Annotated in this window: 116 protein-coding genes, 1 tRNA gene, 1 other RNA gene, 2 riboswitches and 1 other annotated feature (1 of these 121 running past the window's edge); of the genes, 96 read left to right on the top strand and 22 right to left on the bottom strand. The window is 37.2% G+C overall.

Annotated features, from left to right (window positions below; translation table 11 throughout):
* The 16 genes from V6E76_RS04205 to whiA form a co-directional block, all read left to right on the top strand.
* Positions 1 to 1,223: the 3' portion of a LysM peptidoglycan-binding domain-containing protein gene (locus V6E76_RS04205; protein WP_499797712.1), read on the top strand. 535 nt of this gene lie to the left of the window's left edge; the window shows 1,223 of its 1,758 coding nt (coding positions 536–1,758); its start codon lies beyond the left edge, outside the window; its stop codon occupies positions 1,221 to 1,223.
* A 210-nt stretch (positions 1,224 to 1,433) separates the two neighbouring features.
* Positions 1,434 to 1,607 carry a hypothetical protein gene (locus tag V6E76_RS04200; RefSeq protein ID WP_247350011.1) on the top strand — a complete coding sequence of 58 codons (174 nt, stop codon included), beginning with the start codon at positions 1,434 to 1,436 and terminating at the stop codon, positions 1,605 to 1,607.
* A 99-nt stretch (positions 1,608 to 1,706) separates the two neighbouring features.
* Complete coding sequence (locus V6E76_RS04195) at positions 1,707 to 2,291, top strand: TlpA disulfide reductase family protein (RefSeq protein WP_247350013.1); 585 nt, start codon at positions 1,707 to 1,709, stop codon at positions 2,289 to 2,291.
* 3 nt (positions 2,292 to 2,294) lie between these two features.
* On the top strand, positions 2,295 to 2,930 hold the full coding sequence (locus V6E76_RS04190) for a YfbR-like 5'-deoxynucleotidase (protein WP_247350015.1): 636 nt from the start codon (positions 2,295 to 2,297) through the stop codon (positions 2,928 to 2,930).
* A 5-nt stretch (positions 2,931 to 2,935) separates the two neighbouring features.
* Positions 2,936 to 3,181 (top strand): DUF2198 family protein, encoded by a 246-nt coding sequence (locus V6E76_RS04185; RefSeq protein WP_026867304.1) that lies wholly within the window; start codon positions 2,936 to 2,938, stop codon positions 3,179 to 3,181.
* Positions 3,182 to 3,259: 78 nt separating this feature from the next.
* Positions 3,260 to 5,239: an excinuclease ABC subunit UvrB gene (gene uvrB / locus V6E76_RS04180; protein ID WP_166627262.1), complete on the top strand. Its 1,980-nt coding sequence runs from the start codon at positions 3,260 to 3,262 to the stop codon at positions 5,237 to 5,239.
* 5 nt (positions 5,240 to 5,244) lie between these two features.
* Positions 5,245 to 8,073, top strand: a complete 2,829-nt coding sequence (gene uvrA / locus V6E76_RS04175) for an excinuclease ABC subunit UvrA (RefSeq protein WP_247350035.1) — start codon at positions 5,245 to 5,247, stop codon at positions 8,071 to 8,073.
* An 11-nt stretch (positions 8,074 to 8,084) separates the two neighbouring features.
* Positions 8,085 to 9,227 carry a DUF4097 family beta strand repeat-containing protein gene (locus V6E76_RS04170; RefSeq protein ID WP_247350039.1) on the top strand — a complete coding sequence of 381 codons (1,143 nt, stop codon included), beginning with the start codon at positions 8,085 to 8,087 and terminating at the stop codon, positions 9,225 to 9,227.
* A 102-nt stretch (positions 9,228 to 9,329) separates the two neighbouring features.
* A complete protein-coding gene (gene hprK, locus V6E76_RS04165; protein WP_026867308.1) occupies positions 9,330 to 10,262 on the top strand; it encodes an HPr(Ser) kinase/phosphatase in 933 nt (310 codons plus the stop codon).
* Positions 10,259 to 11,146 (top strand): prolipoprotein diacylglyceryl transferase, encoded by an 888-nt coding sequence (lgt, locus tag V6E76_RS04160; protein ID WP_247350056.1) that lies wholly within the window; start codon positions 10,259 to 10,261, stop codon positions 11,144 to 11,146. Before hprK ends, lgt begins: the two co-directional genes overlap by 4 nt.
* Position 11,147: 1 nt before the next feature.
* Complete coding sequence (locus V6E76_RS04155; RefSeq protein ID WP_026867310.1) at positions 11,148 to 11,627, top strand: acyltransferase; 480 nt, start codon at positions 11,148 to 11,150, stop codon at positions 11,625 to 11,627.
* Positions 11,628 to 11,630: 3 nt separating this feature from the next.
* A complete protein-coding gene (locus V6E76_RS04150) occupies positions 11,631 to 13,052 on the top strand; it encodes a tetratricopeptide repeat protein (protein WP_247350059.1) in 1,422 nt (473 codons plus the stop codon).
* Positions 13,053 to 13,112: 60 nt separating this feature from the next.
* Positions 13,113 to 14,048 carry a thioredoxin-disulfide reductase gene (trxB, locus tag V6E76_RS04145; protein ID WP_166627257.1) on the top strand — a complete coding sequence of 312 codons (936 nt, stop codon included), beginning with the start codon at positions 13,113 to 13,115 and terminating at the stop codon, positions 14,046 to 14,048.
* A gap of 89 nt (positions 14,049 to 14,137) precedes the next feature.
* Positions 14,138 to 15,022: an RNase adapter RapZ gene (gene rapZ, locus V6E76_RS04140; RefSeq protein WP_026867313.1), complete on the top strand. Its 885-nt coding sequence runs from the start codon at positions 14,138 to 14,140 to the stop codon at positions 15,020 to 15,022.
* A complete protein-coding gene (locus V6E76_RS04135) occupies positions 15,009 to 15,989 on the top strand; it encodes a gluconeogenesis factor YvcK family protein (RefSeq protein ID WP_166627255.1) in 981 nt (326 codons plus the stop codon). The genes rapZ and V6E76_RS04135 overlap by 14 nt, the downstream gene beginning before the upstream one ends.
* Positions 15,990 to 16,015: 26 nt before the next feature.
* Positions 16,016 to 16,960 carry a DNA-binding protein WhiA gene (gene whiA / locus V6E76_RS04130; RefSeq protein WP_026867315.1) on the top strand — a complete coding sequence of 315 codons (945 nt, stop codon included), beginning with the start codon at positions 16,016 to 16,018 and terminating at the stop codon, positions 16,958 to 16,960.
* 43 nt (positions 16,961 to 17,003) lie between these two features.
* On the opposite strand, the gene V6E76_RS04125 is transcribed toward whiA, so the two are convergent.
* The gene (locus tag V6E76_RS04125) at positions 17,004 to 17,918 is read right to left on the bottom strand and encodes a TIGR01777 family oxidoreductase (RefSeq protein ID WP_166627254.1); all 915 of its coding nucleotides are present in this window, start codon (positions 17,916 to 17,918) and stop codon (positions 17,004 to 17,006) included.
* Positions 17,919 to 18,007: 89 nt separating this feature from the next.
* Positions 18,008 to 18,592 (bottom strand): ATP-dependent Clp endopeptidase proteolytic subunit ClpP, encoded by a 585-nt coding sequence (gene clpP / locus V6E76_RS04120; protein ID WP_026867317.1) that lies wholly within the window; start codon positions 18,590 to 18,592, stop codon positions 18,008 to 18,010.
* Positions 18,593 to 18,789: 197 nt separating this feature from the next.
* Here clpP and V6E76_RS04115 point away from each other — a divergent pair.
* The 8 genes from V6E76_RS04115 (at position 18,790) to eno (ending at position 25,352) form a co-directional block, all read left to right on the top strand.
* Positions 18,790 to 18,861, top strand: a tRNA-Arg gene (locus V6E76_RS04115).
* 10 nt (positions 18,862 to 18,871) lie between these two features.
* A complete protein-coding gene (locus V6E76_RS04110; protein WP_084145814.1) occupies positions 18,872 to 19,669 on the top strand; it encodes a threonine/serine exporter family protein in 798 nt (265 codons plus the stop codon).
* An 11-nt stretch (positions 19,670 to 19,680) separates the two neighbouring features.
* Positions 19,681 to 20,142, top strand: a complete 462-nt coding sequence (locus V6E76_RS04105; RefSeq protein ID WP_166627252.1) for a threonine/serine exporter family protein — start codon at positions 19,681 to 19,683, stop codon at positions 20,140 to 20,142.
* Positions 20,143 to 20,165: 23 nt separating this feature from the next.
* A complete protein-coding gene (locus V6E76_RS04100) occupies positions 20,166 to 20,396 on the top strand; it encodes a glutaredoxin family protein (protein WP_499797711.1) in 231 nt (76 codons plus the stop codon).
* A gap of 143 nt (positions 20,397 to 20,539) precedes the next feature.
* The gene (locus V6E76_RS04095; protein WP_247350062.1) at positions 20,540 to 21,736 is read left to right on the top strand and encodes a phosphoglycerate kinase; all 1,197 of its coding nucleotides are present in this window, start codon (positions 20,540 to 20,542) and stop codon (positions 21,734 to 21,736) included.
* Between the two features lie 3 nt (positions 21,737 to 21,739).
* Positions 21,740 to 22,501 (top strand): triose-phosphate isomerase, encoded by a 762-nt coding sequence (tpiA, locus tag V6E76_RS04090; protein ID WP_247350064.1) that lies wholly within the window; start codon positions 21,740 to 21,742, stop codon positions 22,499 to 22,501.
* Positions 22,494 to 24,005, top strand: coding sequence for a 2,3-bisphosphoglycerate-independent phosphoglycerate mutase (gene gpmI / locus V6E76_RS04085; RefSeq protein ID WP_247350079.1), 1,512 nt, complete (start codon positions 22,494 to 22,496; stop codon positions 24,003 to 24,005). Before tpiA ends, gpmI begins: the two co-directional genes overlap by 8 nt.
* A 48-nt stretch (positions 24,006 to 24,053) precedes the next feature.
* Positions 24,054 to 25,352 (top strand): phosphopyruvate hydratase, encoded by a 1,299-nt coding sequence (eno, locus tag V6E76_RS04080; protein ID WP_247350081.1) that lies wholly within the window; start codon positions 24,054 to 24,056, stop codon positions 25,350 to 25,352.
* A gap of 376 nt (positions 25,353 to 25,728) precedes the next feature.
* On the opposite strand, the gene V6E76_RS04075 is transcribed toward eno, so the two are convergent.
* The gene (locus V6E76_RS04075; protein WP_247350083.1) at positions 25,729 to 26,649 is read right to left on the bottom strand and encodes a nuclease-related domain-containing protein; all 921 of its coding nucleotides are present in this window, start codon (positions 26,647 to 26,649) and stop codon (positions 25,729 to 25,731) included.
* Positions 26,650 to 26,782: 133 nt separating this feature from the next.
* Here V6E76_RS04075 and secG point away from each other — a divergent pair, with 133 nt between their 5' ends.
* The 5 genes from secG to ssrA all read left to right on the top strand — a co-directional run bounded on the left by secG (position 26,783) and on the right by ssrA (position 31,110).
* On the top strand, positions 26,783 to 27,013 hold the full coding sequence (secG, locus tag V6E76_RS04070; RefSeq protein ID WP_166627246.1) for a preprotein translocase subunit SecG: 231 nt from the start codon (positions 26,783 to 26,785) through the stop codon (positions 27,011 to 27,013).
* Positions 27,014 to 27,129: 116 nt separating this feature from the next.
* A complete protein-coding gene (locus V6E76_RS04065) occupies positions 27,130 to 27,885 on the top strand; it encodes an alpha/beta hydrolase (protein ID WP_026867326.1) in 756 nt (251 codons plus the stop codon).
* A gap of 14 nt (positions 27,886 to 27,899) precedes the next feature.
* Positions 27,900 to 30,206, top strand: coding sequence for a ribonuclease R (gene rnr / locus V6E76_RS04060; RefSeq protein WP_247350095.1), 2,307 nt, complete (start codon positions 27,900 to 27,902; stop codon positions 30,204 to 30,206).
* Between the two features lie 6 nt (positions 30,207 to 30,212).
* The gene (gene smpB / locus V6E76_RS04055) at positions 30,213 to 30,683 is read left to right on the top strand and encodes an SsrA-binding protein SmpB (RefSeq protein ID WP_026867328.1); all 471 of its coding nucleotides are present in this window, start codon (positions 30,213 to 30,215) and stop codon (positions 30,681 to 30,683) included.
* Positions 30,684 to 30,750: 67 nt separating this feature from the next.
* Positions 30,751 to 31,110: a transfer-messenger RNA gene (gene ssrA / locus V6E76_RS04050) on the top strand.
* A gap of 59 nt (positions 31,111 to 31,169) precedes the next feature.
* On the opposite strand, the gene V6E76_RS04045 is transcribed toward ssrA, so the two are convergent.
* Complete coding sequence (locus tag V6E76_RS04045; RefSeq protein ID WP_247350098.1) at positions 31,170 to 31,604, bottom strand: lipocalin/fatty acid-binding family protein; 435 nt, start codon at positions 31,602 to 31,604, stop codon at positions 31,170 to 31,172.
* Between the two features lie 125 nt (positions 31,605 to 31,729).
* On the opposite strand from V6E76_RS04045, the gene V6E76_RS04040 reads away from it, so the two are divergent.
* From V6E76_RS04040 to V6E76_RS04020, 5 genes are all read left to right on the top strand, one after another.
* Positions 31,730 to 32,338: a GNAT family N-acetyltransferase gene (locus V6E76_RS04040; RefSeq protein WP_247350100.1), complete on the top strand. Its 609-nt coding sequence runs from the start codon at positions 31,730 to 31,732 to the stop codon at positions 32,336 to 32,338.
* Positions 32,339 to 32,491: 153 nt separating this feature from the next.
* The gene (locus tag V6E76_RS04035) at positions 32,492 to 33,676 is read left to right on the top strand and encodes a glycerate kinase family protein (protein ID WP_247350103.1); all 1,185 of its coding nucleotides are present in this window, start codon (positions 32,492 to 32,494) and stop codon (positions 33,674 to 33,676) included.
* Entirely contained in the window at positions 33,660 to 35,027 is a 1,368-nt protein-coding gene (locus tag V6E76_RS04030; RefSeq protein ID WP_247350105.1) for an SLC13 family permease, read from the top strand. The genes V6E76_RS04035 and V6E76_RS04030 overlap by 17 nt, the downstream gene beginning before the upstream one ends.
* Before the next feature lie 83 nt (positions 35,028 to 35,110).
* Positions 35,111 to 35,311, top strand: coding sequence for a CsbD family protein (locus V6E76_RS04025; RefSeq protein WP_247350108.1), 201 nt, complete (start codon positions 35,111 to 35,113; stop codon positions 35,309 to 35,311).
* 74 nt (positions 35,312 to 35,385) lie between these two features.
* Positions 35,386 to 35,796: an Ohr family peroxiredoxin gene (locus V6E76_RS04020; protein ID WP_166627239.1), complete on the top strand. Its 411-nt coding sequence runs from the start codon at positions 35,386 to 35,388 to the stop codon at positions 35,794 to 35,796.
* Positions 35,797 to 35,958: 162 nt separating this feature from the next.
* Here the strand turns inward: V6E76_RS04020 and V6E76_RS04015 are convergent, their stop codons facing one another.
* Positions 35,959 to 36,525 carry a hypothetical protein gene (locus V6E76_RS04015; protein ID WP_247350111.1) on the bottom strand — a complete coding sequence of 189 codons (567 nt, stop codon included), beginning with the start codon at positions 36,523 to 36,525 and terminating at the stop codon, positions 35,959 to 35,961.
* Between the two features lie 129 nt (positions 36,526 to 36,654).
* Between V6E76_RS04015 and aroD the strand changes: the two genes are divergently transcribed.
* From aroD to V6E76_RS03975, 8 genes are all read left to right on the top strand, one after another.
* Positions 36,655 to 37,374: a type I 3-dehydroquinate dehydratase gene (gene aroD / locus V6E76_RS04010; protein WP_247350132.1), complete on the top strand. Its 720-nt coding sequence runs from the start codon at positions 36,655 to 36,657 to the stop codon at positions 37,372 to 37,374.
* Between the two features lie 200 nt (positions 37,375 to 37,574).
* Positions 37,575 to 37,931: a Spx/MgsR family RNA polymerase-binding regulatory protein gene (locus V6E76_RS04005; RefSeq protein WP_247350150.1), complete on the top strand. Its 357-nt coding sequence runs from the start codon at positions 37,575 to 37,577 to the stop codon at positions 37,929 to 37,931.
* Positions 37,932 to 37,997: 66 nt separating this feature from the next.
* Positions 37,998 to 38,378: a glycine cleavage system protein GcvH gene (gene gcvH, locus V6E76_RS04000; RefSeq protein WP_247350168.1), complete on the top strand. Its 381-nt coding sequence runs from the start codon at positions 37,998 to 38,000 to the stop codon at positions 38,376 to 38,378.
* Positions 38,379 to 38,471: 93 nt separating this feature from the next.
* Positions 38,472 to 38,879: a toprim domain-containing protein gene (locus V6E76_RS03995; protein WP_247350170.1), complete on the top strand. Its 408-nt coding sequence runs from the start codon at positions 38,472 to 38,474 to the stop codon at positions 38,877 to 38,879.
* Positions 38,830 to 39,144 (top strand): thioredoxin family protein, encoded by a 315-nt coding sequence (locus V6E76_RS03990; protein WP_247350173.1) that lies wholly within the window; start codon positions 38,830 to 38,832, stop codon positions 39,142 to 39,144. Before V6E76_RS03995 ends, V6E76_RS03990 begins: the two co-directional genes overlap by 50 nt.
* A 40-nt stretch (positions 39,145 to 39,184) precedes the next feature.
* Positions 39,185 to 39,283: riboswitch (SAM riboswitch) on the top strand.
* A gap of 80 nt (positions 39,284 to 39,363) precedes the next feature.
* The gene (locus V6E76_RS03985) at positions 39,364 to 40,386 is read left to right on the top strand and encodes a methionine ABC transporter ATP-binding protein (protein ID WP_247350175.1); all 1,023 of its coding nucleotides are present in this window, start codon (positions 39,364 to 39,366) and stop codon (positions 40,384 to 40,386) included.
* A complete protein-coding gene (locus tag V6E76_RS03980; RefSeq protein ID WP_166627234.1) occupies positions 40,383 to 41,075 on the top strand; it encodes a methionine ABC transporter permease in 693 nt (230 codons plus the stop codon). Before V6E76_RS03985 ends, V6E76_RS03980 begins: the two co-directional genes overlap by 4 nt.
* 37 nt (positions 41,076 to 41,112) lie before the next feature.
* The gene (locus tag V6E76_RS03975) at positions 41,113 to 41,958 is read left to right on the top strand and encodes a MetQ/NlpA family ABC transporter substrate-binding protein (protein WP_247350192.1); all 846 of its coding nucleotides are present in this window, start codon (positions 41,113 to 41,115) and stop codon (positions 41,956 to 41,958) included.
* 76 nt (positions 41,959 to 42,034) lie between these two features.
* On the opposite strand, the gene cyoE is transcribed toward V6E76_RS03975, so the two are convergent.
* Complete coding sequence (cyoE, locus tag V6E76_RS03970; protein WP_247350211.1) at positions 42,035 to 42,940, bottom strand: heme o synthase; 906 nt, start codon at positions 42,938 to 42,940, stop codon at positions 42,035 to 42,037.
* 356 nt (positions 42,941 to 43,296) lie between these two features.
* Between cyoE and V6E76_RS03965 the strand changes: the two genes are divergently transcribed.
* The 10 genes from V6E76_RS03965 (at position 43,297) to V6E76_RS03920 (ending at position 52,420) form a co-directional block, all read left to right on the top strand.
* Positions 43,297 to 43,875, top strand: a complete 579-nt coding sequence (locus V6E76_RS03965; protein ID WP_247350213.1) for a DUF4352 domain-containing protein — start codon at positions 43,297 to 43,299, stop codon at positions 43,873 to 43,875.
* Between the two features lie 99 nt (positions 43,876 to 43,974).
* On the top strand, positions 43,975 to 44,319 hold the full coding sequence (locus tag V6E76_RS03960; RefSeq protein ID WP_035857135.1) for a DUF4870 domain-containing protein: 345 nt from the start codon (positions 43,975 to 43,977) through the stop codon (positions 44,317 to 44,319).
* A 221-nt stretch (positions 44,320 to 44,540) separates the two neighbouring features.
* On the top strand, positions 44,541 to 45,323 hold the full coding sequence (sufC, locus tag V6E76_RS03955) for a Fe-S cluster assembly ATPase SufC (protein ID WP_026867347.1): 783 nt from the start codon (positions 44,541 to 44,543) through the stop codon (positions 45,321 to 45,323).
* A gap of 15 nt (positions 45,324 to 45,338) precedes the next feature.
* Entirely contained in the window at positions 45,339 to 46,652 is a 1,314-nt protein-coding gene (gene sufD / locus V6E76_RS03950) for a Fe-S cluster assembly protein SufD (protein WP_026867348.1), read from the top strand.
* 17 nt (positions 46,653 to 46,669) lie between these two features.
* The gene (locus V6E76_RS03945) at positions 46,670 to 47,896 is read left to right on the top strand and encodes a cysteine desulfurase (RefSeq protein WP_247350226.1); all 1,227 of its coding nucleotides are present in this window, start codon (positions 46,670 to 46,672) and stop codon (positions 47,894 to 47,896) included.
* A complete protein-coding gene (gene sufU, locus V6E76_RS03940; protein WP_026867350.1) occupies positions 47,886 to 48,323 on the top strand; it encodes a Fe-S cluster assembly sulfur transfer protein SufU in 438 nt (145 codons plus the stop codon). The genes V6E76_RS03945 and sufU overlap by 11 nt, the downstream gene beginning before the upstream one ends.
* A 20-nt stretch (positions 48,324 to 48,343) precedes the next feature.
* Positions 48,344 to 49,741: a Fe-S cluster assembly protein SufB gene (sufB, locus tag V6E76_RS03935; protein ID WP_166627229.1), complete on the top strand. Its 1,398-nt coding sequence runs from the start codon at positions 48,344 to 48,346 to the stop codon at positions 49,739 to 49,741.
* Positions 49,742 to 49,865: 124 nt separating this feature from the next.
* Positions 49,866 to 51,287 (top strand): AbgT family transporter, encoded by a 1,422-nt coding sequence (locus tag V6E76_RS03930; RefSeq protein ID WP_247350229.1) that lies wholly within the window; start codon positions 49,866 to 49,868, stop codon positions 51,285 to 51,287.
* A 123-nt stretch (positions 51,288 to 51,410) separates the two neighbouring features.
* Positions 51,411 to 51,806, top strand: coding sequence for a hypothetical protein (locus V6E76_RS03925; RefSeq protein ID WP_166627227.1), 396 nt, complete (start codon positions 51,411 to 51,413; stop codon positions 51,804 to 51,806).
* Positions 51,807 to 51,871: 65 nt separating this feature from the next.
* A complete protein-coding gene (locus V6E76_RS03920; RefSeq protein WP_247350232.1) occupies positions 51,872 to 52,420 on the top strand; it encodes a thioredoxin family protein in 549 nt (182 codons plus the stop codon).
* Positions 52,421 to 52,462: 42 nt separating this feature from the next.
* On the opposite strand, the gene V6E76_RS03915 is transcribed toward V6E76_RS03920, so the two are convergent.
* Entirely contained in the window at positions 52,463 to 53,365 is a 903-nt protein-coding gene (locus V6E76_RS03915; RefSeq protein WP_247350235.1) for an EamA family transporter, read from the bottom strand.
* A 51-nt stretch (positions 53,366 to 53,416) separates the two neighbouring features.
* On the opposite strand from V6E76_RS03915, the gene V6E76_RS03910 reads away from it, so the two are divergent.
* The 15 genes from V6E76_RS03910 to V6E76_RS03840 all read left to right on the top strand — a co-directional run bounded on the left by V6E76_RS03910 (position 53,417) and on the right by V6E76_RS03840 (position 65,204).
* On the top strand, positions 53,417 to 54,265 hold the full coding sequence (locus tag V6E76_RS03910) for a DUF72 domain-containing protein (RefSeq protein WP_026867354.1): 849 nt from the start codon (positions 53,417 to 53,419) through the stop codon (positions 54,263 to 54,265).
* Positions 54,266 to 54,278: 13 nt separating this feature from the next.
* On the top strand, positions 54,279 to 55,106 hold the full coding sequence (locus V6E76_RS03905; protein WP_247350238.1) for a sulfite exporter TauE/SafE family protein: 828 nt from the start codon (positions 54,279 to 54,281) through the stop codon (positions 55,104 to 55,106).
* Positions 55,107 to 55,118: 12 nt separating this feature from the next.
* Positions 55,119 to 56,438, top strand: a complete 1,320-nt coding sequence (locus V6E76_RS03900; RefSeq protein WP_166627224.1) for a bifunctional metallophosphatase/5'-nucleotidase — start codon at positions 55,119 to 55,121, stop codon at positions 56,436 to 56,438.
* Between the two features lie 41 nt (positions 56,439 to 56,479).
* Positions 56,480 to 56,643: riboswitch (Lysine riboswitch) on the top strand.
* Positions 56,644 to 56,715: 72 nt separating this feature from the next.
* Positions 56,716 to 58,299, top strand: coding sequence for a Na+/H+ antiporter NhaC family protein (locus V6E76_RS03895; RefSeq protein ID WP_247350241.1), 1,584 nt, complete (start codon positions 56,716 to 56,718; stop codon positions 58,297 to 58,299).
* 67 nt (positions 58,300 to 58,366) lie between these two features.
* A complete protein-coding gene (locus V6E76_RS03890) occupies positions 58,367 to 58,672 on the top strand; it encodes a YutD family protein (protein ID WP_499797710.1) in 306 nt (101 codons plus the stop codon).
* A gap of 60 nt (positions 58,673 to 58,732) precedes the next feature.
* Positions 58,733 to 59,158: a DUF86 domain-containing protein gene (locus V6E76_RS03885; RefSeq protein WP_247350243.1), complete on the top strand. Its 426-nt coding sequence runs from the start codon at positions 58,733 to 58,735 to the stop codon at positions 59,156 to 59,158.
* Positions 59,148 to 59,906, top strand: coding sequence for a TIGR01457 family HAD-type hydrolase (locus V6E76_RS03880; protein ID WP_026867360.1), 759 nt, complete (start codon positions 59,148 to 59,150; stop codon positions 59,904 to 59,906). Before V6E76_RS03885 ends, V6E76_RS03880 begins: the two co-directional genes overlap by 11 nt.
* An 89-nt stretch (positions 59,907 to 59,995) precedes the next feature.
* On the top strand, positions 59,996 to 60,526 hold the full coding sequence (locus V6E76_RS03875; RefSeq protein ID WP_026867361.1) for a biotin transporter BioY: 531 nt from the start codon (positions 59,996 to 59,998) through the stop codon (positions 60,524 to 60,526).
* Positions 60,527 to 60,629: 103 nt separating this feature from the next.
* Positions 60,630 to 60,872, top strand: coding sequence for a NifU family protein (locus V6E76_RS03870; protein WP_135096050.1), 243 nt, complete (start codon positions 60,630 to 60,632; stop codon positions 60,870 to 60,872).
* A gap of 57 nt (positions 60,873 to 60,929) precedes the next feature.
* Positions 60,930 to 61,169, top strand: coding sequence for a DUF1450 domain-containing protein (locus tag V6E76_RS03865; protein ID WP_026867363.1), 240 nt, complete (start codon positions 60,930 to 60,932; stop codon positions 61,167 to 61,169).
* Between the two features lie 91 nt (positions 61,170 to 61,260).
* Positions 61,261 to 61,620: a HesB/IscA family protein gene (locus V6E76_RS03860; RefSeq protein ID WP_198687919.1), complete on the top strand. Its 360-nt coding sequence runs from the start codon at positions 61,261 to 61,263 to the stop codon at positions 61,618 to 61,620.
* A 115-nt stretch (positions 61,621 to 61,735) separates the two neighbouring features.
* A complete protein-coding gene (locus V6E76_RS03855; RefSeq protein WP_026867365.1) occupies positions 61,736 to 62,947 on the top strand; it encodes an NAD(P)/FAD-dependent oxidoreductase in 1,212 nt (403 codons plus the stop codon).
* 66 nt (positions 62,948 to 63,013) lie between these two features.
* Positions 63,014 to 63,337, top strand: coding sequence for a YuiB family protein (locus V6E76_RS03850; protein ID WP_035857152.1), 324 nt, complete (start codon positions 63,014 to 63,016; stop codon positions 63,335 to 63,337).
* Between the two features lie 12 nt (positions 63,338 to 63,349).
* Positions 63,350 to 64,840 (top strand): leucyl aminopeptidase, encoded by a 1,491-nt coding sequence (locus V6E76_RS03845; RefSeq protein ID WP_247350246.1) that lies wholly within the window; start codon positions 63,350 to 63,352, stop codon positions 64,838 to 64,840.
* Positions 64,833 to 65,204: a PaaI family thioesterase gene (locus V6E76_RS03840; protein WP_247350248.1), complete on the top strand. Its 372-nt coding sequence runs from the start codon at positions 64,833 to 64,835 to the stop codon at positions 65,202 to 65,204. The genes V6E76_RS03845 and V6E76_RS03840 overlap by 8 nt, the downstream gene beginning before the upstream one ends.
* A gap of 144 nt (positions 65,205 to 65,348) precedes the next feature.
* On the opposite strand, the gene mnhG is transcribed toward V6E76_RS03840, so the two are convergent.
* The 7 genes from mnhG to V6E76_RS03805 are packed head-to-tail and all read right to left on the bottom strand — an operon-like array spanning position 65,349 to position 71,193.
* Complete coding sequence (gene mnhG, locus V6E76_RS03835; RefSeq protein WP_035857165.1) at positions 65,349 to 65,765, bottom strand: monovalent cation/H(+) antiporter subunit G; 417 nt, start codon at positions 65,763 to 65,765, stop codon at positions 65,349 to 65,351.
* The gene (locus V6E76_RS03830; protein WP_026867370.1) at positions 65,743 to 66,042 is read right to left on the bottom strand and encodes a Na(+)/H(+) antiporter subunit F1; all 300 of its coding nucleotides are present in this window, start codon (positions 66,040 to 66,042) and stop codon (positions 65,743 to 65,745) included. Before V6E76_RS03830 ends, mnhG begins: the two co-directional genes overlap by 23 nt.
* Positions 66,039 to 66,518, bottom strand: a complete 480-nt coding sequence (locus V6E76_RS03825; protein ID WP_247350251.1) for a Na+/H+ antiporter subunit E — start codon at positions 66,516 to 66,518, stop codon at positions 66,039 to 66,041. Before V6E76_RS03825 ends, V6E76_RS03830 begins: the two co-directional genes overlap by 4 nt.
* On the bottom strand, positions 66,519 to 68,012 hold the full coding sequence (locus V6E76_RS03820) for a Na+/H+ antiporter subunit D (RefSeq protein WP_247350254.1): 1,494 nt from the start codon (positions 68,010 to 68,012) through the stop codon (positions 66,519 to 66,521).
* On the bottom strand, positions 68,002 to 68,343 hold the full coding sequence (locus V6E76_RS03815) for a Na(+)/H(+) antiporter subunit C (RefSeq protein ID WP_026867373.1): 342 nt from the start codon (positions 68,341 to 68,343) through the stop codon (positions 68,002 to 68,004). Before V6E76_RS03815 ends, V6E76_RS03820 begins: the two co-directional genes overlap by 11 nt.
* The gene (locus V6E76_RS03810) at positions 68,343 to 68,810 is read right to left on the bottom strand and encodes a Na(+)/H(+) antiporter subunit B (RefSeq protein ID WP_247350258.1); all 468 of its coding nucleotides are present in this window, start codon (positions 68,808 to 68,810) and stop codon (positions 68,343 to 68,345) included. The genes V6E76_RS03815 and V6E76_RS03810 overlap by 1 nt, the downstream gene beginning before the upstream one ends.
* Positions 68,794 to 71,193, bottom strand: a complete 2,400-nt coding sequence (locus V6E76_RS03805) for a Na+/H+ antiporter subunit A (RefSeq protein ID WP_247350261.1) — start codon at positions 71,191 to 71,193, stop codon at positions 68,794 to 68,796. The genes V6E76_RS03810 and V6E76_RS03805 overlap by 17 nt, the downstream gene beginning before the upstream one ends.
* 208 nt (positions 71,194 to 71,401) lie before the next feature.
* Here V6E76_RS03805 and V6E76_RS03800 point away from each other — a divergent pair, with 208 nt between their 5' ends.
* From V6E76_RS03800 to V6E76_RS03710, 19 genes are all read left to right on the top strand, one after another.
* Positions 71,402 to 71,992: a peptidylprolyl isomerase gene (locus tag V6E76_RS03800; protein WP_247350264.1), complete on the top strand. Its 591-nt coding sequence runs from the start codon at positions 71,402 to 71,404 to the stop codon at positions 71,990 to 71,992.
* A 187-nt stretch (positions 71,993 to 72,179) separates the two neighbouring features.
* A complete protein-coding gene (locus tag V6E76_RS03795) occupies positions 72,180 to 72,401 on the top strand; it encodes a hypothetical protein (RefSeq protein WP_499797709.1) in 222 nt (73 codons plus the stop codon).
* A gap of 179 nt (positions 72,402 to 72,580) precedes the next feature.
* Positions 72,581 to 72,958 (top strand): S1 domain-containing post-transcriptional regulator Ygs, encoded by a 378-nt coding sequence (gene ygs, locus V6E76_RS03790; protein ID WP_026867378.1) that lies wholly within the window; start codon positions 72,581 to 72,583, stop codon positions 72,956 to 72,958.
* 261 nt (positions 72,959 to 73,219) lie between these two features.
* Positions 73,220 to 74,422, top strand: a complete 1,203-nt coding sequence (locus V6E76_RS03785; protein ID WP_026867379.1) for an ornithine--oxo-acid transaminase — start codon at positions 73,220 to 73,222, stop codon at positions 74,420 to 74,422.
* Positions 74,423 to 74,482: 60 nt separating this feature from the next.
* Positions 74,483 to 75,727, top strand: coding sequence for a Glu/Leu/Phe/Val family dehydrogenase (locus tag V6E76_RS03780; protein WP_026867380.1), 1,245 nt, complete (start codon positions 74,483 to 74,485; stop codon positions 75,725 to 75,727).
* Between the two features lie 135 nt (positions 75,728 to 75,862).
* Positions 75,863 to 76,051, top strand: a binding site (T-box leader).
* Positions 76,052 to 76,318: 267 nt separating this feature from the next.
* Positions 76,319 to 77,344: an anthranilate phosphoribosyltransferase gene (gene trpD / locus V6E76_RS03775; protein ID WP_247350267.1), complete on the top strand. Its 1,026-nt coding sequence runs from the start codon at positions 76,319 to 76,321 to the stop codon at positions 77,342 to 77,344.
* A complete protein-coding gene (trpC, locus tag V6E76_RS03770) occupies positions 77,344 to 78,111 on the top strand; it encodes an indole-3-glycerol phosphate synthase TrpC (RefSeq protein WP_247350271.1) in 768 nt (255 codons plus the stop codon). Before trpD ends, trpC begins: the two co-directional genes overlap by 1 nt.
* Positions 78,111 to 78,725, top strand: a complete 615-nt coding sequence (locus V6E76_RS03765; RefSeq protein ID WP_247350274.1) for a phosphoribosylanthranilate isomerase — start codon at positions 78,111 to 78,113, stop codon at positions 78,723 to 78,725. Before trpC ends, V6E76_RS03765 begins: the two co-directional genes overlap by 1 nt.
* Complete coding sequence (gene trpB / locus V6E76_RS03760) at positions 78,718 to 79,923, top strand: tryptophan synthase subunit beta (RefSeq protein ID WP_247350276.1); 1,206 nt, start codon at positions 78,718 to 78,720, stop codon at positions 79,921 to 79,923. Before V6E76_RS03765 ends, trpB begins: the two co-directional genes overlap by 8 nt.
* Positions 79,916 to 80,704: a tryptophan synthase subunit alpha gene (trpA, locus tag V6E76_RS03755; protein WP_247350290.1), complete on the top strand. Its 789-nt coding sequence runs from the start codon at positions 79,916 to 79,918 to the stop codon at positions 80,702 to 80,704. The genes trpB and trpA overlap by 8 nt, the downstream gene beginning before the upstream one ends.
* Positions 80,705 to 80,813: 109 nt before the next feature.
* Positions 80,814 to 81,428 carry a TVP38/TMEM64 family protein gene (locus V6E76_RS03750; protein WP_247350292.1) on the top strand — a complete coding sequence of 205 codons (615 nt, stop codon included), beginning with the start codon at positions 80,814 to 80,816 and terminating at the stop codon, positions 81,426 to 81,428.
* Positions 81,429 to 81,440: 12 nt separating this feature from the next.
* Positions 81,441 to 81,971, top strand: coding sequence for a signal peptidase I (gene lepB / locus V6E76_RS03745; protein ID WP_026867387.1), 531 nt, complete (start codon positions 81,441 to 81,443; stop codon positions 81,969 to 81,971).
* A 68-nt stretch (positions 81,972 to 82,039) separates the two neighbouring features.
* Positions 82,040 to 85,510, top strand: coding sequence for a helicase-exonuclease subunit AddB family protein (locus V6E76_RS03740; RefSeq protein WP_247350295.1), 3,471 nt, complete (start codon positions 82,040 to 82,042; stop codon positions 85,508 to 85,510).
* Complete coding sequence (gene addA, locus V6E76_RS03735; protein WP_247350314.1) at positions 85,503 to 88,967, top strand: helicase-exonuclease AddAB subunit AddA; 3,465 nt, start codon at positions 85,503 to 85,505, stop codon at positions 88,965 to 88,967. Before V6E76_RS03740 ends, addA begins: the two co-directional genes overlap by 8 nt.
* A complete protein-coding gene (locus V6E76_RS03730) occupies positions 88,951 to 90,033 on the top strand; it encodes a DUF418 domain-containing protein (RefSeq protein WP_247350318.1) in 1,083 nt (360 codons plus the stop codon). The genes addA and V6E76_RS03730 overlap by 17 nt, the downstream gene beginning before the upstream one ends.
* A 72-nt stretch (positions 90,034 to 90,105) precedes the next feature.
* Entirely contained in the window at positions 90,106 to 90,996 is an 891-nt protein-coding gene (locus tag V6E76_RS03725) for a fumarylacetoacetate hydrolase family protein (RefSeq protein WP_247350320.1), read from the top strand.
* 54 nt (positions 90,997 to 91,050) lie between these two features.
* Positions 91,051 to 91,431, top strand: coding sequence for a DUF1516 family protein (locus V6E76_RS03720; RefSeq protein ID WP_247350323.1), 381 nt, complete (start codon positions 91,051 to 91,053; stop codon positions 91,429 to 91,431).
* Between the two features lie 127 nt (positions 91,432 to 91,558).
* Positions 91,559 to 92,971: an alpha-amylase family glycosyl hydrolase gene (locus V6E76_RS03715; RefSeq protein WP_247350340.1), complete on the top strand. Its 1,413-nt coding sequence runs from the start codon at positions 91,559 to 91,561 to the stop codon at positions 92,969 to 92,971.
* Between the two features lie 153 nt (positions 92,972 to 93,124).
* Positions 93,125 to 93,979 carry an aldo/keto reductase gene (locus V6E76_RS03710; protein ID WP_247350343.1) on the top strand — a complete coding sequence of 285 codons (855 nt, stop codon included), beginning with the start codon at positions 93,125 to 93,127 and terminating at the stop codon, positions 93,977 to 93,979.
* Positions 93,980 to 94,034: 55 nt separating this feature from the next.
* Here the strand turns inward: V6E76_RS03710 and V6E76_RS03705 are convergent, their stop codons facing one another.
* Genes V6E76_RS03705 through V6E76_RS03695 form a run of 3 tightly spaced genes read right to left on the bottom strand, consistent with a single transcriptional unit; the run spans position 94,035 to position 97,058 of the window.
* Positions 94,035 to 95,378, bottom strand: coding sequence for a CoA-disulfide reductase (locus tag V6E76_RS03705; protein WP_247350346.1), 1,344 nt, complete (start codon positions 95,376 to 95,378; stop codon positions 94,035 to 94,037).
* Between the two features lie 3 nt (positions 95,379 to 95,381).
* Positions 95,382 to 96,224 carry a DegV family protein gene (locus V6E76_RS03700; protein WP_198687907.1) on the bottom strand — a complete coding sequence of 281 codons (843 nt, stop codon included), beginning with the start codon at positions 96,222 to 96,224 and terminating at the stop codon, positions 95,382 to 95,384.
* Positions 96,225 to 96,236: 12 nt separating this feature from the next.
* On the bottom strand, positions 96,237 to 97,058 hold the full coding sequence (locus V6E76_RS03695) for a Cof-type HAD-IIB family hydrolase (RefSeq protein ID WP_026867397.1): 822 nt from the start codon (positions 97,056 to 97,058) through the stop codon (positions 96,237 to 96,239).
* A 135-nt stretch (positions 97,059 to 97,193) separates the two neighbouring features.
* Here V6E76_RS03695 and V6E76_RS03690 point away from each other — a divergent pair, with 135 nt between their 5' ends.
* Entirely contained in the window at positions 97,194 to 97,490 is a 297-nt protein-coding gene (locus V6E76_RS03690; protein WP_370545418.1) for a metal-sulfur cluster assembly factor, read from the top strand.
* Positions 97,491 to 97,582: 92 nt separating this feature from the next.
* Here V6E76_RS03690 and V6E76_RS03685 read toward each other — a convergent pair whose 3' ends face one another.
* Positions 97,583 to 98,407 (bottom strand): undecaprenyl-diphosphate phosphatase, encoded by an 825-nt coding sequence (locus V6E76_RS03685; protein WP_026867399.1) that lies wholly within the window; start codon positions 98,405 to 98,407, stop codon positions 97,583 to 97,585.
* Between the two features lie 152 nt (positions 98,408 to 98,559).
* On the opposite strand from V6E76_RS03685, the gene clpB reads away from it, so the two are divergent.
* A complete protein-coding gene (gene clpB / locus V6E76_RS03680; protein WP_198687905.1) occupies positions 98,560 to 101,157 on the top strand; it encodes an ATP-dependent chaperone ClpB in 2,598 nt (865 codons plus the stop codon).
* 55 nt (positions 101,158 to 101,212) lie between these two features.
* Here the strand turns inward: clpB and V6E76_RS03675 are convergent, their stop codons facing one another.
* The 3 genes from V6E76_RS03675 to V6E76_RS03665 all read right to left on the bottom strand — a co-directional run bounded on the left by V6E76_RS03675 (position 101,213) and on the right by V6E76_RS03665 (position 104,677).
* A complete protein-coding gene (locus V6E76_RS03675; RefSeq protein ID WP_198687904.1) occupies positions 101,213 to 102,868 on the bottom strand; it encodes a glycerol-3-phosphate dehydrogenase/oxidase in 1,656 nt (551 codons plus the stop codon).
* Positions 102,869 to 102,891: 23 nt separating this feature from the next.
* The gene (glpK, locus tag V6E76_RS03670; RefSeq protein WP_198687903.1) at positions 102,892 to 104,388 is read right to left on the bottom strand and encodes a glycerol kinase GlpK; all 1,497 of its coding nucleotides are present in this window, start codon (positions 104,386 to 104,388) and stop codon (positions 102,892 to 102,894) included.
* 91 nt (positions 104,389 to 104,479) lie between these two features.
* Complete coding sequence (locus tag V6E76_RS03665; RefSeq protein ID WP_026867403.1) at positions 104,480 to 104,677, bottom strand: YjzD family protein; 198 nt, start codon at positions 104,675 to 104,677, stop codon at positions 104,480 to 104,482.
* 301 nt (positions 104,678 to 104,978) lie between these two features.
* Between V6E76_RS03665 and V6E76_RS03660 the strand changes: the two genes are divergently transcribed.
* From V6E76_RS03660 to fabF, 7 genes are all read left to right on the top strand, one after another.
* Positions 104,979 to 106,022, top strand: coding sequence for an ABC transporter ATP-binding protein (locus tag V6E76_RS03660; protein WP_166627209.1), 1,044 nt, complete (start codon positions 104,979 to 104,981; stop codon positions 106,020 to 106,022).
* A complete protein-coding gene (locus V6E76_RS03655) occupies positions 106,019 to 106,951 on the top strand; it encodes an ATP-binding cassette domain-containing protein (RefSeq protein ID WP_026867405.1) in 933 nt (310 codons plus the stop codon). Before V6E76_RS03660 ends, V6E76_RS03655 begins: the two co-directional genes overlap by 4 nt.
* 8 nt (positions 106,952 to 106,959) lie before the next feature.
* Positions 106,960 to 107,922, top strand: coding sequence for an ABC transporter permease (locus V6E76_RS03650; protein ID WP_166627208.1), 963 nt, complete (start codon positions 106,960 to 106,962; stop codon positions 107,920 to 107,922).
* Positions 107,923 to 108,147: 225 nt separating this feature from the next.
* Positions 108,148 to 109,023 (top strand): ABC transporter permease, encoded by an 876-nt coding sequence (locus V6E76_RS03645; protein WP_370545417.1) that lies wholly within the window; start codon positions 108,148 to 108,150, stop codon positions 109,021 to 109,023.
* A gap of 169 nt (positions 109,024 to 109,192) precedes the next feature.
* Positions 109,193 to 111,022 carry an oligopeptide ABC transporter substrate-binding protein gene (locus tag V6E76_RS03640; protein ID WP_247350349.1) on the top strand — a complete coding sequence of 610 codons (1,830 nt, stop codon included), beginning with the start codon at positions 109,193 to 109,195 and terminating at the stop codon, positions 111,020 to 111,022.
* Positions 111,023 to 111,149: 127 nt separating this feature from the next.
* Positions 111,150 to 112,106 carry a beta-ketoacyl-ACP synthase III gene (locus tag V6E76_RS03635; RefSeq protein ID WP_026867409.1) on the top strand — a complete coding sequence of 319 codons (957 nt, stop codon included), beginning with the start codon at positions 111,150 to 111,152 and terminating at the stop codon, positions 112,104 to 112,106.
* Positions 112,106 to 113,347, top strand: coding sequence for a beta-ketoacyl-ACP synthase II (fabF, locus tag V6E76_RS03630; RefSeq protein WP_026867410.1), 1,242 nt, complete (start codon positions 112,106 to 112,108; stop codon positions 113,345 to 113,347). Before V6E76_RS03635 ends, fabF begins: the two co-directional genes overlap by 1 nt.
* Positions 113,348 to 113,497: 150 nt before the next feature.
* On the opposite strand, the gene trpS is transcribed toward fabF, so the two are convergent.
* Positions 113,498 to 114,496, bottom strand: a complete 999-nt coding sequence (trpS, locus tag V6E76_RS03625) for a tryptophan--tRNA ligase (protein ID WP_026867411.1) — start codon at positions 114,494 to 114,496, stop codon at positions 113,498 to 113,500.
* A 354-nt stretch (positions 114,497 to 114,850) separates the two neighbouring features.
* Here trpS and spxA point away from each other — a divergent pair, with 354 nt between their 5' ends.
* Positions 114,851 to 115,249: a transcriptional regulator SpxA gene (gene spxA / locus V6E76_RS03620; RefSeq protein ID WP_026867412.1), complete on the top strand. Its 399-nt coding sequence runs from the start codon at positions 114,851 to 114,853 to the stop codon at positions 115,247 to 115,249.
* Positions 115,250 to 115,343 lie beyond the last annotated feature (94 nt).

Below are 115,343 nucleotides of genomic sequence, written 5' to 3'. Positions count from 1 at the left end.
AAGCAGAAGCAGAGCGTGTAGCGGCAGAACAAGCAGCGGCTGAAAAAGCAGAAGCAGAGCGTGTAGCTGCTGCACAGGCAGCAGTAGAAGCTGCAGAAGCAGAGAGAATCGCAGCTGAAGAAGCAGCGGCTGAAGAAGTAGAAGTTGAAGAGGTAGAAGAAGTAGAATCTGTTCAAGAAACTGAAGAAGTTTCAGTAGATGAAGAAGCTGAGCGTGTCGCAGCCGAAGAACAAGCAGCAGCTGAAAAAGCAGAAGCAGAGCGTGTAGCTGCAGAACAAGCAGCAGTAGAAGCTGCAGAAGCAGAAAGAGTCGCAGCTGAAGAGCAAGCGGCAGCTGAAGAAGAAGCAGAGCGTGTAGCTGCAGAACAAGCGGCAGCTGAGGAAGCTGAAGCAGAAAGAGCAGCCGAAGAACAAGCAGCAGCTGAAGAAGCCGAAGCAGAAAGAGCAGCCGAAGAACAAGCGGCAGCTGAAGAAGCAGCAGCAGAAAGAGCAGCTGAAGAACAAGCAGCGGCTGAAGAAGCAGAAGCAGAAAGAGCAGCTGAAGAACAAGCTGCAGCTGAAAAAGCAGAAGCAGAAAGAGCAGCCGAAGAACAAGCAGCAGCAGAAAGAGCTGAAGCAGAAAGAGCAGCCGAAGAACAAGCGGCAGCTGAAGAAGCAGAAGCAGCGAGAGCAGCCGAAGAACAAGCGGCAGCTGAAGAAGCAGAAGCAGCGAGAGCGGCTGAAGAACAAGCAGCAGCTGAAAGAGCTGAAGCAGAGAGAGCGGCTGAAGAACAAGCAGCAGCTGAAAGAGCCGAAGCAGAGAGAGCGGCTGAGGAACAAGCAGCAGCTGAAGAAGCTGAAGAACCTGCAGCAGCAACACCAGCTTCTACTGTATCTAACGGTACAAACTACTATCAGTGGGGTAGCTGTGCATGGTACGTATTTGAAAAGCGTTCATCAATGGGCTTAAGCACTGGCAATGGCTGGGGAGATGCTTCTAACTGGGCATCTGCAGCTTCGTCTGATGGATACTCAGTAGGTAATAAACCAGCTGTGGGTGCAATCATGCAAGCACCGGCATACACTAACGGATCATACGGTCAAGGTCACGTTGCATTTGTAGAACGTGTTAATGGCGACGGATCAATCTTAGTTTCAGAAATGCAATTCGGTGGCGGACTTGGTTCTAAGAGCACAAGAACATTAAGTGCTTCTCAAGCGGCTAACCATAACTTTATCTACTAATATATAGCTTATAGAGATTAAATATTTGAAGTACACTTGCACTCATATGAGATGTAAGTGTACTTTTTATTATTCGTAAAATTAGAGTTCACGAAAAGCTCTTAAAAATCCAAAAAACCACGAACTATGTCGTGATAATTGATCCAAAAACTCCATTTTTGAATACTTTCATAACAAAGCGGTTATCTAATATAGAGGAGGATGATTATTGTGAGCAATATTACACCTAAATCCAGTGGGACTTCTGTACCGCTCGATTCTTTATTAATTATGAGTACGATCAATGTGCTCACTTTTAAAAAGATTAATAAAGTAGATGAATATGTGGATAAACAAATGAAACAATGGAAGAAGGATCAAGAAAAGAATCGACATCGTGTCTAAGCTAATAAAAGACATTCGTTGACAGTTCATACATTCTTAACTTTCGTAGATTTAACTTTATGTTAAAATGAATAAAATGAATGCGAGAGGACTTTCAGTATGTCTTTAAGGAAAATAATTATTGGGGTTGTTTTTATCGTGTTCTTCTTAGTTGTCGGTGTCAGTATTGGTGCTGTCATCAATGTCTCTGATGAGGAACTAAGAGAACAGAGTTTAAAAACACTACAGGATTCTGAAGGTAGGGATAACCACCATGCTGTTGGTTTAAATGCCCTTGATATGGAATCTGAAGTCGTTATTAATAGTGATCAGTCACTTGAGTCATTAGTAACAGATAATGAGGTGACTGTAGTGAACTTCTTTGCCTCATGGTGTGAGCCATGTAAACGTGAGACGCCGGAATTAAATGAATATGCCAGCCAAACAGCTGACTCCGATGTTCAAGTAGTCGGTATAAATATCGATGATAGTACTGCCAATCGTGATGAATTCCTTGATCAGTTTGAGGTATCATATCCTGTTTATGAATTAACGAACGAAGCTGCAGTAACGGATGAATTCAAAATCAGCTTAATGCCAACAACCTTCTTCTTAGATTCAGAAGGTGAAGTAATTAGAGCATACATAGGTGAGATTAGTCCCGACCTAATCACAGACTATGTTAACTATGTAAAGGAGCGTTAAATAATGGGAGTACATCAATACTTTAAAAGTCTGAGTGACTTAGAGAAACTCATACGCTGTCCTGGTAAGTTTAAATACCAAGAGCATAACGTTGCGGCTCACTCATTCAAAGTGACTAAAATTGCACAGTATTTAGGTACGGTAGAAGAATATCACGGGAGTACCGTAGATTGGCGTGCGCTGTATGAAAAAGCACTCAACCATGACTATCCGGAGATTTTCACTGGTGATATAAAAACGCCTGTAAAATATGCGTCTCTAGAACTAAATTCATTATTTTTAGAAGTCGAAGAAACGATGACAACTAAATTTATAGAAACAGAATTTCCCCCAGAATATCAAGCGATATATAAGGAACGTTTAAAAGAAGGAAAAGATAGTACACTTGAGGGTCAAATACTCTCAGTGGCGGATAAAATCGATCTTTTATATGAGTCTTTCGGAGAAATCCAAAAGAGAAATCCCGAGCCTTTATTCTTTGAAATATACGAGGAATCGTTAGCAACCATTAAGCGCTTTGATCATTTGGTGTCGGTTCAAGATTTCTTAGATAACATTCTAACAGAAATGCTCAAAGAAAGATTTATTCCAAAAGATGAACTTTTTGAAATCACCAATGCGATTTTAAATAGGGAGTAAGAATTATGGACCTTTATTGGTACATGATGGCCATGGTGGTACCCGCAGTCACTGTGGTTGTTTTTACAAGACTCACAAGAAATAAGTATGTCGCTGTTTTACTAACATTCGTATTGTTCGGTGCTTCTATTTACAGAGGGTTTTACCCGAGTGATTGGGTAATTTACATTGATTCAGCTTCGATTTTTGTTGGTTACATTATAGTAGAGATTTTTACGTTAGATCAATTTAATAATGATGAAGAAGAGTGAAAAAAGACCGAACAAATGTTTGTCATTTTTACTCTTTTTTTGTTAGACTAGTATAGATAAATATGTGGAGGCGAAACAATGGCTAATTTTGAGTTAGTTTCTAAATTTGAGCCGGCTGGAGATCAGCCTCAGGCAATAGATGAGCTTGTAGAACAAATAAACTCTGGCCAAAGACACCAGACTTTATTAGGTGCTACTGGAACAGGTAAGACGTATACAATGAGCCAAGTGATTCAAAAGGTTGGTAAGCCGACCTTAATCATCGCACATAACAAAACACTGGCTGGGCAACTGTACAGTGAATTTAAAGAGTTCTTCCCAAACAACAGAGTTGAGTATTTTGTATCCTACTATGATTATTTCCAACCAGAAGCCTATGTCCCAAGTACGGATACTTTTATAGAAAAAGATGCATCGATTAATGATGAAATTGATAAGTTAAGGCACTCTGCAACTAGTGCCTTATTTGAAGGTGATGACGTTATCATTATTTCATCCGTATCTTGTATTTATGGTTTAGGTAATCCAGATGAATATAGAGACTTAGTTGTCAGTATTAGAACCGGTATGGAACTCGATCGTAATCAATTTTTAAGAAAACTCGTCGATATTCAATATGCGAGAAACGATATTGATTTTAAACGCGGAACTTTTAGAGTCCGTGGAGACATAGTTGAAGTATTCCCAGCATCAAGAGATGAAAAATGTATTCGTGTTGAATTCTTCGGAGATGAAATCGACCGAATACGTGAAATTGACTACTTAACCGGTGAGATATTCTCTGAACTTGAGCATTTTGCAATCTTCCCTGCATCCCACTTCGTTACCCGTGAGGAAAAAATGAAAGTTGCAATTGAGAGAATTGAAAAAGAATTAGATGAACAATTAAAAAACCTTAGAGCGGAAGACAAGCTACTTGAAGCCCAAAGACTAGAACAAAGAACAAATTATGACCTTGAGATGATGAGAGAGATGGGCTTTTGTTCTGGAATTGAAAACTATTCTGTTCATACTACACTTAGAGATTTAGGCTCAACACCTTATACATTACTCGACTACTTCAAAGATTTTTTAATTATGATTGATGAATCTCATGTGACAGTACCACAAATTAGGGGTATGTATAACGGGGATAAGGCGAGAAAACAAGTGCTAGTTGATCATGGATTTAGATTACCAAGTGCCTTGGACAATAGACCATTAAAATTTTCTGAGTTTGAAGAGAAGGCCGATCAATTACTTTATGTCTCTGCGACGCCTGGACCTTATGAAATTGAGCATACTAAAAAAATGGTTCAACAGATCATACGACCAACAGGCTTACTTGATCCGACAATTGATGTCAGACCATCAGAACACCAAATCGACGACTTACTCGCTGAAATCCATGACCGTATGGAGAAAAATGAACGTGTCCTAGTCACGACACTCACTAAAAAAATGTCAGAGGATTTAACGACTTATCTAAAAGAAGCCGGCATTAAAGTTCAATACCTTCACTCTGAAATAAAAACATTAGAGCGCATTGAAATTATTAGAGAGTTACGCATGGGTACTTACGATGTTTTAGTTGGTATTAACCTATTAAGAGAAGGTTTAGATATACCAGAAGTTTCACTTGTGACAATATTAGATGCAGATAAAGAAGGTTTCCTAAGATCTGAACGTTCATTGATTCAAACAATCGGACGTGCTGCACGTAATAGTAACGGTCATGTTATTATGTATGCTGATAAGATAACTGATTCTATGCGTTACGCACTAGATGAAACCGAAAGACGCCGTGAGAAACAAATCGCCTTTAACGAGGCACACAATATTACACCAACAACGATTCAAAAAGAAATTAGAGATGTCATCAGTGCCCACGTTGACATTAAAGAAGACAACACTAAAGTGACTAAGAAAACTTCGCCGACTAAGAAAATGACCAAATCAGAGAGACAAAAGCTTCTTGATAAGTTAGATAAGGAAATGAAAGAAGCTGCACGCAATCTAGACTTTGAAACTGCATCAGAATTAAGAGACGCGATATTTGAGATTCAAGCAGAAGGGTGAATGACATGAAAAATCCATTTATAAGCATCAAAGGTGCGAGAGAAAATAATTTAAAAGATGTAAATCTTGAAATACCTAGAGATAAGCTCGTCGTTATGACGGGTTTATCTGGCTCTGGGAAATCATCTTTAGCCTTCGACACGATCTATGCTGAAGGACAAAGAAGATATGTAGAATCTTTAAGTTCATATGCACGACAATTTTTAGGACAAATGTCTAAACCCGATGTTGATACGATTGAAGGATTGTCACCAGCAATTTCTATCGATCAAAAGACAACGAGCAATAACCCACGCTCTACTGTTGCAACGATTACTGAAATCTATGATTATTTAAGATTGCTTTACGCAAGAGCAGGCACACCATATTGTCCGATTCATAATATCGAAATTTCTTCTCAGACAATTGAAGAGATGACAGATACGATTATGCAGTTAGAAGAACGTACTCGTATTCAAATATTTGCACCATTGGCTAGAGGGAAAAAAGGACAGCACAAACAATTAATAACATCCTTAAGTAAAGAAGGATACGCTAGAGTCGTGGTGGACGGTGAGATGTATGACATTGAATCAGTACCTGAATTAGAAAAAAACAAGAAGCATGATATCGATGTTGTTATTGATCGTCTAGCAGTTAGGGATGGCATTGAAACACGCTTGAGTGACTCGCTACAAGTCGCTTTAGACAAGTCCGGTGGCAATGTGACAATTAACGTTATCGATGGCGAAGACTTGCATTTTTCAGAGCACTTCTCCTGTCCAGAATGTGGCTTTACAATTTCTGAATTAGAACCTAGACTCTTTTCATTTAACGCACCTTATGGTGCTTGCCCAACTTGTGATGGCTTGGGAATGAAAATGTCAGTAGATGAAGCGCTCGTTGTGCCTGACCCAAATTTAACGTTAGAAGAAGGGGCAATTGTCACTTGGCAACCGATATCATCGACTTACTATATGCAATTGCTTAGTCAGGCAGCAGCACATTTCAAAATCGATATGAAAGTACCGTTTAAAGACTTAAGTAAAAAAGATAAAGAAATAATTTTCAAAGGCTCAGATGAGCTAGTTAAGTTTTCATTCAAGCAAGATAATGGTGTGGAAAGAACGAGAGAAATGCCTTTTGAAGGTGTCTTAAGTAATATAGAACGTCGTTACAATGAGAGCCCTTCTGAATATACAAGAAATGTCATGAGTCAATACATGAGAGAAATTCAATGTAAAACATGTGATGGTTATAGACTGAATGAAGAAGCACTCGCTGTTAAGGTGGATGGTCAGCATATCGGTCAAACATCTGAACAGTCTGTCATAGACTCCTTAGAATTCTTTAAAGATATATCCCTATCAGCTCAAAATGAAGAAATTGCTCAACCGATACTTAAAGAGATCAACAGTCGCTTATCGTTCTTAAGAAATGTTGGTTTAGATTACTTAACATTGAGCCGTAAGAGCGGTACTTTATCTGGTGGAGAAGCACAGAGAATAAGACTGGCAACACAAATTGGTTCACAGTTGAGCGGGGTCTTATATATCTTAGATGAGCCATCTATTGGCCTACATCAAAGAGACAATGACCGCTTAATCAGTACATTAAAAGAGATGACTGAACTCGGAAATACGCTTATTGTTGTTGAACATGATGAAGACACGATGCTCGCAAGTGACCATCTGATTGATATTGGGCCTGGTGCTGGTGAACACGGTGGAACGGTTGTAGCAGAAGGTACACCTAAGGAAGTGATGGACAACGATGCATCACTCACTGGTCAATACTTAAGTGGAAGAAGATCGATTCCACTGCCAGAACACTATAGAAAACCAGATAAAAAACGCGTCTTTAAAATTAAGGGTGCCAAAGAGAATAATTTGAAAAACATCAATGTGAATATTCCTTTAGGTGTGCTTAATGTTGTGACTGGTGTTTCTGGCTCAGGTAAAAGTACATTAATCAACGAAATACTTTATAAGAGTTTGCATCAACAGCTCTATAATACGAAGGAATTACCAGGAGAACATACAAGTGTAGATGGCATTGAACATATCGATAAAATTATCGATATCGATCAATCCCCAATTGGACGTACACCAAGAAGTAACCCTGCAACGTATACAGGCGTATTCGATGACATTAGAGATGTTTTTGCACAAACTAACGAAGCAAAAGTAAGAGGTTATTCTAAAGGACGCTTTAGTTTCAACGTCAAAGGTGGACGCTGTGAAGCGTGTAAAGGTGATGGTATCTTACGTATTGAGATGCACTTTTTACCAGATGTTTTTGTACCTTGTGAAGTGTGTCATGGTAAAAGATATAATAGAGAAACTCTAGAAGTTAAATACAAAGATAAGAGTATTGCTGATGTCTTAAAGATGACTGTTGAAGAAGCATATTATTTCTTTGAAAACCTCCCTAAAATTAAGAGAAAGATTAAGACCTTGTTAGATGTTGGCCTTGGATATGTGAGACTTGGACAACCTGCAACAACATTATCTGGTGGTGAAGCTCAAAGGGTGAAACTTGCGAGCGAGTTACATCGTCGTTCAAACGGTAAGACGCTTTATATAATGGATGAACCGACGACAGGACTCCACTCTGAAGATATTAAGAACCTACTTGAAGTGATCCAACGTCTTGTTGAGCAAGGTGATACAGTCATCATCATTGAGCATAACCTCGATGTTATAAAAGTTGCTGACCACATCACTGATCTTGGCCCTGAAGGTGGCGAGGGTGGCGGAAACATCGTCGTAAGTGGTACAGTAGAGAATGTAATGAAGGAAGATAAGAGTTATACAGGTCAATACTTGAAGAAATGGTTGAACAGAAATCATTAGGAGGGATATAAGTGGAAAGTAAGGAACGTATCTTAAAAATGCTAGAAGAAGGCAAAATTTCTTCATCGGAAGCAATAGAACTCATGTCTGCTTTAAATGATAAGAAGGAGAAATCCAAGCAACAACAACAAGAGACTTCAGAAGAACAGTCAGACTCAGATAAAGGCGTATTTAACGATTATATTAATCAATTTGTCGACGAGTTTAACAAGTATGTAAATAAAGACAAAGTGACAGACACTTACTCAAATGTAAAGAATAAATTTGGCAACCAAAGACAAACGAAACAAGTATTTGATGGTCTTGAAAAAGCATTTGATTCAGTGGGATCCTCATTCGATACACTTTTTTCAAAAGGTCCTAAAAATCGGCTTATTGAAACGATTGATGAAGAATTTTCTAGTATATCACTCGATATTGCTAATGGTAATATTGAGTTAAAACCAGCTGAAAATACGAATGTCGTTAAATTTGAAGTGACACCATTCTATAGAAAATTAGATACGAAGAAAAACTACTTCCAGGATATCATCTGTGATGTTAGAAATGGTGAACTGGTCATCGTTTCAGATGTTAAATCAGCACGTGTAAACGTCGTAGTTGAAGTGACACAAGATGTTTTAAAACGTATTATTCTTGCCGCATCAAATGGTAGTGTATCGATCCAAGATAAGGAATTCCAGGACGCAACAATTGATATACTAAATGGTGATATTGATCTTTCTAACGTAGAAGCTAAGAGTGCATTTTTAAGAACTTCAAGAGGAAATGTGAAGGTCCGAGAAGGTGATTATCAAAACATCGAGGTCATTTCAATGCTCGGCACAATTATGACAGACAATCTAAATGCTAAAGCGATTGAAATTTCTTCAAATGGTTCTGTTAATTTAGCACTTAAGAGCAATACAGAAGAAGCGACAATTAATTCAAATATGGGTAGCATTAATATTAGTGTGCCACAAGGTAAACCATTAGAAGGGCGTTTATCTACTGTACTTGGTCAAATCAATTACCCACCAGAAGTCGATGCTCGATTCATGAAACATCAAGATATCGGCTTTAAAGAACTCATGCTTGTCAACGATAGTGACGAGGAAGGATTATTCTTAGAAGTGGGAACTAAAGTAGGTAGCGTGACCTTACATCGCAGTTAAGAACTATTAAAGATAATGGGTTGGCTTTTGCCAGCCCATTTTTTGTTATAATATTATTAAATCTATTTGCCCATAAAGAATATTAGTTAGAGGCGGTGTTTTATGCTAACAGTGAACGATTTAGTGGAACATTTTAATTTGAAAATTTGGGGAGGTAACGGTGGCTTAGAAAACGAGATTCCAAGCTTTGATTTGTCTCGCCCTGGTCTCGAGGTCGCTGGTTACTTTTCTCACTATTCATCAGAGCGAGTACAGATATTAGGTATGACAGAAATATCATTTTTTGAACGTGTGCTTTCAGATGATGAACGCGAAGATCGTGCGAAACGATTATGTCGTAAAGAAACACCATGCATCATAGTGACGAGAAGTTTACAGCCGCCTCTAGAATTAATAGAAGCATGTAACATAACGAACACTGCTTTATTAACGACAGAAGATAATACGACAAATTTCACTAGTCGTATTACAACATATTTAGAAAAAGAACTCGCACCAGAAACAAATATGCATGGTGTTTTAGTTGATGTGTATGGAATTGGAGTGCTCATTACAGGTGACTCAGGTATTGGTAAGAGTGAGACAGCTTTGGAGTTAATTAAAAATGGGCATCGACTCGTTGCAGATGATAATGTTGAAATCAAGGAAGTAACAAAGAATGTACTGATGGGATCTGCGCCAGAATTGATTCAGCATCTGTTAGAAATTCGTGGGTTGGGAATTATCAATATAATGACACTCTTTGGTGCAGGATGTATACTAACTGAAAAACGAGTCATGCTAAATGTTCATTTAGAAAACTGGGAAGACAAGAATACTTATGACCGACTTGGTTTAGAAGATAAGAAGATTAAAATCTTAAATTCTGAAGTGACCAGAAAAGTTATCCCCATTCGTCCAGGACGCAGTCTTGCTGGTATAATTGAAGTCGCTGCAATGAATCATAGACTGAACCAGATGGGTCATAATGCTGCAGTTGAATTTAATGAAAGATTGAATCAAAAGATAAAAGATAATGGAGGCAACACGAAATGATTTTAAATGCTGCCATAGATCCGGTTGCGATTTCACTAGGCCCTTTGTCCATCCACTGGTACGGAATTATCATACTCACAGGAATGATTCTAGGGTACTTTTTAGCAAAAAGAGAGACAATCAAAAGAGGCCTACCTGATGATTTATTTATGGACTTAATGATGTACATCATTATCTTCTCTCTAATTGGTGCAAGATTATATTATGTCTTATTTAACCTTGATTATTATCTCTATAATCCTATTGATATTATAAAAGTTTATGAGGGTGGCATGGCGATACATGGCGGACTCATCGGTGGATTTTTAGCAGGCTTAATTTATACTAAGAAAAAAGGGTACAGTTTCTTTCAAATTGCAGATATCGCCGCTCCGAGTATTTTGTTAGGCCAAGCTATTGGTCGTTGGGGGAACTTTATTAACCAAGAAGCACACGGTGGACCTGTATCTAGAGATTTCTTAGAGAATTTAATGATTCCAGAATTTATAATTAACCATATGAATATAGAAGGTACATACTATCATCCGACATTCTTATATGAGTCAGTCTGGAGTATTATTGGTGTAGTTATACTATTGTTAATTCGTCCAAAATTAAAAATAGGTGATACAATTCTTGTTTATCTGGTATACTATTCAATCGGTCGATTCTTTATAGAAGGCATGCGTACAGATAGTTTAATGATTTTTGATTTACTAAGAACGGCACAAGTAATTTCAATTGTAATTATTGTGGTCGCTATTGGTGCGATGATTTATCGACACCGTCAGTATAACTTGCCACAGTACAATGAAGTATATGGTAATTATTTAAATAAAGGCGATAAGCCGACACATTCAAATAAATCAACAGTAGTGAATAAGAAGAAAAAAAGGAAGAAGTAGTATGAGACAATTAAAGCGATATCGTGGTTTTACAATTAATCCATTATGGCATTTATATCGTACGGTTCGCTTTGGTAAAGTCGTAAAAAACTTTATTGTCATTGAAATCGGGCGTTTTTTGCCATCTACTCAGCTCAAACACGCATTCTATAAAAAGGGATTAAATATAAAATTAGGTGAGCACGTATCCTTTGCCTATAAGGCAATGCCAGACCTCATGTTCCCAGAATTAATTACCATTGGTAAAAATTCAATTATAGGCTATAATGCTACAATATTAACCCATGAATATTTAGTAGATGAATATCGAATTGGTAAGGTCATCATTGGTGAAAATACGATGATTGGTGCAAATGTTACGATTCTACCAGGGGTTAAAATTGGTAGTGGAGTGAAGATAGGTGCAGGTGCAGTCGTGTCAAAAGATGTACCGGATAATGCACTCGTCTATGGCAATCCGATGATTATAAGGGAGAGGTAAAAAATGAATAAAGACAACATCATCTCTCTCAATCAAAACGGAGAGAGTTACTACAGGCAAGGTATTAAGAAAAGGCAGCAAAATAACAAAAAAGAAGCCTTGCATTTATTAAAAAAAGCCTACGATAAAAACCCGGATAACCCTGACTATCTCTCAGAGTATGCCTATGTTATGGCAGAAAATGGACTCGGAAATGAAGCGGAACATTTACTAATCGATGCATTTGTAAAAGATGATTATGATGCCTCATATTTTCAAGTTTTGAGTGAGCTCAACATTATTCGTCAAGATGCAAATAAGGCATTCTTATATGGAGTATCTTATGCTGCGTATTCACAAGATAATAGTTATCGTCAGCAACTAGAAGAGATGTTTGAAGTTGAAATTGATAATGAAGCGGAGTTAGAGAAGGAAGCAGAACGAATTATCGGCCAGCAAATTTTCCAACACTTATTTATGAATGCCAAGGTCGATGAGGCCCTAGATTATTTAACAACACTACCAAGCGACATTCAAACGGAAAATGAATTTAGAAACTTAAAGGCCATGGCTTACCTATTCTTAAATAAGTATGATGAAGCAAGGGCTTTACTTGAACAATTATTAGAAGATGATCAGACTGACATGCATGCGCTGAGTCATATGACGCTACTTCACTATCATACCAATGAGATAGAAAAGTACGAGTCATATTTAAAAAAACTCGAAGTCGTAGAACCATTAGATGATGATGCGAGATTTAAAGTCGGTCTTGTGTTAAATTTCCTACAGAAATATGAACATGCTTACCGCTTGTTATTCCCGCTCTATAAAAAGCAGAGGGTTATGAACTTCCAGCTCTTACATGCCCTGAGTTTTTCATCATTTCATCTAGGCAAGACAGAAGAATCTAAATCATACTGGACAAAAATGCAAAACTTCCATCAGTTAGACGAGAAATTTAGTCCATGGAAAAAATCAGAAGCGGCTAACCAAATTCTCAGTCTTGAGGAAAAGTATTTAAATGATGATGATCAACATAAAAGACTGCTTGCCTTATATTTAATTTCTAAAATTGAACCGAAAGAAGCGATAATCGGTTTATCAATCTGGAATCGTATAGAAGAACTTGATGATTATGAAAAATTATACGTTTCGTTTTTGTTTCAGGGACTAAAACTTGTGAGATTGGGTCGTATGCACATTGGTTTAGAATTACTATACGATAAAGGTTTTACTGAAGAGGATACTTTGTTAATGTGGATTGATATCTTCCATGACTTATATGAGGTGCATAAGGAATTTGACGATGTTGAAAGTTATGTTGCCGCGGTCCTATATAGTTATCATTCACAGAAAAAGTTAACCAAAAAGTATTTGGTAGAAACGTTTAATACGACAAACTATCGTTTAAACAAGGCAATTGAACACCTCAAGCAAATTTAATGAATAAATGACCTTAAGTGACTATAATAGTATATAGCAATTTTTTAAAGGAGATAAACTATGGACGAAAAGACGATCTATGATGTTGTAATCATCGGTGCTGGTCCTGCAGGAATGACAGCAGCCGTTTACGCATCTCGTGCAGAATTAAAAACAGTGCTTTTAGAACGTGGCGTACCAGGTGGACAGATGGCAAATACTGAGGAAGTAGAAAACTTCCCAGGATTTACTATGATTACTGGACCCGAATTATCATCAAAAATGTTTGAACATGCGCAGCAATTTGGTGCAGAGTACAAATTTGGAGATATTAAAAGTGTTGAATTAGATGGAGACATTAAGATCCTAAAAACTTCATCTGAAGATATTTATACAAAATCAGTCGTTATTGCAACTGGTGCAGAATATAAAACAATTGGTGTACCAGGCGAAGACTTACTACGCGGACGCGGGGTAAGTTATTGTGCAGTATGTGACGGTGCATTTTTTAAAGAGCGTGAACTCGTTGTGATTGGTGGGGGAGACTCTGCAGTAGAAGAAGGTGTTTTCCTAACCAAATACGCAAGTAAAGTTACAGTTGTTCACCGTCGTGACGAATTACGTGCGCAAAAAATCTTGCAGGATAGAGCCTTTAAAAATGAAAAGATGAACTTCATTTGGGATACTGAACTGCAATCAATTAATGGTGAAGGTAAAGTCCAATCTGTCACACTTAAAAATAAAAATACTGGTGAAGTATATGAACACAAGGCCGATGGTGTGTTTATCTACATTGGTATGTTGCCTCTTACAGAACCATTCAAAGACCTTGGAATTCTAAATGACAATGGTTACATTGAAACCAATGAAGAGATGGAAACGAAAATTCCTGGAATTTTTGCAGCAGGAGATGTGAGAGAGAAATCACTTAGACAAATCGTTACTGCCACTGGCGATGGTAGTTTAGCAGCTCAAAATGCTCAGCACTACTTAGAAAAGTTAGAAGACGGAGAATAAGTTGAAATTTCCCCCATATGGGGGATTTTTCATAGTAAAATGAGTATAAAACAAAGGCTAAGACTAAATCTCTTTTAAGGGTGTGTCGAATGAAAAGTTTAATCATAATGACAGGTATGAGTGGTTCTGGGAAATCAGTAGCATTAGAAGCAATTGAAGATATGGGATATTTTTGTATTGATAATCTACCACCTATTTTGATACCCAAGGTTGTAGAACTGATGGATTCAGTTGATGGTAAAATGTCGAAAGTGGCAATAGGGGTAGACTTAAGAGGAAAAGAATTTTTTGATGATTTAATACAACAACTGAATCTCGTTTCGAACAGTAAAGAATTGATGCTTAGAATTATCTTCTTAGATACAGATGATGAGCGACTAGTTAGCCGTTATAAGGAAACACGTCGTGCTCACCCGTTAAACGAGGGTGTCGCGCTCTTAGATGCCATTAAGAAAGAGCGTCAAATCTTGGATGATTTAAAAAGTCGTGCGACAGTAATAGTAGATACGACTTTACTGTCACCAAAGGAACTCAAGGATAAGATGTTTAGTATGTACAGTGGAGGACGTGAAGAGTTCTTTACAGTCAACGTCGTAAGCTTCGGCTTTAAGCATGGTGTGCCGATTGATGCAGATTTGATGTTTGACGTAAGATTTTTACCGAATCCATACTACATTGAAGACTTGCGTCCACTAACTGGCTTAAATGCTTTGGTTTATGATTATGTGATGAAATGGCAGGACACAGATACTTTCTATGAAAAACTTTCTGATTTAATCTACTATCTAATCCCGCAGTACGTTAAAGAAGGTAAGTCACAATTGACGATTGCAATTGGCTGTACAGGTGGCCAACATCGCTCTGTTGCCTTAGCTAAACGTCTAGGGGAAGATTTAACTCATGATTTTAGTTTTCAAATTAACACCAGCCACCGTGATGCAAATATAGAAGGTTCCACTCATGGCGAAAGCTAAAATAAAAATCGCGATTATCGGTGGTGGAACTGGACTATCTGTACTCTCACGTGGATTGAAAAAGTACCCTGTGGAAATTTCTGCAATTGTATCTGTTGCAGATGACGGTGGCTCAACAGGAATTATCCGCGATCAGATAGATATGCCTGCTCCAGGCGATATTCGAAACGTAATGTCCGCCTTAAGTGAAGTAGAACCCATGCTTGAGGGTCTGTTTACTTATCGTTTTAAAAAGGATGAAATATCAGGTCACTCTCTAGGAAACCTTATGTTAGCAGCAATGTATGACTTAAGTGGAGACTTTGCGACAGCAGTAAGCGAACTATCCAAAATTTTAAACGTTAAAGGTACAGTCATTCCATCGACTAATGTTAGTCCAAAATTAGCAGCAAGAATGGTAGATGACTCATTGATTATCGGGGAAAGCTATATTCCAAAGATTAAGAAAGAGATTCAAGAAATTTATCTTATTCCAACGAATATTGATGCAACACCTGCTGCAGTCGAAGCCATTATGGAAGCTGATATAGTCGTTTTAGGGCCAGGCTCACTATATACAAGCATTATTCCTAATCTCTTACCTAATGGTATTAAAGAGGCACTTACGGATTCAACAGGCATCAAAGTATATGTCGCAAATTTATTAGAGCAGCCAGGGGAGACAATGGGCATGTCAGCCTATGACCATCTTTATGCTATTGAAAAACATATTAAGAGAAAGGTCATTGATTATGTCATTTTAAATGAAAGAGATGTCTATAGTCAGATGGCTTCAACGTACAAAGAAAGAGGCGTTCATATTATTGAAAGTGAACGCAATAAAATCGAAGCAAACGGTGTAAAAGTCATTACGCATGACGAGTTGATCATTGTTGATGATGAAGGCGTTGTCCGCCATAACAATGAAAAGCTAGCAGAGATTATCTACGATATCGTTATCGATGAATCAAGAACACTAGAGTACTAGGTAGAATTTGAAAGGAAAGTGGTTGCATGTCATTTGCTTCCGAAATGAAAAACGAATTAACACGAATTGAAGTTGATGAATGCTGCATGAAAAGTGAACTTTCTGCCTTGATCAAGATGAACGGTGCAGTCAGTTACTTTGACAATGAGTGGGTAATCAATGTCCAAACAGAAAATGCGGCAATAGCGAGACGAATTTTTTCACTAATAAAAAATGTCTACAAAATAGAAATTGACTTACTTGTGCGTAAAAAAATGAAGTTAAAAAAGAATAATGTTTATATATGTAGAATTAAAAAAGAAGCGATGGCAGTATTAAAAGATCTAGAGATTTTTGAAGGTGGTCTATTAACAAACCGTGTGACTGATGAAATTCTAGCCAATGATTGCTGCAGAAGAAGCTACTTAAGAGGGGCCTTCTTAGCAGGTGGTTCAGTAAATAATCCGGAAACCTCAGCCTACCATTTAGAAATTGCAACCCTCTATGAGGATCATGCAGCTGAACTGACAGACTTAATGAATGGCTATGGTTTGAATGCGAAATTTATCGATAGAAAACGTGGCTATTTAGTCTACTTAAAAGAAGCAGAAAAGATTTCTGACTACCTCAGTTTAATAGGTGGTTACCAAGCGCTACTTAAATTTGAAGATATTCGTATTGTCAGAGATATGAGAAATTCAGTCAATCGTCTAGTAAACTGTGAAACAGCAAATTTAAATAAGACGATAAATGCTTCAATGAGACAAGTGGAAAACATTAAATTTATAGAGGAGGAAATTGGCATAGATGAATTGCCAGAACGCCTAAGAGAAGTCGCTAGAATTCGAGTGGATAATCAAGACATGACCTTAAAAGAAATCGGTGAGTCGGTATCGACTGGACCGATTTCAAAATCAGGTGTGAACCATCGACTTAGAAAGTTAGACGACATTGCTGAAAAAATCCGCAATGGTGAAGAAAAAATATTTTAATTAAAACCCCTGTACGATGTAATCTTATCGAACAGGGGAATTTTTATTTACTATAAATTTGTTCTAAAGCTTGGTCTAGAGTGGGGTACAAGTATTTAAACTCATTGTTTAACAAGCGTCTTGGGTGGACTTTTTGACCTTCAGTAATTAACATTGAGCGCTCACCGAGCAAACTGTTTAACAAGAAGTTCGGTGTTTTAAAGAAATTTGGTGTGCCGAGTACGGCGCTGAGTACTTTAGAGAATTCCTTTTGTCTCACAGCGACGGGTGCTGTAATATTTACAGGTCCATCTATATCTTGGTTGAGTCCAACAAAATATAAGGCGTTAATGACATCGTCAATGTGAATCCAAGAGTACCACTGACGACTAGAAGCAATATTTCCACCTAAGTTTGCCTTATATAATTTTTCGAGAATAGGTAAGGCACCTTCCTCACGAGATAAGATTAAGCCGAAACGTGTATACACAGTTCGGATACCTAAAGATTCAATTTGTCTCGCAGCACCTTCCCACTTATTTACCACTGTAGATAAGAAGTCATTCGGTGACAAGACGTCGTACTCATCATACTCAACAAGTTTACTTGTCGGATAGTAACCGATTGCACTTGCATTAACAAAGGCGAGCGGTTTAATTTTAGAATCAAAAAGCCATTGATAGAGCATATTGGTCATGTTTAAACGGCTCGATAATATTAAATCTTTATAATAATCTGTCCATTTATTATTTAACGAGGCGCCTGAGAAGTTATAGACTAAATCGATTTCTTCTGGTAATTCTTTAGTCCAAGATAGATCATTATAGTTATCTTCATCGTACTTTATATAATGCACGTAGGGATGTTCACTTGATTTAGACTGCCGACTTAAAATATAGACGTGATGGCGATCTTTCTTTAAAACATTAGTAAGATGACTGCCGATAAAACCAGTTCCACCGGAAATAAGTATATTCACTAGACAACCTCCTGAGTTTATTCTAATTTCATAATAATAAAAAAAAGCGTTTAAGTCACGTGACCTAAACGCTTTTCGTTCATAATATATTATTTTTCTGGTTCCATTACGTGGTCGATTAGACCATATTCTTTAGCTTCTTCAGCTGTCATGAAGTTATCACGGTCAGTATCTTTCTCGATTTTCTCTAGTGGTTGACCTGTACGTTCAGCTAAGATTTTATTGAGTTTTTCACGTGTTTGTAAGATATGTTTAGCTGCGATCTCAATCTCAGTCGCCTGACCTTGAGCACCACCTAGTGGTTGGTGAATCATTATCTCAGCATTTGGTAAAGCATAGCGTTTACCTTTGGCACCAGCTGTTAAAAGGAATGATCCCATTGAAGCAGCAAGGCCTAAGCTAATTGTTTGAACATCAGGCTTGATGTGTTGAATCGTATCATAGATTGCCATACCAGCTGTGACACTACCACCTGGTGAGTTAATATATAGATAGATATCTTTTTCAGAGTCTTGAGCTTGTAAGAATAGAAGCTGACTGACTACAGAGTTTGCAACGTTATCATCAATTGCACTACCAATCATGATGATTCTATCCTTCAACAGTCTTGAGTAAATATCGTATGCACGTTCACCGCGGTTAGTTTGTTCAATTACTGTAGGTATTAAATTCATATTTTTTGCCTCCTAAATTAATGATCTAGCATAATCTCTTATTTATTTATAACACATTAGTCAAACAAGGTCAAAGATAATAACCTTTAAATCAATATGACATTTATCTTATTACTATCGTCCCAAGAGAGTCAATATTTAAGACTTTAATAGTCCTATCATTCTTGATATAATGAGTTTTGTTATTTTTATATTTTACCCCCGTGGTGTAATGGATAACACGTAAGATTCCGGTTCTTGAGATGGGAGTTCAATTCTTCTCGGGGGTGCTAAAAAGAGGTGAGTGATTTGTCAGTCGAAGCACTTGAAACAGTCGATAAACCTGACGTTAGTTTAGATGATAAGTTTGTTCGTAAAGTCTTCTATGTTTGTTTAAATAGTGGCAAGATCTTATTAGAGAGCGGCGCTGAGACCTACCGCATTGAAGATACGATGCTACGTATGGCTAACAACTATGGTATCGGTAATGTCCAAGTGTTCGTGACAACAACAGTAATCATACTATCAATGAATGATTACGCACTTTCTCAAACGATTCGTATCGAAGAGCGTGCAAACAACTTAGAAAAAGTCGTTAATATTAATGATTTGTCTAGACAAATTACTAAAGGATTACCCATTGATGAGGCGATTGAGACGATTGAAACGATTCATGAAACTAAGATGTTTCCACTATGGCTAGTGATTATCGCAGGTGGTATTGTATCAGCAATGTTTTTACTTCTTTTTAATGGCACTATTGTGGACATTCCTATTGCAGCATTTGGTGGCATGTTAGGAGTCTTAATTACAGAAAGTATTCAGCGTTATACCAAAATTAAGTTTTTCAATGAATTCTTTGCTTCGTTCTTTATTGCTTTATTTTCTGTTCTTTATGTAAACTATGGTCCAGGTGTCAATGTCGAAACAATTATTATCGCTGCAGTCATGCCCTTAGTGCCTGGTGTCTTAATCACAAATGCGATTCGAGAAATGATTCGTGGCCACATGCTAGCCGGCACTATGAAGGGTGCTGAGGCTTCCTTAACTGCGATTGCTATCGGTGCAGGTGTAGGTCTCATATTCATGTTGATGTAGGAGGGAGAATCATGACTTATTTTTTCCAATTGATTTTAAGTTTCTTTGCATCAGCGGGTTTTGGTGTCCTGTTTAACGCACCGAGAAGAACAATTGTCGCAGGTGGTATTAGTGGTGCCTTAGGTTGGATTGTTTACTATATAGCAACAGAAATCGGTGCAGAAGCGCCAATCGCGTCCTTTTTAGGGGCTATTGTATTGACTGCGGTTTCTATCTTAAGCAGTCGCAAACTACGGGCACCAGTCATCATATTTATAACTTGTGGTATCATTCCTTTGGTACCTGGTGGTACAGCATATAATGCCATGCGTAGTGTCGTTATGACCCAATACGATATGGCTCTAGCTTACGGCTTCCAAGTGGCCTTAGTATCCATGGCGATTGCTATGGGTATTATCTCCACTGAAATGATTGATTCATTGATGCAGACGCTTAAACGTGAAGTAAAAAATTTGTGGAAGAAAGAGGCTTGACCATGCTTAATCTTACTTATTACATGCGTAACGATTGTGCGTTATGTAATGAAGGTAAACTCCAAATCAGACTGGCTTTATCTGAACTAAGGAATGATCTTGTTCAATTAACTGAAGTCAACATCGACGAAGACAATGAACTGCAAGAAGAATACATGGTACGAATACCTGTATTATCGAATGGTGATGAAGTCATTCAAGAAGGCGTACTTGATTTTGTGACAATTTACGATTATATACGTGAACATAAATAAATATTTGATACTAACGGAGATCCTTATAAAGGGTGTCCGTTTTTTTATGGATGTGTTTACATCAATGTAAAATTACTTTTGTAGTTTAAATCACTAAGTGAGATATGTATAATAAAATTGAATATATACTTGGAGGCGTATTCATGAAAAAGACTCTTGACGATGTAGAATTAAAAGGTAAAAACGTTTTAATTAGAGCAGATTTTAATGTGCCCTTAAAAGATGGTGAGATTACAGATGACAACCGCATCAAGGCTGCGATTAAAACTATCTCTTATGTTCTAGCAAAAGGTGGTAAGGTCATTCTACTATCCCACCTCGGACGTGTGAAATCTCAAGAAGATAAAGAAACTTACACACTCGCACCTGTTGCGAAGCGCTTAAGTGAGCTGATGGACAAGGAAGTATTATTCAGCGATAAGACGCGTGGTGAGGACTTAGAAGAAGCTGTGAACAGTTTACCTGACGGTGAAATTTTACTTATTCAAAATACAAGATATGAAGATTTAGACGGTTCCAAAGAAAGTAAAAACGATCCAGAGCTTGGTAAGTACTGGGCATTGCTTGGAGATGTATTTGTAAATGATGCATTTGGTACTGCACACCGCTCACATGCATCAAATGTAGGCATTAGTGAGCATTTACCAACCGTTTCTGGCTTCTTGATGAAAAAAGAAATTGAGTTTATAGGTAATGCTGTCGACGAACCAAAAACACCTTTCGTAGCAATTTTAGGTGGTGCGAAAGTATCTGACAAAATTAGCGTCATTGAGAATCTTCTATCTAAAGCAGATAAGGTGTTAATCGGTGGAGGAATGGCGAATACTTTTCTTAAAGCTGCAGGTCATTCAATCGGTACCTCATTAATAGAAGAAGATAATATCAAGATTGCAGAAGACTTACTTGAGCAAGCAGAAGGTCGGTTAATTCTTCCGGTGGATGTTGTTGTTGCGAAGGAATTTTCTAATGACACTGAATTTAAAACGGTAGATGTTGATAATATTCCTGATGACATGATGGCACTAGACATAGGAGAAAAAACAATCGAACTGTATAAAGATGCTTTAAACGGAGCGAAGACGGTTGTATGGAACGGCCCAATGGGTGTCTTTGAAATGTCTAACTTTGCCAAAGGTACAAGTGGAGTATGCCAAGCGATTGCAGATTTAGATGGAGCAATTACAATCATCGGTGGTGGCGACTCTGCAAGTGCTGCACAACAACTCGGCTTTGAGGATAAATTCAGTCATATCTCCACAGGTGGCGGGGCATCACTTGAATATTTAGAAGGTAAGGAACTACCAGGCTTAAAAGCTATAGACAATGTTGAGGAGGACTAGCTTATGCGTACGCCATTAATTGCTGGTAATTGGAAGATGAATATGAACGTCCGTGAAACAGAAGCTTTTATGGATGAATTAACTAAAGAAAAAACTCTACCTAAGAGCGTAGAAGCGGCGCTGTGTGCGCCCTTTATCGATTTGACGGTTTTAGTAAATAAAACACAGGATACAGACATTAAAGTCGGTGCACAGAATGTCTATTTCGAAGAAAACGGTGCCTACACGGGTGAAATTTCAGCAAGCATGTTAAGCAATCTAGGATTGACTTACGTGATTACTGGTCACTCAGAGCGTCGACAATTATTCTTTGAAACAGATGAAGATGTCAATAAGAAGAATCATGCTGTCTTAGAGGCAGGAATGTTCCCGATTACTTGTGTTGGTGAAACACAAGAAGAACGAAATGAAGGTCAAGCGGAAGACAAGGTGAGGCAACAAGTGACTAAGGGATTTGAAGGTATTAGTCGTGACCAAGTCGCTCAGGTTGTCATCGCCTATGAACCAATCTGGGCAATTGGTACGGGTCAAAGTGCGTCGAGTGATGATGCGAATCAAATGTGCGAAGTGATTAGAAACACTATAGAGAACCTATATGATTCAAAAACTGCACAAGAAGTGAGAATACTTTACGGTGGTTCTGTTAAACCAGCAACAATTGAAGACTTGATGCGTCAAACGCATGTAGACGGTGCATTAGTGGGCGGTGCATCTTTAAAAGTAAATGATTTTGTTGCTTTATTGAATGGATCAAGTCATGACTAAACTTGCCGCATTAATTATACTTGATGGTTTTGCTGAACGTACTGAATCATATGGAAACGCAGTAAAACAAGCACACATGCCAAACTTTGACCGCTATAAAAATCAATACCCCCACTCGCTTTTAAAGGCGAGTGGTTTAGATGTCGGTTTACCTGATGGACAGATGGGTAACTCTGAGGTCGGGCATCTAAACATTGGTGCTGGGCGTATCGTTTATCAGAGTTTGACCCGTATCAACAAAGCGATTGAAACAGGAGAATTCAGCCAAAACAAAGTCCTTTTAGATGCACTTAAACACGCTAAAAATAAGGGGAGTAAGCTGCACATCATGGGACTTTTAAGTGACGGAGGGGTCCACTCACACCATAGCCACATGTTTGAAATACTTAGAATGGCTAAGGCACACAATTTAGAAGATGTCCTAGTTCATGGATTTTTAGATGGTCGTGACGTTGCTAAAAGTTCGGCACTGACTTATATTTCAGAAACTGAAAAGGTTATGGCTGAAGTTGGCGTCGGTGAGTTTGCAAGCATTAGTGGTCGTTATTATGCCATGGATAGAGATAAGCGCTGGGACCGTGTGAAACTTGCTTACGACACACTTGTTCACGGGGATGCACCGCATTTTGATACAGCAGAAGCGGGTGTTAGGGCGTCGTATGAAGCTGAGATTTTTGATGAATTTGTCCAACCATTTACGGTGGGTCATGGCGCTAAAATTGACGACAATGATGCTGTGATCTTCATCAACTTTAGACCAGATAGAGCTGCTCAACTCAGTGAAGCTTTGACGAATCCTAGCTTTAATCATATAGACAGTCTAAAAGATATTGAAAACTTAAATGTTTCAACTTTTACTGAATATAGTCCAGCAGTAGAGAGCAATGTAGTATTTGAAAAAGATGATCTAGTGAACACGATTGGTGAAGTCATTCAAAACAATGGGTTAAAGCAATTGAGAATCGCTGAAACTGAAAAATATCCGCATGTGACCTACTTTATGAATGGGGGTCGTCAGGCTGTCTTTGAAGGCGAATCTCGTATTCTTGTTGATTCACCAAAGGTTGCAACTTATGATTTACAGCCTGAAATGAGTGCGTATGAAGTCACGGATCAACTCATTCAAGCCTTAGACACAGAAGACTTAAATCTAGTGATTTTAAACTTTGCAAACCCTGATATGGTCGGACATAGTGGCATGTTACAGCCAACAATCGATGCCTTAGAAGCAGTGGATAAGTGTCTCGGTCAAGTCGTCGACAAAGTTTTAGAACTCGGAGGGCGTGCAATCATTACAGCTGATCATGGTAACTCAGACGAAGTGTTAACAATGTCAGGTGAGCCGATGACTGCACACACTACGAATCCAGTGCCTGTTATTGTTACAGACACAAATCAAAATTTACGTGAGGGAGGACGTTTAGCTGATTTAGCACCAACCTTATTAGATTTGTTAGACTTAGAACAACCGAAAGATATGACTGGTGAGAGCCTTTTATCGTAAAATAAGTTATAATAAACTCGAACTAAAAACACAAAGGAGTAGGATGACATGCCATTAATTACAGATGTTTATGCACGTGAAGTTTTAGACTCTAGAGGAAACCCAACAATCGAAGTTGAAGTACTGACTGAGAGCGGCGCCTTTGGCCGAGCACTAGTGCCTTCAGGTGCGTCTACTGGAGAATACGAAGCTGTTGAACTTCGTGATGGTGATTCATCACGCTTCTTAGGTAAAGGTGTAGAAGAAGCAGTTGAGAATGTTAACGGAATTATTGCGCCTGAGTTAATCGAAGGCGACTTTTCAGTTTTAGAACAAGTCTCTATCGATAAAATGCTCATCCAGCTTGATGGGACTAAAAATAAAGCTAAACTTGGAGCCAATGCGATTTTAGGTGTTTCGATTGCCGTTGCTAAAGCTGCAGCAGACCTATTAGGTCAGCCGCTTTATAAATACTTAGGTGGCTTCAATGCAGTACAGTTACCTGTACCGATGATGAATATTATCAACGGTGGGGAACATGCTGATAACAATATCGATATCCAAGAGTTTATGATTATGCCAGTTGGAGCAACTTCATTTAAAGAAGGTCTCCGCATGGGGACAGAAGTGTTCCATCACTTGGCGAAAGTTTTATCTGGCAAAGGATATAGCACAACTGTAGGTGACGAAGGTGGTTTCGCACCTAACCTTAAATCAAATGAAGAAGCATTCGAAGTGATCGGAGAAGCAGTTAATGCTGCAGGCTACGAATTAGGTGTTGATATAGTTTTAGCAATGGATGCTGCTTCAAGTGAGTTCTTCAACAAAGAAACTGGTGCCTACGAACTTAAAGGAGAAGGGAAAACATATTCTTCCGAAGAACTCGTAGAATGGTATAGTGCAATGGTCGACAAATATCCAATCATCTCAATTGAAGATGGCTTAGATGAAAATGACTGGGCAGGCACTAAATTATTAACAGATAAGATCGGTGACACAGTTCAGTTGGTCGGTGATGACCTATTTGTTACAAACACTGAAAAACTTGTCGAAGGAATCGAGCAAGGTGTTGCCAACTCAATCTTAGTTAAAGTCAACCAAATTGGTACTTTAACAGAGACATTTGAAGCAATTGAAACAGCCCAACGCGCAGGCTACACTGCAGTCATCTCACACCGCTCAGGCGAAACAGAAGACACGACGATTGCAGATATCGCTGTTGCTACAAACGCGGGTCAAATTAAAACAGGTGCGCCATCCCGTACTGACCGCGTTGCGAAATACAACCAGCTATTACGTATTGAAGATGAACTCTTTGAAACAGCAACATACAAAGGCCTAGACTCTTTCTATAACTTGAATATCTAAGGCTCTAAAATTTATGACCTCCCCTCGCTTTTGGCGAGGGGAGGTTTTTGTGGTGTGAGGTGAGGTGAGTCGCGGAGGAAGGCATGGAAAATCTATAAGTCACGATGAAAATGGTGTCGAATAGACAAAAGTGCTTAAAAAATCTATAAGTCGTGTTGAAAATGGTGTCGAATAGACAAAAGTGCTTAAAAAATCTATAAGTCGTGTAGAAAAAGGTGTCGAATGGACAAAAGTGCTTAAAAAATCTATAAGTCGTGTTGAAAAAGGTGTCGAATGGACAAAAGAACATAAAAAATCGATAAGTCATCATGGAATTAATGACTTATGGACACACAGCCTAAGAAAAGCCCTCAAGACTATAATAATCACGAAAAAACTACATCTTGATCTTTCCTTCCTTCACATAATTAAAAATCACAGCCCTACTCACCATGCCGCCACTCAACTTAAATAACATCGTTGGCGTAATCTTCCAACTGTCATTTAAGGCAGAAATTTCAGTTTGTAGGTTTTGCAAAATTTGTAGTATATTATAGTCAATTTTGCAATTCTTGCATTTATACAAATTTCTGTGGATTTTATCGAGAGTGGAAGTGGAATTACATTGATAACAGTAGGTTCCGGGACGTAATGTTTCAAATTTAATATCTACTGGAATATCGTAAATTGATTTAACTAAACGCTGACTCTCTAAAAATTTATAGAGCGCTGACTGATCATAATAATTGGACTTACAGATTTTAGATAGGCGCTTATCTACATTGGATGGGACGATTAAATTTTCTAAGTTTGGCATATTATAAATCGTTTGCTTAGGATTTACGAATACCAAATGAGACATCACATTATTTGAAGCGCTGTAGAAACTGCCTTTCTTAAGTAGTTGTTGTAATAAAAGCCGTTGCCTGTTCACTTGCATACTTAAATCTTTAAATTCCTCCCCATTTACAAAGTGCCAAGCTTTGTTGCAGTAAACTAAGTCGAAATTATAATTCTTTACTTCAAAGGTATAAGCCTGGTCTCCAGAAATAAGTAGGTTATCAATCTGCACTTCTGAACCATCCACCTTGAAACGATAATCTTTCACATGATAAACATTTAAGCCACTCAAGTGAGCGTCGAGAAGTTTATCGAAAGATAATTCTCCTATGTAGCCTCTCTGTAGCTTTTCAAATTCTTTTTCCTCTTGTTCACTGAGTGCGGCACGGCGGCGTAAAACCTGCATTTGATGAAGTTTAATAGGTTGTTTTCTCATACCACAAATATATAATGCAGGTAAATTATCTCCAAATGACAAAAATTTAAAAATTGCTTCAAAACCACGACAATTTTTAATGTGACAAGTAGATTACAAAACACCAATTTACATTGCGGATAGAGTGTAATTTTGGTATTATTTATACTGTTAATATAAATCGGAGGGGTACTTCATGCAGACTCTACTCATCGTTCTTTTAATCGTAGTATGTATATCTTTAATCGCAACTGTTCTCCTACAATCGGGTAAGAGTGCCGGACTTTCTGGAGCAGTTAGTGGTGGAGCTGAACAAGTTTTTGGTAAACAAAAAGCTCGTGGTATGGATCTCATTTTACACAGAGCTACTGTAATCTTAGCTATTTTGTTCTTTATGATCATGTTATTGTTGACTTACATTGGATAAATACGACACCCGTATCCGACTTTAGCCGGATACGGGATTTTTTATTTCTGCATGAATCTTTAGAATCCACTCAATTTAGCGTACAATGTAAGTAAGATGAATATAGAGGTGACCTCATGAATTTCAAATTACCAGAAACATTCTATTTTAAAGAAGATAGTGGCAAATCAGCAGTGTTACTCTTACATGGTTTTACGGGTAACACATCAGATGTTAGACAGCTTGGCAGATACCTTCAGAAAAAGGGTATGACATCCTACTCAATAAACTACGAAGGCCATGCCGAACATCCTAAGAAGATTACCGAATCATCACCGTATGTTTGGTATAAACAAGTAGTGGATGCTTATGATTTTCTAAAATCAGAAGGTTATGAAGATATTTTTGCAGCAGGTGTATCAATCGGTGGTGTAATGGCGCTGAATCTTTCTAGTGACCGTGACTTAGTTGGGATATCGACAATTTGTAGCCCGATGTATTTAAAGGAATCTGAGACCTTGTATAGTCAATTTAAAGCCTATGCTGAAAAATATTTAAAAATGTTTGAAAATAAATCGCCTGAGGAAATTGAGTCAGAATTAGAACAGTTAGAGATGACATCTACTTTTGAAGACATCAGAACGTTTATTCAGATGGTAAAAGGGAACTTAGAGGATGTCATGATTCCTACATTTGTCGCTCAAGGTGAAAAGGATGAAGTGATTAATTCTGAGAGCGCCAATGTTATTTTTGATAGTATCTCAACAGATGATAAGGAAATAAAATGGTATCCGGATGGTGGACACGTATTAACAATAGACAAATCAAAGGAAGAATTATTTGAAGATATATATAAATTTACGGTGGGAGAAAACTTGCTCACCTATAAATGATACGGAGGATTACGATGAGAGACTATAAAGAAGAAATATTATCACTCGTCAACAGTGACGAATATAAACCGATGACAACTGATGATTTTAAAATGACTTTAGAGGCAGATGAGTCGGATGATTTTAAAGATATGGTGAAAGCTTTGGTCTCTCTTGAAGAATCCGGTAAACTGTATCGCACAAAAAAAGATAAGTATATGAAAGTTCCCGACTCCAACAGAATTAAAGGGACTTTATCGATGCATAAGAGAGGTTTTGGCTTCTTAAGACCTGAAGAAGAGGATGTCGAAGATATCTTCATTCCGCCTACTGCGGTTAACGGTGCCCTTGATGGTGATACTGTGTTGATTGAAGTGGAAGAAAATTCTCGGGGTGACAATGCTGAGGGAAAAGTAATTTCAATTATCGAGCGTGGTGTGACCAAGCTCGTCGGAGAATATAATGCGAGCAAGCACTTCGGTTTTGTCGTACCTGATTCCAAAACTTTTAAAACCGACATTTTTATACCTAAAGATCATAATTTAGGTGCGATTGATGGCCATAAGGTACTTGTAGAAATCACAAAATTCCCTGAGGGAGATGGTGATAATCCTGAAGGACATGTCATACAGATTCTCGGTCATAAAAATGACCCGGGTGTCGATATCTTATCAATTATTTTCCAACATGGCATTGACATTGACTTCTCAGATGAGGTCTTAAGACAAGCGGAGTCTGTACCTGAAGTCATCGACCAAGCCGAAACAAAAGATCGTGTTGATTTGAGAGATGAATTTACCATTACAATCGATGGCGCAGATGCGAAAGACCTTGATGACGCTGTCAGTGTAAAAAAACTTGAAAATGGCAATATGGAATTAACAGTCAGTATCGCAGATGTTAGTCATTACGTAACAGAGAATTCACCGATTGACAAAGAAGCGTACGATAGAGGGACAAGTGTGTACTTGGTCGACCGAGTCATTCCGATGATTCCACACCGCCTATCAAATGGAATTTGCTCACTAAACCCGAATGTCGACCGTCTGACTTTGAGCTGTCGTATCGAATTTACGCCGGGTGGTAAGGCAGTGAATCATGAGATTTTTGAAAGTGTCATTAACTCTAATTATCGCATGACATATCGCAATGTTAATTTAATGCTTGAAGATGAAGACAAAGCCGTTATTGAAGAGTTCAAGGAAGTATATCCACACCTCCTACAAGCTGAAGATTTAGCTCAAGCGCTCCGCCGTAAAAGAGACCAACGTGGTGCGATCGATTTTGACTTTGATGAAGCGGCTGTAGTTGTCGGAGACGACGGCACACCTGAAGATATCGTTTTAAGAAATCGTGGTACTGGTGAGAAGATGATTGAAGAGTTCATGCTTGCAGCGAACGAAGCAGTGGCTGAACACTTCCACTGGATGGATGTTCCTTTCTTATACCGTATTCACGAAGAACCAAAAGAAGAGAAACTTAATAAGTTCTTTGATTTCTTAACAGGCTTTGGAGTGATGGTTAAAGGTAAAGGCAATCAAATTCATCCGCATGCCCTTCAAGAGATTATTGAAGAAGTTAAAGGACGTCCTGAGGAAATGGTCATTAGTACGCTTATGTTACGTTCCATGCAACAGGCTAAGTACTCAGAAGAATCCCTTGGACACTTCGGATTATCGACTGAGTTTTATACGCACTTTACTTCACCGATTCGCCGTTACCCAGACTTAATTGTGCACCGTCTGATCCGTCAATATTTAATTAATAAAAAGACAGACGCTAAAACTATTCGTCATAATAAGAGTATCTTGCCAGATATTGCTAAGCATACTTCAGAACGTGAGCGACGCGCCCAAGATGCTGAGCGCGACACGGATGATCTGAAAAAAGCAGAATATATGATGAAACATGTCGGCGAGACATTCGAAGGTGTCGTTGCTGGTGTGATGAACTTCGGTATGTTTGTTGAGCTACCGAATACAATCGAAGGACTTGTTCATGTGTCTCACATGACAGATGACCATTATAACTTCAACGAGAGAGCAATGGCGATGATTGGTGAACGGACAGGTACCATGTTCCGTATAGGTGACAAGGTTGAAATTGAAGTGTTAGGTGTGAACCTAGATGAACGCTTAATTGACTTTAAAGTCGTTGGTATGCCGGATAGAAAGCCGAGAGAAAAGAGAAGTCGTCCGGTTGAAATCAAAGGCAATAAGAAAGAGAAATCAAGATCTAGAGAAAAGAAAGGGGCCTTTAAGAAAGGTGGAGGCAAAAGAAATGCTTCAGGCAAGAAGCCATTCTATAAAGGTGCCCCTAAAAAAGGTAAAGGAAAGAAGTAGAGGCTGATGAGTAAAGATAAGCATAAGACTAAACCACTGGCACAAAACCGAAAAGCCAGTCATGACTACTCAATCGAAGATACGATTGAAGTTGGTATGGTATTACAAGGTACTGAGATTAAATCCATTCGCCGAGGGTCAGCGAACTTAAAAGATTCCTTTGCTCGTATTCATAGAGGGGAAATGTATGTTTATAACATGCATATTGCCCCTTATGAAGAAGGGAATCGTTTTAACCATGATCCACTCAGACATAGAAAGCTGCTCTTACATCGTAAAGAAATTAACAAACTAAGAGGGCATATTGAACAGCCAGGAAATGCGCTTATCCCCTTAAAGTTATATATTAAAAATGGTGTATGTAAAATGCTTTTAGGTATTGCGAGTGGTAAGAAAAAATACGATAAGCGTGAAGACCTTAAGAAGAAACAAATGAAGAGAGATATTGATCGTGCCATCAAGGCGTACAATCAATAATTTGTAAGTATATTTTTATCATGTTATAATAGTTGACGCTCGGTAAAAAGATAGCCGATTATAATCCGGGGACGTTCCGGATTCGACAGGGGCTGTTTGGGCATCTTAAGCGTGTCGGAGGTTTCGGCTTCGTCATCAACGATACTCAGTTTATAATAACTGGCAAACAAAACAATTTCGCAGTAGCTGCCTAGTCAGCCTGCATCATCCCATGAGCTTTCCTATGGCCCGTGACGATGATTCAACTATAATAGGATACGCCATTTAGTCTGCAGTCAGAAGACTAATGGAAGAGACGAATCGGACTAGCATGGGCTGAGGTGGGTTCATTACCATCACCCATGCGAAAATTAAAAATGAACTACACACGTAGAAAGAGATGTTGCGAAGTCTCTGGACGCGGGTTCGACTCCCGCCGTCTCCATATTTTAAACCCCGTAAGCCTTGTGGCTACGGGGTTTCTTATTATATGTGACCAATTATTTCTTATACCAACCATTCTAATTGTTCTAGGTCTTCATTGGTCAGCTTATAGTCAGTATAGGATTGTATTATCTTTTCTTTAAGTTTTTGAGTTTGGTTTTTATCTCTAATTAAAATATCTAAACCTGCATCCGTAACTAGGGTGGAACCGAACTTAATAATCAGAATATCAGAGTCTAAATGGACGATATGCCAAGTGCTTTTGAAAAGTTTAAGTAGGCCTTTACCTCTCCATATAAACTGGGCGTCCTTATATTTCTCTATGCCTTCAATACTTTTTTCTTTACCATCTTTTAGAAATCTAACCTGATTGTTTACGGTTAATGGTGAATCACTTAACTTTGTATAAGTTATTGAAGGCTGTTCTCTTTTACCATCTGTCCACATACTAAAAGTCGTTGCAATAATGTCCCATTTACCAAATAAATTATTAATCATAATATCTCCTTTACATAAATATATTCCCTTAATCTAGAGTAATCATTCTTAATTTATATAAACTTATGATATTTTTATTATATTGTTGCTTATCTAAAAGTAACAATGAAAAATGAGGTGTAAAAATGAGTAATTTTAATATAGAAAAAGCAAGAAGTAATCATGTCAACGGCGGGATTCTGAACTACCTAGCAATGGCTGAAATGAGTCATATAATGTTAGGGTCAGATTCTAAAGATAAGGTGGTTAAAGAGTTGCAATTGCTCTTTGAAAATAAAGGGAATCGCTTTAGTCATGATAAGTCCTTTGTAGCGACTGTAGACGGTCAGCATGCCGGTCTAGTGACTTGTATGTCTCATCAAGATATGAAGGTGACAACTCTAGAAACCGTTAAGCAATTAGTAAAAATGAAGAAGTCTAAGATGTTCAGCTTGGTTTTTAATAACTTTAAAGACCTAATTTCACTGATGGCATTTAAAGAGTCAAAATCAGGAGAGTATCACATCAGTTTACTGGCAACTATGCCTGACTATCAGGGTATGGGTATTGCTTCAGCACTGATTAAAAAAGCTGAGAACGAAGCGCGGTTTAACGGTTTCGATAAAATCTCTCTCACTGTCGATAAGGACAATAAGAATGCTAAAAAATTATATGAAAAGTTAGGTTTTAGGGTCGTTGAAGATTCTACCTTTGGTCAATTAAAGCTTTGGCGAATGGTAAAGTTACTACGATAGGCTAAACCTTTTAAGACCTGTGTTTGAATTTTTAAATTCAAGCGCAGGTTTTTTTACTTGAGTATTTTAATTATATTTTAATTAACCCTTTATTAAACCGTAAGTATCCAGGCGTAGCTTGGAGACTAACAAAAAACGTAAGGGGAGATTATTATGAAAATGGTTGTTATACCTTCAGGTTTTAAGGAAAGTTTAAGTTCAGAGGAAGTCGGTAAAGCAATTAAGAAGGGAATTAAAAAGTCAGGGAATGACCATGATATTACAGTCATTCCAATGGTCGATGGTGGGGAAGGTTTTGTAGAGACCATCATCAAATTAAAGAAAGGAAAATGTATAAAAACCAAAGTGACAGGTCCTGTAGGAGAACAAATTAATTCACATTTTGGCATCTTTAAAGATAATGGTGTGACGACAGCCGTCATCGAAATGGCAGCAATTGCTGGCTTGAGACATGTACCTCATGAACAACGCAACCCACTTTGGACGACAACTTATGGGGTGGGTGAGACGATCATCAAGGCTTTAGATAATGGAGCTGAAAGAATCTTGATTGGCTGTGGTGATTCTGGAACATCTGATGGTGGTGTTGGTATGGCACAAGCTGTCGGTGTGCGGTTTTTATCGAAAAATAATGAAGTGTTATCTATTAAGGGTGGGGGAGAGATCCACAAAATAGACAGTATAGATCTGTCATACATTGATCCACGTATTGCTAGAGTGGATATTGATGTTGCGGTGAATTGGAAGAACGTGCTTTGTGGTGAAAAAGGTGTTGCAAAAGTATTTGGCCCACAAAAAGGTGCGACTAAAAAAGAAGTTGAACGCTTGTCTAAGAACTTCGACCATTTAGCTAGTTTGATTAAGACAGTGACAGGGGATGACCTTTCTAATATAAATGGTGGAGGTGCTTCTGGTGGCTTAGGTGCAGGACTTGTTGGATTCTTAGGTGCGGTCTTACATCCAAGATTTGAAATTATCCAAAATTATATAGAAATTTCCGATGCAATTAAGGAAGCGGACCTAGTCATTACAGCTGAAGGTTGCATTGATTTCCAAACCCCCAATGATAAGATCCCGTCTGAAGTTGCACGCATTGCCAAGCAGTTTGATAAGCCAGTTATCGCTTTTGCGGGAACAATCGGTAAGAAGGCAAGTTTAAATTATGATAGTGGAATCGACACATATACGAGCATTATTCCAGAACCAGCGACCTTAGAAAAATCAATGGAAGATGCGTCTAAATGGTTGACTAAAGCAGTGGATAATACAATGCGCAGCATTTTCATCGGTATGGAATTAGCTCAAAGTGAGCGTGAAGATAATGAACTTAAAGTCTAAAATTGGTATCGGAATATTTATCGCTTTTACACTCTTAGTAAGTACCATTCCGGAGCTTGATTATCTGGGAAAACTCAGCCTTATAATTTTTGTCTTAGCCCTTGGTTTATTTATATTTACTAAACTACCAGCAGGACTCGCAGCCTGGCTCGTCTTAGTACTTGGTGTTTTACTTGGCTTACCTGAGAACATTATGTTTAACGCTTTTACTCATGATGTGGTATGGCTGATGATTGGTGCATTTATTATCGCGGGGGTACTATATGAAAGCGGCTTGATTGATCGACTGAGCCAATGGGTGATCAATAATTGCACGACAAAGGGTAGGGTCACTTTCTTTACTTTTATTGTGATAATGATTTTATCTGTCATTGTACCGTCAACATCTGCGAGAGCATCAGTGATGCTACCACTCTATGAAATATTAACGGACCGTTTTAATCAGCATCAGAAATTTTTTAGTTTAGCGATTCCGGTGCTGATTATCATGGCAGCGAATACGACTTTACTTGGTGCGGGTAGTCATTTAGTTGGTATCAGTATCCTACAAGGCCAGACTGATGAGTCAATTACTTATATTGAATTTCTTGTATATGCCTTACCGTTTGGACTAATTATTTCATATATTACTTATGTCATTATTAAGTGGTTATATTTTAAGGACTTTAACTACACGATAAAAGCAAAAGATGTTGAGAAAATGCCATTTACAACAAAAGAAAAAATTATTTTTTGTTTAGTTGTCGTCACTATACTTTTATGGCTATTTGAGCCACTACATGGTTTTGATATTGCTTATGTTACCATGTTAATGAGTTTGATCATGATGCTCCCTCAATTAAACTTAATCACCTGGAAAAAAGGACTTAGCTCAGTTTCATGGAGTCTAATATTTTTCGTTGCAGGTGCGACAACCTTAGGTAGTCTCTTGGTCGAATATGGAGTGACGACTTACTTTCAAGATGTGCTCTTAGCAGGTTTCAATCAGTTTGATAATATGAATGTATTTTTAATACTCGTATTTGTGGTGTTGATTAGTGTGACTTCTCACTTATTAATACCAAGCCATACGACGAGAGCAGCTGTACTGATACCGGTCTTACTCATCATTGCAGAAACATTTAATGTTAATCCAGTTGCTATGGTGTTTATCAGTTTAATTGGCATCAATTTCTGTGTCACTTTACCTGTAAGTTCAAAAGCGCTCCTCATATTTTATGAGGGAGCAAAAGATAGTTTTACTAGCAAAGATTTGTTCAAATTAAGTATGATACTCATGCCGATATACGTAGTGCTAATGATTGTGACTTATTATATTTATTGGCAACATCTTGGTTTAAAATTTTTTTAAATTATTATGTTTAATAAATTATGATTCGGGAATACTTAGTACTGTACGAATAATACTAATTAATTATTTAAGGAGTGTTTTTCATGGCAGAGGAAAAAGACAGCAAATTAGAACAAGCTAAAGGTAACGTTAAAGAAACTGTTGGTAACGCTACTGGAGACAAAGAATTAGAAAAAGAAGGTAAAGACGATAAGCTTGCTGGTAAAGCGAAAGAATATGTTGAAGACGCTAGTGACAAAGCTAACGATGCAATTGACAAACTATCAGACAAGTTCAAAAAATAAGTAGATATATTAATGGAGCTGTTGTTAATACGGCTTCATTTTTGTAAGTAAATATATTTTTAGGAGGCTATATAATGGCTGTGAAATATGAAGTTAGTGCTGTTAATACTGGTGGACGTAAAGGACACGTAACAACATCAGACAAGGCAATTGATTCACCGGTTATCCCACCAGATCAAGGAGGAGAAGGTGTAAACCCTGAACAATTATTTGCTGCAGGTTACGCATCATGCTTCAACGGAGCATTTGATTTAATGATTAAAAAAGGTGGCGTTCGTGACGCTGAGCCAGAAGTCGATCTAACAGTACGTTTAGAAGAAGACGGTGAAGGTGTTAAACTTAGCGTTGCAATCAATGCAAAAGTTAAAAATATGTCTCAAGAAGACGCTGAGAAATATTTAGAACAAGCACATGATTTCTGCCCATACTCTAAAGCAACACGTGGTAATATCGATGTAGATTTATCAGTAGAGGTTGTAGAATAGAATATAAAAAGCATGCACTCTGTACTTGTACAGGGTGCATTTTTGGTTTATGAAGTGGTGATAAGTTGCTCGAAATAGGATCACTTATCACCGAAACATGCCAAAGTGGTGATAAGTTGCCTGAAACAGTCTCACTTATCACCGAAACAATGAAATCCTCTCCTATTGTTCATCAGAAATATCAATTTCAAAGACAGCTTCTTCTTCTGACTCATTTAGTAATGGCTGAAATGTCGCAGTGAGGGTTTCGGGTTCATTGACCAATCCGTAGGCCATACGACCACTAATACTTTCACCTGGTGGTAAATCTTCTAATAGTAAGTCTTCCAGCTTATAGCTTCGCATTAATTCTCCTTCTGACTCAACGACAATATCTCGACCTGTCGGAAAGGTTTCTTCTGTGTTGTTTTCATATGTAACTTCTAGAATAAGTACACCACTTACATCAATGAGGTTCGTTTCATTTCTCTCATCGGTTAAATATGCATCATCAATGGTGAGTGTGATGTCATCAATCCTTGCAGATTCACCAACTGTTAAATGGTCTGTACTAGCATCACTTTCTTCTTCTATTGGGTCACTATCGATATTATCTTCGACATCTTCTTCTGTATCATCTACGATTGAGGATTCTTCTTCTATTTGTACAGTTTCTGATTCTTCTTCGCTACTGCAGCTAGCTAAGAGAAGGGCAGCGGCTAAGCTCGTGTATAATATTGTTTTCTTCAATTTACTAAGTCCTCCTGATCTTATTCATATGAGTATTAAAAATCATCACTGCATACCAATACTAATTATAGTACAATACAACGTGATACTTAAAAACTTTTTATAGAACAAAATTCAAGGGGCAAAATAATGAATACTACTAAGATTGTCGTCACTTTTTCAGGGTATAACTCTGATGCAATTAATGAAGAGATTGAAGCTGCAGAAAGGCACATAACTGATTTTGATATAGTCGAAATACGAGGGGATGTGTTTGATGCTTTAAATCGCCAGGATCATGCATCGATTGTCAGACGAATCATAGACAGATTTAAAGCTCTCGATAAAGAAATTATCTACACCTATAGAACTTCTAGAGAAGGGGGCAAGGGCTCAAAAACTACGGTTGAATACCAAGCACTTCTACTAGAGATTTGTAAGTCTATGGATATTGATTATATAGATATTGAAATGTCAGTCGGTAAAAAAATTGTGCAGGAAATTATTGAGACCGCAAAGATGCATCAAATTAAAACGCTACTGAGCTATCATAACTTTAAAGAAACACTTGATCACGGTGCACTCATGGATTTACTTAGTCAGATGAATCAAGTAGAAGGTGATGTGTTTAAGTTTGCCCTGTACCCTACAAACAGTGAGGATGTCGACACAGTTATAGATGTTCTAAAAACTGCTAAGGCTCAATATGGGCACAAGGTCATCGGAATCTCTATGGGTGAGTTAGGTAAGCGTACACGCGTGTTAACAGGCGACTATGCCCCATTATTTACTTATGGTTACATCAGCCGAGATGCGGCGCCTGGACAAATTCATATAAGTGAACTAAGGAAAACATTAACGACTTTATGATAATTTTTACACAGACTTTACGTTCTAATAATATTTAGGTGTTAGAGTGAGGTTAGAAGATAACACACACTTCTTAAATCCTAACCCCTGGCCCAAAACCTCCCCCAAAGGTTTTGGGTTTATTTTGTGATTTGAGTGTATAAAATATAATTTCTAAGGTAGAATTAATGTAAGATGATTTTCTATTTTAGGAGGATATAATGATAACTTTTTACGAGTATTCAAAATGTACAACTTGCCGTAAGGGGAAGAAATTTTTAGAGGATAATAACTTAGAATTCACTGCCATAGATATGGTCAAAAATGTACCGTCAATCGATACGCTTAAAGGTATTGTGGACCGTTCTTCATATAACGTAGATGATTTCTTTAATAAAAGAGGTGGCAAGTTTAAAGAACTTGGTTTAAAAGAACGCTTACCTGAACTTTCAGATGATGAAAAGTTTGAATTACTTGCAAGTGACGGCATGTTAATCAAGCGACCAATGGTTGTTTTAGATGATCAGGTGCTTTTAGGGTTTAAAGAAGAAAATTATGAGCAAGCTTTATTGAATTAATCTTCTTGCCTGTAGTATGATAAATATGCAACAATATATATGATAAGTTAAAAGGGAGGTTTTAGCGTGTCATTACCACAAGATCTAAAATACAGTGAGGACCACGAATGGGTAAAGGTTGAAGGAAATACTGTAACTATCGGTATTACTGATTTTGCACAATCTGAACTTGGTGATATTGTATTTGTTGAACTTCCAGAGGAAGGCGACGACGTATCAACAGGTGAATCATTCGGTAGCGTTGAATCAGTTAAGACTGTTTCTGAATTAATCGCTCCAGTTTCAGGTTCAATCGTTGCTATTAACGAAGAGCTTGAAGATAGTCCTGAACTTGTAAATGAAAATCCATATGAAGGCGCTTGGATGCTGAAAGTTGAACTTTCAGATGAAAGCGAACTTGATAATCTTCTTGATGCTGCTGGTTACCAAGCAGTTATCGAGGGCTAATTTTAAACTCTGGACATTTGTCCGGAGTTTTTTAAAACTAAATATTTATTACTTCTGGTGAATTTGTATAAAATTAAACTAAGGGTGATACGAATGAATCTTTCTGATAAGGTACTCATTGTTGAAGGCAAGACTGATAAACGTCGCTTAGAAGAAGTGTTAGTAGAACCGGCACAAATTATTTGCACTTTCGGAACAATGGGTATTTCCAAATTAGATGAAATTATCGAACAGCTAGGTGATTCGCAAATTTTTATATTATCCGATGCGGATAAAGAAGGAAGAAAAATTCGTCAATGGTTTAAAAAACATTTAAGTGAGAGCACGCATATTTACATTGATCCAAAATTTGGAGAAGTCGGTCGTTGCCCGCATGACTATCTAGCTAACCTCCTCTTAAGACACGGTTTTTACGTAGATAATGCGTTAATAATGAAAGGTAAGTTTTATCGTGAAGGAAACAATTTCAACGGCAGATTTATTAAAGAATACACAGGATAAGGAAAGTTATATTATCTTTGGATATGCGACGATGTGTAAAACATGTGAAATTTCAGAATCGATGTTGAAAGTCGTTTCTGAGATGAAGCAGATATCATATGAGAGAATTAACTTGAACTATCATAAAGACTTAATAGATAAATACCACATACGTTCAGCACCAGCCTTACTGTTATTTAAAAATGGCCAACTTGTGAAAGAACTCTATGCTTTTCACTCAGTACCATATTTAAGTGAAGTATTAGATGAATTCCTGGTTGACTAGTAGAGAATAGTCTGATATTATAAATCTCAATCGAATAGAACTCTTATCAAGAGTGGTGGAGGGAAGTGCCCTAAGAAGCCACGGCAACCGTCTTAATGACAAGGTGCTAAATCACAGGAACAAATCCTAAAGATGAGAGGCATAATGAAGTTCAAAGGCCTACTCATATACTATGAGTAGGCCTTTTTATTTTTCTTCGATGAGAAAGGGAAATGTATCATGATTGATATAAAAAGTGTTTCTAAGATATTTAAAACTAAGAAACAAAATATAACAGCAGTTGACCAAGTTGATCTATCGATTAAACACGGTGAGATATTTGGGATAATTGGCTACTCAGGTGCAGGTAAATCCACCCTGATCAGATTATTAAATGGACTTGAAGATGTAACTGAAGGTGATGTGATTGTCAGTGGAGATGACATCAGTAAAATGTCCAAAGGTGATCTTCGAAAAAAACGTCAGAAAGTATCTATGATCTTTCAACATTTTAACTTACTGTGGTCAAGAACAGTTGCAGAAAATATAAGTTTTCCAATGGAAATCGCGGGTATACCAAAGAAAGAACGCCAAGCACGTGTTGATGAATTAATCAAACTTGTTGGGCTAGAGGGTAGAGCGCATAACTATCCAAGTGAGCTATCAGGTGGACAAAAACAACGTGTCGGTATTGCCAGAGCCTTATCGAATAAGCCTGAAGTGTTACTATGTGATGAAGCAACTAGTGCCTTAGATCCAGAAACGACTGATGAAGTATTAGATTTACTTGTAGATATTACAAAAGAGATGAATCTAACCATCGTCTTGATTACTCACGAAATGCATGTGATCAGAAAGATATGTGACCGTGCAGCAGTGATGGAGAACGGTAAGGTCGTTGAAGTGGGTTCGGTAATTGAATTGTTCCAAAATCCACAGTCAAGTGTAACAAAACGCTTTGTTAAAGATGATATTTCAGATGATGATCATCAACTCGCAATAGAAGAACTTAAAGCATCATTCCCAACTTCAACAATAGTAAAATTAAACTTTGTAGGTACGAGAACAAAATCTCCAATTGTTTCTGAGGTCATAAGAAATTACGGTTTAGATGTAAATATTCTATCAGGTAATATTAAACAGACGAATCAAGAATCATTTGGACATTTATATATTGCATTAGATATCGATAATGAGACCCTTGAATCAATCTCAAATGAGTTTAAAAAGCACGATGTCACATTGGAGGTTGAAGCAGGATGAACAGTGTAATAGAAGAATTTAAAAATATGTTTAGCTTTGAAAATGTGAAATGGGATGCAGTAATTGAAGCGACTTATGAAACGATATACATGACAGTGATTGCAACAATTGCAGCCTTTATAATTGGACTCATTTTCGGTATTATCTTGTTCTTATCTAATAAGAGTGAAAATGTTCCCTCAAAACCGCTTTATGGAACGACATCCTTCATCGTCAATCTCTTTAGAGCGATTCCATTTATCATTTTAATTATTCTACTCATGCCATTTACAAAAGCAATCATGGGTACAGTAATGGGCTCAAATGGAGCCTTACCTGCGTTGATTATCGGTGCTGCACCATTCTATGCACGCTTAGTTGAAATAGGACTTAAAGAAATTGATAAGGGTGTAATAGAAGCGGCGGAGTCAATGGGTGCGAACACTTGGACAATTATTTGGAAAGTGTTAATACCAGAATCATTACCTGCTCTAATTTCAGGTATTACGGTAACATCCATTATGCTCGTTGGTTCAACCGCGATCGCAGGGGTTATTGGTGCCGGTGGATTAGGTAACTTAGCCTACATGGTTGGTTTTACAAGAAACCAGCCTGACGTCACGCTTGTTGCAACTGTGGTAATTCTAATCATCGTTTTCGTCATTCAAATTTTAGGAGACTTCTTCTCTAAAAGAGTGGATAAACGCTGATTACTAATATAAAAATTTATAGAAAAGAGGATTTAGCATGAAGAAATTTTTTAGTTTCGTTACATTGTTTTCACTTATTTTAGTTTTAGCAGCTTGTGGAAATGGTTCAGAATCTGATTCTGCTTCAGAAGGTGAATCAACGGATGGGGAAGGTGCTGAAATTTCAGTCGCAGCATCACCAGCACCCCACGCTGAGATTTTAGAAAAAGCAGCAGAAATTCTTGCTGAAGAAGATATAACTGTCGATGTAGAAATCGTTAACGACTATACAACACCTAACCGTTTGTTAGCAGATGAAGAAGTCGATGCAAACTTCTTTCAACATACACCATACTTAGACGGTGAAATTGAATCACATGGCTATGACCTAACTAGCATCGGTAATGTCCATATCGAACCTATGGCAGTATTCTCAAATGACTATGATTCACTTGAAGACATCCCAGACGGCTCTACTATCTTAGTATCTAATAATCCTGCAGAAGAAGGACGTTTCCTTTCATTCTTCGTTAACGCTGGCTTAGTAGAAATCGAAGAAGGCGTTGAAATTCAAGACGCAACATTTGATGATATTACTGAAAATCCTCACGACTTTAACTTTGATAACAATACAGCACCTGAGCTTTTAGTTAATATGTATGAAAATAATGAAGCACCTGCTGTTATTATTAATGCAAACTTCGCAATTGATGCTGGATTGAATCCAGTTGAAGATTCAATCGCAGTTGAAGACGGAGAATCACCTTATGCTAACCTAGTTGCTGTTAGATCTGGAGATGAAGAACGTCCAGAACTACAAAGATTAATCGAAGTACTACAATCAGATGAGATCAAACAATATATTGATGAAGAGTACAGCGGTAATATTATTCCATCAGAATAAGTAAGAAAAACCTCACTCGACTTTCAAGTCGAGTGAGGTTTTTAATGAACTATGTTAATAGTATATACATTTTTCATCATATCGTTAGCACAATCATCAACATAAATGAAACAATCAAGTAGATGAGGGAGTATCTTAAATTCATTTCCGCCCATCGGTGTTTATCCTGTGTAGTATAACCTTTAATAGATAGCACAATCCATCCTAGGGTCAGTAAAGCTGACACAATTGAAAAGATTATACCGAGCGATTCAAAGAGCATAATTGGTACGGGCAATAAAGCGAGCACATAGTATAAGTTCTGGCGAATTGATGCCTTGGTGCCAATGACAACTGGGAGCATCGGTATGCCTGCTCTAGTGTAGTCATCGAGTCTTTTAATAGCGATTGAAATGGTATGAGGTATCTGCCAAATAAGTAAAATGTAAAACAACATTAATGGTACTAAATGATTCGCAGGTGTAATAACGGCCCAACCTATTAAAGGTGTAAAGGCACCTGAAATACTACCGATAATCGTATTGATGGTATAGCGTCGTTTTGACCAAAAGGTGTAGAGAACGACGTAGAAAAACCAGCCAAGAAATGAGTAGATTCCAGCTTCAATATTCACCACAAAAATCATGCTCAACCCGATGATTGTTGTAATGATTGCAGCAATTAAGACATTTCTTAAAGGAAAGTCACCAGTAACAGTTGGCCGCTTTTTTGTACGGTCCATTTGTGTATCTAGGTCATGCTCGAACCAGTTGTTAAACATTAGGGCACCAGATATGACCATAGTACTGGAAATCATGGTTATGAAAAAAGTACCAAGGTGATCGAAAAATGACTGGTGGGTAAAGTGTAAAGCAAGCCAAAACGCTGTGAATACAGGTAGGACATTTGCGATAAGTACTTTCCCTTTAAGTAGGTATTTAATGTTTATAAATAATGTTTGTAAGTTAATAGACTTACGCTTATGAACTTGTTCAGTTTCCAATGTAGTCCCTCGCAATTTAATGATTAAGCTATATTATAACAGTCATAAGAAAGCATCAGAAAAATTATTCGATTTTTTTGTGACAAAGATGTTTCAAGGAAAAGGGGTTGGGTAAATAACTGTTATATAAATAGAACGGATTTCGTAATAATTCAATTGAGTGAAATCATTGTTTCGACTAATCAATTTTAGTTGATGCAATTGATTTTATAAAGTAAACCCCTTTGCCAGGCAGCAAAAGCTGCTTGGTTTTTTATAAATATTTAAATTAATAATGTAAATAGTAATATTTTAAGGTAACATAGATAACAATTGATTTAAGGGAATAATTATCATAAGTTATGGGAGCATCTAAGATGAAAAAACTATTATTATTTTTTGTATTTACACTATTTGCACTAACGGCATGTGGGAATGAAGAAAACACTGAAGCCACTGACACAAGTGAAGTGAGTGAAGAAACAGAGGATGAAAGTTCTAATTCTGAAGAAGGTAAATCAGATGAAATTTATGAAATAGGTGACACTACACAAGTAGAGAGTTATGAGTTTGATGCTAAGTATGAGGTTACCGTCAATTCACTAGACCAGGTCAAAGAATACGATGGTCAACCTGTTGAAGAAGTCATTATCAACGCACCAGAATCAGTCTTCTTAGGGGTGGTCAATTTAACAGTTAAAAATATCTCTGACGAACCTATTGTTATTGGTGAATATGTATTTCCTGATATTATTGAATCTGACAGAGAAGGCGGTGGAGAGCAATTTATTTTTGATTTCTCTGAAGAAGATTTAAACCAAGAATTAGCAGTTGACGAAGAAGCAACATTTGATTTAGTTTACTCGATGGATTCAGAATTGGGTTCAGGAGGATACTATTTAAAATTTGAAAATGGCATGCCAACAGAAACGACTTACAGCTTACCAATTAAATAAGGAAAGTTTTAGTAATCATTAACCCTATCGATTGTATACACACCCTATAGATGGTAAAATTACATTAGCACCTATCTTATAATAAAAGGGGCAATTAAAATGAATGAAGATTACAATACGCCAAAAACTGGTTTTGACAGCACGCTCGTCTTGGTGTCTTATGTTATTTCACTATTCACTGCTGTTGTTGGACCACTTCTAATTTGGGCACTGAAAAAAGATGATGAACCAACAACTGCTGTCGCACTTAGAGATGTAGCGAACTTTGGTCTATCTTACACAATCTACATGTTTGTCGCTTGGTTAACAACTGCAATTTTAATCGGTTTTGTACTCGGACCAATAGTCACGATTGCATTCTACGTATTTGCGATTATCGGCATTGTAAAAGCAATTAATGGTGAGTCATACAAGCCACCATTCACAATCGATATCTTTAAATAAGTATTTGATTAAACCTCACTAAATGATATTAAAGTCATTTAGTGAGGTTTTCTTTAAATCTGATTAAAGTGGTCATAATTAGAGCCAAAACCTTTAAACCGCGTGGATTCTGATATATAATATATAGATGGTAACAGTAGACTGGTACTTTGACTATAGATTAGAATTATTATAAACTATACTAGTATCAGACAAACTAAATTTCAATTGGAGGATTAGACATGGTATCTGTTTTAGAAATAAAAAATCTACACGTTGAAATCGACGGTAAAGAAATATTAAAGGGCGTAAACCTTACTATTAAACAAGGTGAAATTCATGCTGTAATGGGACCTAACGGTACAGGTAAATCTACACTTGCTCAAGCAATTATGGGTCACCCAAGCTATGATGTAACTGAAGGTGAAGTACTTGTTGATGGAGAGAACATTTTAGAATTAGATGTAGACGAGCGTGCGAAAGCTGGTTTATTCCTAGGAATGCAGTATCCATCAGAAATCTCAGGTGTAACAAACTCTGATTTCCTACGTTCTGCAATCAATGCAAGCCGTGAAGAGGGCGACGAAATTAACTTAATGGAATTCATTAAGAAATTAGATAAGAACATGGAATATTTAGAAATGGATCCAGACATGGCAACACGTTATCTTAACGAAGGTTTCTCCGGCGGTGAGAAAAAACGTAATGAAATCCTTCAGTTAATGATGCTTGAACCTAAATTCGGTATCTTAGATGAAATCGACTCAGGTCTTGATATTGACGCGCTACGTGTAGTTTCTGACGGTATTAACAAACTTCGTGGTCAAGATTTCGGTTCACTAATCATCACTCACTACCAACGCCTGTTGAACTACATCACTCCTGATGTTGTCCACGTAATGATGAAAGGTAAAGTGGTAAAATCTGGCGGTAAAGAACTAGCTGAACGTCTTGAAACTGATGGTTACGATTGGATTAAAGAAGAACTTGGCATTGATGAAACTAACGCCGCTGAAGATAAATAAGACAGGAGGATCACTATGACTACTGAATTAAACGCATTCGAACTGAACAAAGAAGACATAATTGCTGATGCTACAGCAAGAAGTGAATCTGAGTTTTTGATCAGTAAAAGAAAAGAAGCTGTAGAAAAATTTGATAGTCTTGACATGATTAAACCTGACAAGACTAAAGTAGATAAATGGGATTTCTTTAACATCACTTCTCCAGTTGTTGAAAGTAGCACATACAACACTTTAGAAGAGTTACCAGAAGGTGTTAAAAACTTAATCGATCTAGAAAATGTACAAAATATATACGTACAACACAACAATACACCTGCCTACCTACAGTTAGATGAAGGCTTAAAAAATAAAGGTGTTATTGTAGAAAATATAATTGAAGCAAGTGAAAATCACCCTGAACTTCTTGAAAAATATTTCATGACCGAAGGTGTAAAAGTTGATGAAAACAAACTTGCTGCCTACCATGCAGCTATGCTAAATGGCGGTGTGTTCATCTATGTACCAAAAGATGTCATCATTGAAGAACCAATTCAATCTGTTGTCCTACACGATGACGAGACGGCTTCATTGTTTAATCACGTTTTAGTTGTTGCAGATGAAGGTTCAGAAGTTACTTTTGTAGAAAACTATTTCTCAAACCTAGAGTCTTCAACAGAGAAAATTAATATTATCTCTGAAGTTATTGCCAACAACAACGCAAAGATCACTTACGGATCTGTAGATTTCTTACCTAAAGAAATGACTGGTTATGTAAACCGTCGCGGTGTGGCATTTGATGATGCGAACATTGATTGGGCACTAGGTCTAATGAACGATTCAAATATCATCTATGATAATACAACATACTTAATGGGTGATCGTTCCGAGTCAGAATTGAAAATTGTTCACGTCGGACGTGGTGAACAAACGTCTAACTTTACAACACAAATTATTCATTATGGTAAAGAATCTAATGGTCACATTTTAAAACACGGTGTAATGAAAGATAAGGGAAGCAGTATCTTTAATGGTATTGGATATATTAAACACGGTGCAACTAAAGCAGATGCACAACAAGAATCTCGTGTACTTATGTTAAGTGGAGATGCACGCGGTGACGCAAACCCTATCCTTTTAATTGACGAAGATGATGTAACTGCTGGACACGCAGCATCTGTCGGTCGTGTTGACGAATTACAGCTCTTCTATCTAATGAGTCGTGGAATTGATAAGAAGGAAGCAGAACGCCTTGTTATTCACGGTTTCCTAGATGCAGTTGTTTCAGCCCTACCAATTGAAAAAGTTAAGAAACAACTTAAAGAGGTCATTGAACTTAAAGTCTTATCTTAAGAAGGGAGGACACTGACTTGGATATAAATAAAATCCGTCAGGATTTCCCGATACTTGAATGTCAGGTAAACGGAAAAGACCTTATATATTTAGACACGTCTGCAACGAGCCAATCTCCAGTACAAGTTATCGATGCAATGAATGACTACTACAGAACATATAATTCAAATGTTCACCGTGGAGTTCACACGCTCGGAACTAAAGCGACTGATGCTTATGAAAAAGCACGTATGAAAGTACGTAGCTTCATCAATGCAAAACGCTTTGAAGAGATTGTTTATACACGCGGGACAACTGCCGCAATTAATCTAGTTGCTAGAAGCTTTGGTGAACTAGTGATTGAAGCAGGTGATGAAATCATCGTCACTGAAATGGAACACCATGCCAATTTAGTGCCATGGCAAGAACTTGCAAAGCGTAAAGACGCGAAACTCGTTTTCGTTCCTCTTGAAGCTGACGGGACGATTACTCTAGACAGTCTAAGAAGTGTTATAACAGAAAACACAAAAATTGTAGCAATCACTCATGTATCTAACGTACTTGGTACAATTAACGATATAAAAGCTATGGCTGAAATCGCCCATGAACACGGTGCTTACATTGCAGTTGATGGAGCCCAAGCGGTACCGCATATGACAGTAGATGTACAGGACCTAGATGTAGATTTCTATGCCTTTAGCGGACACAAAATGCTAGGTCCTACAGGAATTGGCATTCTGTATGGAAAAGCTGATTTACTTGATAAAATGGAGCCAATTGAATACGGTGGAGATATGATAGATTATGTTTATAAAACAGAATCTACATGGACTGACTTACCTGTGAAATTTGAAGCAGGTACACCTATGATTGCCGAAGCAGTTGGTTTAAATGCTGCTATCGACTATCTCAACAACTTAGGCCTCGACAACATCCATGCTTATGAGAAAGAGCTTGTAGAATATGCCTATGACAAGATGTCTGAAATTGAAGGCATTGAGATTTACGGTCCGGCCAAAAGTCAGCGTGCGGGACTGATTACCTTTAATCTAAAAGGGGTTCACCCACATGACCTTGCTACTGCACTGGACTCAGAGGGCATTGCAGTTAGGGCAGGTCACCACTGTGCTCAGCCATTGATGAAATGGTGTCAAGCACACTCAACAGCAAGAGCGAGCTTTTACATTTACAACACCATCGAAGAGATAGATCAGTTTATCGAGAGCTTGGAAAAAACGAAGGAGTTTTTCTCTTATGAATTTTAACAACTTAAATCAACTGTATCGTTCAGTCATCATGGACCATTACAAGAACCCAAGAAATAAAGGGGTTGTTGAAAATGGCTCAATGACAATTGAAATGAATAACCCGACTTGTGGTGACGAAATTCAGCTAACATTAAATGTTGAGTCTGGAATCGTAAAAGATGTTAAGTTCCAAGGGCAAGGCTGTTCGATTTCTATGGCAAGTGCCTCGATGATGACAGAAGCGATCATGAACGAATCTGTTGAACGCGCACTCGAGATGGCAAATGAATTTTCTAATATGATGCTTGGTGAGGACTATAACATCACTGATGATATGGGTGACGTTGAGGCACTGCAAGGTGTCAATCAATTCCCTGCACGTATCAAATGTGCAACACTCACTTGGAAAGCACTCGAAAAAGGGTTTAAAGAATCCGATAAATAATAATTGAGGAGTGATCATATATGGTCAAAGAAGCATTGGATATTGGCGATTACAAATATGGTTTCCACGATAAAGACATCTCAATCTTCCGTTCCGATAGAGGATTAACAGAAGAGATTGTCAGAGAAATCTCTAAGATGAAAGAAGAGCCTGAATGGATGCTCGAATTCCGTCTTAAGGCACTTAAACACTTCTATAAACGCCCTATGCCTATGTGGGGTGGGGATTTATCAGAATTGAACTTTGATGATATTACTTACTATGTAAAACCATCAGAGCAAACTGAACGTTCTTGGGACGAAGTACCTGATGAAATCAAGCGTACCTTTGATAAATTAGGTATTCCTGAAGCAGAACAAAAATACCTCGCAGGTGTTTCTGCACAGTATGAATCAGAAGTTGTATACCACAACATGGAACAAGATCTAGAAGAAAAAGGTGTAATCTTTAAAGATACTGACTCTGCACTAAGAGAAAATGAGGAGTTATTCAAAGAGTATTTCTCTACTGTAGTGCCGATTACAGACAATAAATTTGCTGCTTTAAACTCAGCTGTATGGTCTGGTGGATCATTCATTTACTGCCCACCAGGTGTTAAATTAGATACACCGTTACAAGCATACTTCCGTATTAACTCTGAGAACATGGGTCAATTCGAACGTACACTAATTATCTGTGATGAAGGTTCAAGTGTTCACTATGTAGAGGGTTGTACAGCACCTGTTTATACAACGAATTCACTACACTCAGCTGTCGTAGAAATCATTGTTAAACGTGATGCATACTGCCGTTATACAACAATCCAAAACTGGGCAAATAATGTATATAACCTAGTAACTAAACGTACTTTTGTTGATGAAAATGGTACGATGGAATGGATTGACGGTAACATTGGTTCTAAGATTACGATGAAATATCCTTCAATCTACCTAAGAGGTGAAGGGTCTCGTGGTATGACGCTTTCTATCGCACTTGCTGGTAAAGGTCAACTTCAAGATGCTGGTGCTAAAATGATTCACTTAGCGCCGAACACATCTTCTACAATCGTTTCTAAATCGATTGCTAAAGGTGGCGGTAAAGTATCTTACCGTGGTCAAGTAAGATTTGGTAGAAAAGCACATGGTGCACGTTCAAACATCGAATGTGATACGTTAATTATGGATAATGAATCAACTTCAGATACGATTCCATATAATGAAATATTAAATGACAATATCTCATTAGAACACGAAGCGAAAGTTTCTAAAGTATCAGAAGAGCAATTGTTCTATCTAATGAGTCGTGGTTTAGGTGAAGAAGAAGCGACAGAAATGATCGTTATGGGCTTCATCGAACCATTCACTAAAGAACTTCCAATGGAATATGCCGTTGAGATGAACCGCCTAATCTCTTATGAGATGGAAGGTTCAATCGGTTAATCTATAAAATTTTTAAGGGCTTAGAAATCAACTTGATTTCTAAGTCTTTTTTTATTTTTCTATAAATGTGTATTATTTGTGAATGAGGGTATTAGAACTAATATACATTTAGGGGTGGTTTTTAGTGAAGGAAGAAACAAATCAAACAAAGGGAAGTAATAAAGATTTTTCGAGTAAGTTTCCTCATACCTATGCGATATTACTTGCTATAGTCATTATCGGTGCTGCATTGTCCTACGTAATTCCAGCAGGGGAATACGACCGTGTAGAAGTTGATGACCGTGTAGAAGTTGTCAGTGATAGTTATCATGCTGTGGAGCAAAGTCCAGTTTCCTTGATGGATTTATTTATGGCGATACCGAATGGTTTGATGGAAGCATCAAGCATTGTATTTTATATCTTTTTAATTGGTGGCGCTTTTGGAGTTATACGTTCTACAGGAGCGATTGAAGCAATCATTCAAAAAGTAATGAGAAATGTTGGTAATAATGAAGTGCTTTTAATACCTGTTGTCATGTTCATCTTTTCTGTACTAGGATTTACAACCGGTATGTCCGAAGAAGCAATTATTTTTGTACCCATCGGTATCATGTTAGCTGTAGCACTCGGTTATGATGCTATGGTCGGGACTGCAATGGTTACCTTAGGAGCCGCATCAGGTTTTATAGGAGGGATGTTTAATCCATTTACTGTTGGTGTCGCCCATGGTATTGCGGAGTTACCAATATTCTCGGGATGGGGCTTTAGAACTGTTGTTTATATTATTGTTTTAGCGGCTGGAATTTTGTATGTAATGCGCTATGCTAAGAAAGTTAAAAATGATCCAACTAAAAGCCTTGTTTACAACGAAGGACAATATGGGCAGCTCAATTTCACCGATGCGGACATGGAGAAATTTGAATTGTCAAAGAGACATATCGTTATCGTTGTGTTATTCGCTTTGACAATTGCGATTAATGTGTTTGGTATCTTTCAGTACGACTGGTTCTTAACAGAGCTTGCCGCAAACTTCTTTGTAGTAGGTATAATCATTGGTTTTGTTGGTGGATTAAAACTTAATGACATTTTTGATTCTTTCATAGATGGTATGAAAATCGTAGTTTATGGTGCAATCATTGTTGGTTTCGCTAGAGCGATACTTGTAGTCCTTGAGTCAGGACTAATTATAGATACGATTATTTATAGTATGAGCTCTGTATTAGACCTTGTACCAAACTCTCTCACCGCAGTCGGTATGCTTATCGTACAAGTGTTTATTAATTTCTTTATTCCATCAGGCTCAGGTCAAGCTATGACAACAATGCCTGTTATGGTGCCGATCTCTGATTTACAAGAGATACCTAGACAAGTAGCTGTACTGGCATATCAGTATGGTGATGCAATTACAAATAGTATTATCCCAACATCTGCATCTCTTATGGGTGTCTTAGCTGTCGCAGGTATACCATATATTAAATGGGTCAAATTTATTTGGAAGTTAACATTGATATGGTTAGTTATCGCAGCAATTGCTTTAGTTGTAGCGACTTTAATTCACTTGCAATAATAATGTCAGAAACTCAGACTTTAGTTTGAGTTTCTTTTTTTACTTTAATAAATGTACAGAAAATTTGCACAATTATATTTAGGTGATATGATGGAAATAAATACAAATATAAGGAGGAATTTCATGGGCCCGACTTGGCTTAAGTTAGCTGTGTTGTATTTAGTTATCGGGATATCAGTTGGTTTATTTATGTCGTATACGATTCAATTAAACTGGGCAGCAGGACATGCACACACGAATGTTGTTGGTTGGTTAACAACGCTTGGTATAGGTGCTGTATTATGTGTTTATCCTCATTTGGCGAAGAATAAATTAGGTATAGCAACGTTTTGGCTATACCATATTGGTGTACCTTTATTTATCTTTAGTACTTTTTATGTACAAGTCAATCCAGGGGTTGCGCATATATTCACTTTTATAGGTGGACCAATGTTTCTCATTGCTATTATCTTATTCGGGATCAATTTATTCTTAAATTTAAGAGAATCTAATACTTCAAACTACGAACAAAAAGTATAATATTTGGAGGAACCGAGATGTGCCTTTATAATGGAAGTAATCACTAAATGAAGGCGGGAAGTTAAATGGTTAACTTAAAAGCATATTATGATTCAGGGCTTACAATTGATGCATATCGTCAGACTCTTTCAGATCTAAAATCCGGTTTCGATAAAATTTACGATGAACACGAAGTTCAACAGGATTCAGATTTTGAACGCTTAAAAGAGAGTGGCAGAAAATTATTGGTCATTGCTGAACCTTGGTGTGCACATTGCATGTTAAACCTTGCAATTTTGTTTAAATTGTCAGAAGCAGCGGAAACGGATGTTAGAGTTGCCTTAAGAGATGAAAATCTAGAATTAATGGATGAATATTTAACTAATGGTAATAGAGTCATTCCTAAGGTTATTGCACTTAACAATTCAAATGAAGAAGTAGCAGTTTGGGGACCAAAAGCACCGATGACTGACTTAATTCAAAAAGACTTAATGAAAGACATGCCAGAAAAAGGCACAGCTGAATATGAGGCGGCCTTTGAAGGTGTTAAAAAAGAGATGAGAGAAAAATTCTCTACATCACCAGAACTGTGGCAAGCAGTGGAAACGGATTTAAAACAAGTATTAAGTTCGTAACAAAAAGACTTAGAAATCATACAGATTTCTAAGTCTTTTTTATTAGGCCTTCTGTTTTCTTGTACTGATAAATATTCCAACAGCTAGAATTATTATGATTCCGATGGATTGGTAAATACCTAAGCTCACATTTAAAAGTAATACTGATGTAATCACTGCAGATACAGGCTCTAGTAAACCTAGTATACCTGTCTCTGTAGAGCTTAAATATTTTGTACTTGTGATATATAAGAAAAAGGCGAGTGTTGTACCGAGTAAAATGGATAGCACCAAAATAAGAATTTGGGTAAAGGTCCAATCAAATTGATATTCAAATTCCCAAATCGGATGAATAAAATTCATTAGTATACCACCGACTAGCATTGACCCACCTACAAGTTGAAGTGGGTGTAAGTATTGCATTAATACTGGTGCATGAATGGTGTAGTAAGCAAGTGCGATACCAGATAAGAGACCGAATGCCAAAGCAAGTGGTGGTACTGATAGGCTTTCAATGTTGCCATTTGTAGCAATTAAAAATACACCTATGATCATCGCAAGTATTATTATCGCTTCAAATTTAGTCCATGGTCTATATTTCTTAAAGATGGCGTAAAGGATAATATATATTGGCCCCGTACACTGTAAGACAGTTGCTACGGCAGCATTTCCATAACCGATGGCAGCCATAAATGTATATTGAACCATAGTCATTCCGAAAATCGAGTAGATTAAAAACATTAGAGTAGTATGTTTTGTCCAAACAGTACGATGTCTTTTTCTAAAAAATAAGGTGTATATGGACAGTAAAATCACACCGCTAATTAATAATCTCGCAGTGACATACCAAGAGACATTAGTCGGTGTATGCGTAAGTATGTAATCTGATGCAGTACCCCCAATTCCCCATAAAGAGGCACCGATTATAACAAAAATTAAACCTTTGATATGATTTTCATTTTTCATGGTTGGCATACCTCCTTTATTAAATGTGGTAAAATGAAGTAAGGTGATTGAATGATTTTTATAGGACTGACAGGCTGGGGTGACCATGATTCACTATATACAGAACTGTCAAACAAAAAAGATAAATTGATGACTTATGCTTCACATTTTCCAATTGTAGAACTCGATGCTACATATTATGCCATACAAAGAACATCTACAATAGAAAAATGGTGTCAGGAGACACCAGAGTCATTTAAATTTGTTGTTAAGGCACATCAATTTATGACAGGGCATAGTGATTATCGTGATTACTATGATTCAATTAAAGATGTCTTTATAGCATTTAAAGATATGTTAAAACCAATGCAAGAAAGAAATAAACTCGCTTTTGTCTTACTACAATTTCCACCGTGGTTTGATTGTACAAGTAAAAATATAAGATATGTAAAATTTGCAACAGAATTATTAAAACCATACAAAATTGCAGTAGAATTTCGTAACCAAACATGGTTTCAAGATGAGTATAAAGAAGAAACGCTTAGTTTTTTACATGACTCAGAATTGATTCACAGTATTTGTGACGAACCCAATGCTGGTATCGGGTCAATACCATTTGTTAACAGAGTCACTGATGATATTGCCTTTATTAGACTACATGGTCGTAACGTACATGGTTGGACCCAGCAAAATCGAACTTCTGATGAGTGGCGTGAGGTACGTTATCTATATGATTATAACAAAGATGAGCTCGCTTGGTTGAAAAGACAAGTGGATATTCTAAAACATAAAACGAAACATATATATATCGTCTTTAATAATAATTCCGGTGGCCATGCTGCAGGAAATGCCAAGACTTTTATAGATTTAATGGATATTGAATATAGCGGGCTATTTCCTAAACAATTGAAACTATTCTAAGGGGCTGGACGACATGATTACAGTTGTCATTATACTGATGTTAATCGGGTTACTCTCTTCTATTTTAGGATCACTCGTCGGTATTGGCGGGGGTGTTATTGTTGTGCCTGCACTAATGTATTTCGGACTATCTTTAGGGCTCTTACCTTCGATAACACCTCAAACAGCTGTCGGTACATCTAGTATGCTATTAATTTTCACAGGCTTAAGTGCGATGTGGTCGTATGCAAAAAACAATCAAGTTGATAGACAAAATGGTACGCTATTTTTAATCGGACTAATTCCTGGAGCCTTCACAGGTTCTTATGCGAGTAGTCTTTTTACAGTGGATAGTTTCAATTTATACTTTGGTGTCTTCCTAATTTTTGTTTCTATTTTGTTGGTCGTTAGAAACAAGATTAAACCATTAAAAATATTTCAAAATCCTAAATATATGAAGCCTCATAGAGACAATATGGGGAATGTCTATCACTATGGTTTCCCACCGTATCTGGCTATTGCAATTACGTTTCTAGTTGGTTTTGTAACGGGGCTCTTCGGTATTGGTGGTGGCGTACTGATGACGCCGCTCATGTTGATGGTCTTTCGTATGCCACCGACTATTGCCATTGGTACAAGTATGATGATGGTCTTCTTTTCTGGCTTATCCTCTGCCTCAGGTCATATACTACAAGGGAATGTCGTCTTTATGTATATACTCTTACTTGTGCCTGCTGCTATTTTAGGTGCGAATATAGGTGTTAAGATTAATCAGAAATTCAACTCAAACAGTCTCGTTATCATCTTACGTTCTGTTCTATTCCTACTGGGTATATATTTAATTTCTCAAACTTTTTTCTAAGGAGTGTATAGTATGGAAGTGAAGATTTATCACACAAATGATATTCACAGTGCGTTAGATAACTATGTGAAATTTACTAGTTTTCTTAACGATAAAAGACACCAATACAGAGATAACATGGTATATGTGGACATTGGTGATCATGTTGACCGCTCACATCCATACACTGAGGCAACGCTCGGTAAAGGAAATATTGAACTATTAAACGAAGCGACATGCGATGTTGCGACGATAGGGAATAATGAAGGTATTACCCTTACAAAAGATCAATTGAAACACCTTTATGATGATGCGAACTTTGATGTTATTTGTACAAACTTAAGAGAGGTTGGTGCGGATAATCCATTTTTTAAACCCTACACTATTAAGGAAGTGAAGGGTGTTAAGATTGGTTTTATAGCGGCGACTGTTGAATTTACCCCATTTTACTTAGCCTTAGACTGGGAAGTTGCAGATGCATTCTCATGGGTTGAAAAATATTTAGCTGAACTTCGGGGTAAGGTGGATGTCATTGTTATGCTAAGCCATCTTGGTATGTATGATGATGAAAATTTAGCGAACCGCTTTCCAGAGATTGATTTGATTTTATCTTCACACACACATCACCACTTTGATTATGGCGAGCGCATTAATGGCGTACTCTTAGCTGCCGCTGGTCGATACGGTGAGTATATTGGAGAAGTGACCTTGAACTTTCAAGGTAAAAAATTGATCGGTAAAAATGCAAAATTGATTGAGGCCGACTTCCTTGCACCTAAAGAAAACAATTATTATCAACTCGGTAAAGAAATGCTGAGTAATACAGTGATTAAAAGTGACGCCTATCCGATTGAAAGACGACTGTATTCTGCCTCTCGTTTTGCATCCTTACTAGCTTATATGATACGAGATTTTACAGACAGTGATGTAGGTCTTATTCATACTGGTCTAGTGGCGAGTCCGTTTGAAGGTGGAGAATTGACAGAGTATGCTTTACACAAAGTATTACCACACGCGATTAATGCTGTGAAAATCGAGTTGACAGGACGAGAAATGAAAGAAGTTTTTACAGAAGCAAATCGTCATGAGTATAAGGATGAGATTGTCAGGGGCCTCGGTTTTAGAGGTGATATATTTGGTGCCTTTGTCATGGATAATATATCGTACGTTCAATCTGAGAGAGAGTATTACATCGGCAATGAATTAATTGATGATGGACGTACATATTCACTTGGTACTTTAGATATGTATACATTTGGTCGTATTTTCCCACAGTTTAGATATTCAAAAAAAGATTATATGATGCCAGATTTACTCCGCGACATTATCAAGAACTATTTAAAATGCTTATAGTCATTTATAAAAGCTTGTGTTATAATGAAAAACAATTGAATAAAAAAAGTAGAGGTTGCGTTTTTTATCAGTAAATATTCTAGCAGGCATGCGATTAGGAATATCGAAAGGGAAAGACGCCGAAGAATAAGACCGGCGGGTACTTATTCTGGGTCTTAGTTTAAGAGACTAAGGACTGTCAGTTATATGATGCGCTACAGTACATTGGAATCATAAATGCGTACATAATAGCGTGTTTATGGTTTTTTTTATTTGAAATTTTTAGGAGGAAATACATATGGAATCTTTTTTAAGTTGGGAATACATGCCCTTGGTCCCACCTTTACTCACACTGATCTTAGTTATTATAACTAGAAAAGTCAGTATCAGTTTAGGTGCCGGAATTGTGACTGCTGCTTTCGTTATTGCTGGTGGGCACTTTGGTGAGTTCTTCCAAATTTTAATCGACTCATTTTTAGCAATATTTATTGAAGATGGTGGTTTAAACACATGGAACGCCTTCATCTTAATCTTTTTAACATTACTTGGTATTATGACTGCATTTATGAACATGTCAGGCGGTGCAAAAGCCTTTACGGAATGGGCCTTAACGAAAGTTAAAACTAGACGTGGAGCGGGTCTTATTACCGGACTTTTAGGCGTTATTATTTTTATAGATGATTACTTTAGTTCTTTAATTGTTGGTCAAGTTGCCAAACCCATCACGGACAAATTTAAAATTTCTAGAGCAAAGCTTGCATACTTGGTTGATACAACAGCTTCTCCAGTATCTATAATGGTTCCAATTTCAAGTTGGGGTGCGGGTATTATGGGTATGACAGCTCCATTGTTAGTCAGTGCTGGTCTAGAACATATTTCTCCTTTCCAAAGCTTTATGTATATGGTGCCAATGAACTTCTATGTCATTGCTGCAATGGCAATTATGCTTTTCGTTATTATTTTTAAGTTCGATATTGGTCCGATGAGAAAACAAGAAGACTTAGCCATTAACGAAGGTATTTTAAGGGATAAGGTACCTGATATGGCAACTGAAGAAGACGACCTCCCAGTTCATGAAGGCTCCAGTGCTAAAGCATTAACAGTACCAATCATCGGTTTAGCAATAACTGTTATTGCAAGCATGTTCATCTCTGGGGGGATTGCGGCCGGTTCTTGGACCTTAATCGATATGTTGGAGAATATGATGATTACCCACTCATTAGTAATTGGTGGTCTTGTAGGGCTAGCTTTAGCTCTAGTTTACTATATTGGACATACAAAGAACGATGATAACTTTGGATCTAAACAAGTACTTTTAGGAATTAAAACAGGGTTCCTTGCAATGTTTCCAGCAATGTTAGTCTTAACTTTCGCTTGGATGATTGGTGGTTTAATTACTGAACTCGGAACAGGTGATGTGCTCGGAGGTATGGTTGAAAGTTCTAACCTGCCCGTTTCACTTGTTCCTGCCGTCATTTTTATTGTTGCATGTATTATGGCTATGGCAACGGGAACAAGCTGGGGTTCATTTGGTATATTAATTCCAATTGCAGGCGAAATTATGATTTCATTAAATGCAACTGATTTATTATTACCATCAATTGCAGCTGTACTAGCTGGTGCGGTATTTGGTGATCACTGTTCACCAATTTCTGATACGACAATTCTATCAGCAACTGGCTCCGGGGCGGACTATATCGTTCACGTAATGACCCAGTTACCTTATGCCATTTTATCAGCTGTTATCGGGCTAGTTGCCTTTGTTGTACTCGGGACAACACTTAGTGTTGGTCTAGCACTACTAAGTTTACTTGCATGTTTAATCGTCGTATTTATTGTTGTAAAATTCATCTACAGACCTGTATCTAAAGAAACCACATAAGAAATAACTGTGGTAAAATAGAGTTATTATAGGTAAAGGATGTGTCAATGTGATTACCATTGGTCATATGAACTTTGAACTCGTGGAAAATTACCGCGATGCATTTGATGAAGAGGTCTTTGTTGAAAAGTATAGTGAACTACTAAATAAATATGACTATATCGTCGGCGATATTGGTTATGAAAAATTAAGGCTTGCTGGTTTTTATCGATCTTCTAAACGTAAAATAGAGCCGGATAAAAGAGCAGACACAATCCAAGAATATTTAAATGAATACTGCAACTTTGGATGTGCTTACTTTATTTTAAGAAAAGTAACTAAGGCAGAATTGAAGACACAGAATGAAGAAAATGGTGAAGAAGCGGAGGTGTAAACCTTAGCTTCTTCTTTTTCTATGATATGATTAATACGAATAGATTAGATGAGGTGACTTATGTATTTTGTAGATAAAACGTTATTAAATAAGCGTTTAGCTTATATTGAAGAGATGTCGAAATTAGTAGACACAGACGACAAACTTGCCTTGGAACGCACGTGTCAGATGTTGATTGAAGCGACTGTTGATGTCGGGAATATGATCATTGATGCTTTTATCTTAAGAGATCCTGGTAGCTATCAGGATGTTATTGACATAATGGAACAAGAGAAAGTCATCGATATTAATGATGCATTGAAATTTAAAAATACCTTAAAATGGCGTACAGAGTTAACTAGAAATTATACGGATATTGACCATCAAAGTATGAAACGTGATTTCCTTGATAACATTGATGCCTACAAAAATTTTAAGGCAAGTTTTGAACACTTCAGAAAAACTGATCCTCAAGCTGTAACAGCTTTTTCGACAGATGATGTATAAGGGTTATTTGATTGATCTTGATGGAACGATGTTTAATGGAGACGAGGTCATTGATGGTGCAAGGGAATTTATAGATCGTTTGAATGAAGAAAAACTGCCTTACTTATTCTTAACAAATAATGCGACGAGAAGTAAAAATGAATTGCAAGAAAAATTTGATGTTCTGGGTTTTAAAACCTCTACGCATCATATTTATACTTCTGCTATGGCGATGGCGAAATATATAGAGGAACATTATAAAGCACCTAAGGTATTTGTCATTGGTACAGATAGCTTTAAAGCTACACTAGAAGAAGTTGCAGAGCTGACAGATGAAGCAGTCGATGTGGTTGTAATGGGCCTTGATCCAACGATTACATACGACAAGATTATTCAAGCATGCAGGTTAATTCAAAATGGTGCTAAATTTTTAGCGACGAATCCTGACCAGAAAATCAAGAGCCATTTTGGATTTTCACCTGGTAATGGTGCCTTTGTGAAACTAGTCAGTGATGTAACAGGTGTAGACCCAACGATTATCGGTAAACCTGAAAAATTTATTTTAGAAGGTGCCTTGGTTCAACTCAAACTTAATAAAAAAGATGTCGCGATGATTGGGGATAATTATGATACCGACATTTTGACAGGTATCAATGGCGGGGTAGATACGATTCATGTGAACACAGGTGTCCATAGTACAAAAGATGTTAAATCACGTAATAAAGTTCCGACACATCTAATAGATAATTTAAGTGAATGGCAGTTATAAGCACTAATGTTAACCTTTAAAATTAAGGGTTAACATTAGTGCTTTTTTCTGATAAACTAGCTCTATCGATATAGGTGGAGGAAAATAGAATGAAGACAAAACAACTTGTTCAGGCTGCTCTATTTGTTGGCCTCATTGCAATTGCTGCACAAATTAAAATACCCCTTGGCCCAGTGCCTTTTACTTTACAGTTGCCTATGGTGATACTTTGTGGCTTATTGTTGGGCACAAAAACAGGCGTCGTTAGTTTGATTATATATACATTAATTGGTCTACTTGGTGTACCTGTTTTTGCGGGAGCTGCAGGTTTAGGCGCCTTTGTTTCACCAACATTTGGATTTATTTTAGGGTATATACCCGCAGTGTTAATTTTTGGACTGGCTAAAGAAAAATCATTTATAACTATGTTTATGTGGACGCTTTTAGGGATGGCAGTAGTCTTCTTATTTGGTACATCTTACTTTGCTTTTGTTATGGGTGTCGTTCTAAATACACCGATGGCATTTCTTGAAATTCTTTTCGTTACGGTGATTCCTTTCCTAATTAAGGACATTGCCCTAGCGATTGTAACAGTCGCCTTAGCGCGGACATTAGAAAATCGAGGCTTAAGACTTGCATAGTAAGATAAAAAATTCAGACTTTCAATTGATGGATGTTTATGAGTAAATCCCTTATAATAGTTGCTAGTAGGAGAGGCTTATTAATTGATTGGAGTGAACTTATATGGCAGTCAGTCAAGATACTATGTACGAACAAGTCGAAGAGGTACTGAATAAATTGCGTCCATTTCTACTTCGTGACGGCGGAGACGTTGAACTCGTTGATGTAGAAGATGGTATTGTTAAGCTTAGATTGCTTGGTGCATGTGGGACATGCCCTAGCTCAACGATTACTCTAAAAGCGGGTATCGAACGTGCGTTACTTGAAGAAGTACCAGGCTTTGTAGAGATCGAACAAGTATTTTAACTTGCAACTGGAGACGCTCGTGTCTCCAGTTTTTTTATTGTATGGTGAGGTGTTTTTATGTTTACAATAGCAGAATTTTGTAATGCAAATATGCAAAAAGGAACTGAGGATGTTTATCGTGCTTTAGACCAGGATCTTGCAATTGATGTGGTGGATTATGAGTGCACAAACAATTGCGGCTTATGTTCTAAGACATTCTTTGTTTTGATAGATGGAGAGATTGTCTCTGCTAAAACTAAAGAGCAGTTGTTAGAAAAGGCATATAAAAGAATAGAGAAGAATAATAGAGATCTATAATTATAAACGGTTGATTGGTGTAGCTAAAATGACTGTAGTATAATTAAATTATAAAAACTTGTGGTAATAGTATTTAAAGAGGAGTGATTTTATGTCCACAGTAACATTGACTGAGAGTGCGGCATATGAAGTTAAAGATATGCTAGAAGCTAATGATATGGCTGACGGCTACCTCCGTTTTAAAGTACAGGGTGGTGGTTGTACAGGGCTTACTTATGGAATGGCTGCTGAAACGAATATAGGAGAAAGAGATGAAGTATACGAATACTACGGTGTGAAAATGCTTGTAGATAAATTCGATTTACCTGTTGTAGATGGTACCGTAATCGACTTTAAACAATCGTTAGTCGGCGGCGGATTTACGATTGAAAATCCAAATGCGAGCTTGTCTTGTGGCTGCGGATCTTCCTTTAGAACGAAGACGAATGCGGGTGCGCCAGCAGACTGCTAAAATCAAGGAAAACGCTTGAATTATTGCGGTATAGTGCTAATATTGTAACTGGTATGCATGATATATATAAATAATTCTTGCACAACAAATTACGCTTGTAGGAAGGAAAATAAAAATGAGTTTTGAAAGAAAAAAAATTCTCGTACTTGGTGCGGGCTACGCTGGATTATCAACTGTAACTAAACTACAAAAACTACTCAGTGTACAAGAAGCTGATATCACATTAATCAACAAAAATGAATATCATTATGAATCAACTTGGTTGCATGAAACAGCAGCGGGATCAATGAACTGGGAAGACGGAGTTTATCCGATTGCTAAAGTTGTTGATAATATGAAAGTACGTTTTGTGCCTGCAGAAGTGACTAAGATTGATCGTGATAACAAAGTTGTTCAAACGAACCAAGGTGAATTTGACTTTGATATTTTAGTTGTATCACTTGGCTTTGAAAGTGAGTCATTTGGTATTGAAGGCATGGATGAATATGCTGAAACTATCGTCAGTCCTCAATCTGCAGTAAAAGCTCGTGAAGAAATTGAGAAAAACTTCATCAACTATAAGACGAGTCAAGATAAGAGAGACCTCGCTATCTTAGTGGGTGGTGCTGGATTTACTGGCGTTGAATTCTTAGGTGAACTTGTCGAAACTCTACCTGAATTATGTAAAGCACACGGTATAGATTACAATGATGTCAAGATTACTTGTGTTGAGGCAATGCCTACAATGTTACCAATGTTCTCTGATGAGTTAACTCAGCACGCAGTTGACTTCTTAGAAAAACGTGGTGTTGAATTCATGCTTGGTACAGCGATTGTTGCTGCTAATGATAAAGGTTTTGTTGTTAAAGTGAATGATCAAGAACAGCAAATTGAAGCTTCAAGCGTAATCTGGACTGCAGGTGTACGTGGTTCTAAATTAATGGAAGAATCGTTTGAAGGTGTGAAACGTGGAAGAATTGTAGTTAATAACGATTTAACTATAGATGGATATGACAATATTTATGCAATCGGTGACGTTGCAGCGGTAATGAACGGCACAGGTAAGGATGCACGTCCTTACCCAACAACAGCTCAAATCGCAATGCAATTAGGTGAACACACTGCTAAGAACATTAAATTGAGTTTAGATGGTGATAAGAAAGAACCGTTTGTATACGATGACAAAGGTACTGTATGTTCTTTAGGTTCTAAAGATGGTATCGGTGTTGTTATGGGTAAAGAAATTAAAGGTAAACCAGCTGCTTTCATGAAGAAAGTCATCGACACACGTGCAGTGTTCAAAATCGGTGGCCTTGCACTGGCTGCGACTAAAGGTAAATTCATGTAAGTTAAAAGTTAGCATTATGCATGGGTATATATAATGCCCATGCTTATTTTTTTGGAGGAAACATATATGGCAATGAATGTCGTTCAGTTATTTATATCTGTATTACTATATTTCGTTTTATTTTACGGAATTAGTTTTATACTGAACATGATTTTAAAAATGACATGGATTATGGCGGTTGTTTATCCTGTAATTGTTCTTTGGATTATAGGTAGAGTTTCATTATTTGATTACATAAGTAGTCCGGGAGAATCGTTTAATACGCTTTGGAGTAATATTATTGGCATCTCTATTTACGATATCATCATCTTAGGTTCAGGCTTAATCGGCATCATACTTGCAGGGATGACGATTCGTTATTTAAGAAAAGCAGGTTATCAAATGTTCTAGGGGGATCTTTTTATGAAAGTGAAATTTGAAGAGAGTTATGTGGCTGATGATTCAGTAATTGTCATTGGTTTACCAGAAAATGTTGAAGACATGAAAAATTTTGCAGAACTCGATACTTTGTTAAATGGATTAACTAAGGAAATTATTACAGCGAATGTGCTATCAACTAAGTTGAATAAGGTAACAAAGACAGGCGTAACAATTCAAAGAGAATACAGAAAAGTTGTTGCAGTTGGACTCGGTGATGCTAGTCAATTGACGGTGCTAAAAGTCCAGGAAGCACTTGGTAATGTATTTCAGTTCATGGAAAAAGAAAAGGATAACAAGGCTCAAATTATTTTGGATACATTCGCTTTCGAAGCTGCTGAAGTTGCAGATGCTATCGGTTTAATGGCAAAGGTAAGTACCTACGAACCAGTCGGCTATACTTCAGACAGTAAACAACAGTTCAGTGAAGGTTTAACGCTTACACTTGTTACAGAACACGATGTCACTAAATACTTCGAACACGGTGAGAAAGTGGGTTCTAGTATTAACTTAGCTAGAAATTTTGCAACGATGCCACCAAACTTATTATATCCAGAAAGTTATGCGGATTACTTAGCTCATAACTTTAAAGATCACCCTCATGTTAAGGGTGAGGTAAAAGATTTTGACACCTTAACCCAAGAAGGTTTTGGTTTATTGACAGCAGTCGGTAAAGCCTCACAAAGAAAACCTCGTCTTGTAACGATTGAATATAAGCACCCGGATGCAAAATTTGACGCGCCTATCGTACTCGTCGGTAAGGGGATTACTTATGACAGTGGCGGTTATTCATTGAAGAGTCGTAATGGCATGCGTTCAATGAAATTCGATATGAGCGGTTCTGCAAATGTAGTGGGGATGATTGAAGCTGTATCCAAACTCGACTTACCAGTACATGTTGTCGCAGTACTTGCGTTAGCAGAAAACATGGTAGATGGTAATGGCATGCGTCCTGACGATGTGTATCAATCTTTATCAGGTAAAACAGTAGAAGTGTCAAATACAGATGCAGAAGGTCGCTTAGTACTAGCTGATGCTGTTTATTATGCCGCAAAAGAGTATCAGCCAAAAGTAATGATGGACTTTGCAACTTTAACAGGTGCCGTTGTCCAAGCGATAGGTGAATATCGTACAGGAATATTTACGGATGTCGATAGAAAAGTGATGAATAACTTGTTAATCAGTAGTAAAGTCACAGGTGAAGATGTATGGCAATTACCACTTTCAGAGCATGAAGAAAAACGTGTGAGAAAGTCAGATATAGCTGATTTAATCAATGCCGACTTTAAACCAGGCGGCGCATCATTTGCTGCTGCCTTCATTAAAGAATTCACTGAAAACACACCATGGATTCACTTTGATATTGCAGGTTCAAGTAATAGTACTAGTGTGACACCATTTGGTAAAAAAGGTTCAACTGGTGTAATGATTAGAACAATTGTTGATTTAATCGAATCAGGGACACTATATGAGTAAAGGATTGATTGAACTTCTTGGCATCAATGTCTTAGAGGTAGAAGACGGTACATGTTGTATCGGTATGGAAATAACATCAGATACACTACAGCCCTTTGGTTTTGTTCATGGAGGGATTAATGCAGTTCTAGCAGAAACTGCTGCCAGTATAGGTGCCAGTCATCAAATTGAAGATAATCAAATTGCATTCGGAATGGAGCTTAATATTAATCACTTAAAAGCAAAGAGACAAGGCACTTTAATTGCTAAAGCAGTGTTGAGACATGCAGGTAAATCATCGCAGGTTTGGGAAATTGATATTACAGATGATGCAGATGATTTAGTTGCAGTTTCTAGATGTACCATGGCAGTAAGACAAAAATAATATATAAGATTGAAATCCCCCTTTAGCTGTAACTGTACAGCTAAAGGGGGATTTTTATGTTTACCGGTCAATGAGCTCCGACATCTACCTGTAAAATAAAAAAACCTGCACGACATCTGTAAAGATGTTATGCAGGCATATACTTTAATCGTCGAGTTCTTTGTCTTTACTACGTTCGATTTTAAGTCTGACATGCTCTTCGGTCTCAATCTCTGAACCTGTCTCATCTCGTTTCAATTCATTAAGAATGGTGAGTTTGTAAGGTTCAACGTCGGAGTGAAAGGCACTTCTGGCAATCATATGGGCACCAACAGGTGCAGATATGAAGATGAATATAATCGCTAATATCAGCTGGGTTTCGATTTCTGCTTGATAGTAAGCAAAGTAGATAAATACCCCGATCAATGTCATACCGACACCTAGTGTCGAGCTTTTCGAAGCGGCATGGATTCTAGTATAGGTATCAGGTAAACGAATCACGCCAATGGCTGCTACTGCTGTGAAAAAGGCACCACCGATTAGAAAGATTGTAATGAGACTAACTATTATTATCTCTATCATTTTCGATGATCACACCTTTCTCTAGGAATTTAGCAAAGCCAACTGTACCGATAAAACCAACCATTCCGATTAGCATAATTATAGGTAAGAGATAGGTTGTTTCTAAGACGATGGATAATAGACCAATCATTCCCATCAAGGTTACCCCAAATGCATCAAGTGTGACAACTCTATCATGAAGTGTAGGTCCTTTAATTGTTCTGTACAACATACCAAGCATAGTGATCGCAAATACGATAATTGAAAAGATTACGATAATATATACAAATGATGTCATGGTTGAGCCACCTCTTTTATTACATTTTCAAAAGCAGCTTTAATGTTATCAATTTCCTCATCCGCATCATCCATATCTAGGCCGTGAATGTAAATAATGGAGTAGTCATCTGATATCGCAACAACGACTGTACCTGGAGTTAAGGTAATTAATGTCGAAAGTAAAGCAACTTCCCATTCTTCTTCTAAATCATTTGGATATGCATAGAAACCGGGATGGATGTCAATTTTTGGTGACATCACAATTTTTACAACATCAATATTCGCTTTGACAAGTTCTATTATAAAGATAAACAGTAGTTTAATCATTAAGTACAAACGGCGTAAGTAGAATCTACCTGGTAAGAAGTTTCTAAATAAATATACTGCAACCAAGCCGATTAAGTAACCAGTGACAAAGGTTCCAACAGACATGTCAGCATTCATGAACATCCATAGAAAAGCTAAAATGATGTTTACTAATAGTTGAAATGACATTTATTCCACCTCCATCAAGTAGTTAGAATATGATGACGGATCGAAGAATGATTCGGCAGCCATTTCAAATACTGGGTAAAGAAAATCTGCTGATAAACCAAACACGATTGAAACGACTACAAGTCCGACTGCTGAGAAGAGTAGTTTATCTGATTTGATATCTCTAAGCTCAAGACCTTCTCTTGGTTCTCTAAAGAATACATTGATGAATAACTTCATAATGCTAAATAGGACAATCAGACTTGATAATAAGACGATAATTGCTGCTATAACGTGGTCGTTAAGGAAAGCTGACTCTACGATGAACAACTTACCGTAAAAGCCTGGTAAGGGCGGCACACCAGCAAGTGATAGGGCAGCAATAAAGAAAGTCCAACCAACAACTGGGTGACTATTAATTAAGCCACCTATATCTTCTGAATTATTCTTACCAGTTCTGTAGATGATGAAACCAACAAGTAAGAATAGGGCGCCCTTAATGATCATATCGTGTATTAGATAATACATCGCACCGATTGATCCAGCTTCATCCATCATAGCAAAGCCAACAACGATCACACCGACGGCAATCATAATATTGTAGATGATGACCATTTTCATATCAGTGTAAGCTAAAGCACCAATACAACCTACGATGATGGTTAACAAGGCAAGTAATAGTAGCACTTGATGGGTATAACCGACATCGTGTTGGAAGAACAGTGAAAATGTTCTAGCTATCGCATAAATACCAACTTTAGTTAATAGTGCACCAAATAAAGCAATGATAGGAATCGGTGGTGCATTATAAGAACCTGGCATCCAGAAATACAGCGGGAATAGTCCTGCTTTTGTTGCAAAAACAAATATGAATACTACTGCAACTAAGGTCATGACAGCTAAATTACCATCATAATTGGATAGCTTTATCTGAATATCAGCCATATTCAATGAACCAGTGATTGAGTAGAGATAAGCTAAACCAATTAAGAAGAAGTTTGAAGATACAACGTTAACAACGAAATATTTAAACCCTTCCTGCAATTGAATCTTTCTATTACCGAGTGTAATAAGTACATAAGATGCTAAGAGGAACACTTCAAAGAAGACGAACATATTGAAGATATCACCTGTCGTAAACGCACCAATAATACCTGTGATCATGAACATGACCATTGGATAATAGTAATATTTTTCTCTTTCATAGCCTATGGACTGGAAAGAGTAAACAACTGTGAAAAATAAGATAATCGATGTTGTCAGTACTAACAATGCAGCGACCATGTCATAGACAACACTGATTCCAAATGGTGCGGACCAATTACTTATAAAGGTCACCATCGCACCGTTCTTAAATACGTAATATATACTATATGCGCTAATACCAACCATTAGGGCACTGGTAATTGCTGAGACTATTCTGTGTGGAATAGGACGTTTGCCCATGAACAACATTATGACACCAGCAAAGAATGGAAGAATGATTGGGAGCATAGGTAAAATGTTAGTCGCCATGAGGAACTCCTTTCATATCTTCTGTGTTATCCGTACCAAGCTCTTTATAGTTTCTTAAGAGCAAGATCAGACTAAATGATGTCAGTGCAAATGAGATTACAATGGCTGTCAGTATCAAGGCCTGGGGGAGTGGGTCTGTGTAAGTCGAGACAGAGTCATCGAGTACAGGAACATTACCCCGTTTCAGTTGACCCATAGTTAAAATCATTAAATGCACACCATGTGAAAGTATTGATATACCAATAATTATTCTTAAAACACTTTTAGACAATATTAAATATGTTGCACTAGCAATTAATATGCCAGATAAGATTATAGTAACAAGTTCCATTAGTCATCCATCCCCCCAACTAGGGATACGATTAACAGTGCTGTTCCAGCTACTGTCATGAATACACCGATATCAAAAGCGACAGCTGTGTGTAGTGCAACTTCCCCGAATATAGGAACATTGATATACGTATGTTGATGGGTGAAGAAAGGTACTCCAAAGAAATACAAGGCTGTCGGTACAGCAATAGCTAGAAATAGACCGATACTGATGATTAGATGGAAGTTTATCGGAATCATTTTTCTTACAGTCTCGAAATCAAAAGCAATCAATAGAAGGATGACTGCTGAAGCTGCGAGTAGACCACCGACGAAGCCGCCGCCTGGTTCATAGTGTCCAGCCAAAAACATGTTTACTGAGAAGAGTAATATGATTAAAAATATTACTCTGCCCGTAAACTGAATGAACACATCGTTCATCTGACGTTGGACCTTACTATAGCCAGCTCTCTTAAGCGTGCTCTTCATTATTATCATCCTTTCCTTTTACTTTTGCTTTCATTAATGCATATATACCGATGCCGGCAATACCAAATACTAATGTTTCCATGAGGGTATCGTAACCACGGAAGTCAACAAGAATAACGTTGACCATGTTACCGCCAGCAGCGAGCTCATAAACGTTTTCAATGTGGAATTGGCTGATAGACTCAAACAATCTGTTTGAGTACGCCGATAGTCCAAAGAGGATAACGACAGCACCAACACCAACTGAAATAATAAAGTTGGTAAATTTAAATTTAATCGTTTCTTCATGCTTAGACTTTTTCGGTAAATGATAGAAACATACTAGGAATAAGGTCGTCGTAACTGTTTCTATAGATAACTGCGTCAGGGCAAGATCCGGTGCTCTAAAGAAGGCAAAGAACAAGGCCATAGAGAAGCCGATTGCACCTAACATGATGATTGAAACCATGCGTGAACGCGTCATCATAATGATAGCTAGAGAAATCAAGATAATGATCACGAGAACCATATCCTGGATACCAACATCTGCAAAGTCATCGAATGTGATTGGAAGACCTGTAAAGAATGTTGTAATGATACTAAATAGAACGAAGAATCCAAAGATATAAACCATATAATCTCTAAAGAAGCCAGTCATTACTCCATCGGTTGCTTTTTTAGAACCGAGTTGACTATACAGTAGTCCTTGATCATATAAATAATTAAGAGTGAAATGTTCTTTATGATAGTCATATATAAACATCCAGCTATTTCTGAAGATATACATGACTCCACCGATGACGATAATAGCGACTGTTGCCCATAATGCTGGGTTATTAAAACCGTACCAGTGTGAAATGTGTGTGTCTAAGGCAGTATCTGTGCCTAAAATACTCATAGCTGCTGGGTCAATAATCGTACCTGACAGGACATTTGGGAATAGTCCGAAAATAATCACTAAAGCAGATAAGATAATTGGTGAAATTAAGAGTAAAGCTGGTGCTTCGTGTGGTTCTTTTGGAGTGTCATAACTTCTATCTCCAAAGAAGACACCATGAATGAGTTTAAGTGAATAAACGAATGTAAAGATACTACCTACAATTGCTAGGATTGGGAATAGTACACTCCAATCAGCTAAGGCGCTAAAGTTTGCATGACTAATCTCAAACATCGCTTCTAGGAATAACTCTTTCGATAAAAATCCATTAAATGGTGGAATACCAGCCATTGAAAGTGCTGTAACCAAGGTCATCGTAAATGAGATTGGCATGAGTGTTAATAGACCACCAAGTTTTCTAATGCTACGTGTACCTGTTTCATGGTCGAGAATACCCGCTACCATAAACAGAGAACCTTTGAAAGTTGCGTGGTTAATAATGTGGAAAACAGCTGCAACGACAGCGACTGTAAATATTTCCTCATTTGCACCAGTCGCTACTGCAAGTGCACCCACACCGAGTAAACTCATTATAAGTCCGAGCTGAGAGACTGTAGAAAAGGCAAGCACACCTTTAAGATCATCTTGCTTGATAGCGTTGAACGACGCCCAAACCAGTGTAATCAGTCCGCCGAGTAATATGATCCACACCCAAAGCTCACTAAAGGCAAACACTGGTGTAAACCTAGCAACGAGGTAAAGGCCAGCTTTAACCATAGTTGCTGAGTGAAGGTAGGCACTGACTGGAGTCGGTGCTTCCATCGCATCTGGTAACCAGATATAAAATGGAAATTGTGCTGATTTAGTAAAGGCACCAAGTAAGATTAAAACAACTGCAATGGGTGTGAGATTACTATCGATGATTAGATCGACATTACCAATCATTTCTCTAATGCTGAAGGTGCCTGTAATAATGTACAGAACAATAAAACCACCAAGCATCATAAATCCACCAAAGAAAGTAATCAGCATGGACTTCTGTGCCCCGTATATTGACTTATCTTTCGTGTACCAGAATGCAATTAATAGAAAACTGGAAATTGAAGTTAGCTCCCAAAAGAAGTAAAGCATTAAGACGTTGTCATTTAAGACAACTCCTAGCATGGCAGTCATAAAAATAAGTAGGTAGACGTAAAAATTGCCAAGCTTCTCTTCTTTTGACAAATAACCAATTGAATATAAAACCACTAGTGCACCTATACCAGAAATTAAAATGGCGAACAATAGTCCAAGTCCATCTATGTATACATCAAAATTCATACCGATTCTCGGCATCAAGTTTAAAGTTTGATGAATTGGTCCATCAGTCGACACTGTGGGTATAAGTGAAAATAAATATGCAGCAATCACAGCAGGAACGGGTAGAACAAACCAGCCGAGATGTACATCTTTAACATACCTGTAGATAATAGCAATCGCGATTGCTGCTATGACAGGTAAAAATATAGCTATGTGTATAAATGTCAAAGTGTATCCTCCTCAAACGATATTATATTAATTTAGTATACAATAATAATTATATAAAATAAACGCATACCGTTTGAAATTATGAATAAGTACTTTATACTGTATATATGGATGGAATTAGAAAAGCACTTAAAAATGAAAGTGAAATAATTTCATTTTTAATACACTGTAATTGAAATTTATAAAACTTTATTGGGAGGCCTTTTTAATGGCATACACACAGCTAACAAGTGAAATTTTAGAAGGTGAAACAAAAGCAGTTATCAAAACAAATATGGGTGACGTCACTGTAAAATTATTTAATAATGTTGCACCTAAAACAGTTGAGAACTTTGTGACACATGCAAAAAACAATTATTATGATGGATTAATTTTCCACAGAGTAATCAAAGACTTTATGATTCAAGGTGGTGACCCAACTGGTACAGGCATGGGTGGAGAAAGTATTTGGGGTCAACCATTTGAAGATGAGTTTTCAATGGAGGCATTCAATTTATACGGCGCTTTATCTATGGCGAATGCTGGACCGAACACAAATGGGTCTCAGTTCTTCATTGTTCAATTAAAAGATGTGCCATCAGACATGCTATCTCAATTAGAAGGCGCAGGTTATCCTGCTGAAATTATAGAAAGCTACCGTTTAAATGGTGGGACGCCTTGGTTAGACCACCGTCACACAGTATTTGGACATGCTATTGAAGGTATGGATGTAATTGAAAAAATTGCAGCTGTTGAAACAGGAAGACAAGATAAACCTGTAGAAGATGTCGTTATTGAAACGATTGAAATCACAGAGTAAGGTAGATTTTTAAAATATATAAGTGTTTAAAGTTTAGATCTTAGTATAGCTCTTCAATAATGAAGGCGTACTAAGGTCTTCTTTTTTATTTAGTGTGTTAATAAAATGTAGAAAAAAACTATCACAAATTAGTCATTATTACTATCTTTATTTAATAAATCACTCTGATATACTAAGCAATGTGAAGGTGAGTGATTTAAAGATGATGCCATTCTTATATTTTCCTGAAGATAAAACAGAATATATTCCTGCACTAATAATGCTCTTAATATTTATGCTCTTGGCGTTTATCGTCTATAAACTCGTCAAAAAATATTCTCGTAATGAAGAGGAAAAAATGAAAGAGTTTGAAGAAAAGGTTCTTGAAAGACTAGAACACGAAGAGCAGGAGAGAAACAACAAGAACTAGATTCAGCCTTAAAAATATTGAAGTGACTTACATATGATATGACTTCGAGCGAAATTAGACTCGGAAGTGGCGTGTGCCGTGTAAAAATCTTAAATTTAAGATTTTTACACGGTTTTTTTGGTTGTTTTAAATACTTGTGTTAAGATAATTATGATTAATACAGAAAAAGCAGGGATATCATGGCAAAAAAATACCGAGTTGGCCAGTTCGTAAAAGTCAAAGTTACTGGTATTCAGTCGTACGGTGCTTTTGTCAAAACTCCTGATAATCGCGATGGTCTGATCCATATTTCTGAAGTGATGAACGATTATGTTCACGATGTGAATCAATACCTGTCCAAAGGACAGATTGTTAAAGCGAAAATTGTTAGCATCGATAACAATGGAAAAATTAGTTTATCGTTGAAAGAAAATGAATACTTTAAGAACGAAGAGAAAAAAAGAGATAAGCGTTCAGTATTGGAGAAGATTAAAGATACCGAAGCGTACGGCTTTCAATCTATTGAAGAGAGAATGCCAGGTTGGATTAACGAGGCATTAGCCCGCATGAACGAATAAGTAATATTAAGGATCTGCTATGCAGGTCCTTTTTATTTTGAGAATATTTATACACAGTTTGCTTATAAATTCGTTTAGTAATATGGTTTAGTAAAGTATAAAATATCGTTGTAATGTATACGTTTTCAAACGTTGGTTTATAAGCACTTAACTGAGTAAATAAAAAGCTTGCTAAATATGTTAATCACAGTCATTATGTAAATAAGAGATGTAAAAATTCTGTATATTATGAGAGATTTTAAACATTTAAGGAGGATTAATATGACAAAAACACAAGATATTATTAAGGCGACAGAAAAACACGATACGGATATTTATAAACCACTACCGATAGTAATTTCAGAGGCAGAAGGTTCATGGGTAAAGGACCCTGAAGGTAATAAGTATTTAGATATGCTAAGTGCTTATTCTGCTGTAAACCAGGGGCATCGTCATCCTAAGATTATTCAAGCACTTAAGGATCAAGCAGATAAGGTGACCTTAACTTCACGTTCTTTCCACGTGGATTGCTTGGGTGAATGGTATGAGCAACTTAGCCAATTATCAGGGAAAAACAGAGTGTTACCGATGAATACAGGTGCTGAGGCTGTTGAATCTGCAATCAAAGTGGCAAGACGATGGGCTTATCAAGTCAAAGGGGTAGCATCAAATCAAGCAGAAGTTATTGCGATGAAGAGTAATTTCCACGGGCGTACGCTTATTCCAATGTCCATGTCTTCTGAAGCAGCTTACCGTAAGGATTTCGGACCTGAAGGTGAAGGCTTTGTGCTCGTTAATTATGGTGACCCAGAGGCACTAGAGGATGCGATTACTGACAATACAGCAGCAGTAATACTAGAGCCAATCCAAGGTGAGGCAGGCGTGAATATTCCACCTGCAGGTTACTTGAAAAAAGTTAGAGAAATATGTGATAGAAATAATGTCTTATTCATATCCGATGAAATTCAAGCGGGCCTTGGCCGTGCAGGTAAAATGTTTGCGACTGACTGGGATGAAGTTGTACCTGATATGTATATTCTAGGAAAAGCTTTAGGCGGTGGAGTTTTACCAGTATCAGTTGTCCTCGGTGACGATGAAGTCCTCGGTGTGCTTGATGAAGGATCACACGGTTCTACATTCGGAGGAAACCCTCTGGCAGCACGAGTGTCTCAAGCGGCCTTGAATGTTTTAATTGATGAGAAATTGCCAGAGCGTTCACAGGAACTCGGTGAGTACTTGCTTAACAAGTTAAAGGAAATCGATCATGAAGCCATAGTGGACTTAAGAGGTAAGGGTCTATTTATAGGCTTAGAATTAAATAAGTCAGCGCGTCGTTTTTGTGAATTGTTAAAAGATGAAGGTGTCCTTTGTAAGGAAACACATGGTACTGTCGTTAGATTCGCGCCACCTTTAGTCGTATCAAAAGAGGATTTAGACTGGGCAGTGGAAAAAGTGAAGAAAGTTTTCTCGGAAGATGCTTTCTAAAATATTTCTTTATGATACAATACAATTGTATGAAAACAGTTACAAAAAGAGGCGGATAAAATGTCAGAAGAAATCAGTTTAGTTGAATCAACACAGAGTGTCATTAAAGAAGCGTTAGATAAACTTGGTTATAACGATGATATGTACCAATTAATCAAGGAGCCAATGCGTTCATTAAAAGTTCGTATCCCTGTTAAGATGGACGATGGCTCAGTTAAAGTATTTACTGGTTTTCGTGCACAGCATAACGATGCTGTAGGACCAACAAAAGGTGGGGTCCGTTTCCACCCTGGTGTGTCTGAAGACGAAGTAACTGCATTATCAATGTGGATGACTTTAAAAGCAGGTATTGTTAACCTACCTTATGGTGGAGGTAAAGGTGGCATCATCTGTGATCCGCGTGAGATGAGTATGGATGAAGTTGAAAGATTGTCACGGGGATATGTTCGTGCGATTTCTCAAATTGTTGGACCGACAAAAGATATTCCTGCACCTGACGTATTTACAAACTCTCAAATCATGGCATGGATGATGGACGAGTACAGTGCCATTGACCAGTTTAATTCACCTGGATTTATTACAGGTAAACCGCTTGTCTTAGGCGGATCAGAAGGACGTGACAGAGCAACAGCCCTAGGTGTTGTTGTGTGTCTTGAAGAAGCGCTGAAAAAACGTGATATGAAGATTGATGATATTCGCATTGTCATTCAAGGCTTTGGTAACGCCGGGAGTTTCTTATCTAAATTCCTCTTCGATAGAGGCGCGAAAATCGTAGGAATTTCCGATGCACACGGTGCCTTACATGACCCAGATGGTTTAGACATTGACTATCTTTTAGAACGTCGTGATAGTTTTGGTATGGTGACGAACTTATTTGATGATGTCCTATCAAACTCTGAACTATTCGAATTAGACTGTGATGTTATTATTCCAGCAGCAATAGAGAACCAAATTACAGAAGCTAATGCAGATAAGATTAAAGCTAAAATTTTATGTGAAGCTGCAAACGGACCGACAACGACAGAAGCGACACGTATTCTAACTGATAGAGGCGTACTTATAGTACCGGACGTACTTGCGTCTGCAGGTGGGGTTACTGTATCTTATTTCGAATGGGTTCAAAATAACCAAGGTTATTACTGGACTGAAGAAGAAGTAAACGAAAAAATGGAAGAAAAATTAGTTTCAGCATTTAACGAAATTTATGAACTCCATGAAAATCGCCAAATCGACATGAGACTAGCAGCTTATATCGTTGGATTAAAACGTACAGCAGAAGCTTCACGCTACCGTGGTTGGGCGTAAATATTACTTAAATAATTGTTAAAGTCCGTAGGCTATCTTTGTTGTTGTAAGGATAGTTTACGGACTATTTTTATATCTATTTTAAAAAAATATTGATTTTTATACTTGCCAAATCAAAAATTAGTTGATAGTATGATAATCAAATTAACAGAAGATTAGTAACATATACCGATTTTTAAGAGAGCCGGTGGTGGTGAGAACCGGTAAATCGCATGTGCGAATGGACTTCTGGAGTAATAACAAAATTTATTAAATTTTATAACTAAACGAGTGGATCGATTCTATCGGTCAATATAGGTGGCACCGCGGCTCTCCGTCCTTAATATTATATATTAAGTGCGGAGAGCTTTTTTGTTTTAATTAAATATTAGCAGTTGGATATAGTAGCAGTAATTTGTTGTTAACAGCGAACCGGGATGGTGGAAACCGGGAACAAGACTTACTGACGAAGTGGAATCTAAACAATACTGTTCGGGTCATGCCGTTATCCATTAGAGTGAAGCATAGCTTCAATTGAGGTGGTACCACGGTGTTAATCGTCCTCCATGACTTTGTCATGGGGGACTTTTTTAATTTAAGGAGGAAGTAAAAATGACAATGATAACTACAGCATTAAACAAAGTATCAGCAAAAAGAGACTTAACATATGACGAAATGTATCAATTATTCACAGAAATTCTCGATGAGAAAGTTTCAGATGAAGCACTAAGACAATTCATTGTAGCCTTAAGTGAGAAAGGTGAAACGGAAGATGAAATCACAGCAATTGCAGAGGTATTGATAAGTCATGCAAATGATATTCCGGACTTTAACGGACAGGCAATGGACAATTGTGGTACTGGTGGAGATCGCTCGGAGAGCTTTAATATTTCAACCACGTCAGCCTTTGTACTCGCGAGCGCCGGAGTCACTATTGCCAAACATGGTAACAAGAGCATAACAAGTAAAACAGGTAGTTCGGATGTACTTAGACAACTTGGTGTTGATTTGAATTTCGACAGCGAAAGAGTGGCGAGTGAGTTAAATGATATCGGTATTTCATTCCTAAGTGCACCGCATGTACACCCCAAGATGAAACAGATTATGAAAGTAAGATCAATGATCAAGACACCAACAGTATTTAACTTCATTGGTCCATGTATTAGTCCCATTAATCTCAGTTATCAGTTTTTAGGTGTATATGACCGAAATAAATTGATGACAATTGCTAAAGTACTCCATCGTCTAGGTAGAAAAAATGCAGTTGTGATTAACGGTGCAGGAAATATGGATGAAGCAACCTTACTAGGGAAGAATCACCTTGTATTCTTAAGAGATGGCGCCTTTAAAGAAGTAGAACTCGACCCAAGAGATTATGGACTGACACTATGTTCAAAAGACGATATCAAAGGTGGCGATGGTGAGGAGAATAAAGAGATTCTAATCAATATCCTAAACAATAAAGGTACAAAAGCTCAGACAGAAACCATTACCTTAAATGCAGGCATTGCACTCTATGTAGCAGAAAAAGTTGAGTCGATCGACGAAGGCATTGAGTTAGCAAATGAAATTATAAAAAGTGGCAAAGCATATCAAACACTTGAAGCAGTTAGAAAAAATCACGAGGTGTTAGTGTAATGACAATTTTAGACACATTAGTCGATGTGAAAAAGAAAGCCTTGAAAGAATTTCCAGAACATGTAGAAATAATTAAAAGAGAAAAACCAGTAGACTTTGTGAACGTACTTAAAATTCAAGATGATATCGCTCTAATAGCAGAAGTTAAACGTGCTTCACCTTCAAAAGGTGAAATCAATACATCAATGAATCCAATAGAACAAGCACAAAGTTATGTTGAAGGTGGAGCTGATGCCATCAGTGTTTTAACGGAAAGTGAATACTTTAAAGGCACCTACGATGATATGTATGAAATTTCAAAAGTGATTCAAAAGCCAATTCTTAATAAGGACTTTGTTATCGATAAGCGTCAAATTTCAACTGCTTATAACAATGGTGCTGATATAATTCTCCTCATTGTCAAAATTCTCGATGATGCAAGTTTACAGACACTCTATGATTATGCAAAATCCTTAGATCTTAGTGTCATTGTTGAAGTACATGATGAATCAGAGCTTCAACGTGCACTTAAAATTTCACCAGAAATTATTGGTATTAACAACAGGGATTTAAAAACATTTAAAGTTGATATCAACAATTCTAAAAATTTGATTGCTAAAAGTGGACGTAAGGATACTCATTTTATTGCTGAGAGCGGTATACAAAATGGAAAAGATTCAAGCGCAATGTTAGAGGCCGGCGCAAGTGGTATTTTAGTCGGGGAGTCTCTAATGAAAGCAGATAATATTGTGGACAAGGTCAGAGAACTAAAAAGGGGGCAAACTTAGTGAAAGTTAAAATATGTGGCATTAAAAATACAGAAGAGGCTCTAGCTATAACTGAGGCTGGAGCAGATTTTATAGGTATGGTATTTGCCCCGAGTAAGCGACAAATTGATTTTGAAACAGCCAAATCGATCACATCAGCTTTAAAAAGTTATTCAACTAAAACAGTGGGTGTGTTTGTGAATCCGACTGAAGAAGAGCTTAAGCTAGCTTTAGCAAGTGGATTGGATTATATACAATTTCATGGTGATGAATCAGTTGATTTGGTACAAAAATACAAAGAGAGAGCAATCAAAGCATTTCCATCTGATTCCGTAATCACTTATAAAGAAAAATTTTCTTATCCAGCTGATTATATTTTAATCGATAGTCCACGTAAGACCTACTACGGTGGAAGTGGGGTGGCCTTTGATTGGTCAAGCTTACCTCAAGCTGAAATAGACAAAAACAGGTTTGCACTCGCAGGTGGCTTAAATCCAGGCAATATCAAAGCGGCAATTAAAGCAGCAAGACCCACATTGGTAGATGTTTCAAGTGGTGTCGAAACAAATGGTGAGAAAGATTTAAGAAAAGTAAAAGAATTTATAAATAATATAAGAGGTGTAGAAAATGAATGAAGTTATAAAAGAAATCAAGGGTAAGTTTGGTCAGTTCGGTGGGGCCTACGTCGCAGAGTCACTTGTTGCAACACTAGAAGAATTGGAAGCTGCTTATGAAAAGGCCAAACAAGATCCAGACTTCCAAAAGGAATTTGACTATTTAATGAAGGAATATGTAGGACGAGAAAACCCACTATACTATGCTGAGCGCTTAACTGAAAAACTAGGTGGCGCAAAAATATATTTAAAAAGGGAAGACTTAAATCATACTGGCGCACATAAGATTAACAATGCAATCGGACAAGGTCTTTTGACTAAATACATGGGGAAAACAAAAGTCATTGCAGAAACTGGTGCGGGTCAACACGGCGTTGCCACTGCAACAATTGCAGCACTATTAGGCTTAGAATGTAAGGTGTTTATGGGTGCCAAAGACGCAGCGAGACAAGAATTGAATGTATTTAGAATGGAGTTACTTGGAGCAGAAGTCATCAAGGTAGAACAAGGGACGAAGACCTTAAAGGATGCTGTCAATGAAGCTATGCGTTACTGGGTACAACATATGGAAGATACGCATTACGTCATTGGATCAGCCTTAGGGCCACACCCATTCCCAGAAATTGTCCGTGACTTCCAAAGTATTATTTCTAAAGAAGCAAGAGAACAAATCTTAGAAAAAGAAGGTCGTTTACCAAACAAAGTCATTGCCTGTATCGGTGGAGGCAGTAACGCAATTGGCATGTTTACGAACTTTATCGAAGATGAGGTAGTTGAAATTATCGGTGTAGAAGCTGCGGGTAAAGGGATTGACACAGATGAAACTGCGGCTGCAATTAACAAGGGCTCAGTCGGCATTGCACACGGTGCAAAAATGCATATGTTACAGGATGACAACGGCCAACTCCTAGGCACACATTCCATTTCTGCAGGGCTAGACTACCCAGGAATCGGTCCTGAACACAGCTATTTGCATGAGATAGGTCGAGCTAAATATGAATACGCCAATGATCAAGAAGCATTAAATGCATTCCAGGAGTTATCACGAACTGAAGGGATTATTCCTGCTCTAGAAAGTTCCCATGCTTTAGCATATGTGATTAGAGTTGCCCCAACTTTACCTAAAGATGAAATTATTGTTGTTAACTTATCAGGTCGAGGGGATAAGGATGTACAACTCGTTAAAGACGCCTTAGAAGGGATGAATAAAAATGACTAAGCATCAAATAAGAGATACTTTTAAACAGCTTGATATGGATGGTAATAAAGCTTTTATTGCTTATTTAATGGCTGGAGATGGTGGCTTAGATCAACTATTAAATCAAATTCAAATCCTCGAAGATTCTGGTGTGGATCTAATTGAGATTGGTGTGCCTTTTTCTGATCCAGCTGCAGATGGCCCGGTCATTCAAGATGCAGGACTGCGTGCATTGGAACGCAATGTTAGTTTAAAGGATATTTTGAACAAGCTAAGTGAAATCAAGGATGAAATTCATATTCCATATGTACTGATGACTTATTACAACCCAATATTTAAATATGGCCTTGAAGCTTTTAAAGAAGATGCAGTTGCAGCAGGTGTAAGTGGATTGATTGTTCCTGACTTACCGTTAGATGAAGAAGCTGAACTTAAATCCGCACTTGTTGACTCCGACTTAGCGATTATCAGGCTAGTAACATTGACTACGTCGGACGAGCGATTGAAAAAGATTGCTTCAGAGGCAGAAGGTTTTATATATGCAGTAGCTGTCAATGGTATAACTGGAAAAAGAGCGGGCTATAGTCAAGAAGTATATGATAATCTTGAAAGAATCAAGAAATATGCCACAATTCCTGTTTGTTCTGGCTTTGGTATATCTAATAAAGAGAATGCAAAGGCCTTAGGCGGGTACTGTGATGGTGTCATTGTCGGTTCAAAAATTGTAGAACTTCTGCATAATAAAAAGGGAGAAGAGATTAAGGATTTAATTCCTGAAAAGTATATTTCAAGTGTAAAATAGAGAAAAAATATGAATATAAATGCTATAATAAAGCAAAATAATTTAATACCAAGACTAAGAGACTATATATTATATATAGTCTCTTAGTCTTTAAAATGGAGATTTGAACGTGAACGATATTATAGAACTTTTAACGACAGAACAAGGTATTGAAAGACTATTTGATCAATTTGAACAGCTTGGTATTCTTTTTGGTTTTCTTCTTGTCATGCTTGAGGCATTTTTACCATTTTTACCGTTAGTTGTTATTGTCATTTTAACTATAAATTCATATGGTGTTGTAGTTGGTTTCTTAGTCAGCTATACGGCATCCGTAGTCGGTTCCTATCTGGTCTTTTTAATCGTTAGACATATCTTTAGGGAACCTGCTCAAAACTATATTGAAAAGCATGATCGTTTGAATAAGATGCTTAAGTTTGTGGATGATAGGGGCTTTAGCTTCTTATTTATATTGCTGTGCTTACCGTTCACACCTTCGTCTATTGTCAACGTAATCACTGCTTTATCTAACATTAGAAGAGATGTATACTTATATATATTATTAGCAGCAAAATTTATAATGATTTTATCGATGACATTGGTCGGTTACGATGTAACCTCGTTCTTTGATTCACCAGTGAAACTTATAATTTCATTAGCCTTTCTTGTAGTGCTCTATGTACTATCAAAATGGTATCAAAAGTATCTAGAGAAAAAAATTAATAAAGAGAAAAAGGAAAAATAAGAGGTGGCATCAGTGTTAAAAGAAATACGTGAATGGTTAATTGCTATAGCTATCGCCCTTGTCGTGGTTGTTGTGATACGAATGTTCTTATTCACTACTTACTCAGTAGATGGCTTAAGTATGGATCCTACTTTTGAAGAAGGAGACAGGGTAATTGTAAATAAATTTATCTATGATATTGCTGATGTAGAAAGAGACGACATTGTAGTCTTCGATTCTCATAATGATGCAGCCTACGTTAAACGTATTATTGGTGTACCCGGTGATAATGTCGAAATGAGAGATAGAGTAGTCTACGTTAATGGTGAACCTATTGAGGAAGACTATGTTGTCCATCAAGGCGAGACATATATGGATAATTTTACGCTTGAGTCACTTGGAGTAGAAGAAGAAACGATACCAGAAGGGCAGTATTTAGTGCTCGGTGATAATCGACCGATTAGCCGTGATTCTAGAGATTTTGGACTGATTACTGAAGAAGATATCATCGGCGAAGTTCAATTAAGATTTTGGCCATTTAATGAAATAGCAATTGATTTTTAAGTCGAATCTAAGAAAAGGAGATATTAGTTTAACTAATATCTCCTTTATTTAAAGTGAGGTATGGTTCTATGACGATAACAATATGGACAGGTACAAGTGGTACAGGTAAAACGAATACTATGTTTGAAGAGATTTATAAGAAAACAAAAGATGAGCCACTAGGATCTTCAATTTATATTATTACCCCAACTCAAAATACACTGACATATGAACAATTGATTGCCAGACAAGAAGATGGTCTGGCTGGCGGAAGTATGCGTACAGGTGTCTTCAGTTTTTCAAGATTGATGTGGCACGTATATAATGAGCTTGGCCAACCGACGAAAAATGTCTTGTCTGAAGCAGGACACATTATGCTGATTCATAAGCTGATGAATGATATAAAGGATAAACTAAAGTATTATCATACTTCACAAGGCTACATAAAATTTTCTGAGAAAGTGTTAGATCAAATTACTGAATTTAAGGCCTATAACATAGAACCAAAACATCTCTTAGACTTAAAATTTTCAAAAGGTAGAACGACAGAAAAGTATGAGGACTTAGCAATTATTTATCAGCGTTGGCAAGAGGAAATTGAATCATATAAAGTTGAAGACTTAAATATGATTCCGCATTTTATTGATCGTATAAGAGAGGCGAATAGTTTAAGAACACTTAAGGATGCTGTAATTTATATTGACGGTTTTCATAACTTTACAGAAAGTGAGTTTGCCCTTATTTATGCGCTTGAACAAGAAGTGGGAGAAATCAATCTCTTACTAACTCACAGAAAGTCTGATGGATATCAAGGTTTAGTAGATATCGATTTGTTTAGAAAAACTGAAGCGGTAATCAGTCGATTGCAGGAATTGTTTGGGGAAAATTACTTGAACTTCAGACATTTTAATCAGGAGTTTTTGCGTGCAAAAAATTCTGGATTAAGTCAATTAGAATCATTTATAACAACGGGTCAACCGATGACAAATTATGATGGTATTACGATTACTGAGTCACCTTCACCAGAAGAGGAAATAAGAGAAGTCGCAAGAAATATAGAAACCCTAGTTAGAGACAATAGAGCGACATATGCTGATATCGGTATCCTGTACCGTGATCAATCTTATGAAAATAATTTCAAGTCTATTTTTAAACAGTTTAATATTGCCTATCACATGGATATGGATCATTTTATGCATTGCAATCCTTTTACAGAATTGGTCATTGCCTTATTAGATTGCTATCAGAGTAGATTTCAAAGGTCTGCCTTTATTAATGTCTTAAAGACAGGATATTTAAATAGAACAATACATGATGAAATGCTTGTCATGCACCTTGAAAATATCATTATAGAACGTGGACTTACTGGCAGTGAGCTCTTTGACGATAAGCGTTTTACAATTGAATATAAACTGGGTATTGAAGGTGACATCGAAACTGTAGATAATACAGAAGCTTTGAGTGAGATGATTCAATATAAGAATAGTAAACTTCACCAGTTACAACGGTTGTTCAATCAACTTGATCAAGGTGAGACTGCACAGGATTTTGTAGAAACGATTTATCGGTATATTGTAGATGAAGGCATAGGAGAAAAAGTTGCAACTGAAATAAAAGAATTAACGGATACCAATATTCGACTCGCTAATGAAACGGAGCAAGCCTATAATTTATTTATTCGATTATTGGATGATAGTTACACCGTTTTTAAAGATGAAAAAATTGATTTCAGTCTTTTTTACGATACTTTTACAGAAGGCTTAAAACGAGCGACTTTCAATACACGACCAGCTGCTGTAGATCAGGTGATTATCGGACTACTAGATCTTGCTAAAGTTGAAAATAAAAAATATGTTTTTATAGTGGGCATGAACTACAACGTTATGCCACAAGAGTCTAGAAATACAGCCATCGTTACAGATGATGAAAAAGAAGTGCTAGAAGACAGAGGCATTATACTTTCTCCGAGTGCACGTACGCTTAGTCGTGATGAGAAATTTGTCTTTTACATGGGAATAAGTCAGCCGACGGACCACCTCTTTATTAGCTGGTCGACGACTTTACAAAATAAAGAAGTAACCAAATTAAGTCCCTTTGTTGAAGCATTTTTACCAACGGATGAAAGTCAGGTATTAAATTATAACTATAGAAAGACTGCCCACTATGAACTTCACAATACACTTGGCCTAATTTCGAGTGTAAGAAGTATGGAAGCCCTCGAACATCATAAATTGAGAACCTTGATGACTTATGATTTAGAAGAATTTACAAGATTAGCTCGCTTACCACAGTACAATAACTTTATAGGTGTCTATCATTTGCTGAAAAATAAAACAAATCATACGGTATTAAACCGTCTTAACCGAAACTTAACTTATTTAAATAGAGCTGAAGGTATTAGGAAAGAAACGGCCGTTAAATTATATGGTGATGAGATGAGAGCAAGTGTATCTAGATTCCAGTCCTATTTCTCTTGTCATTTCCAGCATTTCTCTAATTACGGAATGAAGCTGAATGTGAGACAAAATTATACTGTTAGACCATTAGAAATAGGGAACCTTTACCACAATGCATTAGAGCAAATTACAAAGCGTTTAGATATGACTTTAAAACATGACGATGAAGTGATTAAGAAAGCAGTAGTCAATTCGGTTGATAATGTTTTACGTACCATTTCCTACGGTATTTTTGAACGCTCAGAATATTTCTTATCGTTAAAAGAAAAAGCAATCTCTGCCATTACGACAACCTTGATGTTTATGAAGGATTTAGAGTATCTAGGCGATTATCAAATCAGCTTAATCGAAGCAACATTTGGAAAAAAATCAGATGATCTCGGGGAATTAGTCTTAGAAAGCGAAAACGGTAAAAAAATATACTTGAGAGGTAAAATCGACCGAGTTGATACTTACAATAATGCTTCAAATGTCTATGTTAATATCATTGACTATAAGTCTAGTGAGCGGAAGTTGAAAAAAGAAGATGTGTTAAATGGTGTCGAGCTACAAATTATTACTTATATGTATGTCCTTATGAATCGTGCAAAAAATAAACTCGGTGGAGACATCGTACCTAATGCAATGATGTTCTACCATGTGAATGAACCTAAGGTGAGAGTAGACGATGAAGAAGAGGCATTGAAACTAAAACAAAATAAACTTAGACCGGATGGTTTATTTGTTATCGATGGTAATGATCTTAGCAGTAATACTGGTATGGATCATATGATAGAAGAAGAAAAACTCAGTGAGTATCTACCATTAAAATTAAAGAAAGATGGTAGTTTAGACAAAAATTCAGCGAAAAGGACAATGTCATCAGAGATGTTTGCACATTACTCTAACTTTGTAATGGAGCAATTTAAAACGGCAACTGATGATATTTATAGTGGACGAACACTTGCGAATCCTCTTGAACATAACAACAGGTTACCTTGTGCTTTTTGTGATTTTAAAGCGGCTTGTCACATCGATAAATTAATCAATGAACATGATTACAGAAAAAATAAAATTACAGATGAAGATATTGAAGCGTTTGAAAGCGAGGTAAACAATGGTTAATTTTACTGAGGCACAACTTGCTGCCATTGAGGCCACAGGTTCAGATATATTAGTATCGGCTGCAGCAGGTAGTGGTAAAACTGCGGTGCTTGTAGAACGTATTAAAAGAAATATTATCAGTGGAAATTACTCTATTGATGAGGTTTTTGTATCCACTTTTACCAATAAGAGTGCAAAAGACATGAAAGATAAAATCGAGCGTGCCTTGAGAGCGATCTATAACGAGACGAAGGAAACAAGAATTAATGAAGAAATCATTAAATTAAATGATTCTCATATTTCAACCTTGCACAGTTTTTGTTTGCACTTGATTCAAACGCACTATAATGCGATTGGATTACCACCTGATATGCGTACACTTGGTCAAGTAGAAGCAGAAATAAAGCTAGACAGTGTCATCAGTGAAGTACTTGAGCAATTTTATACAAATAAGGATCAGGACTTCTTACATCTGGATCAATTTGTGTCGAGCCTAAAAGATAATACTGAGCTTCACAAGTTGATTATACGTCTATATAATACGGCGATAGCGACTGAAGACCCTAAATTATTTCTCGACAGTTTAAAGGATCAATATATAAACGAAGACCGTCTAAATGAAATACTCGATGCGTATAAAGCAATTAATTATAGAAAATTAAAGAAATTGGATGAAGATTTAAGCCTGTTGAAAGTCGAGTATGATCATATTGAGCGACCTGAAGAATTAAAGGAAAAAGCGATTAAAGACGCATATGATAATTTAGACATCATGCAGAAGAATGTTGTTAATGCGCTAGCTTCATTTCATGACAACGGACAATTTTCCTTAGCTGAAGTAAAGCTATCCAATGGTAGGAATGCTTTTATAAAAGCGGCTAATGCAGAAAATAATGATTTTATAGAAAAATATAATAAACCGGTTAATGATGCCTACCAAGAACTATATAACCAAAAAGCCTACAGCTTAAGTGATGTAAGGGAAGAATTATCACCTTTAAATGGCATGAATAACCAACTCCTTAAAATAACAGAGTCCGTTATTGATAACTATAAAAGAAGAAAACAACAGGCAAGTGAAATGGACTTTAATGATTATGAACATTTTGCTTTAGATATCCTCCTTGCAAATAATGGTGAAGTACAGCAGGAGTATAGAGATAAGTTTAAAGAAGTGATGATTGATGAGTACCAGGACATCAACCGTGTGCAAGAAGCGATTATTCAACTCTTAAAATCGGGAGATGAAGCGAATGGCAACCTATTTATGGTAGGGGATGTCAAACAGTCTATTTATCGTTTTAGACAAGCTGCCCCTGATTTATTCATAGATAAAAGTCATCGTTTTAAAAAAGGCGAGGCTGGTCAACTCATCCAATTAAATCGAAATTTCAGGTCCCGTCAAGAAGTACTCGATGTGACTAATCTCATATTTGAAAATATTATGGATGAGACAATTGGAGAAATTGATTATACCGATGAAGAAAAACTGATCAAGGGAACTGATGAAGTTGGGGATGAATCTAAGGTTGAAGTCCTACCCATCATCACGCCGAAGGAAACCACAGCAGATGAAGCGGATGAAATAGAGATTAAAGAATTAGTGGGTTTGGTTAACCGACTATACAATGACGGGGTGCCTTATGGAGATATCGTTATATTAAATCGCAACCGTTTTTCACCAGATAAAATCCGCTACGAATTTCAAAAGGCAGAAATACCAATTAGTGTTGATGTGAATAAAGGTTATTTTGAAACGTTTGAAATCATGACAATGAGAAGTATCTTGTCACTCTTAGATAATCCCTTACAAGACGATCATCTAATGGGTGTTTTAAGATTGCCAATGTTTGGTTTTAATGAAGAAGCTCTGGCAAGAATACGAGCAAATTCTGATGAAAAGTATTTATACGAAGCCCTTTTAGAATTTAATGAAGATGAAGCAATCGTTCGAAGAATTGAAGACTTCTTAAGTACTTATGACGAATTAAAAGCACATTCTAAGTTTCTAAGTGTTTCGGAACTCATAGACGAAATATATTTTGAGTTAAACATTGTTGAGTTTTTCAGTGGTCTCCCTGGAGGGAAGACAAGACAGGCGAATCTAAATGGTTTAATCGAAAAAGCTTTGGAATTCGAAGCGATGAACAACTCAAACCTCTATCAATTTATTTCTTACATTGATTACTTAATCAAGGAAAATAAAGATTTTGGTGAAGAATCGTTAAGTGAAAGTGTAGATGATTCTGTAAGAGTCATGACAGTCCACAGTTCTAAAGGATTAGAGTTTAAACATGTCATCTATGCTGATTTAAAACAGCAATACACAATGGACGCAGTTTCTAAAATCCTAGTGCATGCAAAACTAGGTGTGGTCTTTAATCAATTTAAACCAGACATCAACTTAACTAGTGAAAGCATTCATGCTTTTGTGGCAAATGAATATTTGAAACTAGAGCAACTCAGTGAAGAGCTTCGATTGATTTATGTAGCACTAACACGTGCTGAGGAGAAGCTCTATCTTCCGCTGGTGTATAAGGATGACATTAATCTCCAATATACATTTGACCAGCGTAAAAAACCTTCAGTTGAAGTTCGGTCAACTCTTAAGTCTACTCAGGACTTCATTGCACCGATTTTACTTGAAAGTCAACATGATGCAATTGATATCAAGGAAGTAAGCGAGCAATCTGAAGAGAGTAAAGACCCACGTCAGTTCGCAGATTTAGAAGATATAAAGGCGCTCATTCCTGATATTAACCCTGAAGTCGCTGATCGCTTGTTTTATACTTATCCAAATCAACAAGACACTGAAATTGCAGCAAAGGAATCTGTGACTTCTATAAAGAGAAGAAATGAGACGATTCCGGATATGGCGACTGATGTTAGTCATACACATGAGCCGTCCTTAAAGGTGCCCAATTTCTTAGCATCCTCCGTGGAAGCGCCGATATTCGGGACAATTATGCATGAGATGATGATGAGAATTATGAATCAATGGCAGAGTTTAAGTGTAATGAATGAACAGGAAAAAGCGGACTTTATTGATATTTTAATTGATAATTACGTGGTGAATTACGAGCAATTAAGTGATCTACACATTAGTAAGCTTAAAGAAAATGCAGTGAAGTTTTTTAATGATGACTATATGGTAAACTTATTAAATCAGCAAAACGGGATATACACTGAGCTACCATTTATTATGAATCAAGAAGCAATTTTATACGGTGAACACGATGATCAATTGGTTCAAGGGATCATTGACTGTCTCCTAGTATTCGAAGATCATTACATCATTATTGACTATAAGACAGACCGGGTGAATGGTACACAGTTAAGCCCAGAAGACTTAAGAGATAGGTACAAGACACAAATGGACATCTATAAAAAGTCTGCAGAAGTTGTATTGAATAAACCTGTAGATGCGGTCCTATACTTTTTTGATTATGGAGCGATTTCACTTGAAACATACAAATAACACAATTTACTTTACAGCGGGCATAGCGATTTTCTCACTATTTCTTTATAGCGGCTTGTACTTTATGTTGCCTTTAAATGATATCAATCCATTTGAGTACTTTTTCGGAGCAGATTTAAATATCTACAATATCATTAACATATTTACAGGCGGGTCAGTGATACCTTTAATCGCACTTATTGTTGGATATATCTTAAGTAAATATCAAACTGTAGAAAAAAGGCAAATTGCTAAATACTTAGCGATCATTTTAGGCATTATTGGTCTATCATCTGTATTAATTTTTCCATTTGATAATATGCTATTTCTAGTATTAATGACTTTTGTTTCATTGATTTTTGTCGGTCGCCCTTGGGTGATAACATTTGCAGCAGGTATTGCACTTTTCGCTGTACACTTACTTCTCAATGTTGTCTTGGAAATCACTAGAGGACTCAATTCAAATATTCAACACGTCTATTCTGGTATACAACAAGTTAATGAGTACATCAGCATCTATAGAAGTAGTGACTACTTGGCTATTATTAATCAAAATATAGATTATTTAACAGGTGATATAACAGGCACTATTATATTAATGTTGTTCATGATTTTACCGTGGCTTTTAATTGGTGTTGGACTACATCAACTTAGCCTAGAAACTTTTATGAAAGACAGCCCATACCTCAGTGGCGCAATGGTAATTGTATTGTTAACTGGAGGCATTTTGACAAAGCTCATTCAGATTTTACTCCTAGGTAATATTACTGGTGAGACGCTCGGGGAAGGATTTGGAGGGCCAGTACTCGCCCTTGGCTACTTCTTATTACTAATGTATGCCGGTTCACATGTACCAAAGGCTATTTTCAAAGGCTTCGTCAATCTAGGGCGCCAGTCCTTAAGTGCCTACATTCTTTTCAATGTGTTGATGATGTTTATCTTTTTTGGATTTGGCTTAGCACTATATGGACAAATATCAGTCCAGGTATTGTTATTCATTGTCCTCGGTTTGTACTGCTTGATACTGTTGCTCTTAAACTTTTTAAGTATTAGAAAGCTTAAGTTAATAGAAGCAATTTTCAGATAAAAATATCGATTCACAAGAATAAATAAATGTTTTTTGTTATACTGAATTAAACCAAACAAAGGAGCTTGTCCAATGAAATTTTTAACTTTTGAGTACAAAGAAAAGAATTATTATGGTGTTAAAGTAAAACGTGAAGATAGTGCATGGATTCTTCCGCTACTATTTGAAGATTTTAGTGATGTTAAAGATTATCCACGTACATTATTGGAAGGAATTACTGAATACCATACATTGGATTTCCAAGAATTAGTGAGAAAATTAGTCGAAAGTGCTGAAGTATCAGAGAATGCTGATCAATATAAAGCACCATTTGATGAAATTAATATATTAGCACCAGTTAAGCCACCAAATAATACAATTAGTTTTGGACGTAATTTTAAAGAACATGCAGAAGAGCTAAATAATGAAGTAGAACTATATGTATTTACTAAAGCGAACTCTAGCCTAGTCGGTGATGAAGCGACAATCTCATCATTTAGCGATATTACTTCAGAATTAGACTATGAAGGTGAACTTGGTGTTGTGATTGGTAAATCAGGACGTAATATTGATCGCTCTATGGCTTATGACTACGTTTATGGATATACAATTGTTAATGACATCTCTGCAAGAGACCTTCAAAAATCTCACAAGCAGGCTTTCTTATCTAAAAGTCTAGCAACACCGATGGGTCCATACATTGTTACTAAAGATGAAATTCCTAATGCAATGGATGCTCAAATCGTAACGAAAGTTAACGATGAGATTCGTCAGGATGGTAGTACAGCACTTATGGTTAGAAAAATTGACGACCTAATTAGTGAACTATCTAAATACGTTACTTTAGAACCTGGTGATGTTATTGCTACAGGTACACCAGCCGGTGTAGGGGCAGGAATGGACCCTAAAGGCTTTGTTAAATCAGGTGATACAGTACGTGTTTCAATCGATGGAATTGGAACATTAACGACACACATTGAATAATCATTCATGTTATAATATGCCATGGGTAAATTTTAAATAAGAGGTGGGCGAATTATGCTACATTTACACTTAACAGCCATTGTCATATCTGCTGTTTTGTTCCTTGTTGTGTTCTTCATGTATAAGGCAAACAATTCACCAGACAACAAACCGGCAAAAATTTTGCACATGGTAGCTAGATTGTTTTATGTTATCGTACTGATTTCAGGTCTAGTCGTTTACATTAGCAACATGGAAGGTATCTCTAATATGGATGGTCATATGCAGTACGGTATTAAAGCACTCCTAGGACTTCTATCTATTGGATTTATGGAAATGGCAATTGTTAGATTGAAAAAAAGTGCGACAGTATGGCCAATGGTTGTTGCTTTAATTCTCATTATTGCAACAGTCATTATGGGAGCGACATTACCACTAGGTATATTAAGCTTCTAAAACTAAGCTGGGAACCGGTTGGTTTCCAGCTTTTTTAAATATTTTTATGGACAATTCGTGAAAGAAAGAAAATTTGAAGTGAATTTTAGTATACTTAGCACTATAAGATAAAAAGGTAGGATATTATATGAAAAGAATGATTGCAATCTTGTTTACTGTCTTAGCTTTGTTCTTTACGATGGTAAATCCATCGTCTGCTGAAGAGCAAGCTGAAGAAAAAATCTATATGATTCCAGTCGACAGGTTCTTAAACAATGACAAATCGAATGATATTGGTGTTCAAGAAGACCCTGACAATGACCAACCATTTGGTGGTGATTTCGTCGGTATAGAAGATCATTTAGAATACATAAAAGATATGGGCTTTAATACAATCATGTTATCTCCCGTTACAGAACGTGCTGAAGATGACTATTTAGGCTATGACGTCACATCCTATGACACGATTTCTGAAGCTTATGGTGGAGCAGAAGCATTTCAGGATTTTATTGATTCAGTACATAATCAGGATATGAAAATCGTTGTAGACATGCCAACGACAGCAACTGAGGACTATACAGCACTGGAAAATCCAGCATTCAATGACATTGAAACAGCATATTACGAAGACATCGACCGTGATATTATTGATCTAAATGTTGCTGATAACCAGAGTCAATATAAAGATATGGTGCAAAAATTCGTTGATACTTATGATGTAGATGGTATTAGTATGTTCTTAAACCAGGATGGATTAAATGGAAATGATTTTCTTCCAGATAATATACCGTCTTATGGCATTTTAACGCTAGATGGCATGACAGCTGAAGGTTTCGATCACGTGTCTCATAATGAATTCAGATCAAGCATTGCGAATGCACTTGGTGGTGTAGATATTGGGATACCAGAGTTTCCAACTGACAATGAATTAGTACTAGCAGATCACTGGTTCTCAGAACGTTTTACACATCATGCTGCGAGTCACAATATGTTCCCAGGAACAAGAGTCCAACAGCTAGCAAACTATTTATATGGTTATCAAGGTGCAAGTGCCATGACTTATGGAACAGAAGTTGCATTTAATGGTGATTCTTACCCGGAAATTCACCCGCAGATGGACCTATGGACAGATAAAGAAGTTGTAGAATATTTAGAGAACATTAGTATGATATATGACAGACATCAAGTAATGGCTTCAGGTGAAACAGAAACTTTACTTAATGAAGCAGGGCAATATATTGTAAGATACGAAACAAACGATGTAGATTTCGTCTTTAATATGAATAATACTTCTGAGACACAGAGTAACAGTTTTACACAGACGGCGAGTGAAGAAGGTAAAGTCTATAGTGGAATGTTAATAGGTGATATGATTCGCCCACATGAAGGGGAATTTATTACAGTATTAGATAGAGAAGAAACTGAACTGTATTCAATCATCGAAGAGGCAGGCTTTAACAATGGATATCTTTATGCAAGTATTTTAATCTTCGGCTTATTTGCAATCTTTGTTTGGGTAGCAGCCTCACGCTCTAAGAAACGAAAGAATAGCAAGTTTTAAAACAAAAAGTAGTTAGATATTGACCTCGGTGATTAACCGAGGTCTTTTCGTATGGAGATGTTTAAAAATGTATCGAAACGGAAATATTATATAGTGGATATCAGATAAGTTACTTAGTCATCTTTTAGCAAGATATTATAAGGAGATGAGATTTTGACTATAAATGAAAAAGGATTTGTACTCAATGACAAGACGGTTTGGCCGTATGTTGGTCTAGGTACAATTGGCTTAGTTGGAGATAAGGGAACGTTCGAAATTCTTAATGCACTTAATAGTGGTTTCCGTTTACTCGACACTTCAACAAACTATAACAACGAAGGTATTGTTGGGGAAGCGGTTAGACGTTCTAGATTACACCGTGAAGAAATATTAGTGAGCTCAAAATTACCAGGTTCACACCACGACTACGATAAGGCGTTTATCTTTCTTCAAGAATCGTTGAGACGTGCTGGATTAGAGTACTTTGATAAGTATTTAATTCATTGGCCAAATCCAGATGATGGCAAATACGTTGAAGCATGGAAGGCACTTGTAGATGCTCAGAAACAAGGCTTAATTAGAACCATTGGTGTATCTAACTTTGAACCAGATCACCTGGATGATATTATCAATGCAACGGGTGTGACTCCAGCTACGAATCAGGTGGAACGTCATCCTTATTTCAATAATAAACGCATGGTAGAAGAGAATAAAAAACGAGGCATTCTAACAGAAGCATGGAGTCCATTTGGCAGAGGATATCTAAACGATGTGCTTGAAAATGAAACCATCAAAGAAATTGCAGCTAAATATGATAAGACACCTGCTCAAATTATTATCAATTGGAACTATCAAGCGGGTGTTATGGCCATACCGAAATCAGCTGATCCAGTGCATCAGAAAGAAAATATTGAGGCGACTGAATTTGACTTAAGCCAAGAAGATATAGAAAAAATTGATGCGCTTGATAAAGGTGAGGACGGCCGTGTCGAAGGCCAAGATCCTTATGAATATCATGAGTATGTATAAACAAATTCAAAGAAAAATATAGTAAAAAATATCCATCCTCTCAGGATGGATATTTTTATTGAGCTTCATTTGCTTTAGCAATCGCCTTATAACCGACCATATTAATGACGTCTTTTGGACTAGAGAACGGGGGAGCGTATGCTATTTCTATATTAATTAAGTCAAAGACATTTCCACCTAAACGTATATGTGTTGCAAGTACATCAATACGTTTATCGACACCTTCTGTACCGACAATGGCTGCTCTTAAAATCTGATGTGTTTCTTTATGGAAGTAGACTCTGATATCAATAGGTTTCGCTGTAGACATATAGCCTGACTTATTTTTTTGTTTTTGGTCGACAACTAGGTGTGGGAATTTCATGACTTCTTTTTCACTAAGGCCTGTTGATGCAATGGCATAGTCAAAAAACTTTACAATATTTGTACCAAGTAAACCTTCGTGCACTATATTATCATCACCTGCGATTTGATTGGCAATTATGTGTGCCAGGCGATGCGCTGGCCAAGCCAGTAATGATTGAACTTTCACATCTGGTACATGCTGGTAAACTGTTTCAATCACATCTCCAAGTGCATAGACATTGTCCAGGTTCGTTCGGCCTTTTGAATCGATTGGGATCAGACCCTTATCAGTTAGATTTATGCCAGAACCTTTAAGGAATGCTGTATTAGGCTGTGTACCAATACCGCTAATAATCAATGGCGCATGGATTTCTTCACCATTGTTAAGTGTCAAGGTTTCACCTTCGACACTTTTAATTTCAGCATTAAGTTTGAGATCAATTTGGTGATCTTCCATCGCTTGATGTATGACATGATTCATGTCAGCTTCAATCTTTTTATAAATTCGTTCATCATGTTGTAACATCGTTACCTTAATGCCGCGTTCACTTAAGTTTTCCGTTACTTCGAGCCCAATATAACCAGAACCGACAAGTACAGCTTCTTTAATATTATATTTGTCAATGTAAGCCATGATGGCATCTAGGTCTTGTATCTTATGAAGTGGGAAACTTTGAGGTACATCTTTTAAGGCGGGTAGGACTTTCGGGCTACCACCTGGTGATAAGATTAAATAATCATAGTTGACCGTCTTATAGTCATTATTATTTTTATCAAATACGGTTAAAGTGTTGTTATCAGAATCAACTTTTGTTACTTCATGGTTAATTAACACTTTGATATCTTTATCTAGAAATTTCTCTGGTGTCATGTTAATAAGGCTTTTCCTAGATTTTACTTCACCGCTAATGTGATAGGGCATTCCACATGCCCCGTAACTTATTTCATTATTTCGTTCATAAATTGTAATATCAGCCTTTGGATCAAGTCGTCGGAGCTGAGAGGCTACAGTGGCACCACCTGCGACCCCACCGACAACAGCAATTTTTACCATAACTTAGCGCCCGTCTTGAAAGTAGAATAAGGCGACGGTGCCAGCCCCAGTATGAGAACTAATTGTCGGTCCGATACTAGAAATCTTAACTTCTGTTATATCTGTATTTTCTAGAATTTGTGCTTTTAATAACTCTGCATTTTCTTTGGCATCAGCATGAGTAATGTGAGCGAGTCCGGTTGCACGTTCATTTTTTACGAGTTCTGTCATACGTCTAAATACCTTTTTAAGTCCACGGTGTTTTTCAACAGGTACTAATTGACCGTTTTCTACGTGTAGAAGGGGTTTAATATTTAATAAGCCACCTAAAAATGCTGACCCTTTCGATAAACGTCCACCCTTGGCTAAGTAATTTAAGTCATCAACTGTAAACAAGTGTCTGATCATAGCGACATCTGTTTCAATATTTTTAATGATTTTATCTTTGTCGTCACCGTTTTTAATATAAGATGCTGCACGTTCGACTAGCATTCCGAGCCCATAGCTTGCAGCAGATGAATCAATCAATGTGATATCAGCTTCAGGATATTGTTCTAGGATGTTATCACGTGCAATGACTGAACTTTGGAATGCCCCGGAAAGTTCACTTGAAAAGCCAAGGTATATGATTGGTGTACCTTCTTTTACATATGCCTCAAACAACTCAAAATAACTTTCGGGATTTGGTTGACTTGTTAATGGTCTTTTACCTTCCTTGATTGCTGTGATGACTTCATCACTAGTTATCTCGAGTTGGTCTAGGTAGCTTTTGTCGTCGAGTTGAATCTTCAAAGGGAGCACTTCAATGTCTAACTCCTTGGCACGTTCTAAGCTTAAATCTGAGCAACTATCAATAAATAATTTCATAGATAACCCTCCCTATGGTTTAAGACGGAGATCGAAAAATTCATTAAGGAAATGTCCAATACCGTCATTGTTATTGTTATATTCTGTAATATATTTAGACACATTTTTGATATCGTCGATACCATTCTTCATTGCGACACCATGTTCAACATACTGTAGCATTTCAGTGTCGTTGTCTTCATCTCCAAAAGCGATTGTTCTACTTTGTGGAATTCCCAAATACTCTCTGGCGTAATCCACACCAACCGCCTTATTAATACCTTTTTTGATTATTTCTAAGACAGGATAAGGCGCACCCCAGCGACGTTGTTCGATTACTTCAGCAAATAACTCATCTAGAGTCTTACGAATATGAGGCATTTCACTCTCTTCTGCCTGAACAAGAATAGAAGTAACGTCCTCTGTAACTGTATCTTGAAGTTCGCCAACACTTATTTTAGGGTTGCCCATGGTGAAGGCGTCGAATAGGACGCTATCGTGATAGTGGATATAAATATTATCTTTAATTTCAGCGACAATATTTTTAATATTTAATTCAGGAACTTTTTTAGCAATTTCTTTTGTAACTTCCTTATCCAATGTTTCATGCATGATTTGGAAGTCAAAATCTGTAGGATGGTGGACGAAAGCACCGTTAAAGTTTACAACAGGTGTCGTCATTTTTAATTCTTTATAGTAGGGTACACTGGCACGATACGGACGGCCAGTTGAAATCATTAGCTCATGGCCCTGTTGTTTCAACGTTGTCAGCACTTTCTTTGTGTAAGGACTGATATTCTTCTCATCAGTTAAAAGTGTGCCGTCTAAGTCTAAACAAATTAAATGCTTATCCATATAAATCTCCCTTTTGTCAGTATGTAAGAATAATGTTTCTTCTCAATAATAGCATTTATATTTATCGAATGTATAATTTTTGGTATAGTAAGTATTACATATACTAGGTGAGGAGTGATTATGTTGGATAAAGCAATGGAAGAAAGCATGTACGGTGCGCTAGAGAATGTCATTGACCCGGAACTCGGTATAGATATTGTAAACTTAGGCTTAGTTTATGGTGTAAACCTAGATGACGAAGGTACAGCAGGTGTTGAAATGACTTTAACTTCAATGGGTTGCCCAATGGGACCACAAATTATTGGTCAAGTTGAGCACGTACTTTCAGAACTACCTGAGGTAAATGATGTTCAAGTTGCTATCGTATGGAATCCACCATGGGACAAAGACAAGATGAGTCGTTACGCTAAAATTGCACTTGGTGTAAGCTAATATAAATAATAAGCTATGAGAAGATAATTCTTCTCATAGCTTTTTTGTATTGTGGTGAATTTGGTTGTTAACCGATTGGATCCATTGAATTATTATGCCCAAATAAACTGATATAGGATTGAAAAAGCGCCTAAAGCAAAACAGTAGTAAACGAAGATAATCAAATTACCTTTTTCCATCACATTTTGTAACCATTTAACTGCAAAATATGTTGCGATAAGGGTAATAATAAAGGCAATTAAATATGCTAACCATAGTGTATCCATGTTAGGGTCGTTAACGATATCTCCAACGGATATTAAAGCTGTTCCAAGAGATACTGGAATATAAAGAAGAAATGCAAATCTTAATGCGTTTTTCTGGCTAAGACCAACTGCAATGGAACCGACAATTGTTGCACCACTGCGGCTAATTCCAGGTGTTAATGCTATACATTGAGATAGACCAACTATTATAGAATCTTTAATTGTCAGGTCTCCATCCCTCTTATCGCCTCTTTTATTTTTAATAAACCAAAGTGCAATACCTGTTACAAGTAGCATAAGTCCTACGAAGCCAACAGAAATATTATCGCCGATTACATCTTTAAGCAGTAGCCCTGCAACACCAACTGGAATCGTCGCGATAATTAGGCAAATCGTATATTTAAAATCAGTAATTGCATCATCGTCTCTCGCGCCTTTAAATAAATATCTAAACAAATTATTGATGATACTAATGATATCATCTCGATAGATGAACAAGATTGCAATAAGGGAAGCCGTATTTAAAAATATTTCAAAAGAAAGACCTTGTGCTTCGATATTGAATAGCTCCCTGGCAATGACTAAATGACCACTAGATGATACGGGAATTGGTTCTGTAATGCCCTGTAATAAACCAAGAAAAGCATATTTGATAATAGTAATGATTTCCATGAGGTGATCCTCCTTAAAATGTACATCATTTAATATAAGACAAATTGTCTTAAATTGCTATCAATTACTTGATTTAATCTTCTTAAAGTGTATAATTAAGTTATGGTCAAATTTGGTCAAACACTTTAATTTATTGATTAGAGGTGGTTTAAATGGATATAAATAAGATGACAGTTAAAGTTCAACAAATCGTTGAACGTGCTCAAGGTCTGACAGTTGATCTTAAACTTCAGGCAATTGAGCTAGAGTCAATACTAAAAGCAATGCTATTGATTGAAGATAGCATGAGTGCTGACATTCTAGAAAGAGCAAACATCAACATTGACAATATAATTAAAAGTTATGATGAAAAATTAGCAAAATACAATAAGGTAAGTGGCGATAATATAGAATATGGTGTCTATATGTCGCAAGGTTTTTCGCAGTTATATAATGAAGCGGAAAAACTGATTGTTGATATGGAAGATGATTATATCTCCCAGGAACACATATTTCTAGCAGCGCTAAAAATTGATGATATTTTAAGCAATGCTGTAGGTAATAAGGATGAAGTTGTTAAAGAAATAGTGAAGAAAATAAGAGGGGGTAACCACGTGACGAGTCAAAATCCTGAAAATCAATATGAAGTATTAGAAAAATATGGGCGTGACCTTGTTGAAGAAGTCAGAAATGGTAAGGTAGATCCGGTCATTGGTCGTGATGAAGAAATCAGAGATACGATTCGAATTTTAAGTCGTAAGAGAAAAAATAATCCAGTACTAATTGGTGAACCTGGTGTGGGTAAAACGGCAATTGTCGAAGGACTTGCTCAAAGAATTGTACGTAAGGATGTTCCAGATAGTCTCTTAGATAAGACAGTTTTTGAACTCGATCTTACTTCACTAGTTGCGGGTGCGAAATTCCGTGGTGAGTTTGAAGAACGATTAAAAGCTGTGCTTAAAGAAATTAAAGAATCTGAAGGAAGAATTATTCTATTTATTGATGAAATCCACATGCTTGTTGGGGCTGGTAAAACTGATGGTGCAATGGATGCAGGCAATATGCTTAAGCCTATGCTTGCACGAGGTGAGCTACACTGTATTGGGGCAACAACAACAAACGAATATCGTGAGTATATCGAAAAAGACTCTGCCTTAGAAAGACGTTTCCAAAAGGTTCAAGTACCAGAGCCTGATGTAGAGGATACTATTTCAATTCTGCGCGGTCTAAAAGAGCGCTATGAAGTGCACCACGGTGTAAGAATTACAGACCGTGCCCTTGTTGCAGCTGCAGAACTATCAGACCGTTATATTACAGATCGCTTCTTACCAGATAAGGCAATTGACCTCATGGACCAAGCGAGTGCGACGATACGAACAGAGATGGGATCGAACCCAACTGAACTTGATCAGATTAATCGTAAGGTAATGCAACTTGAAATCGAGGAACAAGCTTTAAAAGGAGAAGATGACCAAGTTTCACAAGCGCGTCTATCCGAACTCCAAAAAGAATTAGCGGATATGAAAGAGAGCCAGTCTACACTTCAAAACAAAGTTGAGAAAGAAAAAGAACAAATTCAAAGAGTGAATGACAAACGAGCTGAAGTTGACAAAGTACGTCAGGAATTAGAAGACGCAGAGAACAATTATGAGCTTGAACGTGCGGCAGAACTTAGACATGGTAAATTACCACAGTTAGAAAAAGCACTCGAAGAATATGAACAAGAAATGCAACAAGAAGAATCATCTGACAATAGAATTATTAGAGAAGTTGTGACCGAAGAGGAAATTGGTTTTATCGTGAGCCAATGGACAGGTATTCCGGTTACAAAACTTGTTGAAACTGAAAAGGAAAAACTCTTGAAATTATCGGACATTCTTCATGAACGTGTCGTCGGTCAAGATGAAGCTGTCGATTTAGTTGCTGACGCAGTAATTAGAGCAAGAGCGGGTATTAAAGATCCGAATCGTCCAATCGGGAGCTTCCTATTTTTAGGACCTACGGGTGTCGGTAAAACTGAACTCGCTAAAGCCTTAGCCTCAACAATGTTTGACTCTGAGAAACATATGATCAGAATCGATATGTCTGAGTACATGGAAAAACATTCTGTTTCAAGATTAATCGGTGCACCTCCAGGCTATGTTGGTCATGAAGAGGGTGGACAATTAACTGAAGCGGTTAGACGTCAGCCTTATTCAGTTATCCTCTTAGATGAAGTAGAAAAAGCGCATGCTGATGTCTTTAATATCTTACTTCAACTTTTAGATGAAGGTCGTCTAACAGATTCAAAGGGGCGTATCATTAACTTTAAAAATACTATCATTATTATGACTTCAAATATCGGCTCCCAACATCTACTAGATACAGTTGTACAAGGTGGGGAGTTAACAGATCAAACAAGAGAGATTGTCATGTCAGAAGTGCATAAATACTTTAAACCTGAAATCATCAACCGTATGGATGATATTGTCATGTTCAGTCCATTAACTGAGAAAGACATGGGTGCCATTGTTGACCGTATGATTAGTGATTTAAATACACGCTTAAGAAATCAACACATGGAAATTGAAGTATCTGATGCAGTAAAAACTTGGGTAGCAAAAAGCTCTTATGAACCACAATTTGGTGCACGTCCAATGAAACGGTTTATCCAAAGAAATATTGAAACACCGCTTGCACGTAAGTTGATTGAAGCGGATATGTCAGAGGGGTTAAGAATAAAAGCTGACATAAAAGATGATGAATTAGTATTTAATATCGAAGAAGAATAATTTTATAAAAAACTGGACCATAGATTTTATAATCAATGGTCCAGTTTTTTACTTATTAATGTTTTGTGTCAGCAATCGCTCGGTCAAGTTCACTGACATACTGTTCATACTGACTGTCAGTCCAACTAAAGGTATCAGATAGAAGCTTTTCAATGCCTTGACGATATTGCATGACTTCTTCAATTGCAAAGTACAACTTACCACTACGACGAATGAGAAAATCTGTCGGTTTAACAACCATTTCATGCAGAATACTGTATATTACTTCTGCGTAGAGGGCTTTTGGTAAGCCGTACTTTTCTTCTGAGTCGTTAGTAATACCTGCGTATTGATATACCGTTTCTGCATTAGAACCGTACTTAAGTGCAAGCATATGACCTTCTTCTAAAGTGAGTCCATAGCTTTGTGCTTTTCGACTAATATTGTCTGCAAAGTTATGATAACCGATTGAGCCACCAACGTCTCCACCTGATATCGGTTCATTTTTAGTAGACACTTTAGCAATGTGCATCTTATAATTTTTCTTCAAATAAAGTGATACTTCATCAACAATTTCTTCAGCCATATGACGATAGCCTGTTAATTTGCCACCAGCAATGGTTATCAAGCCACTATTATTGTGCCAAATCTCATCTTTTCTTGAAATATCTGATGCATTCTTACTTGATGATGATTGTATAAGAGGGCGAATACCTGCCCAAGATGATTCGATGTGATCATGTGTTAGGTTGAGTGAAGGGAACATAAAGTTGATGGCTTCAATTAGATAAGCCTTATCTTTAGCATCAGCAACAGGATTCTTCTTATCATCCGTATAAAAAGTATCCGTTGTACCTACATAGGTTTTACCGGATCTTGGGATGGCAAAGATCATTCTGCCATCATTTTCTGTATCAAAGTAGACTGCTTGTGTGAGCGGGAAATCCTCTTGTTTAAAAACGAGGTGTACCCCCTTGGTGTGCACGAGATGTTTTTTTGAAACAGGTTCATCCTTATCATATGCTCTCACTTCATCAACCCATGGACCAGCAGCATTAACGACAGCTTTGGCAAGTATATTATGTGTGATACCGCTTAATTGATCGGTCGTTTTTAATCCTTTAATTGTTTCTTTTTTATAGATGAAGCCATCTGCTTTAAGGTAATTCACTAAATCTGCACCATACTGAGCTGCTTTTTTCATCACTTCTATAGTAAGTCTTGAGTCATCAGTTTTATATTCAACATAATAACCACCACCTTGGAGGGCCTTCTTATTAATATTTGGGACACGTTCTAAAACTTCCTTTTTAGAAAGCATATGACGACGCTCATTTTTTTCTACTTTAGCTAAAGAATCATAAACCTTTAGCCCTATGTTAGTTGTAAATTCACCAAAAGTACCACCTTTTCTAAAAGGCAGTAGCATCCATTCCGGAGTGGTAACATGTGGGCCATTTTCATAGACGATTGCTCTTTCTCTACCAGTCTCTTTAACAACACCAATCTGAAGTTGTTTTAAATATCTTAAACCACCATGAATAAGTTTCGTGCTTCGGCTCGATGTACCTTCAGAGAAGTCTTGCATTTCGACTAAGGCAACTTTTAAACCGCGCATTGTTGCATCCAAAGCAATACCAGCACCAGTGATACCACCACCGATGATGAGTAAATCATATTCTGTTTTAGACATGTGCTCAATTTGGTGTGCTCTTGTCAGTGCGTTTAACATTGTTTCCCTCCTACTAGTTATGTTTAGTTGGTTTTGAACATTTGAGTTGCTTTAATGGCAGTTTGCCAACCACTGTACAATTGATTTCTCTTATTTTCTTCCATCTTCGCTTCAAAAACTGCTTCAGTTTCACTGAGCTCCCTCAGTTTTTCTTGGGATTCAAAAAATCCTGAGGCAAGACCCGCAAGATAAGCAGCACCTAAGGCAGTGGATTCCACAATTTTTGGACGTTCAACCGTCGTATTTAAAATGTCAGCTTGGAACTGCATTAAGAAATTGTTGGCACTTGCACCGCCGTCCACTCTTAAACGATCAATTTTAGTTGCCCCATCAACTTGCATCGCATCAAGGACATCTTTAGTTTGATATGCAACAGCCTCTAGGGTTGCTCGGCTAATATGTGCCTTGGTCGAGCCTCTACTTAAACCAAATATCGCACCTCTTGCCTCTGCGTCCCAGTACGGTGCACCGAGTCCAGTGAATGATGGAACAACGTAGACACCATCAGAAGAGTCAAGTGTCATTGCATAATCTTCACTCTCTTTAGAGTCATGAAAAAATTCTAAACTATCTCTTAGCCATTGAATTGCACTACCTGCAACAAAGATTGAACCTTCAAGTGCATAGGTGATTTTACCATCGACACCAGCTGCAATAGTTGTAAGTAGTCCATTGTCGCTCGTTGTCGGTTCCTCACCTGTATTTAATAAAAGGAAACATCCAGTGCCGTAGGTATTTTTCGCTTCACCTTTGTCAAAACAAGTTTGACCGAATAGGGCGGCTTGTTGGTCACCGGCAATACCAGAGATTGGCACCTCATGACCAAAGAAATGAGATCTCGTTGTATGACCATAAATTTCACTAGAAGATTTTACTTCTGGTAACATTGATTTCGGTACATTAAGTATCGATAAAAGCTCATCATCCCATTGTAGATTATATATATTGTACAAGAGCGTCCGGCTTGCATTAGTGTAATCTGTGACGTGAATATTTCCCTCAGTGAATTTCCAAATTAACCAACTATCAATCGTCCCAAATAATAAATCTCCGTTTTCAGCTTTTTTTCTTGCACCCTCGACATTGTCGAGGATCCATTTTATCTTTGTACCAGAGAAATAAGGATCTATTAATAGACCAGTTTTGTCTTTAATTAATTTTTCATAACCATCGTGCTTTAAGGTGTTACAAATATCCGTTGTTTGTCTTGATTGCCAAACGATCGCATTATATATCGGTAAACCTGTGTGTTTATCCCATACGACAGTTGTTTCTCTTTGGTTTGTAATTCCAATTGAGTCAATCTCATCTGCACCTACATTGTGTTCAATGAGTACACTGCTGATTACGCTTAGGACTGAACTCCAGATTTCATTTGCATTATGTTCGACCCAACCAGAGTGAGGGAAAATCTGTTTGAATTCCCTTTGACTTGAGGCGATGATTTTACCTTGTTGATTGATGAGGACCGCTCTTGTACTCGTCGTACCCTGATCGATTGACATCACATATTTATTCATAGGTTTCCTCCTAATACAAAAAATACTTTTAATATGTGTATACCCAGAAATAAAATGCATAAAAAAACCAGATTTCATGAAGAAATCCGGTTTAATTCTCGTTTCCTGATTGAGTGTCTCTTGACATCTTAGTCAGAATATCTAAAACGAATACAGTTAATGTAATGATCACTGCTAAAATAACACCAATCCAGAAGTTTAATGGACCACCGCCAGCGAGACTGTTAAGTATAAAGTTTACCATCTGAGTAAGTAAAAATGCCCAGAAAAAAGTAATGATGTATCTCATCGTCGAAAAGCCTCCGATAACTCATATTTATAGTATTTATTTTACATGAAAAGTAAAACAAAGTATAGTAGTAAAAATTATTTCTTGAAAACGCTTGCAAAATAGAACGATGTTTTCTAGAATTGGGATAAGTCATTTATACATAACTGCATAATAATAAATTCTGTACAGAAAGTTGTAAATTTTAAGAAAATTTATATTGTCATTTTGTTACAGAATATATACAATAGCTCATATGAAAGATTAACTTTAATAACAAATGGGATTTTGTTAAACAAAGGGAAAGTTAAGGTGATTATAAGTGGGAGAAAATCTTCTAAGTGTTAAGAATTTAACAACATCCTTTAAGATCGATGGTGAATATTACCCAGCGGTGGACGATGTTTCCCTCGACATTAAACCTAATGAGGTTGTGGCCTTGGTAGGGGAGTCGGGATCAGGCAAAAGTGCGACAGCATTTTCATTAATGAAGTTACACCGTGCTGCAAGAATAGAAGGAGAAGTACTTTTTGAAGGCAAAGATCTAATGAAAGTAAAAGAAACTAAGATGAATAGAATCCGTGGTGGGGAATTGGCGATGATCTTCCAGGATCCAATGACAGCCTTAAACCCACTAATGAAAATAAAGCATCAAATTATGGAAACGCTTAAAATTCATAAAACAAAAGACAGAGATGAACGTGAAGCTTATGCTATTGAATTATTAAGTCGTGTGGGTATTCCAAGACCTGAAAGAGTGGGGAATGCTTTCCCTCATGAATTATCTGGTGGAATGAGACAGCGTGTAGTAATTGCCATTGCCATAGCTAACAGACCAAAATTACTCATTGCTGATGAGCCAACAACTGCTTTAGATGTAACGATTCAAGCTCAGATTCTAGATTTGATTAGAGAGTTGCAAGATGATTTGAACTCTGGTGTACTGCTCATTACTCATGACTTAGGTGTTGTTGCTGAGATGGCAGATAGAGTTGCCGTAATGTATGCAGGACAAATTGTAGAAATTGCACCGGTTAAAGAATTGTTTAAAAATCCAAAACATCCATATACTCGTTCACTTCTTAATTCCTTACCAAATGAGGAACTACAAGGATCGAAACTGCATGTTATCGAAGGTGTTGTGCCACCATTAAATAAGATGGAAAGAGATTCATGTCGATTTGCACCAAGAATTCCATGGATTGATGAAAAAGAACATGAACATAATCCTGAACTAAGAGAAATTAGTCCAGGGCATTTCGTACGTTGTACTTGTTATAAGAATTTCTATTTGAAATCTGATGCAACGACAGGTATGGCAATTGAAGCACAACAAATGGCAGAAGCAGATGAGGTGACAGAATGAGTAATTTACTTGAAATTAAAGATCTCAAAGTACATTACCCAATTCGTGGCGGATTCTTTAACACAGTTAAAGACCACGTGAAAGCGGTAGACGGTGTATCACTAAATATTCCAGAAGGGACTACATATGGACTCGTAGGTGAATCCGGTTCAGGTAAGACGACAACTGGTAAAGCAGTCATTGGTCTAAATCACATCACAGAGGGAGAAATTCTCTTTAACGGTAAAACGATCAGTGGAAATGGGAAATCAGTTAAAAATTCTAAAGAGATTCAGATGATTTTTCAGGATCCATACTCATCATTAAATGTTCGTAAAAGGGTATTTGATATTGTTGCAGAACCAATTAAAAATTATCATAAGCGTACTAAAGATGAGTTGATTGCAGAAGTTTTAGGACTGCTTCAAAAAGTAGGTTTACCACCTGGCTCTTTGTACAAGTATCCACATGAGTTTTCCGGTGGGCAAAGACAGAGAATAGGGGTGGCTAGAGCGATCGCATTAAATCCTAAATTGATTATTGCAGACGAGCCAGTTTCAGCACTTGATGTATCAGTTCAAGCCCAAGTTTTAAACTTCATGCAAGACATCCAAGAGGAAATGAACTTGACTATGCTTTTCATCGCCCATGACTTAGGGGTAGTGAGGCATATGTGTCAGCACATCGGGATTATGTATCAAGGGAGATTAGTTGAAGAAGGGACAGCGGAAGAAATCTTCAACAACCCACAACACTTGTATACGAAGCGACTCATCGCTGCGATTCCTGATACAGATGTTGATAAGATTGATGAAAACTTAAATATACGTCAATCAGTTAAAGAACAATACAATGAACATTTCCATGAATATTTAGATGAAGATGGTAGAGCCTTGCCGTTAGTTGATATTACATCGACGCATAAAGCTGCTTTACCTGCAAAGGGGTGACGGGCTGAATGATTAAATTTACAATTCGACGCTTAATTATTTCATTACCGCAAATATTATTATTAAGTATTTTAGTTTTCTTCTTAGGATCATTAATGCCAGGGGATGCATTGAGTGGCCTAATTGATCCAACGGTACCAATTGAACAAATTGAAAGACTTCGTGAACAGATGGGATTAAATAATCCATGGTACATTCAATATAGAGATTGGGTTTTAGCAATGTTACAGGGGGACTTCGGGCAATCATTCTTTAAACAACAGCCTGTTCTAGATGTTATTGGAGATAGAATGATGAATACTATATGGCTCGGACTTTTTTCTTCAGTGCTAATTTACTTGATTGGTATTCCACTTGGCCTAGTGTCTGGTCGTTGGAATGACTCATTATTAGACAGTGCGATTACAGGTTATACTTACTTAGGTTTTGCGACACCGACATTTATTTTCGGTTTAGTGATGCTACTTGTATTTGGCTATACACTTGGTTGGTTCCCAACAGGTGGATCGGTTGGAGTGGGTGTCACACCAGGTACTTTAGAATATGTAATAAGTAAATTCCAACACCTAGTACTACCGAGTTTCTCAATTGCTTTAATCGGTTTAGTCGGAACGGTTCAGTACCTAAGGAGTGGAATTATTGAAACGAAGCAAAAAGACTTCGTAACACTTGCACGTGCTAAAGGTGTTTCCGAAGGTAAAGTATATACGAAACATATCTTTAGAAACTCTATCTTACCAATTGCAGCATTTTTTGGGTACGAAATTACTTCACTATTAGGTGGATCATTATTCATTGAGACCATCTATGGTTATCCAGGTATGGGACGTCTATTCCTAGAGTCAATTTCAATCCGTGACTTCTCAGTCGCGAACGTCTTGATTTTAGTTTTTGGTATGCTATCCATTCTCGGTGCATTACTGTCAGATATTATCTTGAGTATCGTGGATCCACGTATCCGTATTAAGTAAGGAGGGGTGTAAATGTCGAATAATAATAAAGAAAATAAAAATTTAAAGGATGATTCAAAAGCATATGAATTTGATGAAGATATGGATAATAAAGACCACACCCCGACCAAAGCGCGGGACGGCTTTGAGTTTGATGATAATCAACATACTAGTGAATCCAGAGAGCTTGATATGAGCGTCAAAGCTGATCTCCCACACGGCGTTATGGGTCACGGTGCATCAGATATGAAGAATCTACCGAAGAGTAAACCCGGTTGGAGAATTCTATTTGAAGAGGTCATCTCCGACAAATTAGCGTTATTCTCACTGATCATACTTGTGATAATTACATCATATGTTTTTGGTTTAACAATGTTCTTGAACCATTCAGAAATTGTAAAAGTTGACCTATTTGCAATCAATCAGCCACCTAACGACACGTTCAGACTAGGTACAGATTATGGTGGTCGTGATATTTTTGGTCAATTGATTATTGGTACTAGAAACTCACTTGCAATTGGGGCTTTAGTTACTATCTTGAGTGTTGGCTTCGGTATTGTCTACGGCGTTGTATCAGGATATTTTGGTGGTCATATCGATAACGCAATGATGCGTGTTGTTGACTTCTTTATGGTATTACCATTCCTTATGATCATCGTTGTTTTCGTTACAATCGTGCCATCATATGATATTTGGACATTCTCACTCATTATGGCAGCGTTCCTATGGACTGGTACTGCTAGACTGATTCGTTCTGTTGCAATGCAAGAAAGAGAATTGGACTATGTAAATGCATCGAGAACATTAGGAAGTTCACATATTAAGATCATCTTTAAACAGGTGATGCCGAACTTAGTAGGTCTTATCATTGTTAACGGCACATTATCTCTTGCAGCAAATATCGGAATCGAGTCAGGCTTATCATTCATTGGCTTCGGTTTCCCTGAAACGACACCATCATTAGGTACTTTAATGGCTTATGCCATTCAAACACAAACTTTACAGAACAGATGGTGGATTTGGGCACCTGCAGCAATATTAATCTTAGTATTAATGTTGTGTGTAAGAAACATTGGTGAAGCACTTAGACGTGCAGGAGATGCCAGACAGCGTAATGCATAAAAATTTATAAAAATAACACAATTTTCTAAAAATTTCATTGTAAGTATGAGTAATTATGCTAATATGAATATTAAGAAAATTACAAAGGCTTTACATTTACTTCGATACATAAGTTCAGGGTCTGAGCTTTGTATATATATCAACAGAATCAAACAAAGGAGGAAGAACAATGACTAAAATTTCTTGGTCAAGGCTTTTATTCCTCATGATGTTAGCGTTAGTATTAGCGCTTGCAGCATGTGGAGGCGGTTCATCTGAAGAAGAAACTGCTGACGAAGAGTCAGGAGACGATGCATCTTCTGAAGGTGAAACAGCTGAAGGGGGAGGCAAAATCTACAACTATGAAGATTTCCCTAAAACCGTATCTAATACAGGAGAACCATCAGGTGAAGGTACTTTAAACATCGGTTACTCATCTGATACACCATTTGAAGGTACTTTAAACTGGGCATTCTATAATGGTGCACCAGATGCAGATATGATGGCACACTTCGATGAAGCAGTGTTATCTATGGATGCAGATTTCCAATATACTAATGATGGTGCTATCACTTATGAAATAAACGAAGACGACAAAACGGTCACATTTACAGTACGTGATGGTGTTAAGTGGCACGATGGTACTGACTTAACTATCCAAGACTATGTTTCTTCTTATGAAGTAATTGGTCACCCGGATTACGATGGTGTCCGTGGATCTACTGATGGATTTACATTAATTGAAGGCTTTGAAGAGTACAGAGCTGGAGACGCTGAAGAAATTTCAGGTATTGAAATTGTCGATGACAAAACAGCGGTATTCACATATAAAGAACTCGCTCCATCACTAACTGCTGGTGGTTTCTGGGCATATGCATTCCCTACTCATCACTATGAAGGTATTGAAGTAGCAGAGATGCCAGAAGCACCACAAACTCGTGAGAACCCAATCGGTATCGGACCATACAAAGTGGATTCAATCGTATCTGGGGAATCAATCTCAATGTCTAAATTCGAAGATTACTGGCGCGGTGAGCCAGGAGTTGAAACTGTAAACGTACGTGTTATTGCACCGTCTTCAATTGCAAGTGCAGTTGAATCAGGTGAAGTTGATATTGCTAAGAGCTTCCCGACTGACCAGTACCCTGATGTTGCAGAAATGGAAGGGGTAGAATGGTTATCAAATGTTGAGGGATCATACACTTACATCGGATTCAAACTTGGTTCTTGGAATGCTGATGAAGGTAAAGTAGACTACAAGCCAGAGGAAATGAAGATGGGTGACGTAGAATTACGTCGTGCTATGTGGCACGCTATTGATAATGACACAGTTGGAGAACGTTTCTACAACGGCTTACGTTGGAAAGCATCATCTCTAATTACTCCATATCACGCTAACTGGCACGAAGAAATCGAAGTGCCTGGTTATGATCCAGAAGAAGCGAATCGCATCTTGGATGAAGCAGGATACGAAGATACAGACGGTGATGGTTTACGCGAAGATCCAGACGGTGAACCATTAGAAATCAAATTTGCCTCTATGTCTGGTGGAGACATCGCTGAACCATTAGCAAACTACTACATCCAATCTTGGAGAGAAGTTGGCTTAAACGTTGTCTTAACAAATGGTCGTCTAATCGAGTTTAACTCATTCTACGACATGGTTGAAAACGATGACCCAGAAATTGATATCTACCAAGGTGCTTGGGGTGTAGGTTCTGACGTCGATCCATCAGGTTTATATGGACCAACTGCTCCATTTAACTACACTAGATATGAATCTGAAGAATCAACTGCTTTATTAGAACAAGGTAACTCAGAAGAAGCACTTGATACTGAGCGTAGAAAAGAAATTTACAATGAATGGGCTGAGTTAATGGCTCAAGATATTCCTGTAATTCCAACGCTTTACCGTGCGTTTGTTGTACCTGTAAACGAAAGAGTAATCAATTACTCTGAAGATTACGAGTACAATGAGGACCTACTTTGGTACCGTGTTGGTGTTGAAGAAACTGAATAAGGCTTATCGTGCACTCACACATCATTTGATGTGTGAGTGTTTTTTACGTATAAATAAATTGAATCACTTGTCAAAATATGATAAATTAGTACCTAGTAATATAATGAGATTATAAGGTGTGAATATAATGACAAATGTAGGCATTCTCGGCATTGGTTCATATGCACCAGAAAAGGTTTTTACGAACTTTGATTTCGAAAAAATTCTTGATACTTCTGATGAATGGATTAGAGAAATGACAGGTATTGAAGAAAGACGTTTCGCTGAAGACATGGAAACGAGTGAAATGGCTTTTTATGCTGCGAAAAATGCAATTGAGGACTCCGGTGTGGACAAGGACGAAATCGATTTTGTTATCGTTGCGACGTCTACAGGAGAACATAGATTTCCCTCTGTAGCAAATATCTTACAAGAAAAATTAGAACTTAAAAACATACCATCAGTCGACCAGCTTGCAGCTTGCTCTGGATTTATTTATGGTCTAGCGACAGCTGAAATGTTCGTTAAATCAGGAAGATATAAAAAAATCCTTGTTGTAGGTGTTGATAAGCTGACTAAAATCACTGATTTTACAGATCGTTCAACAGCAGTCCTATTCGGTGATGGTGCTGGTGCTGCAGTTGTGGGTGAAGTAGATGAAGGACTTGGTATTAAATCATTTGAACTAGGTAGTAAAGGTTCTGGTGGGAAATACTTATACGGCGACCGTGAGGGTGGCTACATACGAATGAATGGTCGTGAAGTGTTTAAATTCGCGGTACGACAAATGGGTGAGTCGAGTGTGAATGTAACAGAACAGGCTGGTCTGAATAAGGATGATATTGACATGTTAATCCCTCATCAGGCAAATATTCGCATAATGAATGCCGCTAGAGAACGCATGAACCTCCCTTATGATAAAATGAGTGTAACTGTAGATAAATACGGAAATACTTCAGCGGCATCCATTCCACTTAGTATCGATTACGAAGTGAAGAGAAATCGTATTAAGCCAGGGGACAATATCGTACTTGTTGGCTTTGGCGGTGGATTAACTTGGGGAGCAGTATGTTTAACATGGGGTAAAAAGAAGGAGGACTCTTAATGAGTAAAAGAAGGGTTGTTATCACTGGACTTGGTGCAGTAACACCGATAGGGAATACAGCTAAAGAAACTTGGACTAATGCTTTAGCTGGTAAAAATGGTATAGCAGAAATAACGAATATTGATACTGAACAATTCAATGTCAATATTGCTGGTGAAGTAAAGAACCTAAATATAGAAGATTTTATCGATAAAAAAGAAGCACGTCGTATGGATAAGTTTACTCAATTTGCAATTATTGCAGCAGATGAAGCTGTGACAGATTCCGGTTTAGTTATCAATGACGACAATAGTGAACGTGTCGGTGTTTGGATTGGTTCAGGTATTGGGGGGATACAGTCACTTGAAGATGGCTTTATTGCCTTAACAACAAAAGGACCAAGACGCGTAAGCCCGTTCTTCGTACCGATGATGATCCCGGATATGGCAAGTGGACAAGTATCAATTCGTCTAGGTGCAAAAGGGCCTAATGGTGCAACTGTTACGGCATGTGCGACAGGTACAAACTCAATCGGCGACGCATTTAAGTTTATAGAACGTGGTCAAGCTGATGTGATGATTACAGGTGGTTCCGAAGCGCCTATTACAAATATGGGTGTCGCAGGGTTCCAAGCGAACCGCGCTTTATCGTCTTCAAATGATCCTAATTACGCGTCACGTCCATTTTCTAAAGATAGAGATGGCTTTGTAATGGCTGAAGGTTCAGGTGTCATTGTGATTGAAGAATTAGAACATGCAATTGCACGTGGTGCAACAATCTACGCTGAGATTGTTGGTTACGGATCTACAGGAGATGCTCACCATATCACAGCACCAGCACCAAATGGAGAAGGTGGTGCGAGAGCCATGAAGGAAGCACTTAAAGATGCAGGTATTGAACCAAATGAAGTTCAATACATTAATGCACACGGTACAAGTACACCTTATAATGATGAATTTGAAACATTAGCGATCCGTACAGTATTTGAAGAACATGCGGATAATTTACTAATCAGCTCAACTAAGTCAATGACAGGACATATGCTTGGTGGTGCAGGTGGCATGGAAGCTATCATTACGGCGATGAGCCTTAAAGAAGGTAAAGTTCACCCGACAATTAATCTAACGAATCCAGCACCTGAATGTGACTTAAACTATGTTCCAAACACTGCAGTAGAAGCGGACCTTAAGTACGCAGTGTCAAACAGCCTAGGGTTTGGTGGACACAACGCTTCCTTAGTATTCAAAAAGTATGAGGCATAATATTATGGACTGAATCCCTTTTAAGGGGTTCAGTCTTTTTTTGTATCGTAGGTTAATGAGCCCAGCTTCGAAATGAAAACGAAGCACACCTTCCATCATCAATCACAAAAAAAGGCTGGATTAAATATCCAGCCCGCTTCATAAATCCTATTATCTTCTTTTTCTTCCTAGGCCCATGGCACGTTCCATTTTTTCGATCATCTTATCCGCTTTAAAGGCAGCTTTGTCACGGCCTGCATCTAAAATGTTATCTAGTTCTTCACTATTTAAATAGTAGTTATATTTTTCTTGGAAGCCTGTTAAGAATTCCTGGACAACTTCACCTAAATCCTTTTTGAATTCACCATAGCTTGACCCTTCGTATTGAGATTCTAGTGCTTCAATACTGCGGTCAGTTAATGAACTATAAATTGTAAGTAAGTTTGAAATACCGGGCTTGTTTTCTTTATCGTATTTAATTTCACTGCCTGAATCTGTTACTGCAGAACGAATCTTCTTAGCCGCTTGAGCAGGGTCATCTAATAAGGTAATGAATGATTTTTGATTATCATCACTCTTACTCATCTTCTTAGTTGGTTCATTTAGGCTCATAATTCTACCGCCGACCTTAGGTAATTTAATGTCGGGTAGGGTAAAGATATCATTGAATTTTGAATTGAAGCGCTCTGCAACGTTTCTTGTATATTCAATGTGCTGTGTTTGGTCTTCACCAACTGGGACGACATCTGCTTTATATAGTAAAATGTCACCAGCCATTAAAGGTGGATATGTGAGTAGACCGACTGAAATACCGTCACGCTGATTCTGTTTACGTGCCTTATCTTTAAACTGAGTCATTCGTTCTAACTCACCAATATATGATACACATTGTAGCATCCATGCAGCCTTAGCATGGGCTGAGACTTCACTTTGAATGAATAGTGTAATTTTTTCTGGGTCTAATCCACTTGCTAAGTAAATTGCCGCAAGTTTTCTTGAGTTCTCACGAAGTTTTAAGCGATCTTGTGGAACAGTAATAGCATGTTGATCAACAATACAGAAGTAAGAATCATATTGATCTTGTAATTCTACGAATTGTTTATAAGCTCCGATATAGTTACCGATTGTCGGAATTCCACTCGGTTGAACGCCTGAGAATAATGTTTTCATGTCTTCACCTTCATTATTTAGTTAATAATATAATAGTAATACTCTTTTACATCTCTTGCAATTAGTCCACACGATAAAAGTCAATCAAATTACCTATATACTTTGACCATTATTGATGTTACAATAAGTAAGTAAGAGGTAAGCTAAATAAATTAATATTGGTAGGGTTTACAAAAATTAATAAATAATTTTTTAGATTATTACAATATTCTCATTTTATTTTAATGTTCGACCTCTATACTAAGAATTGTCAACAAGAGACGGCAGTACAAGATACATACTTCACTTAAGTTTAGTATCGACTGTTTATGGGTATAGACTCTTGTTAAAATATAAAATTGGAGTGTGAGTTACATGGTAGTATTATTTACTTCTCCAAGTTGTACGTCATGTCGTAAGGCAAAAGCATGGCTCCAGGAAAATGATATTCCTTATACTGAGCGCAATGTATTTTCTGAGCCTTTAACTTTAGACGAAGTTAAATCTATTTTAAGAATGACTGAGTATGGGACTGAAGAAATTATCTCAACTCGCTCTAAAACTTTCCAAAAATTGAATGTAGATATCGATAGCCTCCCAATGAAAGAACTCTATACTTTGATTATGGAAAACCCTGGATTGCTTAGACGTCCAATTATTATGGATGAGAAACGTCTGCAAGTAGGCTACAATGAAGATGAAATTAGAAGATTTTTACCAAGAAGCATTAGAACGCTTCACTTAATTGAAGCGAAACGCTTAGCAGAACTTTAAGAATAATAGATAAGTAATACAATAATTTGATATATGTACAAAGTCCGATTGACCTGTAGATGATTTGCCATCTACAGGTTTTTTCACTTATAAT

Source organism: Jeotgalicoccus huakuii (assembly GCF_036665975.1).
Classification (GTDB): Bacteria; Bacillota; Bacilli; order Staphylococcales; family Salinicoccaceae; genus Jeotgalicoccus; species Jeotgalicoccus marinus.
The sequence above is the reverse complement of the archived record's forward strand: the minus strand, read 5'-3'. Positions and strand labels throughout refer to the sequence as shown.

Excerpts from the sequence above, each read along its gene's own strand:
- V6E76_RS03740 (WP_247350295.1), top strand. The coding sequence starts at position 82,040 with ATGACGATAACAATATGGACAGGTACAAGTGGTACAGGTAAAACGAAT.
- glpK (WP_198687903.1), bottom strand. The coding sequence starts at position 104,388 with ATGAATAAATATGTGATGTCAATCGATCAGGGTACGACGAGTACAAGA.
- smpB (WP_026867328.1), top strand. The coding sequence starts at position 30,213 with ATGAGTAAAGATAAGCATAAGACTAAACCACTGGCACAAAACCGAAAA.
- clpP (WP_026867317.1), bottom strand. The coding sequence starts at position 18,592 with ATGAATTTAATACCTACAGTAATTGAACAAACTAACCGCGGTGAACGT.
- V6E76_RS03920 (WP_247350232.1), top strand. The coding sequence starts at position 51,872 with ATGGTTAACTTAAAAGCATATTATGATTCAGGGCTTACAATTGATGCA.
- V6E76_RS04020 (WP_166627239.1), top strand. The coding sequence starts at position 35,386 with ATGGCTGTGAAATATGAAGTTAGTGCTGTTAATACTGGTGGACGTAAA.
- aroD (WP_247350132.1), top strand. The coding sequence starts at position 36,655 with ATGAATACTACTAAGATTGTCGTCACTTTTTCAGGGTATAACTCTGAT.
- sufB (WP_166627229.1), top strand. The coding sequence starts at position 48,344 with ATGGTCAAAGAAGCATTGGATATTGGCGATTACAAATATGGTTTCCAC.
- V6E76_RS04185 (WP_026867304.1), top strand. The coding sequence starts at position 2,936 with ATGGACCTTTATTGGTACATGATGGCCATGGTGGTACCCGCAGTCACT.
- V6E76_RS04195 (WP_247350013.1), top strand. The coding sequence starts at position 1,707 with ATGTCTTTAAGGAAAATAATTATTGGGGTTGTTTTTATCGTGTTCTTC.
- V6E76_RS04095 (WP_247350062.1), top strand. The coding sequence starts at position 20,540 with ATGAAAAAGACTCTTGACGATGTAGAATTAAAAGGTAAAAACGTTTTA.
- V6E76_RS03985 (WP_247350175.1), top strand. The coding sequence starts at position 39,364 with ATGATTGATATAAAAAGTGTTTCTAAGATATTTAAAACTAAGAAACAA.
- V6E76_RS03640 (WP_247350349.1), top strand. The coding sequence starts at position 109,193 with ATGACTAAAATTTCTTGGTCAAGGCTTTTATTCCTCATGATGTTAGCG.
- lgt (WP_247350056.1), top strand. The coding sequence starts at position 10,259 with ATGATTTTAAATGCTGCCATAGATCCGGTTGCGATTTCACTAGGCCCT.
- V6E76_RS03890 (WP_499797710.1), top strand. The coding sequence starts at position 58,367 with ATGAACTTTGAACTCGTGGAAAATTACCGCGATGCATTTGATGAAGAG.
- V6E76_RS03860 (WP_198687919.1), top strand. The coding sequence starts at position 61,261 with ATGTCCACAGTAACATTGACTGAGAGTGCGGCATATGAAGTTAAAGAT.
- V6E76_RS03900 (WP_166627224.1), top strand. The coding sequence starts at position 55,119 with ATGGAAGTGAAGATTTATCACACAAATGATATTCACAGTGCGTTAGAT.
- mnhG (WP_035857165.1), bottom strand. The coding sequence starts at position 65,765 with ATGATAGAGATAATAATAGTTAGTCTCATTACAATCTTTCTAATCGGT.
- V6E76_RS03910 (WP_026867354.1), top strand. The coding sequence starts at position 53,417 with ATGATTTTTATAGGACTGACAGGCTGGGGTGACCATGATTCACTATAT.
- gpmI (WP_247350079.1), top strand. The coding sequence starts at position 22,494 with ATGACTAAACTTGCCGCATTAATTATACTTGATGGTTTTGCTGAACGT.
- trxB (WP_166627257.1), top strand. The coding sequence starts at position 13,113 with ATGGACGAAAAGACGATCTATGATGTTGTAATCATCGGTGCTGGTCCT.
- V6E76_RS03800 (WP_247350264.1), top strand. The coding sequence starts at position 71,402 with ATGGCATACACACAGCTAACAAGTGAAATTTTAGAAGGTGAAACAAAA.
- V6E76_RS03810 (WP_247350258.1), bottom strand. The coding sequence starts at position 68,810 with ATGAAGAGCACGCTTAAGAGAGCTGGCTATAGTAAGGTCCAACGTCAG.
- V6E76_RS03850 (WP_035857152.1), top strand. The coding sequence starts at position 63,014 with ATGGCAATGAATGTCGTTCAGTTATTTATATCTGTATTACTATATTTC.
- V6E76_RS03965 (WP_247350213.1), top strand. The coding sequence starts at position 43,297 with ATGAAAAAACTATTATTATTTTTTGTATTTACACTATTTGCACTAACG.
- V6E76_RS03685 (WP_026867399.1), bottom strand. The coding sequence starts at position 98,407 with ATGGAAATCATTACTATTATCAAATATGCTTTTCTTGGTTTATTACAG.
- V6E76_RS04005 (WP_247350150.1), top strand. The coding sequence starts at position 37,575 with ATGATAACTTTTTACGAGTATTCAAAATGTACAACTTGCCGTAAGGGG.
- V6E76_RS03645 (WP_370545417.1), top strand. The coding sequence starts at position 108,148 with ATGAAGAATCTACCGAAGAGTAAACCCGGTTGGAGAATTCTATTTGAA.
- V6E76_RS04035 (WP_247350103.1), top strand. The coding sequence starts at position 32,492 with ATGAAAATGGTTGTTATACCTTCAGGTTTTAAGGAAAGTTTAAGTTCA.
- whiA (WP_026867315.1), top strand. The coding sequence starts at position 16,016 with ATGTCATTTGCTTCCGAAATGAAAAACGAATTAACACGAATTGAAGTT.
- V6E76_RS04040 (WP_247350100.1), top strand. The coding sequence starts at position 31,730 with ATGAGTAATTTTAATATAGAAAAAGCAAGAAGTAATCATGTCAACGGC.
- sufD (WP_026867348.1), top strand. The coding sequence starts at position 45,339 with ATGACTACTGAATTAAACGCATTCGAACTGAACAAAGAAGACATAATT.
- ygs (WP_026867378.1), top strand. The coding sequence starts at position 72,581 with ATGGCAAAAAAATACCGAGTTGGCCAGTTCGTAAAAGTCAAAGTTACT.
- V6E76_RS04100 (WP_499797711.1), top strand. The coding sequence starts at position 20,166 with ATGCGTAACGATTGTGCGTTATGTAATGAAGGTAAACTCCAAATCAGA.
- spxA (WP_026867412.1), top strand. The coding sequence starts at position 114,851 with ATGGTAGTATTATTTACTTCTCCAAGTTGTACGTCATGTCGTAAGGCA.
- V6E76_RS03880 (WP_026867360.1), top strand. The coding sequence starts at position 59,148 with ATGATGTATAAGGGTTATTTGATTGATCTTGATGGAACGATGTTTAAT.
- V6E76_RS03870 (WP_135096050.1), top strand. The coding sequence starts at position 60,630 with ATGGCAGTCAGTCAAGATACTATGTACGAACAAGTCGAAGAGGTACTG.
- V6E76_RS03650 (WP_166627208.1), top strand. The coding sequence starts at position 106,960 with ATGATTAAATTTACAATTCGACGCTTAATTATTTCATTACCGCAAATA.
- V6E76_RS03925 (WP_166627227.1), top strand. The coding sequence starts at position 51,411 with ATGGGCCCGACTTGGCTTAAGTTAGCTGTGTTGTATTTAGTTATCGGG.
- V6E76_RS03675 (WP_198687904.1), bottom strand. The coding sequence starts at position 102,868 with ATGTTAAACGCACTGACAAGAGCACACCAAATTGAGCACATGTCTAAA.
- tpiA (WP_247350064.1), top strand. The coding sequence starts at position 21,740 with ATGCGTACGCCATTAATTGCTGGTAATTGGAAGATGAATATGAACGTC.
- V6E76_RS03830 (WP_026867370.1), bottom strand. The coding sequence starts at position 66,042 with ATGACATCATTTGTATATATTATCGTAATCTTTTCAATTATCGTATTT.
- V6E76_RS03820 (WP_247350254.1), bottom strand. The coding sequence starts at position 68,012 with ATGGCGACTAACATTTTACCTATGCTCCCAATCATTCTTCCATTCTTT.
- V6E76_RS03975 (WP_247350192.1), top strand. The coding sequence starts at position 41,113 with ATGAAGAAATTTTTTAGTTTCGTTACATTGTTTTCACTTATTTTAGTT.
- V6E76_RS04065 (WP_026867326.1), top strand. The coding sequence starts at position 27,130 with ATGAATTTCAAATTACCAGAAACATTCTATTTTAAAGAAGATAGTGGC.
- V6E76_RS03905 (WP_247350238.1), top strand. The coding sequence starts at position 54,279 with ATGATTACAGTTGTCATTATACTGATGTTAATCGGGTTACTCTCTTCT.
- V6E76_RS03980 (WP_166627234.1), top strand. The coding sequence starts at position 40,383 with ATGAACAGTGTAATAGAAGAATTTAAAAATATGTTTAGCTTTGAAAAT.
- V6E76_RS04105 (WP_166627252.1), top strand. The coding sequence starts at position 19,681 with ATGACTTATTTTTTCCAATTGATTTTAAGTTTCTTTGCATCAGCGGGT.
- rnr (WP_247350095.1), top strand. The coding sequence starts at position 27,900 with ATGAGAGACTATAAAGAAGAAATATTATCACTCGTCAACAGTGACGAA.
- V6E76_RS04045 (WP_247350098.1), bottom strand. The coding sequence starts at position 31,604 with ATGATTAATAATTTATTTGGTAAATGGGACATTATTGCAACGACTTTT.
- uvrB (WP_166627262.1), top strand. The coding sequence starts at position 3,260 with ATGGCTAATTTTGAGTTAGTTTCTAAATTTGAGCCGGCTGGAGATCAG.
- V6E76_RS03865 (WP_026867363.1), top strand. The coding sequence starts at position 60,930 with ATGTTTACAATAGCAGAATTTTGTAATGCAAATATGCAAAAAGGAACT.
- V6E76_RS04155 (WP_026867310.1), top strand. The coding sequence starts at position 11,148 with ATGAGACAATTAAAGCGATATCGTGGTTTTACAATTAATCCATTATGG.
- trpB (WP_247350276.1), top strand. The coding sequence starts at position 78,718 with ATGAATGAAGTTATAAAAGAAATCAAGGGTAAGTTTGGTCAGTTCGGT.
- trpS (WP_026867411.1), bottom strand. The coding sequence starts at position 114,496 with ATGAAAACATTATTCTCAGGCGTTCAACCGAGTGGAATTCCGACAATC.
- V6E76_RS03715 (WP_247350340.1), top strand. The coding sequence starts at position 91,559 with ATGAAAAGAATGATTGCAATCTTGTTTACTGTCTTAGCTTTGTTCTTT.
- V6E76_RS03915 (WP_247350235.1), bottom strand. The coding sequence starts at position 53,365 with ATGAAAAATGAAAATCATATCAAAGGTTTAATTTTTGTTATAATCGGT.
- V6E76_RS03840 (WP_247350248.1), top strand. The coding sequence starts at position 64,833 with ATGAGTAAAGGATTGATTGAACTTCTTGGCATCAATGTCTTAGAGGTA.
- V6E76_RS04030 (WP_247350105.1), top strand. The coding sequence starts at position 33,660 with ATGAACTTAAAGTCTAAAATTGGTATCGGAATATTTATCGCTTTTACA.
- V6E76_RS04135 (WP_166627255.1), top strand. The coding sequence starts at position 15,009 with ATGGCGAAAGCTAAAATAAAAATCGCGATTATCGGTGGTGGAACTGGA.
- trpC (WP_247350271.1), top strand. The coding sequence starts at position 77,344 with ATGACAATTTTAGACACATTAGTCGATGTGAAAAAGAAAGCCTTGAAA.
- V6E76_RS04150 (WP_247350059.1), top strand. The coding sequence starts at position 11,631 with ATGAATAAAGACAACATCATCTCTCTCAATCAAAACGGAGAGAGTTAC.
- V6E76_RS03700 (WP_198687907.1), bottom strand. The coding sequence starts at position 96,224 with ATGAAATTATTTATTGATAGTTGCTCAGATTTAAGCTTAGAACGTGCC.
- V6E76_RS03655 (WP_026867405.1), top strand. The coding sequence starts at position 106,019 with ATGAGTAATTTACTTGAAATTAAAGATCTCAAAGTACATTACCCAATT.
- V6E76_RS03845 (WP_247350246.1), top strand. The coding sequence starts at position 63,350 with ATGAAAGTGAAATTTGAAGAGAGTTATGTGGCTGATGATTCAGTAATT.
- hprK (WP_026867308.1), top strand. The coding sequence starts at position 9,330 with ATGCTAACAGTGAACGATTTAGTGGAACATTTTAATTTGAAAATTTGG.
- V6E76_RS03960 (WP_035857135.1), top strand. The coding sequence starts at position 43,975 with ATGAATGAAGATTACAATACGCCAAAAACTGGTTTTGACAGCACGCTC.
- V6E76_RS03635 (WP_026867409.1), top strand. The coding sequence starts at position 111,150 with ATGACAAATGTAGGCATTCTCGGCATTGGTTCATATGCACCAGAAAAG.
- eno (WP_247350081.1), top strand. The coding sequence starts at position 24,054 with ATGCCATTAATTACAGATGTTTATGCACGTGAAGTTTTAGACTCTAGA.
- clpB (WP_198687905.1), top strand. The coding sequence starts at position 98,560 with ATGGATATAAATAAGATGACAGTTAAAGTTCAACAAATCGTTGAACGT.
- fabF (WP_026867410.1), top strand. The coding sequence starts at position 112,106 with ATGAGTAAAAGAAGGGTTGTTATCACTGGACTTGGTGCAGTAACACCG.
- V6E76_RS03665 (WP_026867403.1), bottom strand. The coding sequence starts at position 104,677 with ATGAGATACATCATTACTTTTTTCTGGGCATTTTTACTTACTCAGATG.
- V6E76_RS03855 (WP_026867365.1), top strand. The coding sequence starts at position 61,736 with ATGAGTTTTGAAAGAAAAAAAATTCTCGTACTTGGTGCGGGCTACGCT.
- V6E76_RS03995 (WP_247350170.1), top strand. The coding sequence starts at position 38,472 with ATGAATCTTTCTGATAAGGTACTCATTGTTGAAGGCAAGACTGATAAA.
- V6E76_RS04025 (WP_247350108.1), top strand. The coding sequence starts at position 35,111 with ATGGCAGAGGAAAAAGACAGCAAATTAGAACAAGCTAAAGGTAACGTT.
- V6E76_RS03815 (WP_026867373.1), bottom strand. The coding sequence starts at position 68,343 with ATGGAACTTGTTACTATAATCTTATCTGGCATATTAATTGCTAGTGCA.
- sufC (WP_026867347.1), top strand. The coding sequence starts at position 44,541 with ATGGTATCTGTTTTAGAAATAAAAAATCTACACGTTGAAATCGACGGT.
- addA (WP_247350314.1), top strand. The coding sequence starts at position 85,503 with ATGGTTAATTTTACTGAGGCACAACTTGCTGCCATTGAGGCCACAGGT.
- V6E76_RS03780 (WP_026867380.1), top strand. The coding sequence starts at position 74,483 with ATGTCAGAAGAAATCAGTTTAGTTGAATCAACACAGAGTGTCATTAAA.
- V6E76_RS03875 (WP_026867361.1), top strand. The coding sequence starts at position 59,996 with ATGAAGACAAAACAACTTGTTCAGGCTGCTCTATTTGTTGGCCTCATT.
- trpA (WP_247350290.1), top strand. The coding sequence starts at position 79,916 with ATGACTAAGCATCAAATAAGAGATACTTTTAAACAGCTTGATATGGAT.
- V6E76_RS03695 (WP_026867397.1), bottom strand. The coding sequence starts at position 97,058 with ATGGATAAGCATTTAATTTGTTTAGACTTAGACGGCACACTTTTAACT.
- rapZ (WP_026867313.1), top strand. The coding sequence starts at position 14,138 with ATGAAAAGTTTAATCATAATGACAGGTATGAGTGGTTCTGGGAAATCA.
- V6E76_RS03705 (WP_247350346.1), bottom strand. The coding sequence starts at position 95,378 with ATGGTAAAAATTGCTGTTGTCGGTGGGGTCGCAGGTGGTGCCACTGTA.
- V6E76_RS03720 (WP_247350323.1), top strand. The coding sequence starts at position 91,051 with ATGCTACATTTACACTTAACAGCCATTGTCATATCTGCTGTTTTGTTC.
- sufU (WP_026867350.1), top strand. The coding sequence starts at position 47,886 with ATGAATTTTAACAACTTAAATCAACTGTATCGTTCAGTCATCATGGAC.
- V6E76_RS03885 (WP_247350243.1), top strand. The coding sequence starts at position 58,733 with ATGTATTTTGTAGATAAAACGTTATTAAATAAGCGTTTAGCTTATATT.
- V6E76_RS03895 (WP_247350241.1), top strand. The coding sequence starts at position 56,716 with ATGGAATCTTTTTTAAGTTGGGAATACATGCCCTTGGTCCCACCTTTA.
- uvrA (WP_247350035.1), top strand. The coding sequence starts at position 5,245 with ATGAAAAATCCATTTATAAGCATCAAAGGTGCGAGAGAAAATAATTTA.
- V6E76_RS03690 (WP_370545418.1), top strand. The coding sequence starts at position 97,194 with ATGGAAGAAAGCATGTACGGTGCGCTAGAGAATGTCATTGACCCGGAA.
- V6E76_RS04190 (WP_247350015.1), top strand. The coding sequence starts at position 2,295 with ATGGGAGTACATCAATACTTTAAAAGTCTGAGTGACTTAGAGAAACTC.
- V6E76_RS03785 (WP_026867379.1), top strand. The coding sequence starts at position 73,220 with ATGACAAAAACACAAGATATTATTAAGGCGACAGAAAAACACGATACG.
- V6E76_RS03825 (WP_247350251.1), bottom strand. The coding sequence starts at position 66,518 with ATGTCATTTCAACTATTAGTAAACATCATTTTAGCTTTTCTATGGATG.
- secG (WP_166627246.1), top strand. The coding sequence starts at position 26,783 with ATGCAGACTCTACTCATCGTTCTTTTAATCGTAGTATGTATATCTTTA.
- trpD (WP_247350267.1), top strand. The coding sequence starts at position 76,319 with ATGACAATGATAACTACAGCATTAAACAAAGTATCAGCAAAAAGAGAC.
- V6E76_RS03725 (WP_247350320.1), top strand. The coding sequence starts at position 90,106 with ATGAAATTTTTAACTTTTGAGTACAAAGAAAAGAATTATTATGGTGTT.